The sequence below is a fragment of the Pseudomonas shirazensis genome (assembly GCF_014268785.2).
Classification (GTDB): domain Bacteria; phylum Pseudomonadota; class Gammaproteobacteria; order Pseudomonadales; family Pseudomonadaceae; genus Aquipseudomonas; species Aquipseudomonas shirazensis.
Window position 1 is genome coordinate 172,522 of sequence record NZ_JABWRD020000001.1, and the last position, 115,343, is coordinate 287,864.

Annotated in this window: 90 protein-coding genes and 1 other RNA gene (2 of these 91 only partly in view); 44 read left to right on the plus strand and 47 right to left on the minus strand. The window is 62.1% G+C overall.

Annotated features, from left to right (window positions below):
* Together hyi and gcl are read right to left on the minus strand one after the other, a co-directional pair.
* Positions 1–674, minus strand: the 5' portion of a protein-coding gene (hyi, locus tag HU736_RS00810) for a hydroxypyruvate isomerase (protein ID WP_103436688.1). Its footprint begins 109 nt before the window's first position; only the first 674 of its 783 coding nucleotides appear in the window; it begins with the start codon at positions 672–674; its stop codon lies beyond the left edge, outside the window.
* 57 nt (positions 675–731) lie between these two features.
* On the minus strand, positions 732–2,507 hold the full coding sequence (gcl, locus tag HU736_RS00815; RefSeq protein WP_181088097.1) for a glyoxylate carboligase: 1,776 nt from the start codon (positions 2,505–2,507) through the stop codon (positions 732–734).
* Positions 2,508–2,764: 257 nt separating this feature from the next.
* Here gcl and HU736_RS00820 point away from each other — a divergent pair, with 257 nt between their 5' ends.
* Positions 2,765–3,205, plus strand: coding sequence for a GlcG/HbpS family heme-binding protein (locus HU736_RS00820; RefSeq protein ID WP_186698690.1), 441 nt, complete (start codon positions 2,765–2,767; stop codon positions 3,203–3,205).
* Between the two features lie 41 nt (positions 3,206–3,246).
* Here the strand turns inward: HU736_RS00820 and HU736_RS00825 are convergent, their stop codons facing one another.
* Positions 3,247–3,858, minus strand: coding sequence for a TetR/AcrR family transcriptional regulator (locus HU736_RS00825; RefSeq protein WP_103436689.1), 612 nt, complete (start codon positions 3,856–3,858; stop codon positions 3,247–3,249).
* Between the two features lie 293 nt (positions 3,859–4,151).
* Between HU736_RS00825 and HU736_RS00830 the strand changes: the two genes are divergently transcribed.
* On the plus strand, positions 4,152–4,592 hold the full coding sequence (locus HU736_RS00830) for an IclR family transcriptional regulator domain-containing protein (RefSeq protein WP_186698692.1): 441 nt from the start codon (positions 4,152–4,154) through the stop codon (positions 4,590–4,592).
* Positions 4,593–4,611: 19 nt separating this feature from the next.
* Here HU736_RS00830 and HU736_RS00835 read toward each other — a convergent pair whose 3' ends face one another.
* On the minus strand, positions 4,612–5,919 hold the full coding sequence (locus tag HU736_RS00835) for a putative bifunctional diguanylate cyclase/phosphodiesterase (protein ID WP_202883885.1): 1,308 nt from the start codon (positions 5,917–5,919) through the stop codon (positions 4,612–4,614).
* A gap of 409 nt (positions 5,920–6,328) precedes the next feature.
* Here HU736_RS00835 and HU736_RS00840 point away from each other — a divergent pair, with 409 nt between their 5' ends.
* Both HU736_RS00840 and HU736_RS00845 read left to right on the plus strand, forming a co-directional pair.
* Entirely contained in the window at positions 6,329–7,255 is a 927-nt protein-coding gene (locus HU736_RS00840) for an AEC family transporter (RefSeq protein ID WP_186698697.1), read from the plus strand.
* A 131-nt stretch (positions 7,256–7,386) separates the two neighbouring features.
* Entirely contained in the window at positions 7,387–8,307 is a 921-nt protein-coding gene (locus tag HU736_RS00845; RefSeq protein WP_186698699.1) for a DUF808 domain-containing protein, read from the plus strand.
* Positions 8,308–8,375: 68 nt separating this feature from the next.
* Here HU736_RS00845 and HU736_RS00850 read toward each other — a convergent pair whose 3' ends face one another.
* The 7 genes from HU736_RS00850 to puuE all read right to left on the minus strand — a co-directional run bounded on the left by HU736_RS00850 (position 8,376) and on the right by puuE (position 15,510).
* The gene (locus tag HU736_RS00850; protein ID WP_103436694.1) at positions 8,376–9,158 is read right to left on the minus strand and encodes an outer membrane protein OmpK; all 783 of its coding nucleotides are present in this window, start codon (positions 9,156–9,158) and stop codon (positions 8,376–8,378) included.
* Between the two features lie 356 nt (positions 9,159–9,514).
* Complete coding sequence (locus HU736_RS00855; RefSeq protein WP_103436695.1) at positions 9,515–10,300, minus strand: outer membrane protein OmpK; 786 nt, start codon at positions 10,298–10,300, stop codon at positions 9,515–9,517.
* Positions 10,301–10,454: 154 nt separating this feature from the next.
* Entirely contained in the window at positions 10,455–11,810 is a 1,356-nt protein-coding gene (locus HU736_RS00860; protein WP_101317993.1) for a nucleobase:cation symporter-2 family protein, read from the minus strand.
* A gap of 192 nt (positions 11,811–12,002) precedes the next feature.
* Positions 12,003–13,328 carry a urate hydroxylase PuuD gene (locus HU736_RS00865; protein WP_103436696.1) on the minus strand — a complete coding sequence of 442 codons (1,326 nt, stop codon included), beginning with the start codon at positions 13,326–13,328 and terminating at the stop codon, positions 12,003–12,005.
* Between the two features lie 131 nt (positions 13,329–13,459).
* Positions 13,460–13,963 carry an ureidoglycolate lyase gene (locus HU736_RS00870; protein ID WP_103436697.1) on the minus strand — a complete coding sequence of 168 codons (504 nt, stop codon included), beginning with the start codon at positions 13,961–13,963 and terminating at the stop codon, positions 13,460–13,462.
* 105 nt (positions 13,964–14,068) lie between these two features.
* Positions 14,069–14,584, minus strand: a complete 516-nt coding sequence (uraD, locus tag HU736_RS00875) for a 2-oxo-4-hydroxy-4-carboxy-5-ureidoimidazoline decarboxylase (RefSeq protein ID WP_186698701.1) — start codon at positions 14,582–14,584, stop codon at positions 14,069–14,071.
* On the minus strand, positions 14,584–15,510 hold the full coding sequence (gene puuE / locus HU736_RS00880; protein ID WP_186698704.1) for an allantoinase PuuE: 927 nt from the start codon (positions 15,508–15,510) through the stop codon (positions 14,584–14,586). The genes uraD and puuE overlap by 1 nt, the downstream gene beginning before the upstream one ends.
* A gap of 388 nt (positions 15,511–15,898) precedes the next feature.
* Here puuE and uraH point away from each other — a divergent pair, with 388 nt between their 5' ends.
* Entirely contained in the window at positions 15,899–16,252 is a 354-nt protein-coding gene (gene uraH, locus HU736_RS00885; RefSeq protein WP_103436700.1) for a hydroxyisourate hydrolase, read from the plus strand.
* A 288-nt stretch (positions 16,253–16,540) separates the two neighbouring features.
* Here uraH and HU736_RS21710 read toward each other — a convergent pair whose 3' ends face one another.
* The 5 genes from HU736_RS21710 to HU736_RS00910 form a co-directional block, all read right to left on the minus strand.
* Complete coding sequence (locus HU736_RS21710) at positions 16,541–17,317, minus strand: DUF6708 domain-containing protein (RefSeq protein WP_437180442.1); 777 nt, start codon at positions 17,315–17,317, stop codon at positions 16,541–16,543.
* A gap of 196 nt (positions 17,318–17,513) precedes the next feature.
* Positions 17,514–18,314 (minus strand): DUF6708 domain-containing protein, encoded by an 801-nt coding sequence (locus HU736_RS00895; RefSeq protein WP_186698706.1) that lies wholly within the window; start codon positions 18,312–18,314, stop codon positions 17,514–17,516.
* 242 nt (positions 18,315–18,556) lie between these two features.
* Positions 18,557–19,438 (minus strand): DUF6708 domain-containing protein, encoded by an 882-nt coding sequence (locus HU736_RS00900; RefSeq protein WP_367615275.1) that lies wholly within the window; start codon positions 19,436–19,438, stop codon positions 18,557–18,559.
* 13 nt (positions 19,439–19,451) lie between these two features.
* Positions 19,452–22,442 (minus strand): T6SS effector BTH_I2691 family protein, encoded by a 2,991-nt coding sequence (locus HU736_RS00905; RefSeq protein WP_186698710.1) that lies wholly within the window; start codon positions 22,440–22,442, stop codon positions 19,452–19,454.
* Between the two features lie 310 nt (positions 22,443–22,752).
* Positions 22,753–24,102: an NCS2 family permease gene (locus HU736_RS00910; protein ID WP_186698712.1), complete on the minus strand. Its 1,350-nt coding sequence runs from the start codon at positions 24,100–24,102 to the stop codon at positions 22,753–22,755.
* Between the two features lie 352 nt (positions 24,103–24,454).
* Here HU736_RS00910 and HU736_RS00915 point away from each other — a divergent pair, with 352 nt between their 5' ends.
* Positions 24,455–25,219 (plus strand): GntR family transcriptional regulator, encoded by a 765-nt coding sequence (locus tag HU736_RS00915; protein WP_103436706.1) that lies wholly within the window; start codon positions 24,455–24,457, stop codon positions 25,217–25,219.
* 863 nt (positions 25,220–26,082) lie between these two features.
* Here HU736_RS00915 and guaD read toward each other — a convergent pair.
* The 4 genes from guaD to xdhA form a co-directional block, all read right to left on the minus strand.
* Positions 26,083–27,387, minus strand: coding sequence for a guanine deaminase (guaD, locus tag HU736_RS00920; RefSeq protein ID WP_186698714.1), 1,305 nt, complete (start codon positions 27,385–27,387; stop codon positions 26,083–26,085).
* Positions 27,388–27,397: 10 nt separating this feature from the next.
* Positions 27,398–28,243, minus strand: a complete 846-nt coding sequence (xdhC, locus tag HU736_RS00925; RefSeq protein WP_186698716.1) for a xanthine dehydrogenase accessory protein XdhC — start codon at positions 28,241–28,243, stop codon at positions 27,398–27,400.
* 67 nt (positions 28,244–28,310) lie between these two features.
* Complete coding sequence (gene xdhB / locus HU736_RS00930; RefSeq protein ID WP_186698718.1) at positions 28,311–30,710, minus strand: xanthine dehydrogenase molybdopterin binding subunit; 2,400 nt, start codon at positions 30,708–30,710, stop codon at positions 28,311–28,313.
* Complete coding sequence (xdhA, locus tag HU736_RS00935; protein WP_181107630.1) at positions 30,703–32,148, minus strand: xanthine dehydrogenase small subunit; 1,446 nt, start codon at positions 32,146–32,148, stop codon at positions 30,703–30,705. Before xdhA ends, xdhB begins: the two co-directional genes overlap by 8 nt.
* A 267-nt stretch (positions 32,149–32,415) precedes the next feature.
* Here xdhA and HU736_RS00940 point away from each other — a divergent pair, with 267 nt between their 5' ends.
* From HU736_RS00940 to ffs, 5 genes are all read left to right on the plus strand, one after another.
* A complete protein-coding gene (locus HU736_RS00940; RefSeq protein ID WP_103436712.1) occupies positions 32,416–33,075 on the plus strand; it encodes a GntR family transcriptional regulator in 660 nt (219 codons plus the stop codon).
* 3 nt (positions 33,076–33,078) lie between these two features.
* Entirely contained in the window at positions 33,079–36,567 is a 3,489-nt protein-coding gene (smc, locus tag HU736_RS00945) for a chromosome segregation protein SMC (protein WP_186698720.1), read from the plus strand.
* Positions 36,568–36,772: 205 nt separating this feature from the next.
* Positions 36,773–37,660, plus strand: coding sequence for a cell division protein ZipA (gene zipA / locus HU736_RS00950; RefSeq protein WP_103436714.1), 888 nt, complete (start codon positions 36,773–36,775; stop codon positions 37,658–37,660).
* A 296-nt stretch (positions 37,661–37,956) separates the two neighbouring features.
* Positions 37,957–40,287: an NAD-dependent DNA ligase LigA gene (gene ligA / locus HU736_RS00955; RefSeq protein WP_103436715.1), complete on the plus strand. Its 2,331-nt coding sequence runs from the start codon at positions 37,957–37,959 to the stop codon at positions 40,285–40,287.
* 121 nt (positions 40,288–40,408) lie between these two features.
* Positions 40,409–40,505, plus strand: an RNA gene (gene ffs, locus HU736_RS00960) — signal recognition particle sRNA small type.
* Between the two features lie 78 nt (positions 40,506–40,583).
* Here the strand turns inward: ffs and HU736_RS00965 are convergent.
* The gene (locus tag HU736_RS00965) at positions 40,584–40,988 is read right to left on the minus strand and encodes a helix-turn-helix domain-containing protein (protein WP_186698722.1); all 405 of its coding nucleotides are present in this window, start codon (positions 40,986–40,988) and stop codon (positions 40,584–40,586) included.
* 83 nt (positions 40,989–41,071) lie between these two features.
* Here HU736_RS00965 and HU736_RS00970 point away from each other — a divergent pair, with 83 nt between their 5' ends.
* Positions 41,072–41,560 (plus strand): DUF2938 domain-containing protein, encoded by a 489-nt coding sequence (locus HU736_RS00970; RefSeq protein ID WP_186698724.1) that lies wholly within the window; start codon positions 41,072–41,074, stop codon positions 41,558–41,560.
* Here the strand turns inward: HU736_RS00970 and HU736_RS00975 are convergent.
* Entirely contained in the window at positions 41,549–42,319 is a 771-nt protein-coding gene (locus tag HU736_RS00975) for a substrate-binding periplasmic protein (RefSeq protein ID WP_186698726.1), read from the minus strand. The two genes, HU736_RS00970 and HU736_RS00975, sit on opposite strands and share 12 nt — an antisense overlap.
* 128 nt (positions 42,320–42,447) lie before the next feature.
* Here HU736_RS00975 and dnaX point away from each other — a divergent pair, with 128 nt between their 5' ends.
* The 3 genes from dnaX (at position 42,448) to recR (ending at position 45,708) form a co-directional block, all read left to right on the plus strand.
* Positions 42,448–44,493, plus strand: coding sequence for a DNA polymerase III subunit gamma/tau (gene dnaX / locus HU736_RS00980; RefSeq protein ID WP_186698728.1), 2,046 nt, complete (start codon positions 42,448–42,450; stop codon positions 44,491–44,493).
* Between the two features lie 65 nt (positions 44,494–44,558).
* Positions 44,559–44,885: a YbaB/EbfC family nucleoid-associated protein gene (locus HU736_RS00985; RefSeq protein WP_101318032.1), complete on the plus strand. Its 327-nt coding sequence runs from the start codon at positions 44,559–44,561 to the stop codon at positions 44,883–44,885.
* A gap of 220 nt (positions 44,886–45,105) precedes the next feature.
* Complete coding sequence (recR, locus tag HU736_RS00990) at positions 45,106–45,708, plus strand: recombination mediator RecR (RefSeq protein ID WP_103436720.1); 603 nt, start codon at positions 45,106–45,108, stop codon at positions 45,706–45,708.
* A 17-nt stretch (positions 45,709–45,725) separates the two neighbouring features.
* Here recR and HU736_RS00995 read toward each other — a convergent pair whose 3' ends face one another.
* The gene (locus HU736_RS00995; protein ID WP_186698730.1) at positions 45,726–47,579 is read right to left on the minus strand and encodes a sigma-54-dependent Fis family transcriptional regulator; all 1,854 of its coding nucleotides are present in this window, start codon (positions 47,577–47,579) and stop codon (positions 45,726–45,728) included.
* A 279-nt stretch (positions 47,580–47,858) separates the two neighbouring features.
* Between HU736_RS00995 and HU736_RS01000 the strand changes: the two genes are divergently transcribed.
* Genes HU736_RS01000 through HU736_RS01020 form a run of 5 tightly spaced genes read left to right on the plus strand, consistent with a single transcriptional unit; the run spans position 47,859 to position 53,186 of the window.
* Entirely contained in the window at positions 47,859–48,914 is a 1,056-nt protein-coding gene (locus HU736_RS01000) for an ATP-NAD kinase family protein (RefSeq protein ID WP_103436722.1), read from the plus strand.
* Positions 48,915–48,936: 22 nt separating this feature from the next.
* Positions 48,937–49,914, plus strand: a complete 978-nt coding sequence (locus HU736_RS01005; protein WP_186698732.1) for a thiamine pyrophosphate-dependent dehydrogenase E1 component subunit alpha — start codon at positions 48,937–48,939, stop codon at positions 49,912–49,914.
* A 32-nt stretch (positions 49,915–49,946) separates the two neighbouring features.
* Entirely contained in the window at positions 49,947–50,969 is a 1,023-nt protein-coding gene (locus HU736_RS01010; RefSeq protein WP_103436723.1) for an alpha-ketoacid dehydrogenase subunit beta, read from the plus strand.
* Entirely contained in the window at positions 50,966–52,072 is a 1,107-nt protein-coding gene (locus tag HU736_RS01015) for an acetoin dehydrogenase dihydrolipoyllysine-residue acetyltransferase subunit (protein ID WP_103436724.1), read from the plus strand. Before HU736_RS01010 ends, HU736_RS01015 begins: the two co-directional genes overlap by 4 nt.
* 49 nt (positions 52,073–52,121) lie before the next feature.
* Positions 52,122–53,186 (plus strand): 2,3-butanediol dehydrogenase, encoded by a 1,065-nt coding sequence (locus HU736_RS01020; RefSeq protein ID WP_225913003.1) that lies wholly within the window; start codon positions 52,122–52,124, stop codon positions 53,184–53,186.
* A gap of 68 nt (positions 53,187–53,254) precedes the next feature.
* Here HU736_RS01020 and HU736_RS01025 read toward each other — a convergent pair whose 3' ends face one another.
* The 16 genes from HU736_RS01025 to ccoN (HU736_RS01100) all read right to left on the minus strand — a co-directional run bounded on the left by HU736_RS01025 (position 53,255) and on the right by ccoN (HU736_RS01100) (position 68,773).
* Positions 53,255–53,803, minus strand: coding sequence for an adenine phosphoribosyltransferase (locus HU736_RS01025; protein ID WP_101318049.1), 549 nt, complete (start codon positions 53,801–53,803; stop codon positions 53,255–53,257).
* A 48-nt stretch (positions 53,804–53,851) separates the two neighbouring features.
* Positions 53,852–54,586, minus strand: a complete 735-nt coding sequence (gene fnrA / locus HU736_RS01030; protein ID WP_101318051.1) for a Crp/Fnr family transcriptional regulator FnrA — start codon at positions 54,584–54,586, stop codon at positions 53,852–53,854.
* A gap of 179 nt (positions 54,587–54,765) precedes the next feature.
* Entirely contained in the window at positions 54,766–56,148 is a 1,383-nt protein-coding gene (gene hemN, locus HU736_RS01035; protein WP_103436726.1) for an oxygen-independent coproporphyrinogen III oxidase, read from the minus strand.
* 97 nt (positions 56,149–56,245) lie between these two features.
* Entirely contained in the window at positions 56,246–56,929 is a 684-nt protein-coding gene (locus HU736_RS01040) for a sulfite exporter TauE/SafE family protein (RefSeq protein WP_103436727.1), read from the minus strand.
* Complete coding sequence (ccoS, locus tag HU736_RS01045; protein ID WP_103436728.1) at positions 56,922–57,131, minus strand: cbb3-type cytochrome oxidase assembly protein CcoS; 210 nt, start codon at positions 57,129–57,131, stop codon at positions 56,922–56,924. Before ccoS ends, HU736_RS01040 begins: the two co-directional genes overlap by 8 nt.
* Positions 57,132–57,142: 11 nt before the next feature.
* Positions 57,143–59,605: a heavy metal translocating P-type ATPase gene (locus tag HU736_RS01050; protein ID WP_186698734.1), complete on the minus strand. Its 2,463-nt coding sequence runs from the start codon at positions 59,603–59,605 to the stop codon at positions 57,143–57,145.
* Positions 59,606–59,757: 152 nt separating this feature from the next.
* On the minus strand, positions 59,758–60,282 hold the full coding sequence (locus HU736_RS01055) for a FixH family protein (protein ID WP_103436730.1): 525 nt from the start codon (positions 60,280–60,282) through the stop codon (positions 59,758–59,760).
* 12 nt (positions 60,283–60,294) lie between these two features.
* On the minus strand, positions 60,295–61,710 hold the full coding sequence (gene ccoG, locus HU736_RS01060) for a cytochrome c oxidase accessory protein CcoG (protein WP_186698736.1): 1,416 nt from the start codon (positions 61,708–61,710) through the stop codon (positions 60,295–60,297).
* Between the two features lie 223 nt (positions 61,711–61,933).
* Entirely contained in the window at positions 61,934–62,914 is a 981-nt protein-coding gene (gene ccoP, locus HU736_RS01065; protein ID WP_103436732.1) for a cytochrome-c oxidase, cbb3-type subunit III, read from the minus strand.
* On the minus strand, positions 62,911–63,108 hold the full coding sequence (locus HU736_RS01070; RefSeq protein ID WP_101318067.1) for a cbb3-type cytochrome oxidase subunit 3: 198 nt from the start codon (positions 63,106–63,108) through the stop codon (positions 62,911–62,913). The genes ccoP (HU736_RS01065) and HU736_RS01070 overlap by 4 nt, the downstream gene beginning before the upstream one ends.
* A gap of 5 nt (positions 63,109–63,113) precedes the next feature.
* Complete coding sequence (ccoO, locus tag HU736_RS01075; RefSeq protein ID WP_101318069.1) at positions 63,114–63,722, minus strand: cytochrome-c oxidase, cbb3-type subunit II; 609 nt, start codon at positions 63,720–63,722, stop codon at positions 63,114–63,116.
* Positions 63,722–65,164 carry a cytochrome-c oxidase, cbb3-type subunit I gene (gene ccoN / locus HU736_RS01080; protein WP_103436733.1) on the minus strand — a complete coding sequence of 481 codons (1,443 nt, stop codon included), beginning with the start codon at positions 65,162–65,164 and terminating at the stop codon, positions 63,722–63,724. Before ccoN (HU736_RS01080) ends, ccoO (HU736_RS01075) begins: the two co-directional genes overlap by 1 nt.
* A gap of 423 nt (positions 65,165–65,587) precedes the next feature.
* Positions 65,588–66,529 (minus strand): cytochrome-c oxidase, cbb3-type subunit III, encoded by a 942-nt coding sequence (gene ccoP, locus HU736_RS01085; protein WP_103436734.1) that lies wholly within the window; start codon positions 66,527–66,529, stop codon positions 65,588–65,590.
* Complete coding sequence (locus HU736_RS01090) at positions 66,526–66,717, minus strand: cbb3-type cytochrome oxidase subunit 3 (protein WP_101322973.1); 192 nt, start codon at positions 66,715–66,717, stop codon at positions 66,526–66,528. The genes ccoP (HU736_RS01085) and HU736_RS01090 overlap by 4 nt, the downstream gene beginning before the upstream one ends.
* A 9-nt stretch (positions 66,718–66,726) precedes the next feature.
* Positions 66,727–67,335, minus strand: coding sequence for a cytochrome-c oxidase, cbb3-type subunit II (ccoO, locus tag HU736_RS01095; RefSeq protein WP_101318075.1), 609 nt, complete (start codon positions 67,333–67,335; stop codon positions 66,727–66,729).
* A gap of 13 nt (positions 67,336–67,348) precedes the next feature.
* Positions 67,349–68,773, minus strand: a complete 1,425-nt coding sequence (gene ccoN, locus HU736_RS01100; RefSeq protein ID WP_101318077.1) for a cytochrome-c oxidase, cbb3-type subunit I — start codon at positions 68,771–68,773, stop codon at positions 67,349–67,351.
* A 49-nt stretch (positions 68,774–68,822) separates the two neighbouring features.
* On the opposite strand from ccoN (HU736_RS01100), the gene HU736_RS01105 reads away from it, so the two are divergent.
* The gene (locus HU736_RS01105; RefSeq protein WP_186698738.1) at positions 68,823–69,515 is read left to right on the plus strand and encodes an alpha/beta family hydrolase; all 693 of its coding nucleotides are present in this window, start codon (positions 68,823–68,825) and stop codon (positions 69,513–69,515) included.
* A gap of 49 nt (positions 69,516–69,564) precedes the next feature.
* Here HU736_RS01105 and ppnP read toward each other — a convergent pair whose 3' ends face one another.
* A complete protein-coding gene (gene ppnP / locus HU736_RS01110) occupies positions 69,565–69,849 on the minus strand; it encodes a pyrimidine/purine nucleoside phosphorylase (RefSeq protein WP_103436736.1) in 285 nt (94 codons plus the stop codon).
* Between the two features lie 76 nt (positions 69,850–69,925).
* Complete coding sequence (locus tag HU736_RS01115) at positions 69,926–70,477, minus strand: 3'-5' exonuclease (RefSeq protein ID WP_186698741.1); 552 nt, start codon at positions 70,475–70,477, stop codon at positions 69,926–69,928.
* Between the two features lie 150 nt (positions 70,478–70,627).
* On the opposite strand from HU736_RS01115, the gene HU736_RS01120 reads away from it, so the two are divergent.
* Complete coding sequence (locus tag HU736_RS01120) at positions 70,628–71,431, plus strand: substrate-binding periplasmic protein (RefSeq protein ID WP_186698852.1); 804 nt, start codon at positions 70,628–70,630, stop codon at positions 71,429–71,431.
* A gap of 3 nt (positions 71,432–71,434) precedes the next feature.
* Here HU736_RS01120 and HU736_RS01125 read toward each other — a convergent pair whose 3' ends face one another.
* Entirely contained in the window at positions 71,435–71,965 is a 531-nt protein-coding gene (locus HU736_RS01125; RefSeq protein ID WP_101318085.1) for an RNA polymerase factor sigma-70, read from the minus strand.
* A 289-nt stretch (positions 71,966–72,254) separates the two neighbouring features.
* Here HU736_RS01125 and HU736_RS01130 point away from each other — a divergent pair, with 289 nt between their 5' ends.
* A complete protein-coding gene (locus HU736_RS01130; protein WP_186698743.1) occupies positions 72,255–85,208 on the plus strand; it encodes a non-ribosomal peptide synthetase in 12,954 nt (4,317 codons plus the stop codon).
* A 126-nt stretch (positions 85,209–85,334) separates the two neighbouring features.
* Positions 85,335–86,954 (plus strand): pyoverdine maturation tyrosinase PvdP, encoded by a 1,620-nt coding sequence (gene pvdP, locus HU736_RS01135; protein WP_186698745.1) that lies wholly within the window; start codon positions 85,335–85,337, stop codon positions 86,952–86,954.
* Positions 86,955–86,987: 33 nt separating this feature from the next.
* On the opposite strand, the gene HU736_RS01140 is transcribed toward pvdP, so the two are convergent.
* Genes HU736_RS01140 through HU736_RS01150 form a run of 3 tightly spaced genes read right to left on the minus strand, consistent with a single transcriptional unit; the run spans position 86,988 to position 91,535 of the window.
* The gene (locus HU736_RS01140) at positions 86,988–88,391 is read right to left on the minus strand and encodes an efflux transporter outer membrane subunit (RefSeq protein WP_186698747.1); all 1,404 of its coding nucleotides are present in this window, start codon (positions 88,389–88,391) and stop codon (positions 86,988–86,990) included.
* Positions 88,392–88,394: 3 nt separating this feature from the next.
* Entirely contained in the window at positions 88,395–90,356 is a 1,962-nt protein-coding gene (locus HU736_RS01145) for a MacB family efflux pump subunit (RefSeq protein ID WP_186698749.1), read from the minus strand.
* A complete protein-coding gene (locus tag HU736_RS01150; RefSeq protein ID WP_101318096.1) occupies positions 90,357–91,535 on the minus strand; it encodes an efflux RND transporter periplasmic adaptor subunit in 1,179 nt (392 codons plus the stop codon).
* 217 nt (positions 91,536–91,752) lie between these two features.
* Here HU736_RS01150 and HU736_RS01155 point away from each other — a divergent pair, with 217 nt between their 5' ends.
* From HU736_RS01155 to HU736_RS01165, 3 genes are all read left to right on the plus strand, one after another.
* Positions 91,753–92,229 (plus strand): sigma-70 family RNA polymerase sigma factor, encoded by a 477-nt coding sequence (locus HU736_RS01155; RefSeq protein ID WP_103436742.1) that lies wholly within the window; start codon positions 91,753–91,755, stop codon positions 92,227–92,229.
* Positions 92,230–92,385: 156 nt separating this feature from the next.
* Positions 92,386–92,865 carry a response regulator gene (locus HU736_RS01160; RefSeq protein ID WP_101318100.1) on the plus strand — a complete coding sequence of 160 codons (480 nt, stop codon included), beginning with the start codon at positions 92,386–92,388 and terminating at the stop codon, positions 92,863–92,865.
* Positions 92,866–92,933: 68 nt separating this feature from the next.
* Entirely contained in the window at positions 92,934–94,274 is a 1,341-nt protein-coding gene (locus HU736_RS01165; RefSeq protein WP_186698752.1) for an MFS transporter, read from the plus strand.
* 147 nt (positions 94,275–94,421) lie between these two features.
* Here the strand turns inward: HU736_RS01165 and HU736_RS01170 are convergent, their stop codons facing one another.
* Positions 94,422–96,086 carry a 4Fe-4S dicluster domain-containing protein gene (locus HU736_RS01170; RefSeq protein ID WP_186698754.1) on the minus strand — a complete coding sequence of 555 codons (1,665 nt, stop codon included), beginning with the start codon at positions 96,084–96,086 and terminating at the stop codon, positions 94,422–94,424.
* A 539-nt stretch (positions 96,087–96,625) separates the two neighbouring features.
* On the opposite strand from HU736_RS01170, the gene HU736_RS01175 reads away from it, so the two are divergent.
* The 9 genes from HU736_RS01175 (at position 96,626) to HU736_RS01215 (ending at position 103,563) form a co-directional block, all read left to right on the plus strand.
* On the plus strand, positions 96,626–97,375 hold the full coding sequence (locus HU736_RS01175) for an electron transfer flavoprotein subunit beta/FixA family protein (RefSeq protein WP_103436744.1): 750 nt from the start codon (positions 96,626–96,628) through the stop codon (positions 97,373–97,375).
* Positions 97,376–98,305 (plus strand): electron transfer flavoprotein subunit alpha/FixB family protein, encoded by a 930-nt coding sequence (locus HU736_RS01180; RefSeq protein WP_103436745.1) that lies wholly within the window; start codon positions 97,376–97,378, stop codon positions 98,303–98,305.
* Positions 98,306–98,377: 72 nt separating this feature from the next.
* Positions 98,378–99,199, plus strand: coding sequence for a substrate-binding periplasmic protein (locus tag HU736_RS01185; protein ID WP_101318110.1), 822 nt, complete (start codon positions 98,378–98,380; stop codon positions 99,197–99,199).
* Between the two features lie 10 nt (positions 99,200–99,209).
* Positions 99,210–99,563: a DUF4398 domain-containing protein gene (locus tag HU736_RS01190; protein ID WP_103436746.1), complete on the plus strand. Its 354-nt coding sequence runs from the start codon at positions 99,210–99,212 to the stop codon at positions 99,561–99,563.
* Positions 99,560–100,369 (plus strand): OmpA family protein, encoded by an 810-nt coding sequence (locus HU736_RS01195; RefSeq protein ID WP_101318115.1) that lies wholly within the window; start codon positions 99,560–99,562, stop codon positions 100,367–100,369. The genes HU736_RS01190 and HU736_RS01195 overlap by 4 nt, the downstream gene beginning before the upstream one ends.
* 192 nt (positions 100,370–100,561) lie before the next feature.
* Positions 100,562–102,004, plus strand: a complete 1,443-nt coding sequence (locus tag HU736_RS01200) for an aminotransferase-like domain-containing protein (protein WP_103436747.1) — start codon at positions 100,562–100,564, stop codon at positions 102,002–102,004.
* A 63-nt stretch (positions 102,005–102,067) separates the two neighbouring features.
* Complete coding sequence (locus HU736_RS01205; protein ID WP_186698756.1) at positions 102,068–102,556, plus strand: hypothetical protein; 489 nt, start codon at positions 102,068–102,070, stop codon at positions 102,554–102,556.
* Positions 102,557–102,671: 115 nt separating this feature from the next.
* Positions 102,672–102,926 carry a YkgJ family cysteine cluster protein gene (locus HU736_RS01210; protein WP_101318120.1) on the plus strand — a complete coding sequence of 85 codons (255 nt, stop codon included), beginning with the start codon at positions 102,672–102,674 and terminating at the stop codon, positions 102,924–102,926.
* A gap of 31 nt (positions 102,927–102,957) precedes the next feature.
* On the plus strand, positions 102,958–103,563 hold the full coding sequence (locus tag HU736_RS01215) for an START domain-containing protein (protein WP_186698853.1): 606 nt from the start codon (positions 102,958–102,960) through the stop codon (positions 103,561–103,563).
* Positions 103,564–103,630: 67 nt separating this feature from the next.
* On the opposite strand, the gene gltA is transcribed toward HU736_RS01215, so the two are convergent.
* Positions 103,631–104,920, minus strand: a complete 1,290-nt coding sequence (gene gltA, locus HU736_RS01220) for a citrate synthase (RefSeq protein ID WP_101318124.1) — start codon at positions 104,918–104,920, stop codon at positions 103,631–103,633.
* 350 nt (positions 104,921–105,270) lie between these two features.
* On the opposite strand from gltA, the gene sdhC reads away from it, so the two are divergent.
* The 8 genes from sdhC to sucC all read left to right on the plus strand — a co-directional run.
* The gene (gene sdhC, locus HU736_RS01225) at positions 105,271–105,657 is read left to right on the plus strand and encodes a succinate dehydrogenase, cytochrome b556 subunit (protein ID WP_186698758.1); all 387 of its coding nucleotides are present in this window, start codon (positions 105,271–105,273) and stop codon (positions 105,655–105,657) included.
* The gene (gene sdhD, locus HU736_RS01230; RefSeq protein WP_101318128.1) at positions 105,651–106,019 is read left to right on the plus strand and encodes a succinate dehydrogenase, hydrophobic membrane anchor protein; all 369 of its coding nucleotides are present in this window, start codon (positions 105,651–105,653) and stop codon (positions 106,017–106,019) included. The genes sdhC and sdhD overlap by 7 nt, the downstream gene beginning before the upstream one ends.
* Before the next feature lie 3 nt (positions 106,020–106,022).
* The gene (gene sdhA / locus HU736_RS01235) at positions 106,023–107,795 is read left to right on the plus strand and encodes a succinate dehydrogenase flavoprotein subunit (protein WP_103436748.1); all 1,773 of its coding nucleotides are present in this window, start codon (positions 106,023–106,025) and stop codon (positions 107,793–107,795) included.
* A 12-nt stretch (positions 107,796–107,807) separates the two neighbouring features.
* A complete protein-coding gene (locus HU736_RS01240; RefSeq protein WP_101318133.1) occupies positions 107,808–108,512 on the plus strand; it encodes a succinate dehydrogenase iron-sulfur subunit in 705 nt (234 codons plus the stop codon).
* A 245-nt stretch (positions 108,513–108,757) separates the two neighbouring features.
* Complete coding sequence (locus HU736_RS01245) at positions 108,758–111,589, plus strand: 2-oxoglutarate dehydrogenase E1 component (RefSeq protein ID WP_101318135.1); 2,832 nt, start codon at positions 108,758–108,760, stop codon at positions 111,587–111,589.
* A 42-nt stretch (positions 111,590–111,631) separates the two neighbouring features.
* Entirely contained in the window at positions 111,632–112,861 is a 1,230-nt protein-coding gene (gene odhB, locus HU736_RS01250; protein ID WP_186698759.1) for a 2-oxoglutarate dehydrogenase complex dihydrolipoyllysine-residue succinyltransferase, read from the plus strand.
* Positions 112,862–112,953: 92 nt separating this feature from the next.
* Positions 112,954–114,390, plus strand: coding sequence for a dihydrolipoyl dehydrogenase (gene lpdA, locus HU736_RS01255; protein ID WP_101318139.1), 1,437 nt, complete (start codon positions 112,954–112,956; stop codon positions 114,388–114,390).
* 173 nt (positions 114,391–114,563) lie between these two features.
* Positions 114,564–115,343 carry the 5' portion of an ADP-forming succinate--CoA ligase subunit beta gene (gene sucC / locus HU736_RS01260; protein WP_008091914.1) on the plus strand. Its footprint extends 387 nt past the window's final position, so only the first 780 of its 1,167 coding nucleotides appear in the window; its start codon is at positions 114,564–114,566; its stop codon lies beyond the right edge, outside the window.

Sequence of the window (115,343 nt, forward strand, 5' to 3'; positions counted from 1 at the left end):
AACAGGAAGCGGTAGTTGATCTCACCGGTGCCGGGTTCGTTGCGGCCAGGGTTGTCGGCCAGCTGGATGTGGTTGATCCGCGGCAGGTTGGCTTCGATGGTGCGGGCCAGGTCACCTTCCATGATCTGCATGTGGTAGATGTCGTACTGCAGGAACAGGTTGGCGCTGGCGACCTCGGTCTGAATGTCCAGCGCCTGCTGCGTGGTGTTCAGGTAGAAACCAGGGATGTCGCGTGTGTTGATCATTTCCATGACCAGGCGGATCCCGGCGGCCTGCAGCTTGTCAGCTGCGAACTTGAGGTTGTCGACAAAGGTCTTGCGCACGGTGGCGCATTCCAGACCCTGTGGGCGAATGCCCGCCAGGCAGTTGATCTGGGTATTACCCAGCACCTTGGCGTAGGCGATGGCCTTGTCGACACCGGCGCGGAATTCTTCGACGCGGTCGGGGTGGCAGGCAATCCCGCGCTCACCTGTCGACCAATCGCCCGCAGGAAGGTTGAACAACACCTGGGTCAGGCCATTGGCGTCCAATTGCGCCTTGATTTCAGCGGCGCTGAAATCGTACGGGAAGAGGTATTCGACACCGCTGAAGCCAGCGTCTGCGGCGGCCTTGAAGCGGGCCAGAAAGTCCTGCTCGGTAAACAGCATGGACAGGTTGGCAGCGAAGCGAGGCATGGTGATCTCCTTGCAAATGAAAGCCCCCGGCACAACCGGCGCGGGGGCGTCAGGCAATCAGTCGAGCAGCGAAATAGCGGTAGGCGCGTCGTTGCCCACCAGCGCGAGGTCTTCGAACTCGTTGACCGCGTTGATTTCGGTGCCCATGGAAATGTTGGTGACGCGCTCGAGAATGATTTCAACCACGACCGGTACGCGGAACTCTTCGGCCATCTTCTGCGCCTTGAGCAGGGCAGGGGCGATTTCGCCTGGCTCGAATACGCGCAGGGCCTTGCAACCCAAACCTTCGACGACTGCAACGTGATCGACACCGTAGCTGCCGGCTTCGGTCGAGTTGATGTTCTCGAACGCCAGTTGTACACAGTAGTCCATCTCGAAGCCACGCTGAGACTGACGGATCAGGCCGAGGTAGGCGTTGTTCACCAGCACGTGGACGTAGGGCAGATTGAACTGCGCGCCAACGGCCAGCTCTTCGATCATGAACTGGAAGTCGTAGTCACCAGAAAGCGCGACGACCTTGCGTTGCGGGTCGGCCTTGACCACACCGAGGGCCGCCGGGATGGTCCAGCCGAGCGGGCCGGCCTGGCCGCAGTTGATCCAGTGACGCGGCTTGTACACGTGCAGGAGCTGCGCGCCAGCGATCTGCGACAGACCGATGGTGCTGATGTAGCAGGTGTCCTTGCCAAATACCTTGTTCATCTCTTCATAGACGCGCTGCGGCTTGACCGGCACGTTGTCGAAGTGGGTCTTGCGATGCAGGCTGGCCTTGCGCTGCTGGCAGTCTTCCAACCAGGCACTGCGGTCCTTGAGCTTGCCGGCGGCTTTCCACTCACGGGCCACTTCCAGGAACATATCCAGCGCCTTGCCAGCATCGGAAACGATACCCAGGTCCGGGGTGAACACGCGGCCGATCTGGGTCGGTTCGATGTCGACGTGAACGAAGCTGCGGCCTTCGGTGTAGACATCGACAGACCCGGTGTGGCGGTTGGCCCAGCGGTTACCGATACCGAACACCATGTCCGATTTGAGCAGGGTTGCGTTGCCGTAGCGGTGCGAGGTCTGCAGGCCGACCATGCCCACCATCAGCGGGTGATCGTCCGGGATGGTGCCCCAGCCCATCAGGGTCGGGATGACCGGCACGCCGGTCAGTTCGGCGAACTCGACCAGCTTGTCGCTGGCGTCGGCATTGATGATGCCGCCACCGGCCACCAGCAATGGGCGCTCGGCGTCATTGAGCATGGCCAGGGCTTTTTCCGCTTGCACGCGGGTGGCGCCTGGCTTGTTGATCTGCAGTGGCTCGTAGGCGTCGATGTCGAATTCGATCTCGGCCATCTGCACGTCGAACGGCAGGTCGATCAGTACCGGGCCTGGACGGCCGCTGCGCATTTCAAAGAAAGCCTTCTGGAATGCGTAAGGGACCTGGCCTGGCTCGAGCACGGTGGTTGCCCACTTGGTCACCGGCTTGACGATGCTGGTGATGTCGACGGCCTGGAAGTCTTCTTTGTGCAGGCGGGCACGCGGGGCCTGGCCGGTAATGCACAGGATCGGGATGGAGTCGGCGGCGGCGCTGTACAGACCAGTGACCATGTCGGTACCGGCTGGGCCGGAAGTGCCGATGCACACGCCGATGTTGCCCGGGTTGGCGCGGGTGTAACCCTCGGCCATGTGCGAGGCACCTTCGACGTGGCGAGCGAGGACGTGATCGATGCCACCGACTTTCTTCAGGGCCGAGTACAGCGGGTTGATAGCGGCCCCTGGGATGCCGAATGCGGTATCTACACCTTCCCGGCGCATGACCAGAACGGCTGCATCGATTGCTCTCATTTTGCTCATGGGTTGTGCCTCATCGATTTTGTAATTGTATACAACTTGCTCTTGGCCAGAGTGTATTCACGCTCGGTGGCCTAGGTCAATCCATTTTCGTCGGCAGCAAACGCTTCGGTCGGAATGCCCGTGAAAACGGCGTTTCGTCTGATCGTGCACGATCGTCTTAAAATATTGTATACAAAGATCATCCCAGTTGTGTTCTATTTGTGCCATTGGATTTCAACTGCCCTCAGGGCTTCTCACAACAAGAAGAGGACCTTTCCATGACCACTTTGACCCTCAAAGTCGCTGTCAGCCTGGTGAACGCTGCGCTGGCCGCAGGCCGCAAGATCAACGCTGCGCCGCTGACCGTGGCGGTGCTGGATGCCGGCGGGCATCTGCTCGCCTTGCAGCGTGAAGACGGCGCCAGCCTGCTGCGCCCGCAGGTAGCGACCGGCAAGGCCTGGGGTGCAATTGCCCTGGGCAAGGGCTCGCGTCTGCTGGCGCTGGATGCGCAGCAGCGGCCGGCGTTTTTTGCCGCATTGAATGGTTTGGGCGAGCAGCCGGTGGTGCCGGCGCCAGGGGGTGTGCTGATTCGTGATCAGCAGGGCAGGGTGCTGGGTGCGGTGGGGATCAGCGGCGATACTTCGGATATCGATGAGCAGTGCGCAATCAGCGCCATCGAAGCGGCGGGCCTGACTGCAGATGCCGGTGTCGCGGCCTGATCACTGCACACAGGGCCGCGCTGCGGCCCTTTCTGTTCAGCTCAGGCCAGCTCTGGCTCACAGCCCTTGAGCACCAGCCGAATGATCGTTTGCGCAGCGGCCTCGTAATCACTGTCGGCGAGCTTGGCCTTGCCGGTGACGGCGGCGATCTGCCAATCGAAGTCGGCGTAGGTCTGGGTCGCCGCCCAGATGCTGAACATCAGGTGATGGGCATCGACCGGGGCGATCTGTTTGCGCTCGATCCAGCACTGGATGCACTCGATATTGTGCCGGGCCTGCTCGTTCAGCTGCTCGACCTGACTCGGCGAAAGGTGCGGCGCGCCGTGCATGATCTCGCTGGCGAACACCTTCGAGGCATGGGGTAGATCACGCGAGATGCGGATCTTCGAGCGGATGTAGGCACTCAGCACTTCTTTCGGATCACCGTCGGCATTGAACGGCGTCGATGCCTGCATGATCGGCGCGATGATGCTCTCGAGCACCTCGCGGTAGAGGTTGTCCTTGGATTTGAAGTAGTAGTAGACGTTCGGCTTGGGCAAACCCGCCTTGGCCGCAATGTCGCTGGTTTTGGTGGCGGCGAAGCCCTTGTCGGCGAATTCCTCGCTGGCCGCGCGCAGGATCAGTTCCTTGTTGCGCTCGCGAATGGTGCTCATTGCAGGGATCTTCCTCGGAAAGGGCGCCTCTAGGAGGGATCGGGCATGGTAGCACCGGCCCGGAGCGAGGCTCAAGGCAGGCTGTTTGCGCAAGTGGCAAGGGAGCGGGTCTGGGCCGACCGGGGTGATACGCATTGCAGAGGAGAAATGTCGGGCAGCAGTGTCTAGGCTGCCACCCGACCGGCGCTCAGCGCACGCTTGCCCGCACCTTGTCACGGAAGCTGTTCTCGTAACCGTCCTGCAGCTTCACCTGCTCGGCCAGCGAGGCGAGACGGCTGCGCGGGATGACGATGATGCTCATCGAAGTGGCTCAGGGTTGGAAGCCCATCCAGTACAAACTCGAAACCGGTGTCGAAGTACCGCTGTATGCCGGTGCTGCGGGCAAGGCTGTATTGGCGCACCTGGCCCCCGAGTTCGCTGACGGCCTGACCCTGAACAGATTCACCGAGGCCACCATCGTCTCGCATTCTGCGCTGCAGGCGGATTTGCTCGCCATTCGCGAACGCGGCTGGTCGCAGGGGGACGGCGAGCGAGTCCTCGGCGCCTTTGGTATCGGCGTGCCGTTCTTTGTCGACGGCCAGGTGGCAGGGTCGCTCTCGGCCACTATTGCGCAGTACCGCAAGCAGGATTGCGATGTAGCGGCATTGGTTGATCACATGAAGCTTGCAACCAGCCGCATCAGCCGGCTGCTTTCACTGGGCACTGCGCCTGCCCAAGGTGGATCGGGCCAGTAAGGCATGCCGCGGTTTGCGCTTAGCTGGCCGCGTATTTGCCGATGAACTGCGCCGCGATCATCGGCCGGCCGAAGTAAAAACCCTGGAAGGCAGCGCAGCCCATCGCTTGCAGGCAATCGAACTGGGCTTCGGTCTCAACGCCTTCGGCAACCGTCGATATGTTCAGTATCTCGGCAATTTCAATGATCTTTCTGATCAGTTCATATTTGCCCTTGTCACTCTCGATGCCGGCGATAAATGAGCGATCGATTTTCAACTCATCCAGCGGCAGTTCGCGCAGCAGGGCCAATGAAGAAAACCCCGTGCCGAAGTCATCCAGTGACCACGATATGCCGTCGCTGCGCAGATCTTCCATTTTCATCACGGTTGCCACCAGATCACTGGCAAATACCGACTCGGTTATTTCCAGACGAAGTCGATTGGCAGGAATATTAAATCTGTGAACTATCTCTCGAACTTCTTCAACAAAGGTTGACGAGGTCAGTTGTAGCGGACTGACGTTTACCGACAACTTCCAGTGCTGTGCATCGCTGTGCTCGGACCACTCCCTGAGCTGGCGACAGGCTTGTTCCAGCACCATCAGGCCGATGTCGTGGATCAGGCCGCTTTGCTCTGCAACGGGAATGAATTCGGCGGGCGACTGAATGCCGTGTCCGGGGCGATCCCAGCGCAGCAGGGCCTCAGCGCCGATCACCCGCCCTTGCGCGCAGACTTGTGGCTGCAGGTAAGTGCACAGCTCGCGGCGGGCCAGTGCCCGTGCCAGCGCACTGTGCAGTTCGACCTTGAATTTCTGCTCGTCGCGGAATATCGCCAGCACGCCCAGGGTCAGGGCCATGGCGGTGATGCTGTTCAGAGCATGCCCGAACTGGCTGATGTCTGATGGCAGCAATTCCAGCCGGGTAAAGGTCAAGGGGCTGTTGGCGAAGAACACCAGGCCTGCGAAACATAGGCACGGAAACACCCAGCGCAGGTAGATGCCACTGTTGCGAAACAGCAGAAAGGCGGCCACGCCGATAGGGATCAGAAACAGGTTGGCCGTGCGTGATGTATCGGCCGTCGCGGAGTCGGCCAGGCTGGCAATCACGGTAGCGATCAGCAGGCAATGGGCCAAGGCCGGCAGCGCGCGCTGTGTCGGCTGAGTGGCCAGGTACAGGCAGGCCAGGCCAGACAGCACCACCGTGAACAGCAACACTGCCAGCACCAACATGGTATGGGTCGCGTAATAAACGCCCCATAACGTGCCGTGCAAAATGCAGGCGACGCCGCTGAAGCGAAGGAGCAATTGGATGCGTGGCCACTGCGACGTGTCAGGGAACTTGCGAGCCATCCAACGCCTGCTCGCTTGAATTGATGTGTTCTTCACGTTGGCCAGGTCCACTGATGGAGTTGCATTACTGCGCGCACTAATAATCATAGACCACGCCACTCGCGGTTACTGCGCATCATGGCCGGTGCAGATGACAAGCACGCCGCTCAAGTGCGGGGTCGCGCGCATGGTAGCAAACGTTTGCCAGGGATTGATGAATCGCGTGCTGCGCGCCACCTTTATTAACTTGACCAGTTGATCAGTTCTGCCGTGGCCCGAGTAATGGAGGCAAGGGCATCTACTGTTTTGTATCCTCGGCATAATAAATCGCCGCGCGTTGTTGCTTATTCAGTTTATAGTCCCGGGCTGTTGTTATGGAGGAGGTTTCTGTGTTGCGGCGAACGTTGTCAATTTTGCCGGCGGCTGGCCAATGACCAGCGCGCTCATTCTCGCCTTGCTGCCGATTGCCTTGCTGATCATGCTTGGGTTGTGGTTGCGCCACGCGAACTTCGTCGGCGACGCGTTCTGGCCGTATGCCGAGAAGCTGGGTTATTACGTGCTGCTGCCTGCACTGTTCTTCCATAGCCTGGCAACCGCACAGCTGGGCGACCTGCCGGTGCAGGCGATGGTCAGCGTGCTGGTGGTGTCGACCGTGGCCGTGGCTGCGGTGATGGTCTTGGCGCGGCAGTTGTTCCCGGTCGATGACCCGGCATTTACCTCGCTGTTCCAGGGCGGAGTGCGCTTCAACAATTATGTCGGGGTGACCGCTGCGGCGGGGATTTTCGGCGCCCATGGCATCGCCTTGGCTGCCATCGCCAATGCTGCGATCGTGCCCACGGTGAATATCCTCTGCGTGCTGGTGTTTGCCCGATATGGCGCGGGCAGCCGCCCGACCTTGGCCAGCGTGCTCAAGCAGCTGGCGCTCAACCCGCTGCTGCTGGCCTGTGCGCTGGGCATGCTGGTGCGGGTCAGTGGGCTTGGTATCCCGCCGGGCCTGGCTCCGGCACTGCAGGCGCTGGGGCAGGCGTCGCTGCCGTTGGGGCTGCTGTGCATCGGGGCGGCGCTGCACCTGCGCAGTGTGCGCGGCTGGCTCAAGCCGATCGGCACTTCGTCAGTGATCAAGTTCGTAGCAATGCCCTTGGTGACGGTGTTGATCTGCCGCTTGTTCGGCCTTGAAGGCGAGGCGGCGCTGGCGGCGGTGCTGTTCCAGACCTTACCCACCGCGTCGTCCGCCTACATCATGGCCAGGCAGTTGGGCGGTGATGCGCCACTGATGGCGGCGATCATCGCCGGGCAGACGCTGTTGGCGGCGCTGGCGATGCCGCTGGTGGTGTTGGCTACGACACCGCTGCTGTAGCGCTGGGTCGCTCAGCCAGAACTGTTCAGCGTGGCTAGGGTCTCTATGCCAACTTGTCGGCAATCACGTCTTTATCGCAGTCGCGCGGGCTCAGGCCTGGGTGGCTGCGGACACCTTTAGGAATCAATGGAATGGCTGGCAGCAGTTTTTTTGCTTTGTTGGATGATATCGCGGCGTTGCTCGATGACATTGCGCTGATGAGCAAGGTCGCGGCGAAGAAGTCGGCGAGTGTGCTCAGCGATGACCTGGCGGTGAACGCCGAGCAGGTCACCGGCATGAAGGCCGATCGTGAACTGCCGGTGGTATGGGCGGTATTCAAGGGCTCGTTGAAGAACAAGGCGATCCTGGTGCCGTGCGCATTGATCCTCAGCGCGTTGTTGCCGGCCGCGATCAAGTGGCTGTTGATGCTGGGCGGGATCTACCTGTGCTATGAGGGCTATGAGGCAATCAAGGACAAGCTTTCGCGTGGAGGCGATGAAGCAGCGGACGCTGAACACAAGCCTGTGCCGAAAACCCCGCAAGCGCTGGCCGAGTACGAGCAGCGCAAGATCAAGGGCGCGATCAAGACCGACTTCATCCTCAGTGCCGAAATCATCGTCATCACCCTCAACGTGGTTGCCGATGCGCCTCTGTATCAGCAGATCATCACTTTGGTGGTGATCGCGCTGGCGATGACGGTCGGCGTATATGGCCTGGTCGCCGGCATCGTACGCATGGATGACGCAGGCTTTGCGCTGGCGAAGTCGAAAGCTCAGGGCGCGTGGGGCACATTCGTCAAGAAATTCGGGCGCGGCCTGGTGGCTGCGGCGCCGTTCCTGATGAAGGCCTTGTCGTGGATCGGCACGCTGGCGATGTTTCTGGTCGGCGGCACCTTCGTTGCCGAGGGTATCCAGCCGCTTGAACACCTGATCGAGGCCCTGGTTAGCGCGAGCGCGGGCTGGGGCGCGGTGGCGAAATTGGGCCTGTACGGTGTGGTTGGCGCGATCACCGGCTTTGTCGCTGCGGTGGTCGTCGGCGGGGTATCGCGGGTACGCAAACTGGCGAGCAACTGATCGAACTGGTACCGCTCCAGCAGGGTTCATCCTGACTGGAGCGGACTCATACGGCGCGCCTGATCAGATCAGAAGTGCACCTTGACCAGCAGGCTGGCGGTGTTCTGGTCGGTGGTGAAACCGTCGGAATCCTTGATCCCGTATTTGTTCTTCCAGTAGTCGTACTCGATACCCACGTACAACTGCTTCTCGCCCAGATGCATTGCCTTGCCCAGGTCGTATTTGATCTGTGGGTTGAAGTGCAGGTTGGCGTGGTAGGTGCCACGACGGTTCTGGTCGTTGTCGACTACCCAGTCCATGAAGCCGTCGATCAACACATCCGAAGAGCCGACCGGTATGGTGTACGCCCACACCGGGGTGATCTGCCAGACGTTGTCGCCGGCGCGGCTGCCGTCGGTGGTGCGCTGGTAGAAGTTCAGCTGGAAGTAATCGAAGCCTGGGATATCCAGATCGAAGCCAGGGCCGATCAGGTACGACTCGCTGTCGCCTTCACCAAACTCGTAGGTCATCGCCAGCAGCACGTCCTTGACCGGGCCGAAGGCGATCTTCTGGTCGAGTATCTTGCCCAACGACAGGCGCGGGCTGATCTCACCGTAGTAAGTGTTGGGGCCGTTGCCGGCGTCCTTTTTACCCTGGTAGAAAATCTTGTCGACAAACACGAAGTTGTCGCCGTACTTCCAGCCGTCAGCGTGCTCGAAAGTGAAGGTCTGCTGGATTTCCGGGTTGACCTTGAAGTTCTTGCCCCACAGGTAGGTCAGGCTGTTGCTTTGCCACTGCAGCAGGTCACCGGCGAAGGTGGCCCCGGAGGCCAGCAGGCTGCCGGCGAGGATCAGGCTGTTGATGGTACGCATCGCGTGTGTCGCTCCCTTGATTCGGATCTGTTGTCAGCGCTCGGTGGTGGCGCTGTTTTTGTCTTTTGAGTCAGCTTTTTTCGATTGACCACAGCTGTTTGGCAAGAGCTGCGCCAACTTTTATCGTTGGTCGCAATCTTCCTGCTCGACGTCTTGCTGAACGGCTGAAAACGGTCCTGTACGGCTGGCAACACGCAGACCAACCACCCGAATTCATTGACTGAGCGGTCAGTAAACGCGGGCAGAAATCATTCTGCCCTGAGCGAGGGGGCGCGCAGATTACTCACTTGCGCGCTGCGCCTCAAGTGCTCCGTCCTGGAGCACGTGGAACCAAAGTTGGGCGTTCGGTCAGCTTCTCAGAAATGCACCTTGACCAGCGCACTGGCCACGCTCTGGTTGCTGTCCAGATTGCCGCGGCTGTCGATGCCGTACTTGTCCTTCCAGTAGCTGTACTCAAAGCCGACATACAGCTGCTTGGCACCGTAGTTGAGGGCTTTGCCGAGGTCGTATTTGACCTGTGGGTTGACGTGCAGGTTGGCGTGGTAGGTGCCGCGGCGGGTCTGGTCATTGTCGACCACCCAGTCGATGTAGCCATCGATGAGTACATCCGAGCGGCCTACCGGGATGGTGTAGGACCAGGCCGGGGTTATCTGCCAGACATTGTCACCGGGGCGGCTGCCCTCGGTGTTGCGCAGATAGAAATTGAGGGTGAAGTAGTTGAAGCCGGGTACCGCCAAGTCAAAGCCAGGGCCGATCAGGTAGGCTTCGTTGTCGCCCTCGCCACGCTCGTAGGTCATGGCCAGCAACACGTCCTTGACCGGGCCGAAGGCAAAGCTCTGGCCGGTGATCTTGCCCAGCGACAGGCGTGGGCTGAACTCGCCGTAGTAGGTGTTGGCGCCTTTGCTGGCATCGGCCTTGCCGTTGTAGAAGATCTTGTCGACGAACAGGAAGGTGTCGCCGTACTTCCATTTGTTGGCGTGCTCGAAGGTCACCGTCTGCTGGATATTCGGGTTGACCTTGAAATCCTTGCCGTACAGGTAGGTCAGGCTTTCGCCGTGCCACTGCAGCCATTCGCCGGCGTGGACGGGGACAGTCGCCAGCAGGCTGCTGCCGAGCAAGAGGGACGAGGTAATGCGCTTCATGTCGTGATTCCCGGACTTATTGTTTTTTTTTGGGGTTTTTTCGGCGCAAGGGCGCCCCGAGCGGCCCATTCCGGCGGGCCGACGGTGTAGCGGTACTGCGTGAGCGTGAGAGCGTTGAAATCAACGGGGTAGCCAGCCTGGCCACCCCGTCGACTCAATGTTGGTGACAGGCGTCGTTGTGCGCCGCCCGGTCAGCACCACCGAGGATGTTGAACAGCACGTTGAGCACCAGGGCACAGACCGTGGCCATGGCAATCCCGCTATGGGTGATCGGTTCCATCCACTGCGGCATCTGCGCGAAGAACTCCGGCTTGACCACCGGGATCAGGCCAAAGCCGACACTCACCGCAACCAGCAACTGGTTGCGCCGATCGGAGATGTCTGCTTCCTGGAGGATCTTGATCCCGGTGGCGGTAACCATGCCGAACATGGCAATCGACGCACCGCCAAGCACGGCCGGTGGAATCGAGGCGATCAGGTACGCCGCCTTGGGTAGCAGGCTGAGGCCGATCAGCATGGCCCCGGCCATTACCGTGACGTAGCGGCAACGCACGCCGGTCATCTGCACCAGGCCGATGTTCTGGGCGAACGAGGAGTGGGTGAAAGTATTGAAGAAACCGGCGATGAACGACGCACCGGCATCGCACAACAGACCCCGGCGCAACATGCCCGGGGTTACTTCGCGATCAGTCACCTTGCCCAGGGCGAGGAACATGCCGGTGGACTCGACGAAGATGATCACTACTACCAGGCACATCGACAGGATCGGCGCAAGGCTGAAGGTCGGCATGCCGAAGTGCAGCGGCGTGACCACTTGCAGCCATGGCGCAGCGCCCAGCCCGGACAGGTCGACCATGCCGATCGAGCCGGCGACGATGTAGCCCAGGCCCATCCCAACCAGCACCGACACGTTGACCCAGAAGCCACGCATGAAGCGGTTGATCAGCAGGATCACGGCCAGCACCAGGCCGGCCACCATCAAGTAGATCGGCGCGCCGAAGGTCTCCGCCTGCTGGCCACCACCGGCCCAGTTGACCGCCACCGGGAACAACGACAAGCCGATCGAAGTAATCACCGTGCCGGTGACCAGCGGCGGGAAGAAGCGCACCACCTTGGACATGAACGGTGCGATCAGCATGCCGAAGAAACCGGCGGCGATGGTCGCACCAAAGATGCCCTGCAGGCCCACGCCGGGCATGCCGGCCATGGCCACCATGCTGCCGACTGCGGCAAAGCTTGCGCCCATCATCACCGGCATGCGAATGCCGACCGGGCCGATACCGAACGATTGGATAATTGTGGCAACGCCTGCGACCAGCAGGTCAGCGTTGATCAGGAAGGCGACTTCTTCACGCGACAGGCCAGCGGCCTGGCCGATGATCAGCGGCACGGCGATCGCACCGCCGTACATCAGCAGCACGTGTTGCAGACCCACCAGGATCAGCTGAAACAGGGGCAGGGGCTGTCGTGGCGGCGCAACAGGGATGTACGCCTTGGATGACTCTGACATGCAGCACCTCGAGTTTTGTTTTTATTCTCGGATCCAAGCGGTCAACCTGCAGCGCCAGGCTTTGGGTAAAAGCCATGGGTTCACGCTACGGGTTTGCGCTCGATGCTTGCTTGTTGCGTAGTGCGCATGGCGCAGGCGTGCCCTGCACAGGGAGTGATCCCGGTGCAGCAGCAAGCCTGGCGATGCGTGGGGTCAGTTGACGGGAGCACCCTTGGCGATCCAGTCACCGACCAGTTTGCGTTCTTCAACGGTCATCTGGGTGATGTTGCCCAACGGCATGATCTGGCTGGCAACCGCTTGCGCCTGAATGCGCGCGGCCTGGGCCTGGATCTGCTGCGGGGTATCGAACACCACGCCGCCTGGCGCCGTGCTGAACAGTGGGCTGGTCGGCTTGGACGAATGGCACACGGTGCAGCGTTCCTGGATCACGTTGTGAATCGTGTCGAAGGTTTCACCAGACTGGGCTGCGGCCTGGGCCGGAGCCTGTGCAGCAGCGGCCGGTGCTTCAGCCGCCTTGGCCGCATCGGCAGCACGCTGTTCGGCAGCGGTCTTGCCGCCTACGGCCGTGGCTGGCAGCGGTTGATACTCGATCTTCGCCGCAGCCTGCTCAGGAGTAGTTGGCAAAGGTTTAGGGCCTGTGACATAGGCCAGGCAGATCATCGCCAGAGCGCCGACGGGCAAGGTCCAGGCGTACTTGTTGCTGTCGTGGCGGGTGTTGAAGTAGTGACGGATCAATACCGCAGCCACTGCGATCCCGGCCAGGATCAACCAGTTGTACTGGCTGCCGTAGGTGCTCGGGAAGTGGTTGCTGATCATGATGAACAGCACCGGCAGGGTGAAGTAGTTGTTGTGCCGCGAGCGCAGCAGGCCTTTGGCCGGCAGCAGCGGGTCGGGCGTCTGGTTGGCTTCGATCGCCGCGACCAGCTGGCGCTGGGCCGGCATGATGATGCGGAACACGTTACCGACCATGATGGTGCCGATGATCGCACCGGTGTGCAGGTATGCACCACGGCCGCTGAACACCAGGCTGAAGCCCCAGCATGCGGCGATGATCAGCACGAACAGCACGCCGCCGAGCAGGGCAGGGCGCTTGCCCAATGGTGAGTCACAGAGAATGTCGTAGATGAACCAGCCGGCTACCAACGAACCGATACCGATGGCCACGCCTTCGGCGCCGCTCAGCGAACTGCCTGGGGCGAGCAGGTACAGGGTCGGGTTCCAGTAGAACACCACGCACAGCAGGGCGATCCCGGACATCCAGGTGAAGTAGGCTTCCCATTTGAACCAGTGCAGGTTCTCGGGCATTTTCGGCGGCGCCAGCTTGTACTTCTCCAGGTGGTAGATACCACCACCGTGGATGGCCCAGAGATCACCCGACAACCCATCGCGCGGGTTGCTGCGGTTAAGGTGGTTCTCCAGCCAGACGAAGTAGAACGATGCACCGATCCAGGCAACGCCTGTGATCATGTGAACCCAGCGAATGCTCAGGTTCAGCCATTCGTGAAGGTGTGCTTCCACAGTATGTACCTCTTGCCGATCACCAGCTTGAACGCTGCACGCGACCTTGCGCGCGATAAGCAGGCTGCGAGGGCAGCAGGTTTATCGCGACACCGAGTATTTCATGCAGGCCGTGGATGACCGACCTTTTCTTATTGGTGGGGATTGAGGATCAACATCTGTTCCTCGGTGAAGTAATGCTCATCGCAGTTGTTGCCTGAACCACTGCGATCAACCACCAGGAAATCATCCCGCTTTTCGATCGTCAGCACCGGGTGGTGCCAAACGCCGCGATGGTAATTGACGCCCTGCCTGCCGTTGCTGCGGAAGGCACGGACCAAACCTGATACAGGTGCATCGCCAACTGGCGCGACCACGATCAGAAACGGATTGCCGAGCAGCGGAATGAAAGCCTGGCTGCCCAGCGGATGGCGTTCGAGCATACGCACGGTCAACGGCATTTCCAGCGCGTCGGCGCGGAAGATGCTGATGATGGCGTTGTCCTCAGGCTCGGCGGTTTCAACCGTGGCGAGCTTGTGGAAGCGCATGGTCGAGCCGTTGTTGATCATGAAGTGGTCGCTGCCGTCGGTTTCGATCACGTCACCAAAGGGGGCGAAGGCTTCTTTGCTCAGGGGCTCGATCACTAGTGTGCGCATGCTTGTTATCTCTTCTTCTATGACTGGCTAATGTGGTCTTGCGCTTGCCGGTAAGGCCCTGGGTACGCTCGCGTGGCGGACTCGGGCCAGACGTTGTGGCAAGCCTTACAGCTGCAGCAGGCGGAACAGCGCGATCAGGTTGATCTGCGCCAGCGCCTCTTTGAATTCGGTATCGGCATCGTTGTGAATCCGGGTTCCGAACGCCGCCAGAATCTGGTGTCGGTTACTGCCCTTGACCGCCATGATGAACGGGAACTGGAACTTGGCCTTGTAGGCATCGTTGAGTTCGGTGAAGCGGGCGAACTCTTCGGCGGTGCACTGGTGGATACCGGCGCCGGCCTGTTCATTGGTACTCGATTCGGTCAGCTCGCCCTGGACGGCGGCTTTGCCGGCGAGGTCCGGGTGAGCGTTGATCAAGGCCAACTGGTCGGCGTGGCTGGCGCTGAGCAGGATGTCGCTCATGCGCTGATGTAGGGCTTCGATCTGGTCCAGCTCGGCCAGTTGACCGAGGTCATAGGCCTTCTCGGCCACCCACGGCGAGTGCTCGTAGATGTCGGCAAAGGCGCTGACGAACGCGTCACGGCTCAGGGTCGAAGGGGTCAGGGTCTTGAAGGCGGTCATCAGGCGTTCTCGTTCTGGTACGGGTGGGTGGTGTGCCAGTGGCGGGCGATGTCCACGCGACGGGCAAACCAGACCTGGTCATGGCTCTTGGCGTATTCGACGAAGCGCTTCAGCGCTGCCAGCCGCGCCGGGCGACCGACCAACCGGCAGTGCAGGCCGATCGAGAGCATCTTCGGCGCTTCGGCGCCTTCTTCGTAGAGCACATCAAAGGCGTCCTTGAGGTACTGGAAGAACTGCTCGCCACAGTTGAAGCCCTGCACCTGGGTGAAGCGCATGTCGTTGGTGTCGAGGGTGTACGGGATCACCAGATGCGGCTTGCCGGTCGGGTTGTTCGGCTCCCAGTAGGGCAGATCGTCGTCGTAGGTGTCGCTGTCGTAGAGGAAACCGCCTTCTTCCATCACCAGCCGACGCGTGTTGGCGCCGGTACGACCGGTGTACCAGCCCAGTGGGCGCTCGCCGGTCAGCTCGGTGAGGATGCGGATGGCTTCGAGCATGTGCTCGCGCTCCTGCGCCTCGTCCATGTTCTGGTAGTCGATCCAGCGGTAGCCGTGGCTGCAGATCTCATGGCCAGCTTCGGCCATGGCGCGGATCACATCCGGGTGGCGCTGCGCGGCCATGGCCACGGCGAAGATGGTCAGCGGTACGCCGGTATCCTTGAACAGCTTGAGCAGGCGCCATACCCCGGCACGGCTACCATACTCGTACAACGACTCCATGCTCATGTTGCGCTGGCCCTGCAGCGGCTGGGCGGCAACCATCTCGGACAGGAAGGCTTCGGACTCCTTGTCCCCGTGCAGAATGTTGCGCTCGCCGCCTTCTTCGTAGTTGAGCACGAAAGACAGCGCAATGCGGGCGTTGCCCGGCCATTGCGGGTGAGGTGGGTTGTTGCCGTAGCCGATCAGGTCGCGAGGATAGTCAGCGCTCACTGCAGTCTTCCTTCTTGTACGTTGTGCAGGTGATGGGTGGACCCGCGTCGGGTTGTCGCACTCACCGGATGGGCTGATTGTATACAACTTCTGAAATCTTTTGTAAGCCTGTTTTTCCGCATTTCTGCCCTTTTGTCGCTTGAGAACCGGTTGCAAGAAACCTGCCCATCTGGTCAGCTAACGCTCCTTGTACGCAGGTTAGGCCTTTATCCGCTGCTGTGTCGCGGTTTTTTTTCGGCGGCGCGGGGGCTGTCACGGGAGAGCTTAAAAAATTGTGTACAATCTGAAGTCAAAGTGTCTTAATGGCTTCATTCCCACTCACGGCGGGCACTGATCTGGTGCCGTCGAGTATTTTCTGCCCACGATTTGAACAAGAGGCGACAAGCACATGGGACGTTTGACCACTCACGTACTGGATGCCGCGCATGGCTGCCCGGGCAGCTCGATCAAGGTTGAGTTGTACCGTGTCGAAGGCCAGCAGCTGGAACTGGTGAACAGCGCACTGACCAACAGCGACGGCCGCGTCGATGCGCCGCTGCTGCAGGGCGACGACTACCGTACCGGCGTGTACCAGTTGCAGTTCAGTGCTGGAGATTATTACCGAGCTCGGGGCGTGGCGTTGCCAGACGCGGCGTTCCTGGATGTTGTAGTGCTGCGCTTCGGGGTTGATGAGCAACAAGAGCATTATCACGTGCCCCTGTTGATCTCGCCCTACAGCTACTCGACCTATCGCGGAAGCTAGTTGGTCGCTAGAAGAATCTTCGTAGGTCTTTGGCCCGCTCTCACACTGGCGGGCTTTTTTTCGTCTGGGGTTTTTGATTCTGAGCGGGTGATTTAGTTGGTTACGCGGCGTGGTCAGGGCGATTGGTCGTCTACAATGATGTTTTCCTATGTGACGATGGTCAAGGGGTAAGATTGTTTCATTTACGCTTCCTTTCAGATAAGTCATCTGCAGGCACTTCTAATGCCTCGGCAGGCGGTGGCGCCCCCTTGACATTGAATAAGCGGCAGACCACGTACCAGCAAATTGCTAAAGAGAGGTTGTAGGGGAAGAGAATCGCCCAGAACGGAAGCATCCAAGTTTTCTTCCCCGCATTTCACCCCTTTCGCCACTGCGCCAAGGCGCGTAATGCCGCCATGCTTGTAATGGTGTGAGGCAAATCTCATGCAGAGGGATATAGAGCCAATTAGGTTCGCCGGGTGGCGGTAGCTTGTCCGGGCCGTGATCCATGAAGCAGCGCAAATATTCCCAAGCCTGCGCGACATGCTTGATGTCCGCTTCCGTTGGTTCGTTACTATCGATCCATAGACAATCTTTTTGATGGAGGCTACCGTCTTCACGCCGTGGAGCAAATGCCAGTGCGTAGCAATTGCTAAAAGAAGCACCGCCATATTCGATGCGCTTGAACAATCCGCCGTGAACATTTTCCCAATCAAAAATTACCAGTCTTCTTAAGCGTTGGTAATAGATTTTTTTGGTAGTGCGGTTTAGATAGAAGGCTGATAGTCCTTTTATGTACCAAATTCGATAGGCTAGAAAGGGCGCAAAAATAAAGGGTGAAAGTAGGAGCATGGCTAATAGGTCGTATTCTCCTTCGAATGAGAAGTCTAGGCCCAAGATTTTTGGGTAAACAAGAATCGCCATCGCCACAATCATGGCAGTGTATAATTTTCCCATGAATACGGAGTCGGTAACCCAGGGGTTGCGGAGAACCAGTACTTCAGCGGAAAGGATGATCGTTTGATCTGCGATTCTGGGTGGTTCTGTGATGGGGTGTTTGGTTGTAAACAGCCAAATGACCGACATGTTTGTTGTCCTAGGATGTAGAGCTTTAATACGTGGCCTGGCGCGCGCTCATTGCGGGGGTGTAAGGCTTTTGTCATGGGGTTGTGACGATTTTCGGCAAGTACGACATGTTTCATCTGAGCTTTCTTTCAGGTAAATCGCTGGGTACGTAAAATGCCTCGGCGGGTGGTGGCGCTGCCTTAACGTTGAACATGCGTCAGATCACGTACCAGCTAACTGCTACTGAGAGGTTGTAAGGAAATAGAATGGCCCAAAAGGGTAGCATCCAAGTTTTCTTCCCCTGCATCTCACCGGCCTCACCTGTACGCCACGGAGCGTAGTGTCGCCATGCTTGTGATGGCGTTAGACAGATTTCGTATAGCGGTGTATATAGCCAATTGGGTTCGCCCGAGGGTGGCAATTTCGCAGTACCGTGGTCCATAAAATGACGCAGGTATTCCCAAACCTGTGCAACATATTTGACGTCAGGCTCTGTTGGTTCGTTACTATCGATCCATAGGCCGTCTTTTTTATGGAGGCTACCATCTTTACGGTGGGGGGCAATTATCAGTGCGTAGTTAGTGCTAAACGCAGATCCAGCGAATTCAATGCGCTTGAACAACCCCCCATTGACTTCATTCCAGTCAAAGGTAATGAGCGTACTAAATCGTTTGTAGTAAATTGCTTTCGTCAGTCGGTTGAGGTAAATGTTGGATAATTTCTTTATGTAGATGATTCGATAAATTAAAAAGGGTGCGAAGGTGAAAGGGGTGAGTAGATACATGGTCATGAGGTCGCAGGCACCTTCGAATGAGTTTTCAGGATCCAGTGTCCACGGATATACCAGTGCGGCCATTCCTATTATCATTGCTGTGTAGAGTTTGCCCATGAATACGGAGTCAGTCACCCAAGGGTTGCGCAGAGTAAGTACATTGGAAGAGATGTTTGAAACCTGGCTCGCAAATTTAGGTTCCTCCCTGTGCTGGTCTTTTGTTGTGAATAGCCAAGTGATTGACATGTATTAATTCTCCAGTGTGAGTTTGGTGGTTAAGCTCAAATCCTCGGTCGTGTCTTGATTTAATTAATGGTTTATATCTATTTCAGTCTCGCGTTTCATTTGCTCGATCTATATGGAGAGCTAGCTGATTGCTCGAAAATCTTCCTAGGCCTTTTGGTCCAATCTCAGGGCGGCGGGCTTTTGCGGCTGTTGCTTCCGGTTATGATCGGGTGGTTTGCTTGGTCGCGCAATGCAATCGGGTGCTATTGGTTTTCTTCTTGAGTTTGCCCGAGAGTTTTAACTAAAGCTTCAGCGGGGGCAGGGGCTTCGCGGATTTTGAACAATTTGCAAAGGTAATACCAGCAGATGGCGACGGTCATGTTGTACGGGAGCAGGATCGCCCAGAACGGTAGTTGCCAGTTTCTCTTGCCTTGCATTTCACCAGCTTCGCCGGTGCGCCAAGGAACATAATGGCTCCATGCTTTTGCGGGTGGTAGAGCAACCTCTTGAATTGGTCTGTGCCACCAGTTAGATTCGGTACAAAGAGGAAGCTTGTAAGGGCCGTGTTCCATAAAATGACGAAGGTACTCCCACACTTCAGCAACATGTTTGGCGCTGGAGTCATTGGGTTCATTGCTGTCGATCCAAAGACAAACTTTTTTATGGGCTGTACCATCTTGGCTGCCCCGTGAAAATGCCAAGCCATAGCTTGTTGTAAATGATGAGCCACTGAACTCTGTACGTTTGAATAAGCCGCCTTCAGTGTTGCTCCAGTCAAGTGTGTGTGTGGTTTGCAGTTTCCTGCAGTATATTTTTTTTGTAACTCGATTAAAGTAGACGTTCGAGAGGTTTTTTATTAAAAATACGCGATAAGCTAAAAACGGAACGAATATGAAAGGTGCAAATAACAGTAGGCCTGCAAATAGATACGCGCCTTCTAGGTCGTAATTGGCGTCAGGTTCGTGGAGGTAAGGGTATGTAAAGAGCATGGTTGTGATGATTGCCGCAGCATATAGCTTTCCCATAAATATAGAATCAGATATCCATGGGTTTCGCAAGACCAAGATGTAATTAGATATGCTTAAAAACTGTCCTGATATTTTTGGAGTAGTATGGGTCGATGTTTTGGCGTTGAATAGCCACATTATTGACATTGCTTTATTTTCCCAGTCGGAACTTTGCAGTTGAGCTAGTTTGGCCGTCCAGTCCTTGCTTAGGCTTAAAGCTAATTTTGAGTACGGCGTATGTCTTATCTTGTACTTCTTTTTTAAAATGTAAGACCAGGCCTTGCCGGGTGGTGTAGCACGTTGGAGTGATTGTAGTGACCGTATGGTCGCTGTCGGTGTATTCGAGAAGATCCGCTGCCCATTCGCTTTGCCCAATTATAAACTCGCGTAGGAGTATGGTGAATTCCACGGTAGGGGCTATTTTGCTTGTCTCGTTGTAGATAATATCTGTCCAGTTAGGTGGGCTCCAGAAATCGTTAGCGCTCCATGTGCTGGCCAAACCGTTCAGACCCATCTCATGTGCCTCGGTTGAAGAAAGCATGATCGGCGCATAGAACGTGGAGTACCAAGCTTGAATTTCTTTGCTTAGATTATGGTAGTTAGGTAGTTTTTTATCATGGTCTAAATGGATGTCCAGCCTAGACTCCCCATCGTTCGAGCGACTGCCAAATATACTGCGAACTGCCCATAGCTCTATGGGGTTGTGGAGTCGCTCGCTGGACCTCGCATATAGGTACATTCCTCCGGCAATAGCACCAGCGCCTAGCAATACTATGGCTGCAGCCGCCCAACCTGCGAACGGTACTACGCTGATCAGTCCTGCTACTGCAAAGCTACCCTCCAGTACTAGGAAAGAGCCTGCTGCGAACGAGATTCCGCCCGCAGCAGTGTAAGCGCCAGCCATTAAATCGCCATTCTGTTTTTGGCGATAAGCTTTTGCGAAGTCTGAGTGCAGCCCCAAGATCATAGCTGGGTAGCCTGTTAAGCGCGCGAACAGCTTGCTGTCGAGGAATCTCACGAGACTGTTACCAAATGCAATACCTGGGGCTGAGGGGTTTAGTCTCAGTACTAGTGCCTTCTGTGCCGCTCGCGCACTTACTAAGGTCGCGGCCGTTGCGCCCATCACGCCAAATATAGATGAAGCGAGCCCTGTTATGTATTCAAGTCCATCATTGTCTAGTAAGTTGTTGTAAGCGGTCCTCAGGCTTATCAAGTTGAACCAGAGCATGCCTGAGTTAGCTGCTGCTCCTGCTGTTGAAGCGAGCAGGCCCAGTAAGCTGGGTTTGGCCCGAGAGATTTCAGTTATTTCCAAAGTCACCGTGCGAGTGCCAGTAATGCGCAGCGTTTTTATCTCTTCAACCTGAGCCATGGCGGTCCTCAGGTAACGTTCCACCTCTTGACTGAAAGGATTGTCGCGCACGAGCTGATCGGTGATGCTGTACCGCGCGGCTAGTAGACCCAGAGCCTTCTCGGCATTTGCTTCTGATGCTGCCAGTAACACTTGCTGACGCAAGGTATGGCTGGCGTCCCAGCGGGTCTGACCCCTCATCCGCTTGAGAACGATTGTGGTGACGGACTGGGCAGTAAGGTCAGTAATGCCGGCTGTTGCAGGGAAGCGCCCGGCGAGTCCTTGGATGACGCTGTCGCTAGTCCCGAGCAAGCTCCCTATTGCGTCAGCCTTATCTTTAAGTGGATTGAACGGTGCCAGTGCCACGTATAGCAGGCTTTCATGCTGGTCGAACCACTGCTCCAAGCGCTTGAAACGGCGATCCTCGTCTTCTGTGCCTAGCGCAGGTTGGCTCATGGGGTTGATCAGTAGAGCGAGGGACATCTCCAATCCGCGGGCGGAGGTGCAGTCATCACGGTCATAGCTAGCCAGCGCTGCAGCAAGGCTGGTGGGTTCATCGATATGCTGGTTTTCGGCTGTAGCCAGCCAGATGTCATGGTCGTTACTGGCTTGCAGGGCTTGTTTGCGCAGCACGTCAATACGCTTTTCCAGCTCATCGCGTTCGGCAAGGAATCTAAGGTATTTGTCCGTATCAATCCGCAAACCGAGCCGTGCGCCGTGCTCCGAGTAGTTCTCGTGGGTTAGTGCTCGGTAACGTGCCTCGGCGGCAGGCGGCCATGGGCGGCCTTTTGATATGCTCAGCTGGCGCGCTGCTTCATCTATCGAACGTCGAGGCCGGGCCGGATACATGCTGACCAGTGTCTTGTCGAGCAGCATCGCCACCAGGTTGCGGTGGTGGAAGTCGCGGCTTTGTGGGCTCAGCCGCTCCGCGTCCAGACGAAAGCACTTGGGCACGCAGGCCTGCTCGGAACTCGGCTCAGGCTCATGGGGATACAGTTGCTCGGACGGGATCAGATCGCGCATCTGGTGCTGATAGGCCGAAACCGACAGGCTCAGGTCCAGCGCCATGCCTTCTGCGTCATTGAGCGCAACCACCGCCGGGATCTTCGGCTGGGTATACGGGTACTGGCGGAGCATCGCGGCCAGCGAGCCCATCGGCAAAGTTTCCTTTATCGGGTGGCTGCTCCAGGTCAAAGACATGCGTCGGTCTTCGGGCTTGAAGTCTTCAACCCAGTCCTTCAGCGCGCTGACCGGCAATACATGCTGCTGGGTCGAGGGCTGCTTGCTGCCGGCGACCAGCTCAGCAGTATCCAGCAAACGCATATGCCGCCCGCGCAGAGCCTCAGACTGGCAAATTCGGGCGGTCATGGCTTTGGTCCACAGGTGCGGGCTGTAAGCGATCCAGACTTCTTTGCCGGCCTCGGCGCTGGTGTCGGCCCAGACCCAGCCGAGGGTACGGCTGCCCATATAGCGTTTACGTCGGTTGTAGCAATCAAGGCCGCAATAGCGCAGTTCCTGATAGTGGCCGTCGCCGTCGTATTCGTGGATGACCAGCTTTTCGCGTTTCGTCCCCTTCATGAACACATACACATAGCCCGGGCGCAGAGCACGTAGGGTGTAGGCGGAGTGCTGCAGCGGGGCAAAGCCTTGTTCGAGGTTGAGACTGGACTCCGCATAGCGACATGCTGGCGCATCGGCGGGCCGCGGGACGATGGCGTAACGCACCGGCAGGATGGGCACGCGGCCGCTGCAGGTGGGACCTGAGGTTGCGCAACTGACTGGAGGCTCGCTCATGAGCGCACGCTACTTTGTGCTGGCGTTGCCGCGAACGGAAGACGGAGAGGCAGAACAGTTAAATGTGGCATGGGACGCGCTTCCTGCAGATCCGAGAAATGGCTCGGAATCATGAATTTCTGCAGAAGCGGTTGGATAGCAGACGAAGCCTACAGGGCTGTAGGAAAGTTCTCGCTGAGGCGTGGGATTTGCAGCGGGCCTGCGACTTGACGGGATGCGACCGTCCCGACAGGCCCCAGTGAGAGCCTGTGCGAGCAAACGCCGTCACTACCGGCGCGGCAAATGCCAGACGCCGGCGGGGTGGGGAGCTTTACAGGAAGACGAACTTGGCGATGAAGATCACGCACAGCACCCACAAGCTGGCAGAGATTTCCTTGTATTTGCCGGTACCCGCCTTGAGCACCACGTAGCTGATGAAGCCCAGGGCGATGCCGTCGGCGACCGAGAAGGTCAGCGGCATCATGATGACAGTGACGATCGCGGGGATGCTGTCGGTGGCTTCATCCCAGTTGATGTGGGCCATGCTGCCCATCATCAGCATCGCGACATAGATCAGCGCGCCCGCGGTGGCATAGGCTGGAATCATCCCGGCCAGCGGTGCGAAGAACATCGCCGCCACAAACAGCAGGCCAACCACCACCGCCGTCAGACCGGTACGGCCGCCTGCAGCCACCCCGGCGGCACTTTCGACGTAGCTGGTCACCGGCGGTACGCCGACGGCGGCGCCGAATACGCTCGAGGCGCTGTCGGCCTTCAATGCACGCGAAAGGTTCTCGATCTTGCCGTCCGCCGACACTAGCCCGGCGCGTTGGGCGACGCCCATCAGAGTGCCAGCGGTGTCGAACATGTGCACAAACAGGAAGGCCAGCACCACACTGATCATGCTGACGTTGAACACCCCGGCAATGTCCATGGCCAGCCAGGTTGGCGCCAGGCTCGGCGGCAGCGAGAACACGCCGCCGTACTGCACCAGGCCCAGACCCCAGCCAGCAAGGGTGACGCTGATGATGGCGATGAGGATCGCGCCGAAAACGCGGTGGTAGCTGAGCACGGCGATCATCAGAAAGCACACGGCGGCCAGCAGCGGCCCTGGTTCATGCAGCGAACCGAGCTTGATCAAGGTGGCGGGGCTGTCGACCACAATACCTGCAGTCTTCAAGCCGATCAGTCCGAGAAATAGCCCGACGCCGGCGCCCATGGCATGGCGCAGGCTGACCGGGATGCTGTTGAGCAGCCACTCGCGCACGCGCGACAAGGTCAGGAACATGAATAGCACCCCGGAGACGAACACGGCACCCAGCGCCGCCTCCCAGGTGTAACCCATGGTGCCGACCACGGTGTAGGTAAAGAAGGCGTTGAGGCCCATGCCCGGGGCCAGGCCTACTGGCCAGTTGGCGTACAGGCCCATCAACAGGCAGCCCAGTGCGGCGGCGATGCAGGTCGCGACGAACGCGGCGCCATGATCAATGCCGGCGTCGGCCATGATGTTGGGGTTGACGAAGATGATGTAGGCCATGGTGATGAAGGTGGTCACCCCAGCGATCATTTCGGTCTTGACGGTGGTGCCATGTCGCTTGAGTTTGAAAATCCGTTCCAGCCAGCTCGTTTCGAGCGGTGGAGTGAGATCCAGCGTAGGGGCGTCGGATTTGCGGGTGTCCACTGCGAGTACTCCTCAAGTCTTTCTTGTTGTTCGGAACCAGTGTCCTGCGCTACGCACTTGGTGATTCCGCGAGGGTGAGGCAGACGTCTGACCTGTTTGTTGACTCATGGGTCAAGAAGTTGCTCGCTGGATTATGCGTTTGTGTACAAATAATGCAAATAATGTTTTATCTTTCCTGGGTACAATCTTGTAAATAGTGGCTATATGCCGAAATGGCCACCTGCAGAAACGCGTCAGCCTGTGTACAATGGGCCAGTACCTTTCTTCTTATTTCCAACCAGGGCTTGCCAGCCACCCTCTGACAGGCAGTACAGTCAAGGTCCGATTGGCGGATTCCCATGCTCGAGTGCCCATGAACGAACAGCTGCAGCCTCTCAAGAAACCTGTACGCACCGGCAAGGCCGGGCGCAGTGGTACCCAGGACGACATCGTCTACGCGCATATTTTCGAGGCGATCCTCGAGCAGCGGCTGGCGCCGGGCACCAAGTTGAGCGAGGAAGCGCTGGGCGAGATCTTTGGCGTCAGCCGCACCATCATTCGTCGCGCCTTGTCGCGTCTGGCCCACGAGAGCGTGGTGTTGCTGCGGCCTAATCGCGGTGCCGTGGTTGCCAGTCCGACAGTTGAAGAGGCGCGGCAGGTGTTCTTTTCGCGACGGATGGTTGAGCGGGCGATCACTGAGTTGGCGGTGCAGCATGCTACGGCTGAGCAGTTGAACGAGTTGCGGCAGATGGTGCGCGAGGAGCGTGACAGCTTCTCGCGGGGTGATCGGGGGGCTGGGATTCGGCTTTCCGGGGAGTTTCACCTGAAGCTGGCTGAGGCTGCTGGCAATGCTCCTTTGGTGAGTTTCCAGCGTAGCTTGGTGTCGCAGACATCTTTGATCATTGCGCAATATGAGAGCGGGAACCGGTCGCACTGTTCGTATGATGAGCATATGCAGCTGATCGATGCGATCGAGGCGCGGGATGCGGGGCAGGCGGTTAGCTTGATGATGCATCATATGGATCATATCGACAGTAAGCTGAACCTCGATGAGGAGAGTGCTTCGGACGATTTGCATGCGGTGTTTTCGCATTTGTTGCAGAAGAAGCCTGCTCGGGTTTCTTCGGCCAAGGGTTGATTGCGGCGTAGGCTGGGTTGGGGGTTTATCCATTTCTTGTGGTGGGTGATCGGGCCCCTTTCGCCTTTACGGCGAATCACTTTTTTGGCAAACGCCCCAAAAAAGTAACCAAAAAAATGCTTGGCTCCACATACGGCCCCTTCGCTGCGCTGCGGGGTTCCCTCGCTCCGGCCTTGCTCCCGGGAGGACCGCGCTGTACGGCCCATCCTGGGCCGCAGCGCTTGCCGGCCATCCATGGCCGTCACCTCCCTTCGCAAGACCTGCGCTCGGCCTCCTGAGTCGCCGGTGGATCAAGATCAAGATCAAGATCAAGAGCACGCCTCGCTGCGCTGGCGCATAGCGGGGGCAGTGTGGGTTTCGCGATTGTGGTTCGATGTTGGATTGCCGGGGCCGCTGTGCGGCCCTTTCGCGACACGAGGCGCTCCTACACTGACCGCGTTTGTCGATAATACGCGGTCAACTGTTGGAGCGGCCTTGTGTCGCGAAAGGGCTGCGCAGCAGCCCCAGCAATCTCAATCCAGACGAAAATCATGCAGCCACACCCATCCGCCCTGCGCCAGCGCAGCGAGGCGTGCTCTTGATCTACCAGCGACCTCAGAAGGCCGAACGCAGGCATTGCGAAGGGAGGTGCCGGCCATGGATGGCCGGCAAGCGCTGCGGGCCAGGATGGCCCGTACAGCGCGGTCCTCCCGGGAGCATTGCCGGAGTGAGGGAGCCCCGCAGCGCAGGGGCCGTATGTGGGAACGACGGCTTTTGGTTCCTTTTGGCCACGACCAAAAGGGACTCGCCGTAAGGGCGGGAAGGGGCCAGAACGTCCAACAAATCAAATAGATAAGCCCACAACCCATCTCGTGCACAAGCCGCTACCGCTGATGCACACACCGCCCAGCTGCATAAGTCTCCAGCACCGTCCGATCATCCCCAAGCGTCGTCAGCACAAACAGCGTCTCCTCAATCCCACCCGACTGCTCCAGACGATACTCAAGCAACGGCGTAGCCTTGAAGTCCAACACCACAAAGTCCGCATCATTACCCGGACGCAAACTCCCCACCCGATCCTCCAGGTGCAAAGCCCGAGCCCCACCCAGCGTTGCCAGGTACAACGACTTGAACGGATGCAACCGCGCGCCCTGCAACTGCATCACCTTGTAAGCCTCGTTCAACGTATGCAGTAACGAAAAACTGGTCCCCGCGCCAACATCCGTGCCCAGCCCGACGTTGACCTTGAACTTCTCAGCTTGCGGCAAGTTAAACAAGCCACTGCCCAGGAACAGGTTCGAGGTCGGGCAGAACGCCACCGCCGAGCCCGTCTCCGAAAGCCGCTGACACTCTTCATCACACAGATGCACGCCATGGGCAAACACCGACCGCTCACCCAGCAATTCGAAGTGATCGTAGACGTCCAGATAACCCTTCTGCTCCGGGAACAAGCCCTTGACCCAGTCGATCTCCTGCAGGTTCTCGGACAGGTGCGTATGCATGTACACCCCCGGATGCTCCTTCAGTAACTGGCCGGCCATCGCCAATTGCTCGGGCGTGCTGGTCGGGGCAAAGCGCGGCGTCACCGCATAGTGCAGCCGGCCCTTGCCATGCCAGCGCTGAATCAGCGCCTTGCTCTCGGTGTAGGACGACTCCGCAGTGTCGGTCAGATAATCCGGCGCGTTGCGGTCCATCATCACCTTGCCGGCGATCAGGCGCAGGTCCAGCCGCTCGGCCTCTTCGAACAGCGCGTTGACCGACTCCGGATGCACACTGCCGAACGCCAGCGCGGTGGTGGTGCCGTTGCGCAGCAGCTCCTGCAGGAAGATCTTCGCGACCTTGTCGGCATGCGCCTTGTCGGCAAACTGCTTTTCGCAGGGGAAGGTGTAGGTGTTCAGCCAGTCCAGCAACTGCTCGCCATAGGAGCCGATCATGCCGGTCTGCGGGAAATGGATATGGGTGTCGATAAAGCCCGGAGTGATCAGGGCATCCTGGTAATGCACCACGTCGATGTTGGCATCCAGCGTCGGCAGCAGATCGCTGGCGTGACCGAGGGCGCTGATGCGGCCTTCGTCGACCACCAGCAGGCCGTCCGGGTAGTACTCGCAGGATGCCTCCAGGCCGACTTCGGCGGGGTCGCCAACGCTGTGCAGAATGGCGGATCGGTAAGCTTTGCGGGTTGCGCTCATAACACTCTCGTCAATTGGCGTGGCTGCGGCGCGACGGCGGCAGCAACTGAGCAATGGGGCCGGCATTGACCGCAGCATCGTGCTGGCCAAAACAGGCGTTGTAGGTGGCGATGATTTCGCCGGCAATCGACACGGCGATCTCGATCGGCAATTTGCCTTTGACCTCGGCCAGGCCCATCGGGCAGCGCATGCGTGCTACCACCGCATCGTCATAGCCGCGATCACGCAGGCGATGCTCGAACTTGGCCCGTTTGGTCTTCGAGCCGATGAGGCCGAACCAGGTGAAGTCGTTGCGCTTGAGGATCGCCGCGGTCAGCTCCAGATCGAGCTGGTGGTTGTGGGTCATGACGATGCAGTAACTGCCTGGCGGCAGCGCAGCCACTTCGTCGACCGGCTCCTCGCTGATGATGCGGCTCACGCCGCTGGGGATCAGCTCCGGGAATTCTTGCTCGCGCGAGTCGATCCAGCGCACCCGGCAGGGCAGGGCAGCCAGCAAGGGTACCAGAGCCCGGCCGACGTGGCCCGCACCGAACACGGCGATCTCGGCCTGCACCGCCGCCATTGGCTCGAACAGCAGCACGGTAACGCCGCCGCAGCATTGGCCAAGGCTCGCGCCGAGGCTGAAGCGCTCCAGATGCGGGGTGCTGCGCTGCTCGTCGAGCATCTGCCGGGCGATGTGCAGAGCCTTGTACTCAAGGTGGCCACCGCCGATGGTGTCGAACAGCTGGCGGGCGCTGACGACCATCTTCGAGCCGGCATTGCGCGGGGTCGAGCCGCGCTCTTCGATGATGGTCACCAGCACGCAGGGTTCACCGCGAGCTTGCAGGTCGGCGAGGGCGTTGATCCATTGGTGCATGATACAAAACCTCAGTTGGCTTCAACTCAGCCGCGCGCAGTACAGCGCTGCGCACGGCTGCCTGCGGTCACGATGTGACAGGTTCCACGTGCTGTTCAGCAGGCTGCTGCACGGCCAGGGTCTGGCGCATCTGCTCGCAGCCCCACAGGACCCGCTCAGGCGTGGCCGGCGCGTCGATGTTGGGCTGCGCGCGGTAGTCGGCGATGCTGGCGACGGCGTCCTTGATCGCGCACCAGGCAGCGATGCCGAGCATGAACGGCGGCTCGCCGACGGCCTTGGAATGGAACACGGTGTCTTCCGGGTTCTTGCGGTTCTCGACCAGCTTGACCCGCAGGTCCAGCGGCATGTCGGCCACTGCCGGGATCTTGTAGCTGGCCGGGCCGTTGGTAACCAGCTTGCCCTTGGCGTTCCACACCAGCTCTTCGGTGGTCAGCCAGCCCATGCCCTGAATGAAGCCGCCTTCGACCTGACCGATGTCGATGGCCGGGTTCAGCGAGTCGCCGACGTCGTGCAGGATATCGGCACGCAGCATCTTGTACTCGCCGGTCAGGGTGTCGACGATGACCTCGACGCAGGCTGCGCCAAAGGCGAAGTAGTAGAACGGCCGGCCGCGCGCCTGCGAGCGGTCGTAGAAGATCTTCGGCGTGCGGTAGAAGCCGGTAGTCGAAAGCGACACCTGGGCAAAATAGGCCTGCTGCACCAGCGTCTCGAAGCTGATCAGTTCCTCACGCACGCGCACATGGCCGTTGCGGAATTCAACGTCTTCCTCAGTGACATTCCAGTGCCGGGCGGCGAACTCGACCAGGCGCTTCTTGAGGATTTCCGCCGCGTTCTGCGCCGCCTTGCCGTTCAGGTCGGCGCCACTGGATGCAGCGGTCGGTGAGGTGTTGGGGACCTTGTCGGTATTGGTCGCCGTGATCTGAATGCGGTCGATCTCGACCTGGAACACCTGCGCAACCACCTGCGCAACCTTGGTGTTCAACCCCTGGCCCATCTCGGTGCCGCCATGGTTGAGGTGGATGCTACCGTCGGTGTAGATGTGGATCAGCGCACCGGCCTGGTTGAGGAAGGTGGCAGTGAACGAGATGCCGAACTTGACCGGGGTCAGCGCCAGACCTTTTTTCAATACCGGGCTGTGCTCGTTGAAGTGGCGGATCGACTTGCGCCGCTCGGCGTAGTCGCTGCTGGCCTCCAGTTCGGCGGTCATTTCCTCGATCAGGTTGTGTTCGACGGTCTGGTAGTAATGGGTGACGTTGCGTTCGGTCTTGCCGTAGTAGTTAGCCTTGCGCACATCCAGCGGGTCACGGCCGAGCTGACGGGCAATGTGGTCCATCACCTGCTCGATGGCGACCATGCCCTGCGGCCCGCCGAAACCTCGGTAAGCGGTGTTGGAGGCGGTGTTGGTCTTGCAGCGGTGGCCGTTGACGGTGGCGTCGCCAAGGTAATAGGCGTTGTCCGAGTGGAACATGGCGCGGTCGACAATCGAGCCGGACAGGTCAGGCGAGTAGCCGCAGTTGCCGGCGAGGTCGAACTGGATGCCGTGCAGGCGGCCGTCGTCATCGAAGCCGACGTCGTACTCGACGTAGAACGGGTGGCGCTTGCCGGTCATGGTCATGTCTTCGACCCGTGGCAGGCGCATCTTGGTCGGCTGGCCGGTCAGCCGCGCGATCACCGCGCACAGGCAGGCCGGGCTGGCGGCCTGGGTTTCCTTGCCGCCGAAACCGCCACCCATGCGGCGCATGTCGAGGACGATCTTGTTCATCGGCACATCGAGCACTTCGGCGACCAATTTTTGCACTTCGGTCGGGTTCTGCGTCGAGCAGTACACGATCATGCCGCCGTCTTCGGTCGGCATCACCGAGGAGATTTGCGTTTCCAGGTAGAAGTGCTCCTGGCCACCGATATGCAAGGTGCCTTGCAAGCGGTGCGGGGCGCTGGCCAGGGCGGCAACCGAATCACCGCGCTGATGGGTATGGCTGTCAAGTACGAAGTGCTTGTCGCGCAGCGCTTGCACAACATCCAGCACCGGCTCGAGGTCTTCGTATTCAATGATCGCCGCCATCGCCGCACGGCGAGCGGTTTCCAGGTCGCGGGCAGCTACCGCCAGCACCGGTTGGCCGAAGAACTCGACCTTGTCGATCGCCAGCAACGGGTCGCCGGCGACCACCGGGCCGATGTCCTTGAGGCCGGGGATGTCTTCATGGGTGATGGCGATGCGCACGCCTTCAAAGGCGTAGCATGGCGCGGTATCGATACTCAGGATGCGCGCGTGGGCGCGGTCAGCTGTGCGCGCATACACATGCAACTGATTGGGGAATTCGAGGCGGTCATCGATATACACCGCTTCGCCGCTGACGTGTTTGTCGGCGCTGTCGTGCTTGACGCTGCGGCCGACGCCGGTGGTCAGGTCCTGGCGGAACAGTTCGGCCATCTCGGCCTGGCTCTTGACGGCATGATGATTAGACATAGTCGGTCACCCGGGTTTCGATGTGCGGCGATTGCAGTTCGATGAAGTACTTGCGCAGCAGGTTCTGTGCGGTCAGCAGGCGGTATTCCTTGCTCGCGCGGAAGTCCGAGAGCGGGCTGAAGTCTTCGCCCAGCGCCTGGCAGGCACGTTCAAGGGTGGCCTGGTTCCACGGCTTGCCGCGCAGCGCGGCTTCACAGGCGCGGGCGCGTTTGGGAATCGCGGCCATGCCGCCAAAGGCAATGCGCACGCCGCTGACCACACCGTTTTCGATGCTCAGGTTGAACGCTGCACAAACTGCCGAGATGTCGTCGTCCAGGCGCTTGGAGACCTTGTAGGCGCGGAACGTCCAGTCATTGCTGGCCCGCGGCACGATGATCTTCTCGATGAACTCGCTGTCCTGGCGGGCCGTGATGCGGTAGTCGATGAAGTAGTCTTCCAGTGGCAGCACGCGCTGGCGCTGGCCCTGGCGCAGTACCACCTGGGCATCCAGGGCAATCAGCAGCGGCGGCGAGTCACCGATGGGCGAGGCATTGCCGATGTTGCCGCCGAGGGTGCCTTGGTTGCGGATTTGCAACGAGGCAAAGCGGTGCAGCAGGGCGCCGAAATCGGGGTACTCGTCGCTGAGCGCGCCGTAGCAGTCGGTCAACGGCGTAGCTGCGCCGATCTCCAGATGAGTGGCGGTCTTGTCGATGCGCTTGAGTTCGGCGACGTTGCCGACATAGATCATTACCGGCAAGGTCTTGTGGAACTGGGTCACTTCCAGCGCCAGGTCGGTGCCGCCGGCAAGCAGGCGCGCTTCTGGGTGCGAGCTGTACAGGTCGGCCAGGTCGGCTACGGTCAGCGGCACCAGGCAGCGCTTGTCGCCGCTGTTCAGTTCGCCGGTTTCGGACGGGGCGATGGCCTTGAGGCGGGCGATGGTCTGCGCCTGCTGCGCATCGAACTGATCGCGGCACGGTGTGGCGCAGCTCTGTTCGGCAGCGGCGAGGATCGGCCGGTAGCCGGTGCAACGGCATAGGTTGCCGGCGAGGGCTTCCTGGGCCTGCTGGGTGTCGGCGCCGTTGCTGTTCTTCTGCAAGGCAAACAGCGACATGACAAAGCCTGGAGTGCAGAAGCCGCATTGCGAGCCGTGGCAGTCGGCCATGGCTTTTTGCACACTGTGCAGTTCGCCCTGATGCTTGAGGCCTTCGACGCTGATCAATTGTTTGCCGTGCAACGACGAAACGAAGGTCAGGCACGAGTTGAGGCTGCGGTAGCGCAGGCTCTGGCCGTCTTCTTCGAGCTCGCCGACCACCACTGTACAGGCGCCGCAGTCGCCACTGGCGCAGCCTTCCTTGGTGCCGGATTTGCCAAGGTGTTCGCGCAGGTACTGCAGCACGGTCATGTTCGGGTCCAGGGCGTGCTCATTACGCAGCTCCTGGTTTACGAGAAACTGGATCACGGGGGAGGCCTCGCAATGGTTTTATTGTTGTTCCGGCGGACTCTAAGCAGGCTTGATCGCCGGGTCAATGATTTTCTGACTCAAAGGTCAAGAAATCGCGCATAGTGAGTCCGCACCGAACAGTGTGCCTTTTACAAAGCATAGATCGCGCCTGATCGCCGGTCCGGCTTGCCAACGAATAAAGCGCAGCGCCCCTCTGCGCGACTGCCAGGCAAGTGCGCTACAATCCGCCGCTTGTGCCCAGTTCAATGATTTTGAAGGAAAACCATGACGTTCAAGGCGCCGGACAGTCTCTCCGAGCAGATTGCCCACCATCTGGCCGAGCGGATCATCCGCGGCGAGCTTGCCCCGGGTGAGCGGATCCAGGAGCAAAAGGTCACTCAGGCCCTGAACGTCAGCCGCGGCTCGGTGCGCGAGGCGCTGTTGATCCTTGAACGTCGCCATCTGGTGGCGATCCTGCCGCGGCGGGGCGCCCACGTGACGCGTCTTGACGAACGCAGTGTGCGCAGCCTGTGCGCATTGATGGGCGAGTTCTACATACTGCTCGGCAACGCCGTTGCCCAGAAATGGCGCACTGATGCGGACCTGATGCCGTTTCTGGGCATTCAGCAGCGCTTGCAACAGGCCTACGCCGCCACTGACATCAAGACCTTCGTCGCCGAAAGCTTCGCGGTGATGCGCGCTGCGTATCCGTTCGCCGACAACCCGTACCTGCAGGAAACCGTCGAGAACCTGCAGCCCGCCATGAGCCGCGCCTATTACCTCGCGCTGGATCAGCGCCAGGCCAATATGCTCGACTACCTCGACCTGTTCGATCGCCTGCTGCAGGCGGTGGTCGCGCGCGACATTGCACGTATTCGCGAAGTGCTGGTTGCATACTGCCAGCGCAGCTGCGAGCTGGTGCTGGCTGCGTTGGCGCGGGCCTGATCGATGCGCTTGAAGTGCATTCGCCTGGCCGGGTTCAAGTCGTTCGTCGACCCGACCACGGTCAACTTCCCCAGCAACATGGCCGCCGTGGTCGGGCCCAATGGCTGTGGCAAGTCCAACATCATCGACGCGGTGCGCTGGGTGATGGGCGAAAGTTCGGCTAAAAACCTGCGCGGCGAGTCGATGACCGACGTCATCTTCAATGGCTCGACCAGTCGCAAGCCGGTCAGCCAGGCCAGTATCGAGCTGGTGTTCGACAACAGCGACAATACCCTGGTCGGCGAGTACGCCGCCTACGCCGAGATCTCGATCCGGCGCAAAGTGACCCGCGACGCCCAGAATACCTACTACCTCAACGGCACCAAATGCCGTCGCCGCGACATTACCGATATCTTCCTCGGAACCGGGCTGGGCCCGCGCAGCTACTCGATCATCGAGCAGGGCATGATCTCCAAGCTGATCGAGGCCAAGCCAGAGGAGCTACGCAACTTCATCGAAGAAGCCGCCGGCATCTCCAAGTACAAGGAACGCCGCCGCGAGACCGAAACCCGAATTCGCCGCACCCAGGAAAACCTCGCCCGCCTGACCGACCTGCGCGATGAGCTCGGGCGCCAGCTCGAGCGTTTGCACCGCCAGGCCCAGGCCGCAGAAAAGTATCGCGAGTACAAAGCTGAAGAGCGTCTGCTCAAGGCGCGCTTGTCGGCCCTGCGCTGGCGTGAGCTGGACCAGAAGGTGCAGCAACGCGGCGCCGTCATCGGCGATCAGGAAGTAGCCTTCGAGGCGCTGGTGGCCGAGCAACGCAATGCCGATGCCAGCATCGAGCGCCTGCGCGACGGCCACCATGAGTTGTCCGAACGCTTCAACCAGGTCCAGGGCCGCTTCTATTCGGTGGCCGGTGACATTGCCCGGGTCGAGCAGAGCATTCAGCACGGCCAGCAGCGCCTGCGCCAGTTGCAGGATGATCTCAAGGAAGCCGAGCGCACACGGCTGGAAACCGAGTCGCACCTGGGCCATGACCGCACCCTGCTGGCGACCCTCGGCGAAGAACTGGAGCAGCTTGGGCCTGAGCAGGAGATGACCCTCGCGGCAGCTGAAGAAGCGGCTGCCGTGCTCGAAGAAGCCGAGCTGGGCATGCACGGCTGGCAGGAGCAGTGGGACAGTTTCAATACCCGCTCAGCCGAGCCGCGGCGCCAGGCCGAAGTCCAGCAATCGCGCTTGCAGCAGCTGGAAACCAGCCTCGAGCGCTTGGCTGAACGCCAGCGCAAGCTGGCTGACGAACGCGATCAGCTCAGCGCCGACCCGCAGGACGCAGCCATGCTCGAGTTGACCGAGCAGGTCGCCAGCAGTGAGCTGCTGCTGGAAGAACTGCAGCTCAGCGAGCAGGACGTGCTCGAGCGCCTCGAAGCTGTGCGTGAGCAACTGCAGCAGCTCAACCAGAGCCATCAGCAGTTGCAGGGCGAGCAACAGCGTCTGGGCGGCCGGCTGGCGTCGCTGGAGGCGTTGCAGCAAGCCGCCCTGGAGCCGTCTGCCGGTGCTGGCGAGTGGCTGCGCGAGCAAGGTTTGCAACAGCGTCCGCGCCTGGCCGAGGGTTTGCGCGTCGAGGCAGGTTGGGAGCTTGCCGTCGAGACGGTGCTGGGTGCCGACTTGCAGGCAGTGCTGGTCGACGACTTCAACCAGCTGGACTTCGCCGCACTGGAACAAGGTGATTTGCGCCTGTTGCTGGCGGCCGGCGAGGGCGCTCGGGTGCCCGGCAGCTTGCTCGACAAGGTCGAAGGGCGCACCGACCTCAGCCCTTGGCTGGGCCAGGTGCGTCCGGTCGAGACCCTTGAGCAGGCGCTGAACCAGCGCGCAAGTCTGCTGGCTGGCGAAAGCCTGGTCAGTCGCGATGGCTACTGGGTGGGCCGGCATTGCCTGCGCGTAAGCCGCGGCAGCGAAGCGCAAGGCGGCGTGCTTGCCCGCGCGCAGGAGATCGAGCAGCTGGCCGAGCAGCAACTGCAGCAACAGGAGCAGTTGGACCAGTTCGAGGAGCGCCTGCATAGCCAGCGTGAGCAACAGCGTGGCCTTGAAGAGCAGCGCGAACAACTGCGCCGCCGTAGCCAGGACGAAAACCGTCAGCACGGTGAGCTCAAGGCGCGTTTGTCTGCCGGTCGCGCCCGCGCCGAGCAGCTTGAGCTGCGTCGCCGCCGCCTTGAAGAAGAATTAAGCGAGCTGGGTGAGCAGCGCGCCATCGAGCACGAACAGCTCGGCGAGGCGCGGCTGATCCTGCAAGAGGCCCTTGACCTGATGGCCGAGGACACCGAGCAGCGCGAACAATTGCTGGCCCGCCGCGACACCTTGCGCGAAGGCCTCGACCGCATCCGCCAGGAAGCCCGCCAGCACAAGGACCACGCTCACCAGTTGGCCGTGCGCCTGGGCTCGCTGCGTGCCCAGCACGGTTCCACCCGGCAGGCGCTGGAGCGGCTGGAGCAGCAAGCCGAGCGCCTGAGCGAGCGCCAGGAGCAGTTGAGCCTGAATCTGGAAGAGGGCGAAGCGCCGCAGGAAGAGCTGCGCCTAAAACTAGAAGAGCTGCTCGAACGGCGCATGAGCGTCGATGAAGAAATGCGCCTGGCCCGGCTGCACATGGACGACGCCGACCGCGAACTGCGCGACGCCGAAAAACGCCGCACCCAGGCTGAGCAGCAGTCGCTTTTGCTGCGTGGTCAGCTGGAGCAGTCACGGCTTGAATCGCAAGGCCTCAACCTGCGTCGCAGCACTTTGCAGGAACAACTGCTGGCCGACGGTTTTGACCTGCAAGGCGTGCTTGCCACGCTCGATCCCGAGGCCAGCGAAGCGACCACCGAACAGCAGCTCGAACAAATCGAAGGGCGCATTCAGCGCCTGGGTGCGATCAACCTGGCAGCCATCGAAGAGTACGAGCAACAGTCCGAGCGCAAACGCTATCTGGATGCGCAGGACGCCGATCTGGTCGAAGCGCTCGAGACCCTGGAAAACGTCATCCGCAAGATCGACAAGGAAACCCGCACCCGCTTCAAGGATACCTTTGATCAGATAAATGCCGGTTTGCAGGCACTTTTTCCAAAAGTTTTCGGCGGTGGCAGCGCTTACTTGGAACTGACGGGCGAAGATTTACTCGATACTGGGGTGACAATCATGGCGCGCCCGCCGGGCAAGAAAAACAGCACCATCCATTTGTTGTCGGGTGGCGAGAAAGCACTGACTGCGTTGGCGCTGGTGTTCGCTATCTTCAAACTCAACCCGGCACCGTTCTGCATGCTCGACGAAGTCGATGCGCCGCTGGACGATGCCAACGTCGGGCGGTACGCCCGGTTGGTCAAGGAAATGAGCGAGACCGTGCAGTTCATCTACATCACCCACAACAAGATCGCCATGGAGATGGCCGATCAGCTGATGGGGGTGACGATGCACGAGCCAGGCTGTTCACGTCTTGTTGCAGTTGATGTAGAGGCGGCAATGGCCATGGTAGACGCCTGATAAGCGACGTTGAGGCGTTTTCAGCAGCTAAAACGCCTGTCATGTGTGACAGACGGTGTAAAGTTGCCTTTGGTCGTGCTAGCTTTACCGTCACGTGTATTCTGCGTGGGTAAAACGCCTGTCAGAACATAGAGTTGGCGCCACGTGTTAAAGGGCTTTGAACCCTTTGTTTTCAAGCATATTTTTTATAGAGGCACGGGATTAAATGGAAATCGGTCTGCGCGAGTGGCTGATCGTCATCGGCATCATTGTCATCGCCGGTATTCTTTTCGACGGCTGGCGTCGCATGCGTGGTGGCAAAGGCAAGTTGAAATTCCGTCTCGACCGCAGCTACTCCAATGTTGCGGACGAAGAAGGCGGCGCGGAAGTGCTCGGCCCGGCACGCGTGCTGGAAGGCCAGCACAAAGAGCCCGAGCTGGACGAAACCGACCTGCCGTCGATGAGCGCAGGGCGTGAGCGCGAGCGCGAAGCCAAACCGGTCAAGGCCGCCAAGCGCGGCAAGCGCAACAGCGAGCCGCAGCAAGGCGATCTGAGCCTGGCAGCCGAGCCGCGTGAGCCCGACCTGTTCGCCGAGCCGGACAACGCCTACGAGACCGACAACAACCGCACCAGCGGTTTCTCCTCAAGCTCGTCCAGCAGCAGCGTCAAGGAGCTGCCACCGGCTGAAGAAGTGCTGGTGATCAGCGTGATCTCCCGTGACGAAACCGGCTTCCGCGGCCCGGCACTGTTGCAGAACATTCTCGAGAGCGGTCTGCGCTTTGGCGAAATGGACATCTTCCACCGTCACGAGAGCATGGCCGGTCACGGCGAAGTGCTGTTCTCGATGGCCAACGCGGTCAAGCCAGGGGTGTTTGACCTGGATGACATCGACCATTTCAGCACCCGTGCGGTGAGCTTCTTCCTCGGCTTGCCAGGCCCACGCCATCCCAAGCAGGCGTTCGACGTAATGGTTGCTGCTGCGCGCAAGCTGGCCCATGAGCTCGATGGCGAACTCAAGGATGACCAGCGTAGCGTGTTGACGGCGCAGACCATCGAGCATTATCGCCAGCGAATCGTTGAGTTCGAGCGTCGCGCGCTGACTCAGAAGCGTTGATTTAACCGTGCGGGCAGGGTCGATAGTGATTCTGCCCGCAGTGATTTATGCGCTAGAGCAGCTCTGGTGCTGAGTGGGGCAGGTGGGCGCGGCGGTGCCTGGATTGGGGCTGCGGCGCAGCCCTTTCGCGACACAAGGCCGCTCCTACAGGGACCGCGCAAGGCCGGTCCCCACCGCTCTTCAGGCATGTGCGGTCCCTGTAGGAGCGGCCTTGTGTCGCGAAAGGGCCGCATAGCGGCCCCCTATCCGCCAAACTCACCCGAAGCCGCTCTTGTGCCCAGCAAGAGAACACCCTCATGACCGCCGAAACCCGCATCCATCAGCTGCGCGCCGAACTCGACCAGCACAACTACCGCTATTACGTACTCGACGAACCGAGCATCCCCGACGCCGAATACGACCGCCTGTTCAACGAACTCAAAGCCCTCGAAGCCGAACACCCGCATCTGGTCACCCCTGACTCGCCAACCCAGCGCGTCGGCGGCAGTGCCCTGGCGGCTTTCAGCCAGATCCGCCATGAAGTGCCCATGCTCAGTCTGGGCAACGCCTTCGAAGAAGCTGACCTGCGTGAATTCGATCGCCGCGTGGTCGACGGCCTCGATCAGCCTGACGCCGTTGACTACAGCTGCGAGCCCAAGCTCGACGGCCTTGCGGTCAGCCTGCTGTACCGCGATGGCCAGTTGGTGCAAGGTGCCACCCGTGGCGACGGGACCACTGGCGAAGACATCAGCAGCAACGTGCGCACCGTACGCAACATCCCACTCAAGCTGCAGGGCAGTGGCTGGCCGGCGGTGCTCGAAGTGCGCGGTGAAGTGTTCATGAGCAAGGCCGGCTTCGACCGCCTCAACGCCAGCCAGGCTGCCATTGGCGGCAAGACCTTCGCCAACCCGCGCAACGCCGCCGCCGGCAGCCTGCGCCAGCTGGACTCGAAGATCACCGCCAGCCGCCCGCTGGAATTCTGCTGCTATGGCGTTGGGCAAACCTCCGAAAGCATCGCCGACAGCCACATCGACACCCTCGAGAAGCTCAAGACCTGGGGCATGCCGATCAGCCGCGAGCTCAAGCACGCCGCTGGTATTGAAGAATGTCTGGCCTACTACCAGGACATCGGCGCTCGCCGCAACGAGCTGGCCTACGAGATCGATGGCGTGGTGTTCAAGGTCAACAGCCTGGCCGCGCAGCGCGAGCTGGGCTTTCGCGCACGCGAGCCGCGCTGGGCGATCGCCCATAAATTCCCCGCCATGGAAGAGCTGACCGAAGTGCTCGACGTCGAGTTTCAGGTCGGTCGTACCGGCGCAGTCACGCCTGTCGCGCGCCTGAAACCGGTCAAGGTCGCCGGCGTCACCGTATCCAATGCCACCCTGCACAACATGGACGAAGTCGCCCGGCTCGGCGTGCATATCGGCGACACGGTGATCATCCGTCGCGCTGGCGACGTCATCCCGCAAGTCATGCAGGTGGTGCTCGAGCGCCGCCCAGCTGACGCTCGTCCGGTGCCGGTGCCGAGTGAATGCCCGGTGTGCGGCTCGCAGGTCGAGCGTACCCAGTTGATCAAGCGCAGCAAAGGCAAAGAGACCACCAGCGAAGGTGCGGTCTACCGCTGCGTTGGCCGCCTGGCCTGCGCCGCGCAGCTGAAGCAGGCGATCATCCACTACGTCTCGCGCCGCGCCATGGACATCGATGGTCTAGGCGAAAAAAGCGTCGAGCAGTTGGTCGATGAGGGGCTGATCCGCTCGCCGGCTGACCTGTACAAGCTGACTTTCGAGCAGATCGTCGACCTCGAAGGCTTTGCCGAGGTTTCCAGCAACAAACTGCTCGAGGCCATCAACAACAGCAAGCGACCAAACCTGGCGCGCTTCATCTACGCCCTCGGCATCCCCGATGTCGGCGAAGAGACCGCCAAGGTCCTGGCGCGCTCGCTGGGCAGCCTGGCGCGGGTGCAGGAGGCGCTGCCGCAGGTGCTCACCTACCTGCCCGATATCGGCCTGGAAGTCGCCCACGAGATCCATAACTTCTTTGAAGACCAGCACAACCGCGACGTCATCCAGCAGTTGCTCGACAGCGGCATGCAGTTGCAAGAGGAGGGCGAGCTGGCCCCCGAATTCGCCGCCAGCACTACCCTCGCCGGGCTGATCGCCAAGCTCGACATCGCTTCGGTCGGCCCGACTGGCGCCGAGAAGCTGGTGGCCAAGCTCGGCAGCCTCGAGCAGATCATCCAGGCCGACGGCATCGACCTGCGTCAGGCCCTTGCGGCCAAGCAAGCCGAAGCCGTGCGCGAGTTCTTCAAGGTCGAGGCCAACCAACAGCTGGCACGCGCTATCGAAGCGCAGCTGCTGAAGTTCGGCATGCACTGGGCCAGCGAGAAGCGCGTGGTCGAAGGCCTTCCCCTGGCCGGGCAGACCTGGGTGCTTACCGGCAGCCTCGAGCGCATGAGCCGCGACATCGCCAAGGACAAGCTCGAACAGCTCGGCGCCAAGGTCGCCGGTTCGGTCTCTGGCAAGACTCACTGCGTCGTCGCCGGCCCCGGCGCCGGCTCGAAGCTGGCCAAAGCCAGCGAACTCGGGGTCAAGGTGCTCGATGAAGACGCCTTTGTCGGCTTTTTGGCCGGCCACGGCATCGACATCTGACCGCCTCGCGGGACAAGTCATTGAGAAATGATGATTTTTTCTTGATGCAGAGGTTGTAACTTCGTCCCAGAGCGGTACAATGGCGCGGCTTGTCACATGGCAAGTCGCGTTATGGTGGCCCTACCGGTCCCTCCGCATTGATTACCCGTTGACCTGGTCAGATCCGGAAGGAAGCAGCCAAGGCGGGGACATTGAGTGCCGGGGTGTGGCTGGTGGGGCTGCCTCCATTTCAGGGGTCGGAAAATCTTTCGACGCGCCTGCTTCAGCATCTCCTTTCGCTGCCAAATCCTACACCCTCAGTTATTCGAGCCACGCTCGCGTACACGCACCCCTGCCGCCGCAGCCTTCATCAAGCGCTGAAACGTCGAGCACGCCAGATGATCTTCCTCCGGGCAAGCCGCCGCATGCCGCAGCCCTTTACTCATGGCCTGCAAGCGTTTGACCTGTGCATCGATTTCGTTCGCCTTGGCCCTGAGCATGTCGCGATCGACCTGCAGGTCTACCAGCATCGCCCGCACTTCACTCAATGAAAACCCTGCTGCCTGCCCAAGCGCGATCAAGGCCAGGCGATCGGCTACGTCTGCGGAAAACTGGCGACGTTGGCCGGGGCTGCTAAGTGACTCGAGCAAGCCAGTCTTGGCGTAGTAGCGTAGGGTCGAGGCGGGTACTCCGGTGCGCTTGGCGACATCGGCGATGTCCATGATTGCTCCCTTGACTTGAAGTTGACTTCAACTTCTATGCTGCGCGGCATTGGGGTTTTTCGTCAATCTGCGAGGGTGTATTCATGGGCGTTACGGTTTTATTGATTTCCACGCTGGTGGTCGGCATCGGCGCCACGTTGGTGATGGATGTGTGGGCGATGGTGCTGCGCCGCCTGGGGGTGACAACGCTTAACTACGCCATGCTCGGGCGCTGGGCGGGGCACCTGCTGCGGGGCAGGGTGCACCATGCAGCTATCGCCAAGGCGGAGCCGATCAGGCACGAGCGGGTGTTGGGCTGGGCGTTGCATTACGCGATTGGCCTGTTCTTCGCCGCCGCGTTGCTGGCACTGCAAGGGGCCGATTGGCTGCACGCGCCGACGCTGCTGCCAGCGCTGACCTTTGGGCTGTGTACCGTTGTGGCGCCGCTGTGCATTCTACAGCCGGCAATGGGGGCGGGCTGGTTTGCCAGCAAGACGCCAGCGCCGCTGCGCAACAGCCTGCGCAGTGTGGCCACGCACCTGGTGTTCGGCAGCGGCTTGTACGCCACGGCGTTGCTGCTTTCACTGGTGTGAGCCGCTCACCATCGGCGCTGGCGAAGTGGGCGCGGCGTAGTGGTGGACAATGCGTTCCATCTCACCAGACTGCTTGATCCGCACCAGCGCCCTGAGCAGCGCCTGGGTCGGGCGCGACGGGTCGCTGCGGACCACGCAACCGAGGTTTTGCTCTTCCAGCAGCGCGCGGCTCTGCAATTGCGCTTCGGCTGGCAGTTGGCGGTTGAACCACTGCAGCGATAACTCATTGCTCACTGCGTACTGGTAGCGCCCGGCCTGTAATTTCTGCAGGGCCAGTTGTTGGCTACGGCTGTCTTCGCGGTGCAATTGTCCTCGGCTGAACAGGGGTTGCAGGGTAGGGTAGCTATAGCCGAGGACCGTACCAATGGCTTGAGCAGGCAGGCGCGAGGCATCCACGGGGTCGAGCAGGCCGGCGCGGCTCACCAGCAGATCGCGCTGGACCATCAGCGGCACGCTCCAGATGTACTCGCCCGGGCGCTCGATCAACCAGTTGGTTGCGAGGTGGCAGCGCACGTCGATATCGCCGTCCTCCATGGCTTGCTGCATGCGCAGGCGGGCCAACACGTGGTACTCAGGCCGCACGCCGGCTTCGCGCGCGGCAGATTGCATCAAGTCATAAAGAATGCCTTCGACCGGCTGACCGTGCTTGATCCTGATCAGCGGCATGCTCCAGCTCTCGGCAATGGCGAAGCGCAGCACCGGTTGCTCGGCCCAGCTGGGCGTGGCGCATAACAGCAGGCTGGCCAGTAGTCGGCGCATGTGTATTCCTCCTTGATCTGCGTCGAACCGTGCATGGCTTAGCGTAGACGAGATTGGCCGGGTGCAATTTCGGCCTCGCTCCGCTAGCATTAGCGATCTTCCGCTGGTTCAGTTTGCGATGGTTTTTGATGAGTTATCAGGTTCTTGCACGTAAGTGGCGTCCGCGCTCGTTCCGCGAAATGGTCGGGCAGACCCATGTGCTCAAGGCATTGATCAATGCGCTGGACAACCAGCGGCTGCATCACGCCTACCTGTTTACCGGTACCCGCGGGGTCGGCAAGACCACCATCGCGCGGATCATCGCCAAGTGCCTGAACTGCGAAACCGGCATCACCTCGACGCCCTGTGGCACCTGCTCGGTGTGCCGGGAGATCGACGAGGGGCGCTTCGTCGACCTGATCGAGATCGACGCCGCCAGCCGGACCAAGGTCGAAGACACCCGCGAGCTGCTCGACAACGTGCAGTACGCACCGAGCCGTGGCCGCTTCAAGGTCTACCTGATCGACGAAGTGCACATGCTCTCAACGCACTCGTTCAACGCCTTGCTGAAGACGCTGGAAGAGCCGCCGCCCTACGTCAAGTTCATCCTCGCCACCACCGACCCGCAAAAGCTGCCGGCCACCATCCTCTCGCGCTGCTTGCAGTTCTCGTTGAAGAACATGAGCCCGGAGCGGGTGGTAGAGCACCTTAACCACGTGCTGACTGCCGAGAACGTGCCGTTCGAGGATGACGCGCTGTGGCTGCTCGGCCGCGCTGCCGATGGCTCGATGCGCGATGCCATGAGCCTGACCGATCAGGCCATCGCTTTTGGCGAAGGCAAGGTACTGGCCGCCGATGTGCGGGCGATGCTCGGCACCCTTGACCACGGCCAGGTGTATGGCGTATTGCAGGCGTTGCTCGAAGGCGATGCGCGAGCGCTGCTGGAGGCAGTGCGCGATTTGGCCGAGCAAGGCCCGGACTGGTCCGGCGTGCTCGCCGAGATGCTCAACGTGCTGCACCGCGTGGCCATCGCCCAGGCGCTGCCCGAGGCGGTCGACAATGGTCAGGGCGACCGTGATCGAGTCCTGGCGCTGGCGTCGGCGCTGCCTGCCGAGGACGTGCAGTTCTACTATCAGATGGGGTTGATTGGCCGGCGCGACTTGCCGCTGGCACCAGACCCGCGCGGCGGTTTCGAAATGGTCCTGCTGCGCATGTTGGCGTTCCGCCCGGCGGACAACGATGACGCGCCGAGACCGCAGCTAAAGCCAGTGGGGATCAGCCAGGCCACAGCTGATTCAGCAAAAGCGGTGGCAGCGGCAGCGCCCGTCAGCGCGGTTGCAGAGGTGCCGGCCCCGGCTGCGCCGGTGGCCCCAGCGGTTGCCGAACCAGTAGTCGCGGAGCCTGTTGCGGAGCCAGAGCCAGAGCCAGAGCCAGAGCCAGAACCTGCTGCGCCAGCGCCAGTTGCAGAGCAAGCCATCGACCTGCCATGGGAAGAGCAGGCAGCGCCTGTCGCTCCGCCGAAGCCACTTGCGCCTGAGCCGCCAGCCAAGCCCGAGCCGCAACCCGAAGCACAGCACGCGCCGTCACATGACGATGCGCCGCCGTTCGACCCGGCTGCCTACGATGGCGTCGGTATGGACCGCGACGACGAGCCGCCGCTGGACGAGGACTATTACGCAGGCGAAGCCGACCCGGTTGGTTTCAGCTACCTGGACGAACTCGCCGAGCACGTCCAGGAAGACCGGCAGGCGCCGCCGCCCGAGCCGCTGCCAGCCTCCAAGCCGGCGACCGGGCTGGCCCTGCAATGGTTGGAATTATGCCCACAGTTGCCTGTATCGGGGATGACAGGCAACATCGCCGCAAACTGTACGTTGATTGCCGTCGACGGCGACAATTGGCTGCTGCACCTTGACCCGGCGCAGGGCGCGCTGTTCAACTCGACCCAGCAGCGGCGCTTGAACGACGCGCTCAACCAGCACCTCGGGCGCACCCTGCAACTGAGCATCGAGCTGATCCGCCCGGAGCAGGAGACCCCAGCCCAGGCCGCAGCGCGCAAGCGTTCCGAGCGTCAGCACGATGCCGAAGTGTCGATCGAGCAGGATCCGCTCATCCAGCAGATGATCCGCCAGTTTGGCGCGACCGTGCGGCAGGATACTATTGAGCCCGTAGAGCCTCTGGTCAGCCAGGGGCAATAAACCGATATCCATGCGGCCGGCACTGCGCCAGGCCGCATCATATGAACCAATCGAGGTATACCCCCATGATGAAAGGTGGCATGGCAGGCCTGATGAAGCAGGCTCAGCAAATGCAGGAAAAAATGGCCAAGATGCAGGAAGAGCTGGCCAGCGCCGAAGTCACTGGTCAGTCCGGCGCCGGCCTGGTCAGCGTGGTCATGACCGGCCGTCATGACGTCAAGCGCATCAGCCTCGACGATAGCCTGATGCAGGAAGACAAGGAAGTCCTCGAAGACCTGATCGCTGCCGCCGTCAACGACGCCGTGCGCAAGGTCGAGCAGAACAGCCAAGATAAGATGGGCGGCATGACCGCTGGCATGCAACTGCCGCCGGGCTTCAAGATGCCGTTCTAAGGCATTGGCTTTCCTGTAGGACAAAACGCCCGTTGATCGGGCGTTTTTTTTTGCGCTGGTTAAACCCTGGCCAGTAACCGCAGCCGACCGAACCCGCAGGCGCGGTCGGGGGTCAACCACAACACAGGTAGGCCTTGTCGGTATCGGCTGTAGCTGATTTGACGCTGCCTGCCGTGGCCGGTATAAACCGCCTCTTAATTTGTATTGTCAGGCCTCTCCGATGAGCTTCAGCCCACTGATCCGCCAACTGATCGACTCGCTGCGCATCCTGCCCGGTGTCGGCCAGAAAACCGCCCAGCGCATGGCCCTGCAGTTGCTCGAACGTGACCGCAGCGGCGGCCTGCGCCTGGCGCAGAGCCTGACCCAGGCGATGGAAGGGGTCGGCCACTGCCGCCAGTGCCGAACCTTGACCGAACAGGAGCTGTGCCCGCAGTGCGCCGATGTGCGCCGCGACGACACCCAGCTGTGTGTGGTCGAGGGGCCGATGGATGTGTATGCCGTGGAGCAGACCGGTTTCCGCGGTCGCTACTTCGTACTCAAGGGGCACCTGTCGCCGCTCGATGGCCTCGGGCCTGAGGCTATCGGCATCCCGCAGCTGATGGCGCGCATCGCCGAACAGGACAGCTTCACCGAAGTGATCCTCGCCACCAACCCGACCGTGGAAGGTGAAGCGACCGCGCACTACATCGCCCAGTTGTTGCACGAGAAGGGCCTGGTTGCCTCGCGTATCGCCCATGGCGTGCCGCTCGGTGGCGAGCTGGAGCTGGTCGATGGCGGCACCCTGGCCCATGCCTTTGCCGGGCGCCGGCCGATTGCGCTGTAACTGACTGCCCCCAGCGGTTACTTCATCCGCGGCATTTCAATCCGGTGCTCGTGCACGCGCCGGTACAAGGTTGCCCGAGAAATGCCCAGCGCCTGAGCCGCATCCGCCGGTTTCCAGCGATGACGAATCAGCGCATCGAGAATCATCTGCCGGGCCGGGCTGGAGACGCTGGTCAGCGCCGGCGCGTCCTGAGCGGCGCCGCGCAGCTCTTGCGGTAGATCATCCAGGCGCAACTGGCCCCCATCACACACCGCGCAGGCATAGCGCAGCACCTGGCGCAGCTGCCTGAGGTTGCCCGGCCAGCGGTAGCTCAACAGCGCTTCCAGCGCCGCATCGGTGAGCAGCACCTCAACCCCGCAGGCCTGCGCCTCCTCGGCCAGCAGGCGGTGGATCAGGCTCAGGCGGTCGTCGCGCTCGCGTAGCGGCGGCAGTTCGAAGCGGGCGTTCGCCAGGCGGAAGTACAGGTCCTCGCGAAAGCGCCCGTCGCTGACCATCATTGCCAGGTCACGGTGAGTGGCGCAAATCACCTGAATATCGACGCGCTCGCGCCGGGCGGCACCCAGCGGCGCCACCTCGCCCTCGGCCAGCACCCGCAGCAGCCGGGTTTGCAGGCTTAGCGGCATGTCGCCGATCTCGTCGAGAAACAGCGTGCCACCATCGGCCTGCTGGAGCAGGCCCTGCATACCTTTGCTCGATGCGCCGGTAAACGCCCCGGCGACGTAGCCAAACAACTCGCTCTCGATCAGCGACTCCGGGATCGCCGCGCAATTGAGCGTGACAAACGGCCCTGCTGCGCGCTGGCTGAGCTGGTGCAGCTGGCGCGCGAAGACTTCCTTGCCGACCCCGGTTTCACCTTGCACCAGCACCGCCAGATTGCAGTCCTTGACCCGCGTGGCCAGGCGCAGGTGCTGGCTGATCCGCGCGTCTTGCGCTTGCGGCGTGGGCACTGATGGCGTGCTGCGCCGTTGTGGCGCGCTGACTCGCCCGTACAAGGCAAAGCCCGGCAGGCGCTGGGCGCTGGCCTCGCTGGCGCGGCGCAGTTGCTCAAGGTCGAACAGCTCGCCGATGTGCTGCGGCAGGCGCCCATTGCGCGCCAGCAGATGCTCGCGGGCGAGGCTGTTGAGCGCTTGCAGGCGGCCTTCGCCATCCCAGGCGAGCAGGTAATCGGGCTGGCTTTCGACATAACCGGGGGTGCCGTGGGCGCGCATCACCCAGTGGCCCTGGCTGCTGTGCATGAAGAAGGCGTTTTCGATCTCGCGAGCGGTCTGCTCAACCAGCTGGCGAATCAGGTGTTGGCTGCGCCGATCATCCGGCGACTTCAGCGCGGACACGTCGACCACCCCCAGCAGTTCACCCAGCGGGTCGAACACCGGCGCTGCGGTACAGGTCAGGCCGATGAATGCGGCGCGATAGTGATCGCGCTTGTGCACGGTCACCGGTGCCTTGCTGGTCAACACTGCCGCCACGCCGCAGGTGCCTTCTTCCACTTCCGACCAGCAGGTGCCCAGATACAGGCCGGCCTTGCGGCAGTCAGTGCGGATGCTGCTGTCGACCCGGTAGTCGATGGTGCGGCCCTGGCCGTCGGTCAGCAGCACGCAGTAGTCGGCGCCGCGCACCTGGGCGTGCAGGCGTGCCACGGCGTCGCTGGCGATGCGCAGAAACAGCTCGGCGCGCTCGCGGCATTCGTTTAGCAGGTTTTGCGAAAGGATGCGTGGACCCTGCTGCGAGCCAGGGTCGAGGTGATGCAGCTCCATCGAGCGCCGCCACGAGTCGAGGATCAGTGCGGGTACCGGCACCTGTGGCTGGCGTTCGGCGTTCTTCAGCACGCGGCTGACGCAGTCAACATGGGCTCTGGAGTTCGCGGCGAGCATTCGGGCCTCCGGGTCTCTCGTTCTTGTCTTTATCGAGCCATTAAGCACGCGCGCGACCACTGCGACAAGCGCTGCTTGATTGGCGGCGCGGCTGAGACGCGGCGTCTCAGCGTCTCGCGGTCAGCGCTGCTGGCGCGGCACCCGGCGTCTCGCCGGCAAGCCGCCAACGTGCACTGGGCACTAGCTGAAACCGCTCTGCCACAGGGCTTGCAGCGTTCAGATCAAAAGCTGGCACCGGCCTTGCTCTGGCTCTCCTCAAACAATAAAACGAGGTGCGCCATGCGCCAGCCCGGCCCGATCATCGGGATCATTGCCAACCCTGCCTCCGGTCGCGACCTGCGCCGCCTGACGGCCAATGCCGGTTTGTATTCCAGCACCGACAAAGCCTCGGCGATCCAGCGCCTGCTCGCCGCATTTGGCGCCACCGGCATTGCCAAGGTGCTGCTGCCAACCGATATGACCGGCATCGCCGCCGCGGTGCTCAAGGCCAGCACTGGCCCGATGGCCCGTGAGCAGCGCTGGCCGGCGTTGCAAATGCTCGATCTGTCCTTGACGCAAACCGTCGCCGACACCCGCCTCGCGGCTCGCCAGATGGTCGAGCAGGGCGTGGCGATGATCGCTGTGCTGGGCGGCGACGGCACGCACAAGGCGGTCGCCGCCGAAGCCGGCGATACGCCGTTGCTGACCTTGTCGACCGGCACCAACAACGCCTTCCCCGAACTGCGCGAAGCGACCAGCGCGGGTCTCGCCGGTGGCCTGCTGGCCAGCGGGCAGATCCCCGCAGCCATCGGCCTGCGCCGCAACAAGCGGCTGCTGGTGCGGGTGCCGCAACAGCAGCTGTGCGAATGGGCGTTGGTCGAGGTCGCGGTTTCACCTCAACGCTTTGTCGGCGCCCGCGCCTTGAGCCGCAGCGAAGACCTGGCAGAAGTGTTCGCCTGCTTTGCCGAGCCACACGCCATCGGCCTGTCGGCCATCTGCGGGCTGTGGTGCCCGGTTTCACGTCAGGCCGAGCAGGGCGCCTGGGTGCGCCTCGATGCCAGCGCCACACAGGTCTTGCTGGCGCCGCTCGCGCCCGGCTTGTTGCAAGGCTGTGGGGTGACCGCCAGTGGCCCGCTGCAGCCGGGCGTGGCGTATCCACTGAGCCTGCGCAGCGGCACCCTGGCGCTGGATGGCGAGCGTGAAATCGAGTTTGCCGAGCAAGACACCCCAACCATCACCCTCGACCTGCACGGCCCACTTTCGGTCGATGTCGAGGCGGTGCTGGCGCATGCCGCCCGCCACCATCTGCTGGTCGTCCCCCGCGACCAGCGGCACACCCCTGCAACCCTGCGTTGAGACAACCCTGGAGAACAACAAGATGTCCACCCAACTCAGCTCCGAGCAGTTGCTGCATGCCTATGAAGTCATGCGCACCATCCGCGCCTTCGAAGAGCGCCTGCATGTCGAGTTTGCCACCGGCGAGATCCCCGGTTTCGTCCACCTGTACGCCGGCGAAGAAGCCTCGGCGGCCGGGGTCATGGCGCACCTGCGTGATTCCGATTGCATCGCCTCCAACCACCGCGGCCATGGCCACTGCATCGCCAAGGGCGTCGATGTGTACGGGATGATGGCCGAGATCTACGGCAAGAAGACCGGCGTCTGCGGCGGCAAGGGCGGCTCCATGCACATCGCCGACCTGTCCAAGGGCATGCTCGGCGCCAACGGCATCGTCGGTGCCGGCGCGCCGCTGGTGGCCGGCTCGGCGCTGGCAGCCAAGCTCAAGGGCCGCGATGACGTCTCGGTGGTGTTCTTCGGCGACGGCGCCTCCAACGAAGGCGCGGTGTTCGAAGCCATGAACATGGCCTCGGTGATGAACCTGGCGTGCATCTTCGTCGCCGAGAACAACGGCTACGCCGAAGCCACCGCGTCGAAATGGTCGGTTGCCTGCGACCATATTGCCGACCGCGCCGCCGGCTTCGGCATGCCCGGGGTGACGATCGACGGCTACGACTTCTTTGCCGTGCACGAAGCCGCAGGCGCCGCCGTCGAGCGTGCGCGCAGTGGCCAGGGGCCGTCGCTGATCGAGGTCAAGCTGACCCGCTACTACGGCCACTTCGAGGGCGACGCACAAACCTACCGCGCCCCCGACGAGGTCAAGAACCTGCGCGAAACCCGCGACTGCCTACTGCAGTTTCGCAACAAGACCACCCGTGCCGGCCTGCTCAGCGCCGCGCAACTGGACGCCATCGATGGCCGCGTCGACGGCCTGATCGAGGACGCCGTACGCCGCGCCAAGGCCGATCCCAAACCACAGCCCGCCGATCTGCTCAGCGACGTTTACGTCAGCTACCCGTGAGCCCCGACAATAACAACGACAGGACAATCACCATGGCAAGAAAGATCAGTTACCAGCAGGCCATCAACGAGGCCCTGGCCCAGGAAATGCGCCGCGACAGCACTGTGTTCATCATTGGCGAAGACGTCGCCGGCGGCGCCGGTGCGCCGGGTGAGCAGGACGCCTGGGGTGGCGTGCTTGGCGTGACCAAGGGCCTTTATCATCAGTTTCCGGGGCGGGTGCTGGATGCGCCGCTGTCTGAAATCGGTTACGTCGGTGCCGCTGTCGGTGCTGCCACCCAAGGCCTGCGCCCAGTCTGCGAACTGATGTTCGTCGACTTTGCCGGCTGCTGCCTGGACCAGATCCTCAACCAGGCGGCGAAGTTTCGCTACATGTTCGGCGGCAAGGCGGTGACACCGCTGGTGATGCGCACCATGGTCGGCGCAGGCCTGCGCGCAGCGGCCCAGCATTCGCAGATGCTCACCTCGCTGTGGACGCATATCCCGGGCCTGAAGGTGGTCTGCCCGTCGTCGCCGTATGACGCCAAGGGCCTGCTGATCCAGGCCATCCGTGACAACGACCCGGTGATCTTCTGCGAGCACAAGCTGCTCTACAGCATGCAGGGCGAAGTACCCGAAGAGCTCTACACCGTGCCTTTCGGCGAGGCCAATTACCTGCGCGACGGCGACGACATCACCCTGGTGACCTACGGGCGCATGGTCCATCTGGCCATGGAAGCTGCCAACAACCTGGCCCGCCAGGGCATCGATTGCGAGGTGCTCGACCTGCGTACCACCAGCCCGCTGGACGAGGACAGCATCCTTGAGAGCGTGGAGAAAACCGGCCGGCTGGTGGTGATCGACGAAGCCAACCCGCGTTGCTCGCTGGCCACCGACATCAGTGCCTTGGTCGCGCAAAAGGCCTTTGCCGCGCTCAAGGGCCCGATCGAGATGGTTACCGCGCCGCATACGCCGGTGCCGTTCTCCGATGCCCTCGAAGACCTGTACATCCCCGATGCGGCGAAGATCGAAGCCGCCGTGCGCAAAGTCATGGACGCCTCAAGGAGTGCTGCATGAGCCAGATCCATACCCTGACCATGCCCAAGTGGGGCCTGTCGATGACCGAAGGCCGAGTCGACGCCTGGCTCAAGCAGGAAGGCGAGCAGATCAACAAGGGCGACGAAGTGCTGGATGTCGAGACCGACAAGATCAGCAGCAGCGTCGAGGCGCCGTTCAGCGGCGTATTGCGCCGCCAGGTCGCCCAGCCGGACGAAACCCTGGCAGTCGGCGCATTGCTCGCCGTGCTGGTCGATGGCGAGGCGGATGAGGCCGAGATCGACGCTGTGGTCGAGCGCTTCCAGGCCGAGTTCGTCGCCAGCGCTGCCAGTGAGCAGGCGCAAGGCCCGGCACCGCAGAAAGCCGAGGTCGGCGGGCGCCTGCTGCGCTGGTTCGAACTGGGCGAGGGCGGTACACCGCTGGTACTGGTGCACGGCTTTGGCGGCGACCTCAACAACTGGCTGTTCAACCACCCGGCCCTGGCCGCCGAACGGCGGGTGATCGCGCTGGACCTGCCCGGTCACGGCGAGTCGGCAAAGACCCTTGAGCATGGTGACCTGGACGAACTCAGCGGCGCCGTGTTGGCCTTGCTCGACCACCTCGATATCACCCGCGCGCACCTGGCCGGGCATTCCATGGGCGGTGCGGTGTGCTTGAACCTGGCCCGCCTGGCGCCGCAGCGGGTGGCCAGCCTGAGCTTGATCGCCAGCGTTGGTCTGGGCCGGGAGATCAATGGCGACTACCTGCGCGGTTTTGTCGAAGCGGCCAATCGCAATGGCTTGAAACCAGCCATGAGCCAACTGTTTGCCGACCAAGGCATGGTCACCCGGCAGATGCTCGAGGACATGCTCAAGTTCAAGCGCCTCGAAGGCGTCGACGCTGCCCTGCGTTTGTTGGCCGCAGCGATTGCCGATGGCGACCAGCAACGCCATGACCTGCGCGGCGTGATCGCCCAACAGCCGACCCTGGTGCTGTGGGGCAGCGAAGACGCGATCATCCCGGCCAGCCATGCCCAAGGCGTAGAGGCCGAAGCGGTGGTGCTGCCAGGGGTTGGCCATATGGTGCAGATGGAAGCTGCCGAGCAGATCAACCAGCTGCTGCAGGACTTTGTCCGCAAGCACTGATCCCGTGAGCCTGGAGAAAACAACAATGAACGACCTCAGCCACTCCCATATGCGCGCCGCCGTCTGGCATGGGCGCAATGACATTCGCGTCGAACAGGTACCGCTGCCGGCAGACCCACCGCCGGGCTGGGTGCAGATCAAGGTCGATTGGTGCGGCATCTGCGGCTCGGACCTGCACGAGTACGTGGCCGGGCCGGTATTTATCCCGGTCGAAGCACCGCACCCGCTGACTGGTATTCAGGGCCAGTGCATTCTAGGCCACGAATTCTGCGGCGAGATCGCCAAGCTCGGCGAGGGCGTCAGCGGCTACGCCGTTGGCGATTCGGTTGCGGCCGATGCCTGCCAGCACTGCGGCACCTGCTATTACTGCACCCATGGCTTGTACAACATCTGTGAAAAACTGGCCTTTACCGGGCTGATGAACAACGGTGCGTTCGCCGAGCGAGTCAACGTCCCGGCCAATCTGCTCTACCGCCTGCCCGAAGGCTTCCCGCGCGAAGCCGGCGCGCTGATCGAGCCGCTGGCGGTGGGCATGCATGCGGTGAAAAAGGCCGGCAGCCTGCTTGGGCAGAACGTGGTGGTAGTCGGGGCTGGCACCATCGGCCTGTGCACCATCATGTGCGCCAAGGCCGCAGGTGCGGCTCAGGTGATCGCCCTGGAGATGTCCTCGGCGCGCAAGGCCAAGGCCCTTGAGGTCGGCGCCAGTGCAGTGCTCGACCCGAGCCAGTGCGACGCGCTGGCTGAAATCCGCGCGCTCACCGGCGGGCTGGGTGCGGATGTCAGCTTCGAATGCATCGGCAACAAGAACACCGCCAAGCTGGCCATCGATGCGATTCGCAAAGCGGGCAAGTGCGTACTGGTGGGGATTTTCGAGGAGCCGAGCCTGTTCAACTTCTTCGATCTGGTCTCGACCGAGAAACAGGTGCTGGGTGCCTTGGCCTACAACGGCGAGTTTGCCGATGTGATCGCCTTCATCAACGATGGCCGCCTGAACATTCAGCCACTGGTGACCGGGCGCATCGGCCTGGAGCAGATCGTCGAGCTGGGCTTTGAGGAGTTGGTCAACAACAAGGAGCAGAATGTGAAGATCATCGTCTCGCCAGGCGGGCGTTGATTTACACAGGCTGACCTACGCGGGGAGATGCGCTGGCCGCCAGCGGCCAGCGCAGATCAGGCAGGCCCCTAGTATTCGCTCAGGGAAAACTCGGTCAGGCAGAAGGTCGGCACGCCTGCGTCCTGCAGCCGTTGCGAGCCTTCCAGCTCCGGCAGGTCGATGATCGCCGCCGCTTCGAATACTTGCGCGCCGGTGCGACGGACCAGGTTGGCTGCTGCCAGCAAGGTGCCGCCGGTGGCAATCAGGTCATCGAAGATCAGCACCGAGTCGCCTTCACACAGGCTGTCGGCGTGCACTTCAAGAAACGCCTCGCCGTACTCGGTCTGATAGCCCTCGGACAGCACATGCGCCGGTAGCTTGCCCTGTTTGCGGAACAGGATCAGCGGCTTGTTCAACTGGTGGGCAATGATCGACCCGATCAGAAAACCGCGCGCATCCATGGCACCGATATGGCTGAATTCGGCCTCGACATAGCGCTCGATGAACCGGTCGGCCACATAGCGCAGGCCGCGCGGCGACTGGAACAACGGGGTGATGTCACGGAAGATCACACCCGGCTTGGGAAAGTCCACTACCGGGCGGATCAGGGCTTTGAGGTCGAAAGTGTCGCTGTACATGAGGGGTATCCTGAGAAATCTGGCCGCAAGTATACCCCGTCAACTGGCTCAGGCGTCGATTGCGCCGCCGGCCAGTGCGCACAGCTGGATCGGGTCGAGGATATGCACTTCCTTGCCCTCGGCCGTGATCAGGCCGTTTTGCTGGAAGCGCGTGAACACCCGCGACACGGTTTCCACAGCCAGGCCCAGGTAGTTGCCGATCTCGTTGCGCGACATGCTCAGACGGAACTGGTTGGCCGAATAACCGCGTGCGCGGAAGCGCGCCGACAGGTTGACCAGGAAGGTGGCGATGCGCTCGTCAGCGGTTTTTTTCGACAGCAGCAGCATCATTTGCTGGTCGTCGCGAATCTCCCGACTCATCACCCGCATCAGCTGACGGCGCAACTGCGGCAGTTGCACCGACAGTTCGTCGAGGCGCTCGAAGGGGATCTCGCATACCGAGGTGGTTTCCTGGGCCTGGGCCGATACCGGGTAGGCCTCGGTGTCCATGCCCGACAGGCCGACCAGCTCGCTGGGCAGGTGGAAGCCGGTGATCTGCTCCTCGCCGCTGTCGCTCAGGCTGAAGGTCTTCAGTGCACCGGAGCGAACTGCATAGACCGAGCCAAAATCGTCGCCCTGGCGGAACAGGAATTCTCCCTTTTTCAGCGGGCGGCCGCGTTTGACGATTTCATCCAGCGCATCCATGTCCTCAAGGTTAAGGGACAATGGCAGGCACAACGGGGCCAGGCTGCAATCCTTGCAGTGGGCCTGGTTGTGTGTGCGCAGTTTTACTGGCTCGGACATTTCAATCGATCCTTGTGGGAAATCACACATAAGCCGTAAGGATAACCGACGGCATGGCTTGAGGGCCAGCCTGCACTTTTTTGTGCAGGCTGGCGGGGCTGCAGCGTGGTGTCGCGCAGCCCGTCCTCAGCCAATGATGTGCCTGCCCCACAGGGAAGTCCATGCGCTGCTTGGTCGCGTCAGATCACCCGCGAGAAACGCTGGCGATTGTGTTGCGCCAGGTAGGCATCGAACACCATGCATACCGAGCGGACCAACAGGCGCCCGGCCGGCAGGACCTTGATGCCCTTGCTGTCGAGACGGATCAGACCGTCGCTGTGCATCGCCTGCAGTTGCGGCCATAGCTCATTGAAGTAACCACGAAAATCGATCGTGAAGGTGCGTTCTATCTGTTCGAAGTCCAGTTCGAAATGGCAGATCAATTGCTGGATCACCGCCCGGCGCAGGCGATCATCCTGGTTGCATAGCAGCCCGCGCTGGGTTGCCAGTTGTGCGTTGGAGAGGAGCTCCTTGTAGGTGTTCAGGTCGCTGCTGTTCTGGCAGTACAGATCGCCGATCTGGCTGATGGCCGACACCCCGAGGCCGATCAGGTCGCAATGACCGTGGGTGGTGTAGCCCTGGAAGTTGCGCTGCAGGGTGCCTTCTTCCTGGGCGATGGCCAGCTCGTCGTCGGGCAGGGCAAAGTGGTCCATGCCGATGTAGCGGTAACCCGCTGCGGTCAGTTGCTCGATGGTGGCGTGGAGCATTTCCAGCTTGGCTGCCGGGGCCGGCAGGTCGTTGCTGTCGATGCGCCGCTGGGGCATGAAGCGCTCTGGCAGGTGCGCGTAGTTGAACACCGAAAGGCGGTCAGGCTGCAGCCGGATCACTTCGTCGACGGTGCGGGCGAAGCCCTCCGGGGTCTGCTTGGGCAGGCCGTAGATCAAATCCAGGTTGACCGAGCGGAACTGCAAGGTACGCGCCGCCTCGATCAGGGCGCGGGTCTGCTCCAGGCTCTGCAGGCGGTTGACCGCACGCTGCACCACTGGGTCGAGGTCTTGCACACCGAGGCTGACCCGGTTGAAGCCCAGTTCGCGCAGCAGGCCCATGGTCGACCAGTCGGCTTCACGCGGGTCAAGCTCGATGCCGTAGTCGCCGGAGTCGTCGTCGAGCAGGTTGAAGTGCTCGCGCAGGCTCGCCATCAGCTGACGCAATTCGACATGGCTGAGGAAGGTCGGCGTGCCGCCACCAAAGTGCAGCTGTTCCACACGTTGGTTAGGTTCCAGATGACAGGCGATCAGCTGAATTTCCTGTTGCAGGCGCTGCAGGTAGGGCAGGGCGCGGGCGCGGTCCTTGGTGATGACCTTGTTGCATGCGCAGTAGTAGCAGATGTTGGCGCAGAACGGCACGTGCACATACAGCGACAGCGGCCGTACCGCGCGGCGGCTCTCGCGCAGGGCATGTAGCAGGTCGAACGAACCCACTTCGCTGTGCAGTTGCAGAGCGGTTGGGTAGGAGGTGTAGCGAGGGCCGGCCAGGTCGTAACGGCGGATAAGGTCGGCGTCCCAACGAAGTTCGTCGAGCATGTGGAATAGTCCCCGGATAGGAGCAGCAGTGTCCGAAGTCTATGGGCGTCTGTAGGAATCTGTTTTGATTTGTATCAACGCGCCTCGCGAGGCGCGCTCAGTGGCCCATCAGCCAGTGCTGGTGCGGGCCGGGCAGGGTCCACAGGCCAAACACGATCACCAGCAGGCCACCGGCCACGCGCACACTGCGTTTGCGCAGCAGCCGATTGACCCGCTCGGCGGCCAGCCCGGTGGCGAGCAATACCGGCCAGGTGCCGAGGCCGAATGCCAGCATCAGCGCCGCGCTGTAGCCGGCATTGCCCTGGCTCGCCGCCCACAACAGGGTGCTGTAGACCAGCCCGCACGGCAGCCAGCCCCACAGTGCACCGAGCAGCAGCGCCCGCGGCAAACTCGACACCGGCAACAAGCGTGTTGCCAGCGGTTGAATATGCCGCCACAGGCCACGGCCCAGTGCTTCGATGCGGGTCAGCCCGCTCCACCAACCGGCCAGGTACAGGCCCATGGCGATCAACAGCAACGCCGCGATCGCCCGCAACACCTGCGCTGCCGGGCTGCTGGCCACGGCCCAGCCGGCCATGCCCAGCAGCAGGCCGGCGCTGGCATAGCTGAGTACGCGGCCGAGGTTGTAGGCCAGCAACAAGCGCAGCCGGCGGCCGCGTTGTTCTGCCGGAATGGCCAGAGTCAGCGCGCCCATCAGGCCGCCGCACATGCCCAGGCAGTGGCCGCCGCCAAGCAGGCCGAGCACCAGGGCCGAGCCTAGCAGGGGCAGCAGTTCAAACACGGGGCGGGGTGTCCTCATCTGCGGGCTTGGTGTCGTGCTTGACCGCCGCTTGATGGCCTGGGTCCTGGTCATCGAAGAGGATGCTGTGCGCCGGGCTGTCGAGGTCGTCGTACTGGCCGCTGTCGACGGCCCAGAAGAAGATGTAGATGGCCACGCCAACGATCAGCAGGGCTGCGGGAATCATGATGTACAGCGCAGGCATGGCGGTCTCGCTCAGTGAAGGATGGTCGCGCCGGCAACCGCCTCGACGCGGGCCGTGCTGGCGGGCGCGAGGTCGGGCAGGCGGGTCAGGCGCAGGGCATTGAGCACCACCACCAGCGAGCTGACCGACATGCCGATGGCGGCCCACACGGGGGTGATCCAGCCCAGCGCCGCGAACGGCAACATCAGGCCATTGTACAAGGTTGCCCAGGCCAGGTTCTCGACGATTATCCGCCGCGTGCGGCGTGCCAGCAGCAGCGCCTGGGCCAGCGCTTGCAGGCGGTTGGACAACAGCACCGCATCGGCGCTGGTTTTTGCCAGGTCAGTGGCCGAGCCCATGGCAATGCTGATGTCCGCTGCAGCCAGCACGGGCACGTCATTGACCCCATCACCGAGCATCAACACCTTGCACCCTGCGGCCTGCAAGGCGCGCAGGCGGGCCAGCTTGTCGTCGGGGCGCAGGCCGCCAACCGCCTGATCGATGCCCAGTTGTGCGGCCACCTCGGCGACCATTGGCGAGCTGTCGCCAGACAGCAGCAAGGTCTGCCAGCCGCGCGCCTTGCAGGCGTCGAGCAAAGCCTGGGCGTCATCGCGCAGGCGGTCGTCCAGGCCAAACCAGGCCAACGGCCCGTGGGTATCGCCGAGCAGCAGCCACTGGCCACGCGGCTCGGGCAGCGGCGGTGGCTCGCTGCCGCTCAGGGCACAGACGAAACTGGCCTGGCCGATGCGCATGTGCTGGGCGTCGAGTTGGCCTTCCAGGCCCAGCCCGGGCACGTTCTGCACTTCTTCGGCGGGCCGCGTGCTGCGGCCGAAGGCGCGCGCGATCGGGTGCTCCGAGCGGTTTTCCAGCGCGGCGGCGAGGGCCAGGCACTGGTCGCTGCCCAGCGTGCCCAAGGGGCGGATGCTGCGCAGGGTCAGGCGGCCTTCGGTGAGCGTGCCGGTCTTGTCGAAGATCACCGTGTCGATCTGGTTGAGGCCTTCCAGCACATGCCCGCGTGTTACCAGCAGGCCAAGCTTGTGCAGGGTGCCGGTGGCGGTGGTCAGCGCGGTCGGGGTGGCCAGCGACAGGGCGCAGGGGCAGGTGGCGACGAGCATCGCCAGCACGATCCAGAATGCCCGGCTCGGGTCTAGTTGCCACCAGAGCAGGCCGATGGCGACTGCGGCCAACAGCGTGAATAACAAGAACCACTGCGAGGCGCGGTCGGCGATCTGCGCCAGGCGCGGCTTTTCGGACTGGGCGCGTTCCAGCAGCCTGACGATGGCGGACAAGCGCGTGGCCTGGCCCAGCGCTTGGACCTCGACGGTCAGCGTGCTTTCGATGTTCAAGGTGCCGCCGGTGACGTGATCGCCCGGGCTGCGCGCCAGCGGCAGGTACTCGCCGGTGAGCAATGACTCGTCGATGCTCGAACGGCCCTCGACAATCCGTCCGTCCGCCGGGATCACCGCGCCGGGCAGCACCTGCACCCGGTCGCCGCAGTTGAGTTCGGCCAGCAGAATGCGCTCGCTGCGCCCCTCGCTGTCCAGGCGCAAGCACGAGGCCGGCAGCAGGTTGACCAGTTGCGCAGTGGCCGCCGCCGTGCGCTCGCGGGCGCGGCGTTCAAGGTAACGACCAGTCAGCAGAAACAGGGCAAACATGCCGACCGTGTCGAAGTACAGCTCGCCGCTGCCGGTGATCGCCGTCCAGATTCCGGCGCAGTAGGCCAGGGCGATGGCCAGCGACACCGACACATCCATGGTCAGGTGGCGGGTGCGCAGGTCGCGCGCGGCGCCTTTGAAAAACGGCGCACAGCTGTAGAACACGATCGGCGTGGTCAGAAACAGCGCAACCCAACGCAGAATGGTGTGCAACTCGGGGCTGAGGTCGATGTTGAATTCAGGCCAGGTGGCCATGGTCGCCATCATCGCCTGGAACCACAACAGCCCAGCCACACCGAGGCGGCGCAGGGCGCTGCGGTTCTCCCGCGCAAGCTGCTCGGCGGCCTGGTCGGGCTGATAGGGGTGGGCGGCGTAGCCGATCTGGCGCAGCTCGGCCATCAACTTCGACAGCGGCAGTTGCAGGTCGTCCCAGCTCAGCAGCAGGCGGTGGTTGGACAGGTTCAGGCGGGCGTCGGCCACGCCTGGCACATTGCGCAGGTGTTTCTCGATCAGCCAGCCGCAAGCGGCGCAACTGATGCCTTCGATCATCAGCACCGCTTCGGCCTGGCCATGGTCATGGCGGACGAAGCCTTGCTGAACATCGTTGCGGTCGTACAGCGCCAGTTCGTCCTGCAACTGCTGGGGCAGGGCCTCTGGATTGGCGCTGGTTTCGCTGCGGTGCTGGTAGTAGTGCTCAAGGCCGCCAGCAACGATGGATTCGGCAACGGCTTGGCAACCGGGGCAGCAGAATGCGCGCAGCTCGCCCAACACCTTGGCGTTGAAGCGGCTGCCGGCAGGGACCGGCAGGGCGCAGTGGTAGCACGGGTTGGGCTGAGTCATCACATCATGGCCTTACTAAAACCGCAAAGTTGCACGCATCCCCGTAGGAGCGGCCTTGTGTCGCGAAAGGGTCGCGAAGCGGCCCCAGGATTCATGCCGCGGCCACAATTGCCGGGCCAGCTTCGCTGGCCTTTCGCGACACAAGGCCGCTCCTACAGGTGCTCGGCGCCCTGGATGGCTTCATCGCCGAGCTGGAGGGTTACGCCGTGCTCGACTTTCTCTTCCTCGAACAAGCGCCAGATGTGGCCATCTTGGCTGCCCAGCAGCTCGACAAAGCGCCGGCCCTCGACCTTGTCGTCCAGTTGGCCAACATAGCGGCCTGCTTCGCTGCGCGCCAACTGGACCTTGCGGTCCTTGTCCGGCTGGGTCGGCGAGATCAGGTTGAGTTCCAACGTCTGCGGGTCGCTGTTGCCGCTCAGACGCAGCTCGACCTCGCCGGTCAGCTCATCGAGGAACACGCTGGCCTTGAGGTTGAGAGTCTGCGCCAGCAGTTCGCGGTCGAGCGAGCGGTTGATGCCTTTGCCGGCCTCGTAGTAGTTGTCGTTGACCAGATTGTCCGGGTTGCGCACGGCAATGCTGACCATGGTCAGGCTCAGGCACACCGAGGTGGTGAGGATGCCGATGAGGATCCAGGGCCAGAGGTGCTTGTACCAGGGGCTGGCGGCAGTAGCAGGCATGGAGCGGGTTCCTTAGCGAATTTGCGGGCCGATGAAACGGCTCTTGGCTTCAACCTGGGTGCCATTGTCGTCGGCGTCCTTGAGGGTGAAGATGACTTCGTTGGTGGTCGACGGCAACTGCTCGGGGGCCACCGACAGCTGCACCGGCAGGCTGACGATATCACCGGCCTCGACGCGGATCTCGCGCCGGCCTTGCAGTTGCAGGTCTGGCAGGCCGCTGGCCTCGAGCACGTAGACGTGATCGCGCTGGTCCTTGTTCATGACTTTGAGGCTGTACACGTTCTCGATCTGCCCCTGGGCGTTTTCGCGGTACAGCACGCGGTCCTTGCTGACATCGAACCCCACCAGCGAGCGGGTGGCAAAGGCCGTGGCCAGGGCGCCGATCATCACCAGCAGGACTACTGCATAACCGATCAGGCGCGGCCGCGCCATGTGCGTCTTCTGCCCGGACAGGTTGTGTTCGGTGGTGTAGCTGACCAGGCCGCGTGGGTAGTTCATCTTGTCCATGATGGTGTCGCAGGCGTCGATGCAGGCAGCGCAGCCGATGCACTCGACCTGCAGGCCGTCACGGATGTCGATGCCGGTCGGACACACCTGCACGCACATGGTGCAGTCGATGCAGTCGCCCAGGCCTTGCGCCTTGTAGTCGGCGTCTTTCTTGCGCGGGCCGCGTAGTTCGCCGCGGCGCGGGTCATACGAGACGATCAGGGTGTCCTTGTCGAACATCACGCTCTGGAAGCGCGCATACGGGCACATGTAGATGCACACCTGTTCACGCAACCAACCGGCATTGCCGTAGGTGGCCAGGGTGAAGAAGCCGACCCAGAAGTAGGCCCAGCCATCGGCTTCGCCGGTGAAGAATTCCACGAGCAGTTCGCGGATCGGCGAGAAGTAACCGACAAAAGTCACCCCGGTGACGAAACCAATCAGCAGCCACAGGCTGTGCTTGGCGGTCTTGCGAGCGAGCTTGTTGGCGCTCATTGGCGCCTTGTCGAGCTTCATGCGCTGGTTGCGGTCACCCTCGGTGATTTTCTCGCACCACATGAACACCCAGGTCCACACGCTCTGCGGGCACGTGTAGCCGCACCAGATGCGCCCGGCGAATACGGTGATGAAAAACAGGCCAAAAGCGGCGACGATCAGGATGCCCGACAGCAGAATGAAATCCTGCGGCCAGATGGTGGTGCCGAAGATGTAGAACTTGCGCTCAGGCAGGTTCCACCAGACAGCCTGGTGGCCGCCCCAGTTCAGCCACACGGTGCCGAAGTAGAGCAGGAACAGCAGCGCGCCGCCGACCATGCGCAGCCTGCGGAACACGCCGGTGAAGGCGCGGGTGTAGATCTTGGCACGGGAGGCATAGAGGTCGACGGAATCCTTTCCCTTGTTGGCAGGCGGGGTCACGTCATGTACCGGAATGTGCTTGCTCATCATCAAGTCCCACGGCAGTGGAGAAGTGCCGCGGCCAGTGCATGCCAGTCGCGGTCGTGCGCCTGGTGCTGACGCTCTGCGGCCTATGATACGCCTGTGCTGGCGAGGTCGGACCGTACTGCGACGTTATGTCGCGTTGGGTTTGCTTGTGAAATGGTGTAGGTGCGATTGTCAATTGATCCAGGTCAGCCGAGGTGCAAACGCCTCGGCTGACCTGGCTGGATTACGGCTTGGCAGGCTCGGCGGCTTCCTGCTGCGACAGGCTGTACACATAGGCGGCCAGCAGGTGCACCTTGTCATTGCCTTGCAACTCGGCCTGGGCCGGCATCTGGCCCTGACGGCCGTAGCGGATGGTCTGCTGCAACTGGGCGAAGCTTGAGCCGTAGATGAACCCCTGCGGATGGGTCAGATCAGGTGCGCCCATGGCCGGCGTACCCTTGGCCTCGGACCCGTGGCAGGCGACACAGTTGGTGGCGAACAGTTTCTGGCCGTTGGCAGGGTCTGCCTTGATGCCCTCGGGCAGCTTGCGCCCGTCCAGGTTGGTCAGAACAAAGGCGGCCACATCAGCCACACCTTGCTCGCCGAGCACCTCGGCCCAGGCCGGCATCACGCCGTGGCGGCCGTTCATGATCGAGGCCTTGATCGTCTCCGGCTCGCCACCCCAGCGCCAGTCGCTGTCGGTCAGGTTAGGGAAGCCATAGGCGCCCTTTGCGTCGGAACCGTGGCACACTGAACAGTTGGAGGCGAACAACCGGCCACCCATTTTCAGCGCCTGCGGGTCCTTGGCGACTTCTTCGATCGGCATCGCGGCAAACTTGGCAAAGATCGGCCCAAAGCGGGCATTGGCCTTGGCCATTTCCTTTTCCCACTCGTGCACGCCGGTCCAGCCCGCCTCACCGTTGCTGAACTCGGTCTGCTTGTCGTTATCGAGGTAGCTGTAGCCTGGCAGGATGCCTTTCCAGTTGCCCAGGCCTGGGTACAGCACCAGGTAACCAAGGGCAAAGATGATGGTGCCGACAAACAGCCAGAACCACCATTTGGGCAGCGGGTTGTCGTATTCCTCGATGCCGTCGAAGGCGTGGCCGACGGTCTCGTCGGTGATGTCCTCGCGTTGGCCCTTGCGGGTCGACAGCAGCAGCCAGGTGAGGGCGAAGATCGTGCCCAACGTCAGCACGCTGACGTACAGGCTCCAGAAGGTAGTCATTGTTGTTTGCTCCTAGACGCTTTTGCTTGCGCTTGCTCGACGTGCTGGCTGGCTTCGGGGTCATCGGCAAAAGGCAGTTGCGTGGCCTCGTCGAAGTCGCGCTTGCGCCGTGGGCTGAACACCCACAGGGCGAGGCCGACGAACGCCACCAGTACCACCACGGTGCCCAGGCCACGGATCATTCCGATATCCATCAGCGTCACCGTTTGCTTTTGATGATGGTGCCAAGGCCTTGCAGGTACGCCACCAGCGCGTCCATCTCGGTCTTGCCCCTGACCGCGTCGGCAGCGCCGGCGATGTCGGCATCGGTGTACGGCACGCCCAGGGTGCGCAGCACTTCGAGCTTTTTCGCGGTGTCCTTGCCATCGAGCTTGTGCTCGACCAGCCACGGGTAGGACGGCATCTTCGACTCGGGTACGACGTTGCGCGGGTTGTACAGGTGCGCGCGGTGCCAGTCATCCGAGTAACGCCCGCCGACCCTGGCCAGGTCCGGCCCGGTGCGCTTGGAGCCCCACAGGAACGGGTGGTCCCAGACACTTTCGCCGGCCACCGAGTAGTGCCCGTAGCGTTCGGTTTCGGCGCGGAATGGCCGGATCATCTGCGAGTGGCAGCCGACGCAGCCTTCGCGGATATAGATATCGCGGCCTTCCAGCTCCAGCGCGGTGCGCGGCTTCATGCCTTCGACCGGCTTGTTGGTGACGTCCTGGAAAAACAGCGGGACGATCTGGGTCAGGCCACCGATGCTGACGGCAATGACCATGAAGAAGGCCAACAGGCCGATGTTCTTCTCTACTGCTTCATGCTTCATCAGTGCGCTCCCACAACGACGATCTTGGCGGCGGCTTCAGCTTCTGTGGCATCCGCTGCACGTACTGTGCGCAGCACGTTGTAGGCCATCAGCAACATCCCCGAGGCGAAGAACGCACCGCCCACTGCGCGGACGATATAGCCCGGGTGGCTGGCCTGCAGCGCCTCGACGAACGAATAGGTGAGGGTGCCGTCATCGTTGATCGCACGCCACATCAGGCCCTGGGTAATGCCGTTGACCCACATCGAGGCGATGTACAGCACGGTGCCGATAGTGGCCAGCCAGAAGTGCGCGTTGATCAGGCCGACGCTGTGCATCTGCGCCCGGCCGTAGAGCTTGGGAATCATGTGGTAGATGGCGCCGATCGAGATCATCGCCACCCAGCCGAGCGCACCGGCGTGTACGTGGCCGATGGTCCAGTCGGTGTAGTGCGACAGCGAGTTGACCGTCTTGATCGCCATCATCGGCCCTTCGAAGGTCGACATGCCGTAGAACGCCAGCGACACCACGAGGAAGCGCAGGATCGGGTCGGTGCGCAGTTTGTGCCAGGCCCCGGACAGCGTCATCATGCCGTTGATCATGCCGCCCCAGCTCGGCGCCAGGAGGATGATCGACATGACCATGCCCAGCGACTGCGCCCAGTCGGGCAGGGCGGTGTAGTGCAAGTGGTGCGGGCCGGCCCAGATGTACAGGGTGATCAGCGCCCAGAAGTGCACGATCGACAAGCGGTACGAGTAGATCGGCCGCTCGGCCTGCTTGGGCACGAAGTAATACATCATGCCGAGAAAGCCCGTGGTCAGGAAGAAGCCCACCGCGTTGTGCCCGTACCACCACTGGATCATCGCGTCGGTCGCACCGGCGTAGGCCGAGTACGACTTGAACAGGCTCACCGGCAGCGAGATGTGGTTGACAATGTGCAACATCGCGGTGACGACGATGAAGGCGCCGTAGAACCAGTTGCCGACATAGATGTGCTTGGTCTTGCGCTTGACGATGGTGCCGAAAAACACCACGCCGTAGGTGACCCAGACGATCGCCAGCAGAATCGCGATCGGCCATTCAAGCTCTGCGTATTCCTTGGTGGTGGTGTAACCCAATGGCAGGGTGATCAAAGCGCTGACGATGACCGCCTGCCAGCCCCAGAAGGTGAACGCCGCCAGGCTGTCGGAAATCAACCGCGTCTGGCAGGTGCGCTGCACCACGTAATACGAGGTGCCAAACAGCGCACAGCCACCGAAGGCGAAGATCACCAGATTGGTGTGCAGCGGGCGCAGGCGGCCGAAGCTGGTCCAGGGCAGGTCGAGGTTCAGTTGCGGCCAGACCAGTTGCGAGGCGATGAAGACGCCGAGGCCCATGCCAAGGATCCCCCAGACCACCGTCATGATGGCGAACTGGCGGACGACCTTATAGTTATAAGCAGTCGGACTGATTGCTGTGCTCATTCTAAGGTTCCACGGTTTGAATATTCTTGTTGGTTGAAAATCGGCGCCAGTATCGGTAACCCCTGGGGGTATGGCAACGCAAGGCTCCTCGCGCCGACCCGTGTCCACACCCTGCATGCTGCCGTCCCGCAGCGCTTGGGCCTGGATGATTGTACACAAATAAATATTTGTTATGTGTACCGTTTCTCGACTTTTTCTGATCGATCGGTCAGGCTTTTTCGGGCCTGTCTGGGTAGGTCGGATACCCTCCCAAAGCCGTAGCTTGAACCGCCCAAAGTCGGCCCGGCGTCAGGCGCTATGGGACGTGCGAGTAGGGCGTTGCCGCCTTGGCATCTAGCTTAGTTGTGTTCGGAGGGGGTGCAAGCGAGGTGGGCGGAGGGGAGAAGCGGGGAAAGCCGGGGCCGTGAAACGGCCCCGAGGGTATTACTTGGCGGTCACGGTCTGGGCCGGTTGCGGTTGCGACAGGCTGTACACGTAGGCAGCCAGCAGGTGGACCTTGTCGTGGCCCTGAATGTCAGCCTGGGCTGGCATCTGGCCCTGGCGGCCGTAGCGAATGGTCTGCTGCAACTGGGCGAAGCTGGAACCATAGATGAACGCCTGTGGATGGGACAGGTCAGGTGCGCCCATCACTGGCGTGCCTTTGCCTTCCGGTCCGTGGCAGGCAACGCAGTTGCTGGCGAAGATCTGCTGGCCTTTGGCTGGATCTGCCTTGACCCCTTCAGGCAGCTTGCGGCCGTCCATGTTGGTCAGCACGAACGCCGCCACATCCGCCACGCCCTGCTCACCGATCACCTCCGCCCAGCCCGGCATGACGCCGTGGCGGCCGTTCATGATCGAGGCCTTGATGGTTTCCGGGTCGCCGCCCCAGCGCCAGTCGCTGTCGGTCAGGTTGGGGAAGCCGTAGGCACCTTTGGCGTCCGAGCCGTGGCACACCGAGCAGTTCGAGGCAAACAGGCGGCCGCCCATTTTCAATGCTTGCGGGTCCTTGGCCACTTCTTCCACCGGCATGGCGGCAAACTTGGCGAAGATCGGCCCGAAGCGGGCGTCGGCCTTGTCCATCTCGCGCTGCCATTCATCGACCTGGGTCCAGCCATTCTCATAGCCCGGCAGGATGCCCTTCCAGTTGCCCAGGCCTGGGTACAGGATCAGGTAGCCGACGCCGAAGGCGAGGGTGCCGACGAACAGCCAGAACCACCACTTGGGTAGCGGGTTGTCGTACTCCTCGATGCCATCAAAGCTGTGGCCCATGGTCTGGTCGGTGGTGTCCTTGCTCTGGCCCTTGCGGGTGCTGAGCAGCAGCCACGTCAGGCCGATCAGGCTGCCGATGGTCAGTACGCTGATGTACGTACTCCAGAAGGTGGTCATTGCCCGTTACTCCTCATTGCAGGCTCCTGCCCGGCAGGGGGCAGGCGGTCATCGTCGAAGGGCAGCAGGCGCGCTTCAGCGAAATCACGGTCACGGCGACGGTTGAACACCCACAGGCTCAGGCCGATGAAGGCGATCATCACCACCAGGGTGCCGAGGCCGCGGATCATGCCGATGTCAATTGACAGTTCCATTGCTTACCTCTTGTTCTTGATCGCAGTGCCGAGCACCTGCAGGTAGGCGACCAGCGCGTCCATCTCGGTATGGCCCTTGACGGCGTCACGGGCACCGGCGATATCCGCGTCGGTGTAAGGCACGCCGAGGGTGCGCAGGGCGCGCATCTTGGTCTCGGTGTGGCTGTTGTCGACCTGGTCGGCGACCAGCCATGGGTACGACGGCATCTTCGACTCGGGGACAACGTTGCGCGGGTTGTACAGATGCGCGCGGTGCCAGTCGTCCGAGTAGCGTCCGCCGACCCGGGCCAGGTCCGGCCCGGTGCGCTTGGAGCCCCACAGGAACGGGTGGTCCCAGACGCTCTCGCCGGCGACCGAGTAGTGCCCGTAGCGCTCGGTCTCGGCGCGGAACGGCCGGATCATCTGCGAGTGACAACCGACGCAGCCTTCTCGAATGTAGATGTCGCGGCCTTCCAGTTGCAGTGCGGTGTACGGCTTCATACCCTCGACCGGCTTGTTGGTGACGTCCTGGAAGAACAGCGGGACGATCTGGGTCAGGCCGCCGATACTGACGGCCAACACCATCAACACTGCCAGCAGGCCGACGTTTTTCTCGATGACTTCATGTTTCATCAGGCAACTCTCCTCAGGCCAACTGGGCGTTCGCAGGGGCGGCGGCTGCATCCGGTGCGCGCACCGTGCGCCAGGTGTTCCAGGCCATCAGGAACATACCGCTGAGGAAGATCGCACCACCGACGAAGCGCACGATGAAGCCTGGATGGCTGGCCACCAGGGTTTCGACGAAAGAGTAGGTGAGGGTGCCGTCGGCGTTGACCGCGCGCCACATCAGGCCCTGGGCGATGCCGTTGACCCACATCGAGGCGATGTACAACACGGTGCCGATGGTCGCCAGCCAGAAGTGCGCATTGATCAAACCAATGCTGTACATGCGCTCTTTGCCCCAGATTTTCGGGATGGTGTGGTACAGCGCACCGATGGAAATCATCGCAACCCAACCAAGCGCGCCGGCATGGACGTGGCCGATAGTCCAGTCGGTGTAGTGCGACAAGGCGTTGACGGTCTTGATCGCCATCATCGGCCCTTCGAAGGTCGACATGCCGTAGAACGCCAGCGACACCACCAGGAAGCGCAGAATCGGGTCGCTGCGCAGTTTGTGCCAGGCGCCCGACAGGGTCATCATGCCGTTGATCATGCCGCCCCAGCTTGGCGCGAGCAGAATCAGCGACATGACCATGCCCAGCGACTGCGCCCAGTCAGGCAGAGCGGTGTAGTGCAGGTGGTGCGGGCCGGCCCAGATGTACAGGGTGATCAGTGCCCAGAAGTGCACGATCGACAGCCGGTAGGAATACACCGGGCGTTCGGCCTGCTTGGGTACGTAGTAGTACATCATGCCGAGGAAGCCTGCGGTCAGGAAGAAGCCCACCGCGTTGTGGCCGTACCACCACTGCACCATGGCGTCGGTTGCGCCGGCATACACCGAGTAGGACTTGGTCAGGCTGACCGGGATTTCCAGGTTGTTGACGATGTGCAGCAGCGCCACGGTGAGGATAAACGCACCGAAGAACCAGTTACCCACATAGATGTGCTTGGTGGTGCGCTTGATCAGCGTACCGAAGAACACGATCGCGTAGGCCACCCAGACAATGGTGATCAGGATGTCGATCGGCCATTCCAGCTCGGCGTATTCCTTGGAGCTGGTGTAGCCCAGCGGCAGGCTGATCGCGGCGAGCACGATCACCAGTTGCCAGCCCCAGAACGAGAATGCCGCCAGGCGCGGCGCGAACAGGGTGGTCTGGCAGGTGCGCTGCACCGAGTAATACGAGGTGGCAAACAGCGCGCAGCCGCCGAAGGCGAAGATCACTGCGTTGGTGTGCAGCGGCCGCAGGCGGCCGAAGCTGGTCCACGGCAGGTCGAAGTTGAGGGCAGGCCAGGCGAGTTGGGCAGCGATGAAAACGCCGAGCCCCATCCCGACGATTCCCCACACCACCGTCATAATGGCGAATTGGCGGACCACCTTGTAGTTGTAGGCGGTTCTGGGTGTTGTGTTCATGTATGGGTTCCCATCCACGGTTATAGGCAGACTAAACAGCGAGGCAAGAATGAGAGATGGGCAAAATGCCGGTATTGACGGGGATCAATGGGCGCAAGTGACAAATGTTTCAGGCTTGCGCTGCGATCTGCCGCAAGCCGGTGGCGAGCAGGGCTATGTGGGGTGTTTGATCCTGGCCCACGGTGCTGGCGCACCGATGGACAGCGGGTTCATGAACGACATGGCGCAAAGGCTGACAGGGCAAGGGCTGGCGCTGCTGCGCTTCGAGTTCCCGTACATGGCCGAACGGCGCGCAACAGGCGGCAGGCGGCCACCTAACCCGCAGAAGGTTTTGCTTGAATGCTGGCGCGAGGTGTATCAACAGGTGCGACCATTGGTCACAGGGCTGCTGGCGATTGGCGGCAAGTCAATGGGCGGGCGCATGGCCAGTTTGCTGGCCGATGAACTGCAGGTAGATGCACTGGTGTGCCTGGGATATCCGTTCTACGCAGCGGGCAAGCCGGAAAAGCCGCGGGTCGCGCACTTGGCTGAACTGCAGACACCGACCTTGATTGTGCAGGGCGAGCGCGATGCCCTGGGCAACCGGGACACGGTCGCGGAATACCAGCTGTCGTCAGCCATCGAACTGTGCTGGCTGGCGGCGGCGGATCATGACCTCAAGCCGCTGAAAGCGTCGGGATTCACCCATGAACAGCACCTGCAAACCACCGCAGAACGGGTTGCCAGCTTCATCCAGCGCTGAGCAGCAACTCAGCAGGCGCCGCGCCTGCTGAGCCAATGCGACCGTTGGATCAGTCGCGGTATTCGCACAGGTAAGCGGTTGCGACCGCGACCTTGAGCTGGAATTTGCTGTCGGCAGGCACATTGAACTGGCTGCCAGCGGTGAATTCCTGCCAGTTGTCGCTGCCCGGCAGCTTGACGGTCAGGGCGCCGGAAACCACGTGCATGATTTCGCGCTTGGCGGTGCCGAACTCGTATTCGCCCGGGGCCATGACGCCGACGGTGGCCGGGCCTTCAGTACCTTCGAAAGCGATCGACTTGACGGTGCCATCAAAGTACTCGTTGACCTTGAACATGGGGGCGACTCCTGTAAAGGGGGATGAAAAAGGGGCTGGCCAGTATGCCCAAGCCCCAGCGAGTCGTCATCTGCTTTCAGGGGCTCTCGCCCGGCAGGCTCAGCGGCAGCAAACGCGCGGTGTTGCGCGCATCTTCGAGGGCGCGGTGCTGCTGGCCGCTGAACTGCAGGCCGGCCAGTTGCAGCGCGCTGTTGAGCCCGGCCGGGCGCTGCAGGTGGCGGGCCTTGGCGAAGCGCTGCTTGAGGTTGATGTGGGCGGTGTCCTGGAGCACGCTGCGCACTTTATAGTCGTGCCACTCCTGCAGCAGCTGGCGTCGGTCATAGTCGCCCCAGCTGACCCAGGCTTGCAATTCGTCGGCATGCGTACTCAGCCAACCCTCGAACCCAGCCCAGGCCTCACGAAAACATGCGGCGGCGTCGACGTCCGCCTGGCTGATGTGGGTCAGCTGGCGGCAGAACGGAGTCAACTGCGGGCGTTTTTTTGGTTTGACGAAGCACTGGAACTGGTCGACCTCATGGCCTTGCCGCGTCACCAGGCTGGCGCCGATTTCAATGATTTCCATCTCTGTGAGCGGCCAGCCACCGTCGTCGGTGGTGGCCTCCAGGTCGATCACTAACCAATGGGCCATGGCAGGCTCCCTTGCAAGACTCGCTAGAGAGTAGCCAAACTCGGCCAAACAGGCACCCTATGGCACTTTGGCATATGTGCTGGTTGTGCCGCTTGCAGAAAACGCCTAGCTTAGGCGCATCAAGGTTTGGTGTGTCTGCAAGTGTCTGTGTTGATTCCACTGCCCAGGCTCAAGGCCTTCTCGTCGCTGTTGCTGGTTGCTCTGCTGGTGCACGTCGCGCCTGCCTGGGCCGAACCCGAGGCAGGCATCGAGGTGCGCGTCGGTGCGGCGCATTTTCCGCCTTACACCGTCCGTCCGGAGCGGGGCGCCGACAGTGGCCTGCTGCCGCAACTGACACAGGCGCTCAACACGCTGCAAAAGGACTACCACTTCGTTCTGGTGCCCACCTCGATTCCGCGGCGCTTTGCCGACCTGGAGCAAGCGCGCACCGACATGGCGATTTTCGAGAACCCTCAGTGGGGCTGGCAACAGGTCGCCCACCAGGCCGTCGACATGGGCCTGGAAGATGCCGAAATTTTTGTCGCGCGGCGCCAGCCGGGAAGGGACCAGAACTACTTCGATGAGCTGCATGGCAAGCGTCTGGCTGTATACCACGGCTATCATTACGCCTTCGCCGACTTCAACGCCGACCCGCAGCAGCTAAGTGCGAACTACCATGCGACCTTGACCTACTCGCATGACAGCAACCTGTTCATGGTCCAGCGAGGCCGCGCCGACATTGCTCTGGTAACGCGGTCGTATTTCAATGATTTTCTTGCGCGCAACCCTGCCAGCCGCGAGCAGTTGATGGGCTCGGAACGGGTCGATCAGCTTTATCATCATTACGCACTGCTGCGCCCGAATGCACCGATCAGCCCGCAGGCATTTGCCGCGCTGTTGCAACAGCTGCGCAGCAACGGTGAATTGACGCGGATTTTCCAGCCCTATCAGATCCAGACGATCAGCCCGCAGTAGCCCTCAAGTGTGGGGCTGGGCGCTTTTGCGGCAATGGATCAGGGCGTCGCGAATCATGAAGTTGACCAGCGTCGGCGAGACGCCAAGTTCCTTGGCGATGTCTTTCTGCGGGACGCCGTGCAGCCGGTACATCTCGAAGGCATAACGGGTGCGCTGGGGCAGTTCATTCAGTGCATCGGCGATATGTTCAAGCGCAGCCAGATTGATGTGGGTGTGCTCGGGCGATGCATTGACGATCACCACGTTCATGCCTTCCTCTTCGGTGCCCGAATACCTCAGCTCCATCGCCTGCTTGCGATAGTGATCGATGGCCAGGTTGCGCACGATCTGGAACAGATAACTGAGTTGAGCTTTGATCGAGGAGGTGATCTGCGGTGCGGCGTTGAGCCGGAAGAAGGCGTCCTGAACAACATCCTCGGCACGCGAGCGGCAGCCAGTGATGCGCGCGGCGATTTTGAGGAGAATGCTGCGATTGTCGACGAACGCCTGGAGTAAGGGTGAATCGCACTTACTTGTGGATAGTTGTTCCGCCATGGAAATCACCTTAGCTCTTGTAGGAATAGGAGCGCTTTTGGGTAGGACGCTTCCTGCGACGAGCGACAAATTAGGCGGAATGATAATGGTTGTCAAATACGAAAGTTAATGAGTATCTATTCGTGTTTGATCTAAGCCTGCCCTCGCAAAGTCATCCCCCTCGCTGCCCGCACTGTTAATTATTTGTCCTGCCCATCCGTTCCCCTGTGTACCCAAGGCCGCCTACGCCGCCCGCATTCAGCGAGGCAACGCCCAGGCCCGACTTACCCAGACACTGGCAGGAACACCCATGACGGACGCCTTCGAACTCCCGCACTCGCTGGTCCAGGCCCTGGCGCAACGCGCCAAGCAGACCCCCGAGCGGATCGCCTTGCGCTTTCTGGCCGATGACCCGCGCGAGCAGGCAGTACTGACCTATCAGGCGCTGGATGCGCGGGCGCGGACCATCGCCGCAGCACTGCAGGCGCGGGCCGAGTTCGGTGATCGGGCGGTGCTGTTGTTCCCCAGCGGTGCCGATTACGTCGCGGCGTTCTTCGGCTGCCTGTATGCGGGTGTGATTGCCGTGCCGGCCTATCCGCCAGAGTCTGCCAAGCGCCATCATCAACAGCGCCTGTTGTCGATCATCGACGATGCCCAGCCGCGCTTGCTGCTGACCGTGGAAGCACTGCGCGACAGCCTGCAGGAACTTGACGCGCTCGCTGCTGACGGCGCGCCGCAGTTGCTGGCGGTCGACCAGCTCGACCCGGCGCTGGCGGCGCAGTGGCGCGAGCCGCAGTTGGCGGGCGATGACATCGCCTTCTTGCAGTACACCTCAGGCTCTACCGCATTGCCCAAGGGCGTGCAGGTCAGCCATGCCAACCTGATCGCCAACGAGCAACTGATTCGCCAGGGCTTTGGCATCGACCTGAACCCCGACGACGTCATCGTCAGCTGGCTGCCGCTGTACCACGACATGGGCTTGATCGGCGGCTTGCTACAGCCGATCTTCAGTGGTGTGCCGTGTGTGCTGATGTCGCCGGGGTACTTCCTGGCCCGGCCGCTGCGCTGGCTGCAGGCGATCAGCGAGTACGGCGGCACCATCAGCGGCGGGCCGGATTTTGCCTACCGCCTGTGCAGTGAACGGGTTAGCGAAGCGGCCTTGGCCGGGCTCGACCTGAGCCGCTGGCGGGTGGCGTATTCGGGTTCCGAGCCGATCCGTCAGGACAGCCTGGAAACCTTTGCCAGCAAGTTTCAGCCATGCGGCTTCGAGCGCAGCAGCTACTTCGCCAGTTACGGCCTGGCCGAAGCCACCTTGTTCGTCAGCGGCAGCCGTCGCGCGCAAGGCATTGCTGCTCTGCAGGTCGATGCCCAGGCGCTGGCCCAGCACCGTATCGAAAGCGGCGAGGGTAGTGTGTTGATGAGCTGCGGCTATCCGCAACCCGAGCACGCCGTGTGCATCGTCGAGCCACAGCAGCAACAGCTGCTGGCGGATAACCAGGTCGGGGAAATCTGGGCCGCCGGCCCGAGCATCGCCCGTGGCTATTGGCGCAACCCGCAAGCGACGGCACGCACCTTCGTCGAGATGAACGGCCAGACCTGGCTGCGCACTGGCGACCTGGGCTTTATCCGCGACGGCGAGGTATTCGTCACTGGGCGCCTGAAAGACATGCTCATCGTACGTGGGCAAAACCTCTACCCGCAGGACCTTGAGCAGACCCTCGAGCGCGAAGTCGAAGGGCTGCGCAAGGGGCGGGTGGCGGTATTCGTCGTCGACGACAACGGCGAGGAGGGCATCGGTGTCGCTGTCGAAGTGAGCCGCAATGTGCAGAAGTCGACCGCTTCCGAGGCGCTGATCAAGACCCTGCGCCAGGTGATCGCCGATGCCTGTCGGCAGGCACCGGCAGCAGTGCTGCTGCTCAACCCCGGCGCGCTACCGAAGACTTCCAGCGGCAAGCTGCAACGCGCGGCCTGTCGCCAGCGCATGGATGACGGCAGCCTTGATTGCTACGCGCGCTTCCCTGCGATCAGCAGCGTGGCGTCGGTGGCTCCTGTGACAGAGCCTCTGCAAGCGCGCATCGCTGCCATCTGGTGTGACCTGCTCAAGGTCGAAGCGGTGGCGGCCGATGACCACTTCCTGCTGCTGGGTGGCAACTCGATTGCCGCCACGCAGGCGACCGCGCAATTGGCAGACGAGCTTGGCATCGAGCTGAGCCTGCGCACCCTGTTCGACGCCCCGCTGCTGGCTGACTACAGCGCAGCGGTAGCTGCACTGCTGGCTGACGGCGGTCAGCAGCGCACTCAGATCGACGTGCGCGGCCGCGCTCAGCCACTGGCGCAGTCGCTGGCGCAAAACCGCCTGTGGCTACTGTGGCAGCTGCAACCGCAGTCGGCAGCCTACAACATCCCGGCCGGGCTGCACCTGCGCGGCGAACTCGACGTTGCCGCGCTGCAGCACAGCCTGCAAGCGCTGGTCAGCCGGCATGAATCGCTGCGTACGGTGTTCAGCGAAGTCGACGGCCAGGCCCTGCAACGGGTGCTGCCTGAGCTGCAACTGGAACTCGCTCAGCTTGACCTGCATGGGCTGGACCCCGCGCAGGTTGCGGCCCGCCGCGAAGCCGAGGCGCAGCAGCCGTTCGATCTGGGCAATGGGCCGCTGCTGCGCGCTACTCTGGCGCGGCTGGATGATGAGCAGCACCAGCTGTGGCTGACGCTGCACCACATCGTCGCTGACGGCTGGTCGCTGAACATTCTGCTGGATGAGTTCGCTCGCCTGTACGCGGCCCGCTGCCAGGGCCAGCACGTCAGCCTGCCAGCGCTGCCGTTGGGCTACGCCGACTACGGCATCTGGCAGCGCCAGTGGCTGGCCGAGGGCGCGGCCGCGGCACAACTCGAATACTGGCAAGCGCAATTGGGTGATGATCTGCCGGTGCTCGATCTGGCCACCGATCAGCCGCGTTCAAGCCAGCGCACACTGCGCGCCGAGCGCCTCAGCGTAAAAGTCCCGGCCCAGCTCACCACCGCGCTCAAGCAGCTTGCCGAGCAGCAACAGGCCAGCCTGTTCATGGTCCTGCTGGCCGCCTGGCAGGGCCTGCTGCACCGCTACAGCGGGCAGACCGACATCCGCGTTGGCGTGCCCAATGCCAACCGCCCACGCCTGGAAACTCAGGGCATGGTTGGCTTCTTCATCAATACCCAGGTGCTGCGTGCGCAGCTCGATGGCCGCCAGCCGTTCAGCCAGTTGCTGGCCCAGGTGCGTCAGGCCACGATCGAGGCGCAGGCGCATCAGGACCTGCCGTTCGAGCAACTGCTTGAAGCACTGCCGCAGGCTCGTGAGCAGGGCCTGTTCCAGGTCATGTTCAACCATCAGCAACGCGACCTGTCGGCGCTGCGCCGCCTGCCTGGTTTGCTCGCCGAAGAGTTGCCATGGCACAGCCGTGAAGCCAAGTTCGACCTGCAACTGCACAGCGAAGAAGACCAGCAGGGCCGCCTCAGCCTGGCCTTCGACTATGCCGCCGAGCTGTTCGACGCGGCCACCGTGCGGCGTATGTCGCAGCACCTGCTGGCCTTGCTCGAACAGGTCAGCGCGCAGCCGCAGCTGGCGCTTGGCGATGTGCAGTTGCTTGATGCCGCCTCGCGCACGCAATTGCTGCAGTGGGGCCAGTGCGCAGCGCCGGCGGCGCAGCGCTTGCTGGTCGAGCAGCTCAACGAACAGGCGCGCCTGACCCCGCAACAGCCGGCTCTGCTCTGGGACGGCGGCAGCCTCGATTACGCCAGCCTGCACCAGCAAGCCAACCGCCTGGCGCACTACCTGCGCGACAAAGGTGTCGGCCCCGATACCTGTGTGGCGATTGCCCTGCAGCGCTCGCCGCAGTTGTTGGTCGGCTTGCTGGCGATCCTCAAGGCCGGTGGCGCCTATGTGCCGCTGGACGTCGATTACCCTGCCGAGCGGCTGGCATTCATGCTCGCCGACTGCGGCGCGAGCCTGTTGCTCAGCCACAGCGACTGTCTGGCACAGCTGCCGCAGCGTGCCGAGGTCAGCGTGATCGCCCTTGACCAGTTGCACCTGGACAGCTGGCCAAGCCATGCGCCGGGGCTGCATCTGGAAGGCGACAACCTCGCCTACGTAATCTACACCTCAGGCTCCACCGGCCAGCCCAAAGGCGTCGGCAATACCCATGGGGCATTGGCCGAGCGCCTGCAGTGGATGCAGGCCAGCTATTCGCTGGAGGCCAGCGATGTGCTGCTGCAGAAGGCACCGATCAGTTTTGACGTGTCGGTCTGGGAGTGCTTCTGGCCACTGCTCACCGGTTGCCCGTTGGTCCTCGCCGGCCCCGGCGAGCACCGTGATCCGCAGCGCATTGCCGAACTGGTGCAGCAATTTGGCGTGACCACGCTGCACTTCGTCCCGCCGTTGCTGCAGGTGTTTGTCGAGGAGCCGCAGGCTGGGAGCTGCACGAGCCTGCGCCGGCTGTTCTCCGGTGGCGAGGCGTTGTCGGCCAGCCTGCGTGATCGGGTTCTGCAGGTACTGCCGCAGGTGCACCTACACAACCGCTATGGCCCGACCGAAACCGCAATCAACGTAACCCATTGGCATTGCCAGCCCAGCGATGGCGAGCGTTCACCGATTGGCAGGCCGCTGGCCAACGTGCTCTGCCAGGTGCTCGATGACGAGCTCGAGCTGAGCCCGCCAGGTGTGCCGGGCGAGCTGTGCCTGGGTGGCGTCGGCCTGGCTCGGGGTTACCTGGGCCGACCAGGGCTGACCGCCGAGCGCTTCGTGCCGCAGGCCGATGGCAACGGCGCGCGCCTGTACCGCAGCGGCGACCGCGTCCGTTGGTTGCCCGAGCATGCGGCGCTGGAATATCTGGGCCGGCTCGATCAGCAGGTCAAGGTCCGTGGCTTTCGGGTTGAACCCGAAGAAGTGCAGGCCTGCCTGCTGGCTCAGCGGGGCGTCTCTCAGGCGGTGGTGCTGATTCATCAGGACGCGGTTGGTGCGCAGTTGCTCGGCTATTACACCGGTAAGGAGCAGAGCTACGCGCTGCTGGCCGCACTGAGCGAGCGCCTGCCGGCCTATATGGTCCCGGCGCAATTGATCCACCTTGCTCAGATGCCCATCGGCCCGAGCGGCAAGATCGAGCGCAAGGCGCTGCCGGAGCCGGTCTGGCAGCAACGCCAGCACGTCGAGCCGCACACTGCGCTGCAACAGCAGATCGCGGCAATCTGGCGCGAAGTGCTCGGCGTGCCGCAGGTGGGCTTGCAGGATGACTTCTTCGCCCTCGGTGGCCACTCGCTGCTGGCCACCCAGATCGTCTCGCGCACACGCCAGGCGTTGGACGTCGAGCTGCCGTTGAAGACCTTGTTCGATGCCACCGAGCTGGGCGCATTCTGTGTCGAGATTGCCGGGCTGCGCGAGCGCGGCGAGCATAACCAGCAAGGCGCTATTGCGCGGGTCGACCGGCGCCAGGCGGTGCCGCTGTCGTATTCGCAGCAGCGCATGTGGTTCCTCTGGCAGATGGAGCCGGACAGCCCTGCCTACAACGTCGGCGGCCTGGCGCGCCTGCGCGGCACCTTGCACGTGGACGCCTTCGAGCGCGCCCTGCATGCGTTGATTGCCCGTCACGAAACCCTGCGCACCACCTTCCCGAACATCGACGGCGTGCCGTACCAGTGCGTCGCCGAGCACAGCCCATTGCAGGTGCAGTGGCATGACTTCAGCGCGGTGGCTGCCGAGCAGCGCCAACAGCGCCTGCAAGCGCTGGCCGATCAACAGGCGCACCAGCCGTTCGATCTGGAGCGCGGTGCGCTGCTGCGCGCCTGCCTGGTCAAGGCCGGCGAGCGCGAGCACTACTTTGTCCTGACCTTGCACCATATCGTCACCGAAGGCTGGGCGATGGACATCTTTGCCCGCGAACTGGGTGAGCTGTACGAAGCCTTTGTCGATGATCGCGAGTCGCCGCTGGCGCCTTTACCAGTGCAGTACCTGGACTACAGCGTGTGGCAGCGGCAATGGCTGGAAGGCGGCGAAGGCCAGCGCCAGCTGGCCTACTGGCAGGCCCGGCTGGGCGATGAACAGCCGCTGCTGGAACTGCCCAGCGACCGCCCACGGCCGCCGGTGCAGAGCCATCAGGGCGGGCTGTACCGCTTTGACCTCGACCCGGCACTGGCGGCGCGGGTGCATGCGTTCAATGGTGAGCGCGGCCTGACCCTGTTCATGACCATGACCGCCACTCTGGCGGCCTTGCTGCACCGCTACAGCGGCCAGCGCGACCTGCGCATCGGTGCGCCGGTGGCCAACCGGATTCGCCCGGAAAGCGAAGGCCTTATTGGCGCCTTCCTCAACACCCAAGTGCTGCGCTGCGAGCTGGACGGGCAGATGCGTGCAGGCGACCTGCTCGAGCAACTGCGTGACACCATCGTGGCCGGCCAGTCACATCAGGACCTGCCGTTCGAGCAACTGGTCGAAGCCTTGCAACCGGCGCGCAGCAGTGCCTACAACCCGCTGTTCCAGGTGATGTGCAACGTGCAGCGCTGGGCCTTCCAGCAAAGCCGCGAGCTGGCCGGGATGCAAGTCGACTACCTGCTCAACGACGCCAGTGCGACCAAGTTCGACCTGTACCTGGAAGTTACCGACCTGGACGGCCGCCTCGGCTGCTGCCTGACCTACAGCCGCGACCTGTTCGATGAACCGCGCATCGCCCGTATGGCCGAGCACTGGCAACAACTGCTGGCTGGGCTGATCGCCGACCCGCAGCAGCGTCTGTGCGAGCTGCCGATGTTGGCCGCGGGCGAACAACAGGCGCTGCTTGACCAATTGCAGGGCGAGCCTGCTGGCGAGCTGCAAGACACCCTGCACGGTCTGTTCAGCGTGCAAGCCCAGCGCAGCCCGGATGCGCTGGCGCTGACCTTTGCCGGTGAACACCTCAGCTATGCCGCCCTCGACCAGCAGGCCAATCGCCTGGCGCGGGTGCTGCGCGAGCGTGGCGTCGGCCCGCAAGTGCGGGTTGGCCTGGCACTTGAGCGCTCGCTGGAAATGGTCGTTGGCCTGTTGGCAATCCTCAAGGCCGGCGGTGCCTATGTGCCGCTCGACCCGGAATACCCGCTGCAACGCCTGCAGTACATGATCGAAGACAGCCGCATCGGCCTGCTGCTCGGCCAGCGCGATTTGTTCGAGCGGCTCGGCGAGCTGCCGGCCACTGTCGGCCGTTGGTGCCTTGAGGATGATGCCGCAGCCTTGGCTGATTACAGTGATGCTGCGCTGACCAACCTCAGCCTGGCGCAACATCAGGCCTACCTGATCTACACCTCCGGCTCGACCGGCCAGCCCAAGGGCGTGGTGGTCAGCCACGGCGAAATCGCCATGCATTGCCAGGCCGTGATCAGCGCGTTCGGCATGCGCAGCGACGACTGCGAGCTGCACTTCTATTCGATCAACTTCGATGCTGCCAGTGAGCGCTTGCTGGCGCCGCTGTTGTGCGGTGCGCGGGTGGTCTTGCGCGGGCAAGGGCAGTGGGGCGCCGAGGAAATCTGCCAGCTGGTGCGCGAGCAGCAGGTGAACATTCTTGGCTTTACCCCAAGCTACGGCAGCCAGCTGGCTCAATACCTGGCCAGCAGCGCCGAGCAATTGCCAGTGCGTCTGGTAATCACCGGCGGTGAAGCGCTGACCGGCGAGCACCTGCAGCGGATCCGCCAGGCGTTTGTTCCGCAGCAGCTGTTCAACGCCTATGGGCCGACCGAAACCGTGGTCATGCCGCTCGCGTGTCTGGCGCCGACGACGCTGCCGGCCGACGCTGGCAGCGTGCCGATCGGCCAAGTGATCGGCGCTCGCAGCGCGTACGTGCTGAATGACGATCTGGCGCTGTTGCCCCAGGGCGGCATCGGCGAACTGTACATCGGCGGCGCCGGCCTGGCTCAGGGTTATCACGACCGCCCCGGTTTGACCGCCGAGCGTTTTGTCGCCGACCCGTTCAGCCGCGACGGCGGCCGCCTGTACCGCACCGGCGACCGCGTGCGCCTGCGCGCTGATGGCTTGGTCGAATACGTTGGCCGTGCCGACCAGCAAGTGAAGATCCGTGGCTTCCGGATTGAACTGGGTGAAATCGAAAGCCGCCTGCAAGCTCATGCCGACATTGACGAAGCCGTGGTGCTGGCGCTGGATCTGCCCGGCGGCAAGCAACTGGTCGGTTATCTGGTCTGCGCTCAGGCCAACGCCGACGCGGTCACCCAGGCCGATCTGCGCGAAGCGCTGAAGGCTCATGCCCGCCGGCACCTGCCGGACTATATGGTCCCCGCACACCTGGTGCTGCTCGCCCAGCTGCCGCTGATGGGCAACGGCAAGCTCGACCGCCGCGCCTTGCCAGTGCCGGATCTGGAGCTGGTGCAGCTGCATTATCAAGCCCCGGCGAATGCGCTCGAGGAGCAACTGGCGCAGGTCTGGCGGGAGGTGCTCAACGTCACCCGAGTTGGCGTGCAGGACAACTTCTTCGAGCTGGGCGGCGATTCGATTCTGTCGATCCAGGTGGTCAGCCGGGCCCGCCAGCTGGGTCTGCAGTTCACCCCGCGCGACCTGTTCCAACACCAGACCATCCAGGCACTCGCCGCGGTGGTCAGGCACAGCGATGCGCCGAGCGTGATCGAGCAGGGCGCGCGGGTCGGCAGCAGCGCGTTGACGCCGATCCAGCAGTGGTTCTTCGACAGTGAAGTGGTCGAGCCGCAGCATTGGAACCAGGCCGTGCTGTTGCAGGTCCGTGAGCCATTGCTGGCGGCGAGCCTGGAACAGGCGCTGGCCGCGTTGCTGGTCCAGCACGACAGCTTGCGGCTGCGCTTCAGTCAGGTGAACGGTCGCTGGCACGGCGAGTATCAACAGCCGACCAGCGAGCAACTGCTGTGGACGGCGACGGTCGCCGATCTGGACGGCTGCCAGGCGCTGTATACCGATGTGCAACGCAGCCTCGACCTGCAGCAAGGGCCGCTGCTGCGCGCCTTGCTGGTCAGTGATGGGCAAGGCCAGCAGCGTTTGCTGGTCGTTATCCATCACCTGGTGGTCGATGGCGTGTCCTGGCGGGTGCTGCTCGAGGACTTGCAGGCGCTGTACCGCGGCGCCAATCTCGCGCCCAAGACCCATGCCATGGGCGACTGGGCAGCGCGTCTGGTCACCTATGCCGGCAGCGACTCGCTGCGCGATGAGCTTGGCTGGTGGCAGACGCAACTGGCTGGCGTGCGCCGTGAGCTGCCCTGCGATCATCCTCAGGGCGGCAACCTCAACCGACATGCACAGACCCTGAGCATCAACCTTGAGGTCGAACAAACCCGCCAGCTGCTGCAGCAGGCGCCGGCGGCCTATCACACCCAGGTCAACGACCTGCTGCTGACCGCCCTGGCGCGCACCCTGTGCCGCTGGAGCGGTGACCGCGAAGTGCTGGTGCAACTGGAAGGCCACGGCCGCGAAGGCTTGTTCGAAGACCTCGACCTGACCCGCAGCGTCGGCTGGTTTACCAATGCCTATCCACTGGCCTTGGCCATCGAGCCAGGCGACCACGATCAGGCCCAGGCAAGCTCGATCAAACGCATCAAGGAGCAACTGCGCCAGGTGCCGCACAAGGGCATCGGTTACGGCGTACTGCGTTACCTCGCTGACGCCGCCAGCCGCGAAAGCATGGCAGCGCTGCCGCAGGCGCGGATCACCTTCAACTACCTCGGCCAGTTCGACCAGCAGTTCGATGCGCATGCGCTGTTCCAGCCGCTGGATGCGCCGGCGGGCCTGGCTCACGACCTCGACGCAGCGCTGCCCAACTGGCTCAGCGTCGATGGCCAGGTTTACGGCGGTGCCCTGCAACTGCGCTGGACCTTCAGCAGCGAGCGCTACGAGCACGCCACCATCGCCGCGCTGGCCGAAGACTATCGCCGCGAACTGCTGGCGCTGGTTGCCCATTGCCTGGCCGATGGCAACGGCAGCTTCACCCCGTCGGACTTCCCCCTCGCGCACCTGAGCCAGGAGCAGATCGACAGCCTGCCCGTACCCGCTGCGCAAATCGACGACGTCTACCCGATGACGCCGATGCAGGAGGGCATGCTCCTGCATACCCTGCTCGAGCCAGGCACCGGCATCTACTACATGCAGGACCGCTACCGCATCAACAGCGCGCTCGAGCCGCAGCGCTTTGCCCAGGCCTGGCAGGCGGTAGTCGCCCGCCACGAAGCCCTGCGTGCCTCGTTCAGCTGGAGCGCCGGCGAAGCGATGCTGCAGATCATCCATAAGCCGGGCAACACCGCGGTCGACTATCAGGACTGGCGCGAGCTGGATGACGAGTCCCAGGAGCAACGTCTGCAAGCGCTGCATAAGCAGGAACGCGAAGCGGGCTTCGAATTGCTCAGCCAGGCGCCGTTCCACCTGCGCCTGGTGCGCGTGGCCGACGAGCGTTACTGGTTCATGATGAGCAATCACCACATCCTGATCGATGCCTGGTGCCGCTCGTTGCTGATGAACGACTTCTTCGAGATCTATCAGGCGCTCGGTGAGGGCCGCCAGGCGCAACTGCCAGTGCCGCCGCGCTATCGCGATTACATCGGCTGGCTGCAACGTCAGAATCTCGATGAAGCGCGCCAGTGGTGGCAAGCCAACCTGGCCGGATTCGAGCGTGCCACGGCGCTGCCCAGCGATCGACCGCTGCGCCACGACCACGCCGGTGACGGCATGATCGTCGGCGACTGCTATACCCGCCTTCAGGTCGAGCAGGGCGCCCGCCTGCGCGAGTTGGCCCAGGCCCACCAGTTGACCATCAATACCTTCGCCCAGGCGGCCTGGGCACTGGTGCTGGCGCGCTACAGCGGCGAGCGCGACGTGGTCTTCGGCGTTACCGTGGCTGGGCGGCCGGTGAGTATGCCGCAGATGCAGCGCACGGTTGGCCTGTTCATCAACAGCGTGGCCCTGCGTGTGCAATTGCCGGCGCCGGGGCAGCAGCAAAGTGTGCGGAAGTGGCTGCAGGGCCTGCTCGAGCGCAACATGGAGCTGCGTGAATACGAGTACCTGCCGTTGGTGGCGATTCAGGAGCGCAGCGAGCTGCCTAAGGGCCAGGCGCTGTTCGACAGCCTGTTCGTGTTCGAGAATGCGCCAGTGGAAACCGCCGTGCTCGACCACGCCCAGCACCTCAATGCCAGCTCTGACTCGGGCCGGACCCACACCAACTTCCCGCTGACCGCAGTGTGCTACCCCGGTGATGACCTAGGCCTGCACCTGTCGTTTGACCAGCGCTATTTCGATCACGCCACGGTCGAGCGTTTGCTGGCCGAGTTCAAGCGCTTGCTGCTGGCGCTGGTTGAGGGCTTTGACGGCGAGGTCAGCGCGCTGGCGTTGCTCGGCGCTGAAGAACATCGCTTCCTGCTCGAAGACTGCAACCGCAGCGAGCACGCCTATAGCCTTGAGCAGAGCTATGTCGAGCTGTTTGAAGCACGCGTCGCCGCGCATCCGCAGCGGGTCGTGGCGCGCTGCCTGGAGGCCAGTTATGACTACGCCGGGCTCAACCTGGCCGCCAACCGCATGGGCCACGCGCTGTTCGCAGCGGGCGTCGCCATCGATCAACCCGTAGCCCTGCTGGCCGAGCGTGGCTTGCCGCTGCTGGGCATGATCGTCGGTAGCTTCAAGGCCGGCGCGGGCTATCTGCCGCTCGACCCCGGCTTGCCAGCGGCGCGCCTGCAACGCATCGTCGAGCTGAGCCGCACGCCGCTGCTGGTGTGCACCGCCGCCCACGCCGAACAGGCGCGGCAACTGCTGGATGAGCTGGCCGGTGCCGTACGGCCAACCTTGCTGGTGTGGGAAGAAATTCAGGCCAGCGCCGTGGCTAGCCATAACCCAGGCGTCTACAGCGGCCCGGACAACCTCGCCTATGTGATCTACACCTCCGGCTCCACCGGTTTGCCCAAGGGGGTGATGGTCGAGCAGCGTGGCATGCTCAACAACCAGTTGAGCAAGGTGCCGTACCTGGGGCTGGACGAGCACGACGTGATCGCCCAGACCGCGTCGCAAAGTTTTGATATTTCGGTCTGGCAGTTCCTCGCCGCGCCGTTGTTCGGTGCCCGCGTGGAGATCGTGCCGAACGCCATCGCGCATGACCCGCAAGGCTTGCTCAGCCATGTGCAGGCGAGCGGGATCAGCGTGCTGGAAAGCGTGCCGTCGCTGATTCAGGGCATGCTCGCCAACCCCGAGCAGCGCCTGGACCGGCTGCGCTGGATGCTGCCAACCGGCGAGGCGATGCCGCCCGAGCTGGCCGCGCAATGGCTGCAACGCTACCCGGCGATTGGCCTGGTCAACGCTTATGGGCCGGCCGAGTGCTCGGATGACGTGGCGTTCTTCCGCGTCGATGCAGCGTCGACCGAAGGCAGCTACCTGCCGATCGGTACGCCGACCGACAACAACCGGCTGTACCTGCTGGGTGAAGAACAGACCCTGGTGCCGCTGGGTGCAGTGGGCGAGTTGTGCGTGGCCGGCACCGGGGTGGGCCGCGGCTATGTCGGCGACCCGGTGCGCACGGCACTGGCGTTCATCCCGCATCCATACGGCGCGCCGGGAGAGCGCTTGTACCGCACGGGTGATCTGGCCCGGCGCCGGGTAGACGGCGTGCTCGAATACGTCGGCCGCATCGATCATCAGGTGAAGGTCCGCGGTTATCGGATCGAGCTGGGCGAGATCGAAGCGCGCCTGCATGAGCAAGGCGAGATCCGCGACGCCGCTGTCGGTGTGCAGGAAGGCGTCAACGGCAAGCATCTGGTCGGCTATCTGGTGGCGCATCACGGCGTGACTGCCGATGCAGCCTTGCTTGAACAGGTCAAACAGCGCCTGCGCAGCGACCTGCCGGAGTACATGGTGCCGTTGCACTGGGGCTGGTTCGACAGCCTGCCGCACAACGCCAACGGCAAGCTCGATCGCAAAGCGCTGCCAGCCATCGATATAGGTGCTCAGCACAGCCAGGACTACCTGGCGCCGCGCAGCGAGCTGGAAGTGACACTGGCCGCGATCTGGGCCGATGTGCTCGGCAGCGAGCGGGTAGGCGTGCGCGACAACTTCTTCGAGCTTGGCGGCCACTCGCTGCTGGCCACTCAGATCGCCTCGCGGGTGCAGAAGCAGCTGCAGCTGAACGTGCCGCTGCGGGCAATGTTCGAGTGCAGCACGGTGGAGGAGCTGGCGCTGTATGTCGAAGGGCTGCAGGGCAGTGTGCTGGATGACGACAAGGTCGACCGCTTGAGCGACCTGATGGCCGAGCTGGAAGGCTTCTGACAGCTGCGGCGGGCGGGCGCCTGTCGCCCGCTCGCCGGCGCCTGGCCGAGCGTTAAATTCAACCTGTGGTTATCCGTTCTAGCTTGGACACCACCTGCAGCACCATCGCATTTGATCAGAGGCGCAATGACCATTTCTCGACGCGGCTTCATCGCTGGCCTGGCGCTGGCGGGGGCCACTGGCACGGCGGCTTACTACGCGCACAGGGAGCTGACCCACGACCCGGCCGACGACATCGTTACCCCCGGCGAAGCGACGGTGGAGCCTGCCGATTTCACCGGCCAGGTGCTCGCCGAGCAGATGCGCGGTGTTTGGGACCTGCGCTTCGAGGGCGTTGATGGCGGACTGGAGGGCTTGCCACTCACGGGCGTGCAGGCGTTTATCGACGTCGCCACCAAGGGCCGTGGCCTGCGTGGTTTTGTCGATACTGGCGAGCAGTTGCGCGCTGACGGTGTGGCTGCCTACCGCATTCTCGGGGACCTGGTCGGGGCCAATTCGCGGCAGGTGCGCTGGCGTTTGATCAGCCTGCGCGGCGGCCCCAGCTACGAGTGCATCGCCAGCCTGGATGAGGTCTGGGGCGAGTTCGGCAATGCCGGCAACGCCAGCCTCAGTGGCCGCTTGCAACGGGTCGACCGCTCGCTGACCCTGCCGGTGCCGGACAGCCGCTTCGTTGCGATCAAACGCAGTTTCCCCGAAGCGCGTGAGCGCCTGAAGTACAACGCGGCGATGCAGGCCTGGGTGATCAGCCCCGAACATCGCTTGTTCCATCAGCTCTGGCACGCCACCCGCGACCAGTGGCACAAGCTCCCCGAAGACAAGCGCAACGCCCTGCGTGGGCTCGGTTGGCAACCCGGCCCACGTGAGCAGGAGCGCGATGCCCGCGGCCCGCGCAAGCACCGCAATGGCTCGGGTATCGACTTTCTGTTCATGCACCGGCACATGCTCGCGGCAGCGCGGCAGTTGCAGGACTTGCCCGCCTGGCAGCAGTTTCCGCTGCCGCAGCCCAACGTCGAGTTCGACCGTCAGGGCTTCGCCCGCTACCACGAAAACCACGACGGCTGCTGTGTGCCGCCCAGCTGGCAGGCGCCGGGTGACGAGCCGTATGGCCAGTGGGTGGCAGCGATCAAGGCCAGCGAAACGTTCTGCAGCAACTTCCAGGTGTGGGAGTCGCAGTATCAGGACCCGCAGTACCTGGCCAGGCTCAGCCTGGGCGAGCTTGGTTCGGAAATGGAAATGACCCTGCACGACTGGCTGCACATGTGCTGGGCCTCGGTCCCGCGCGACCCAAGCAACGGCGCTCCGGTACCGTTTGCCCGCGATCCGAGCGACTTTGCTGCGCGCTGGTTCGGTGCCGACAACGACTTTCTTGGCGATCCATTTTCATCCCACGTCAACCCGGTGTTCTGGGGCTTTCATGGCTGGATCGACGAGCGCATCGAGGACTGGTATCAGGCCCATGAGCGGCTGCACCCGGGCCAGGTGCGCCGGCTTGAGGTGAGCGGGGTGAAGTGGTTTGCGCCTGGACGCTTCGTCGAGGTCGGCGATCCGTGGCTGGGGCCGGACACCCACGGTTGCAGCAGCACGCCCGGCCTGCGCCTGGGCAAGTCGGTGGAAATGGACGTAGAGACCATGAAGCTGGCTCTGCGCATCACTTTTGGTGAAGACGACACGCTCGCCGGGTTGGTGCGCAAGGTGCCGCAGCGGCCTTGGTATGCGCGGCACTTGTCGCTGAAGAATATCGTCTGAAGCCGGCCTGGGGCCGCGGCCCCGGGCGCTCGCCTACTGCTCGACCTGCCAGCCACCCCCCAGGGCTTTGTACAGCGCTACGCTTCCTTGCAGGCGGGCCAGACGCAGTTGCGCCTGCTGATCCTGGGCCAGGTACAGCGTGCGCTGGGTTTCGAGCACGCTGAGCAGGGTTTCGGCGCCGGCGCTGTAGCGGCGTTGGGCGATATCGAAAGCCAGCCTGGCCTGGGTGAGTTCCTCATCCTGCCATTGGCGCTGACGGTCTATCCCGCTGATCGCGTTGAGCGCCTTTTCCACATCGGCAAAGCCGGCAACGATGCTGCTGCGGTAGTTCTCCAGCAGTTCTTCCTGCTCGGCCGTGGCCAGGTCGCGGGCCGCACTGAGGCGGCCGTTATTGAAGATTGGCCCGATCAGCCCGGCTGTCAGGGTGTAGTAGGGGCTGTCGAGGATGTCGGCGAAGGTGCGCGCGCCACTGCCCAGTTCGGCGCCCAGGGTCAGCCGCGGCAACAGTGCAGCGCGGGCGACTTGAATATTGGCACTGGCGGCGGCCAGACGTGCTTCGGCGGCGGCGATGTCCGGACGGCGGCCGAGCAGGTCGCTGGGCACACCACTGCCGATCTGTGGCCAGCGCACGGCGCTGATGCTGGCGCTGGTCTGCGGCAGGTTCTGCACCGGTTCGCCGAGCAGTGTGGCCAGCGTCACCCGGTTGTCTTGCCACTGTTGTTCGAGCAACGGCACTTGCCGTTCCTGTGCGGCGACCAGACTGCGCTGCTGGGCAAGCTCCAGGCGGGTGGCAGACCCCGCACCCTGACGCGCCTCGACCACGCCGAGCACATCGCGCGCGTTGGCCAGGTTGAGGCGGGCGATGCGCAGTTGCTCTTGCAGGGTCAGGCCGCGCAGGTAGCTGTCGGCAACGGCGCTGGTCAGGGTCAGCTCGACGGTGTGCCGATCAAAGCGGCTGGCGTCGACCTCGCGCAGGGCGCTGTCGCGAGCGGCGCGCACACCGCCCCAGAAGTCCACCTCGTAGCTGGCGCTCAAGCGTGCATCGAAGGCGGTGCTGGTGCGCTCGCTGCTGCTGGCGTCGAGCTGGTCGTTACCCTCGCCACGCAGCAGCCGCTGGCGGCTGGCGTCGAGGCCGTATTGCAGGTCCGGCAGTAACGGCGCGCCGGCAATCACCGCTCGTGCCTGCGCCTGGCGTACCCGTGCGGCAGCGCCGGCAAGGTCGTGGCTGTTGAGCCGGGCGCGCTCGACCAGACCGTCCAGCTCGCTGCTGGCAAACGCCTGCCACCAGCGGGCATTTGGCAGCGGGTGGTTATTGACCTCACTGCCGCCCTGCCAGGCCGACGGTGCCGGAAGGTTGGCCTCGGGGGCGGGCGCGGTGCTGCAGGCGGCGAGGGCAAGGCTCAGGGATAACAGGCTGATGCAGCTGGGCAAGGTCATGGATTATTCGCTGGTAAGGGCTTTGACCGGATCGAGGCGGGCGGCTTTGCGCGCCGGCATGAAGCCGAACACCACGCCCGTCACCACGGCGCAGGCAAAGGCGCCAAGAATGGCCGGCAGGGCGAAGGCTACGGCGATGTCGGCCAGCAGCAGGCCGCCGCCAATCGCCAGGGCGAGGACAATGCCGGTCACGCCGCCGACCATCGACAGCATCACCGCCTCGCTGAGGAACTGGCGGAGGATGTCGCGCTGACGGGCGCCGGTGGCCATGCGAATGCCGATCTCGCGGGTGCGCTCGCGCACGGTCATGAGCATGATGTTCATCACGCCGATGCCGCCGACCAGCAGCGAGATCGCGGCGATGGCGCCGAGCATCAGCGACAGGCTGTTCTGCGTGCGTGCTTCGGCCTGAATCAGCGCCGCGTCGTTGGTCAGTTCGAAATCCGCCTTGCCCTGGTGGCGCTGGCGCATCAAACGCTCGATGGCCGCTTCGGTGGCGCTGACCCTGGCCGAATCGGCGGCGGCGATGATCACGTATTCAGGATCGTGGCTGCCGAACAGGCGGATCGCCGCTGCGGTGTAGGGCACCACGATGCGCTCGTCGCTGTCCTGATCGCCGGAACTGGCACCTTTGGCCGCGAGCATGCCGATTACCTGAAACGGCACATTGCCGATCAGCAGGTACTGGCCGATCGGATCGCTGCCCGGGGCGAGCAGCTTGTCGCGGACCTTCTGCCCGATCACCGCCACAGCGGCGCCGGAGCGCTCGTCGGCCTCGGTGAAGAAGCTGCCGGCCACCACCGGCCAGTTGAGAATGTGCGGGAACTGGATATTGTTGCCGCCGACATAGAACTGCTGATTGTTGTTGCCATGACGGACCATCAGTTCGCCGCCAATGACCGGCATGATCCGCTCGACCTGCGGCAGTTGCGCGACCGCGGCAACGTCATCGAGGCTGACGATGCCGCCCGGTTCGCGCAGGGTGGCGTGGCGCCCGCTAAGGTAGAGGATGTTCGAGCCAAACGCGGCCATCTGCGCCATGACCTGGCGCTTGCTGCCTTCGCCTACAGCGAGCATGACCACCACCGAGGCGACGCCGATGACGATGCCAAGCAAGGTCAGTGCGGTGCGAAAGCGGTTGATCCACATCACCCGCCAGGCGGCTTGCAAGGCTTCGACCAGCTCGCCTTTCCAGGCGCCGCGCTCGACGGCGCCCTGATTCAGACGCTGGCGCAGGTCATCGGCCTGCAGCCCTTGTATGACCACAGGCGGCTGGCCAGCCGCCGAGTCGCTGACGATCTGCCCGTCACGAATCTCGATCACCCGCGCCGCCCTGGCCGCGACTTCGCGGTCGTGGGTGATCAGGATGATCACGTGGCCCTGGCTGGCCAGTTCGTCGAGCAGGTTCATCACCTCGGCGCCGCTGTGGCTGTCCAGCGCACCGGTCGGCTCGTCGGCCAGGATGATATGGCCGCCGTTCATCAGGGCACGGGCAATCGATACTCGCTGCTGCTGGCCGCCCGACAACTGATGCGGACGGTTGCCGGTGCGGCTGGCCAGGCCCAGGCGGTCGAGCAGGGCGGCGGCGCGGGCATGGCGCTCGGCGGCCGCGGTCCCGGCGTAGATGGCCGGCATCTCGACGTTTTCCTGGGCTGAGCCAGACGGGATCAGGTGGTAGCCCTGGAAGACGAAACCGAATGCTTCGCGGCGCAGCCAGGCCAGCTCATCGCTGTCCAGTTCGGCAACGTTCTTGCCAGCGAAGTGGTAGCTGCCGGAGGAGGGCCGGTCGAGGCAGCCGAGGATGTTCATCAAGGTTGATTTGCCGGAACCGGAGGTGCCGACGATGGCGACGAATTCACCCGGATGAATGCTCAGGCTGACCCCGCGTAAAACCTGCACTTCAGGGCTGTCGATGCCGCCGTAGACTTTGCAGATGCCGTTCAGTTCGATAAGAGGCACAGACATTCAACCTCCGCTGGCGCTGGGTGCGCCGATGACCAGTTGCTCGCCTTCGGCGAGGCCGTCGAGGATCTGCACGCGCAGTCGATCACTGAGGCCAGTGCGGACCTCGCGCTGCTCGATCTTGCCGTCGCGCTTGACCACCTGCGCCAGGCGCAGGCCCTCGGCCTTGCCTTCGTCGAAGGCGGCCAATGGCGCGGTCAGGACCTGGCTGGCCTGGCCGGCGACGAAGAACACCTGGGTGGTCATCTCGGCCATCAGCGCGCCGTCGGGATTGTCGACATCCAGCAGTACCGTGTACTGCACCACCTGGCTGCCGGTGGTACCGGCGCTGGCGCTGGCCGGGCTGCCGCCACCCTGGCTGGTCTGATCCAACGGCTTGGGCGGGATCGGCAGGATCTGCCTTACCTGGCTGGTCCAGCGGCGCTTGCCGCCGGCGAGGGTGGTGAAGTAAGCGCTCATGCCCGGCTTGACCTTGCCGATGTCGGCTTCCGAGACCTGCGCCCAGACGGTCATCGGCGACAGCTTGGCGATGCGCAGGATCAGCGGGGTCTGCTGTTGGGCGTTGAGGGTCTGGCCCTCGCGCGCGTCCAGCGCCACCACCGTACCGTCCATGGGGGCAAAGATGCGCGTGTAGCCAAGCTCGGCTTCATCACTGCGCAAGCTGGCCTGGGCCTGGCGAATCTGCGCCTGGTACATGTCGATGCGCGCCTGGGTGACTTTGAGCTGGGCGTCAGCGCTTTGCAGGTCTTCGGCACGGGTGGCGCCGGCGGCAGCCAGTGCACGTTGGCGCTGCTGTTGTTGCTGGGCTAGCTGGAATTGCGCGCGTTGCTCAGCCAGTTGCGCCTTGAGGTTGTCGATCGAATAACGCCCGGCATCGAGCCTGGCCTGTTGCGTCGAGGGGTCGATTTCGACCAGCAGCTGACCCTGGCGGATCGGGTCGCCGACCTCGACGTGCAGCTTGCGGATCTGCCCCGACGCCTGCGCCCCCACGTCGACGTAGCGGCGTGGCTGCAAGGTACCCAGCGCGGTGACGCTGCTTTCGATGTCGGCGCGGGTAACCGCGACGGTGCTGACTGGCGCGCCAGCCAAGGGCAAGCTGGCCCATGCCAGTACGCTGCCCAGCGCCAGCAGGCCGAGGCCACCGAGCAAAACACGGTGGCGGGTGGTGGTTGAGCGACTCATGCGGACTTCCAGCCAGAGAGGTTGGCCACACGCTGCCAATCAGGGCGCGCACGGAGGTGCCAGATAGACGAAAGCGCTGTATCCGGATTTAGCCGGAAAAGGTGATCGAGTGCTTGTTGCTGAGAATAATTATAATTTGTAAGATCGCACTCTGATATCACTCAGTCCCGCGTCAATGCAGTGCATATTGCCAAGCAGGGAGACGCCAGGTGCCGTTGTGGAACATTATTATCGCGAGTTGGTGAGCTTTCTTAGCGCGCGTCTGGGCAATCGCCAGGCCGCCGAAGACGTGGCTCACGACGCTTATCTGCGGGTGCTGGAGCGTACCGATACGCAGCAGATCGAGCATCCCCGCGCGTTCCTTTATCGCACTGCGCTCAACCTGGTGATTGACCGCCACCGCCGCCACCTGATCCGCCAGACCGAATCGCTCGATGTGCTCGACAGCGATGAGCGCTGGCACAGCCCGGCGCCGTCGCAGAGCATGCAGCTTGGCCAGCGCCTGGCGCTGATGCAGCGCGCACTGGATGAACTCAGCGCGCCGTGTCGCGAGTGTTTTCTACTGCGCAAGATCGACGGTCTGTCGCATCCGCAGATTGCCGAGCGTCTGGGTATTTCCCGCAGTCTTGTGGAAAAGCACATCGTCAATGCCATGAAGCACTGCCGCGTGCGCATGCGCCAGTGGGAATCGTGAACGGCGGCCAGTGAAAATCCCCGTGCTGGCACCTTGATTTCTCGCGTTTTAGCGACGAGTATCAGTAAAGACCCCGCCTGGTAGTCACCGGGCATGCCTGAACTGGCGCAGTATGGTCATGGAGCGTGTGCCCTTACCTCTGCCCAGGTTCGATCGATGCCTCATAAATCCTTGCGCATCCTCATCGCCGACGAGCACCCCTCCCAGCGTTTGCAGCTGGAGAAGATGCTCAATGCCATGGGGTATTACCGGATCGCCCCGGTGGAAAACTTCGAAGACTTGCAGCGCCTGGTGCAGAGCGCGCTGCAGCCGTTCAATCTGTTGATTGGCAACATCGAGCTGGCTAGCCACGCCGGTGTTGATCTGGCGCGTTTCTGTCGGGTCAGTTCGCAGATTCAGCATGCCCTGCTGTACCACTCGCAGCGCCTGAAAGTGCCGGCGGTGCCGCAGACCGAGCGCAAGGCGGTGAGCATCAGCCTGCCGAAAGTGCCTGACAGCGAGGCGTTGGAGTCATTTATGGCAATCATCGACCTGCCGATGGTGGTCGGTCAGTTGCCGCTGCCGCCCGGGCTTTCCCCAGGCTCGGGCTATCCAAGACTGCGGCGCAACTTCGCCCAGACCGTGTTCAACCGCTAAGCCTGGATGCGCCTGATGGCCGCAGGGTTTGTTATCCTCTCGCCCTTTGCCGATCTGCGGACTCTGCCATGACTGCCATCGATAGCGCGCCTGCGCCGCGGTTTACCCGCGCTGACCACCGGACCCTGGGTCTGGCGGCGCTGGGCGGCGCGTTGGAAATCTACGATTTCATCATCTTCGTGTTCTTTGCCCTGACCCTCAGCCAGCTGTTTTTCCCGCCGGAAATGCCTGAGTGGCTGCGTTTGTTGCAGAGCTTCGGGATTTTTGTGACTGGTTACCTGGCGCGGCCGTTGGGCGGTATTTTGATGGCGCATTTTGCCGACCATCTGGGCCGCAAGCGGGTGTTCAGCCTGAGCATCCTGATGATGGCGCTGCCGTGCCTGCTGATCGGGGTGATGCCGACCTACGCCGACATCGGCTACGCCGCGCCATTGATCCTATTGGCGCTGCGGATTCTGCAGGGCGCGGCAGTGGGCGGTGAAGTGCCCAGCGCCTGGACCTTCGTTGCCGAGCATGCGCCGGATGGCCGACGTGGCTACGCATTGGGCTTTTTGCAGGCTGGACTGACCTTTGGTTATTTGCTCGGCGCGCTTACGGCTACTTTGCTGGCGCAGCTGTTTACCCCGCAGGAGATCCTTGATTACGCCTGGCGCTACCCGTTCTTGCTTGGCGGGGCGTTCGGCGTGATTGGGGTTTGGCTGCGCCGTTGGTTGAGTGAGACGCCGGTGTTTCTGGCGCTGCGTGAGCGGCGTGAGCAGCCGGTGGCGTTTCCGTTGCGCCAGGTGTTGCGCGAGCATCGGCGGGCGTTGGTGCCGGCGGCGCTGCTGACCTGTGTGCTGACTTCGGCGGTGGTGGTGTTGGTGGTGATCACGCCGACGGTGATGCAGCAGCGGTTTGGTATCAGTGCTGGGCATACCTTTGCCCTGAGTAGTGTCGGTATCGTGTTTTTGAATATTGGCTGTGTGCTGGCAGGCTTGTTGGTTGACCGGATCGGGGCGTGGCGGGCGTTGCTGATCTATAGCCTGGCGCTGCCGGTGGGGATTGCGGCGCTGTATGCGAGTCTGGTGGGGCAGTGGGCGGTGATCTGGCCGGCCTATGCTCTGGCGGGGCTTTGCTGTGGGGTGGTGGGGGTGGTGCCTTCGGTGATGGTCGGGTTGTTTCCGGCGCAGATTCGGGTTTCCGGGATTTCCTTTACCTATAACGTGGCATATGCATTGTGGGCAAGTACTACGCCTTTGGCTTTGATCGCCTTGATGCCTTGGAGTCCTTGGGTTTGTGTAGGTTTCTGTTTGGTGATGGGGGTGGTTGGGGTGGTGATTGCGCTGTATTTTCAGGGGCGGGAGTCGTTGGTGTTTGCAGGTGATAGTTCTGCTTCGGGCGCGGCTTTGTGTCGCGAGGGGGCTGCTTAGTTTGGCCTGGCTGTCTTCGGGTTGTTCGCGGGTCTTTTGAGCTTATCTATTTGATTTATAGACAGTTCTGGCCCAGTTCTGGCCCGGACCTACCCATGCATTACATGGGCAAGTCCCAGCCCCCAGCCTCAAACCAACCTCAAACAATCACATATTAGGATAGTTAGGCCCACCCGCGCCCTCAGGCGTAACCCAGGTAATATTCTGCGCCGGATCCTTGATATCACACGTCTTGCAATGCACACAGTTCTGCGCATTGATCTGGAACCGCTTGGCGCCATCTTCCTGCGTAACCACCTCATACACCCCAGCCGGGCAATATCGCTGCGCCGGCTCGTCATACAACGGCAGGTTACTGGTAATCGGTACACTCGGATCAGCCAGCTTCAAGTGGCAAGGCTGCTCCTCTTCATGGTTGGTACTGGAGAGAAACACCGAACTCAGCTTGTCAAAGCTCAACTTGCCATCCGGCTTCGGATAATCGATCTTCTTCGAGTCTGCCGCCAGTTTCAGGCACGCATAATCAGGCTTGGTATCACGCAGGGTGAACGGCAGCTTGCCGGCAAACCAGTTCTGGTCGACATAGTTGAAGGCAGCACCAAACAGCGGCCCGAACTTGTGCATCGCCGGGCCAAAGTTACGGCTGGCAAACAACTCATCATGCAGCCAGCTGGCCTTGAAGCCATCGACGTAGCTATTGAGCACATCACCGCCTTCACTCCCGGCCAGCAACGCAGCAGCCACCGCATCCGCGGCGAGCATGCCTGACTTCATGGCCGTATGGCTGCCCTTGATCTTGGCCACGTTCATGGTGCCCAGGTCGCAGCCAATCAGTGCGCCGCCATTGAAGACCATTTTTGGCAGTGAGTTGATACCGCCTTTGGCCAGGGCGCGGGCGCCGTAGCTGATGCGCTTGCCGCCTTCAAGGTACTGGCTGATAACCGGGTGATGCTTGAGACGCTGGAACTCATCGAACGGCGACAGGTACGGGTTGGAGTAGGACAGGTCGACGATAAGGCCAACCACCACTTGATTGTTCTCCAGGTGATAGAGGAACGAGCCACCGGTGTTCTCGTTGCTGACCACATCCAGCGGCCAGCCCGCGGTATGCACCACCAGGCCTTGCTCGTGCTTGCTCGGGTCGATCTCCCAGATCTCTTTGATGCCGATGCCGTAGTGCTGCACATCCGACTCGCTGTCGAGATTGAAGCGTTTGATCAGCTGCTTGCCGATGTGCCCGCGGCAGCCTTCGGCGAACAGGGTGTACTTGGCACGCAGTTCCATGCCTGGGGTGTAGAGGCCATCTTTCGGCTTGCCTTCGCGGTCGACGCCGAGGTCGCCGGTGAGGATGCCGCGGACTACGCCGTTGTCATCGATCAGCGCTTCCTGAGCGGCAAAGCCTGGATACACCTCGACGCCGAGGTTTTCCGCCTGCTGGGCCAGCCAGCGGCACAGGTTGCCCAGCGAGATGATGTAATTGCCCTGGTTGTGCATGGTCTTGGGCACGAACAGGTCAGGCACCTTGGTCGAGCTGCCAGCATCTTTGAGGACATAGATGTCGTCGCGTTTGACCGCGGTGTTGAGCGGGGCGCCGAGCGCTTTCCAGTCAGGGAACAGCTCGTCCAGCGCGCGCGGTTCGAACACCGCGCCAGAGAGGATGTGAGCGCCGACTTCGGAGCCTTTCTCGACCACGCAGACGCTGATCTCGCTACCGGCTTCGGCGGCCTTCTGCTTCAGACGGCAGGCGGCGGACAGGCCTGCCGGCCCGGCGCCGACAATGACCACGTCGAATTCCATGTATTCGCGTTCCACTGGTTCTCTCCTACTCAAGGCTCATCGCTGTTTCTTGTCGGGGGACGGGCAGTCACCGGTAGCTATCTAGGCTGTAGCTTTACCGAACACGGACTACACCGCTGGGTCATGCCGCGCATTATATCTACACCACTCCAACGGTCCAATACAAACGTTTGTTTGAATTTGCCGCAGACCAGTAAAATCACAGGGAGGCGGCTGGAGGCTGGCCGATTTGCCGTATTGACCAGACTGGGTGTTACGGTCAAGATACGAGCGGTTTTACGCTCGCCGTAGGCTGATCGATGGGCGCAGGAGCACCCCTAAAGACCAGGTGTAGAGCAGGGTTTTCGGGCTGAAAGCCGTCATGTAGTGGAGTTTACACGCCACCACAGAAAATGACCCGCAGGTTCTGCCTCGGCAGTCGCTACAGGACTTATCAGTCACAGTGAATAATCCTCTGGCCGATACGTTTTTAGAGGTGCCCTTGTACCCACGCGCAATCGCCGGGCCTTTGCCCCCAGGCGAGTTTCTTTTCACCGGAGAGTAACGAGGAATCCATGAAGGTTCTTGTAGCTGTCAAACGAGTGGTCGACTACAACGTCAAGGTTCGCGTCAAAGCGGACAACTCCGGCGTCGACCTTGCAAACGTCAAGATGTCCATGAACCCCTTCTGCGAAATCGCGGTGGAAGAAGCCGTACGCCTGAAAGAAAAGGGCATTGCGACCGAGATCATCGCCGTTGCAGTCGGCCCGACCGCTGCCCAGGAGCAACTGCGCACCGCGCTGGCCCTCGGCGCTGACCGTGCCATCCTGGTCGAGACCAGTGATGAACTGAACTCGCTGGCCGTGGCCAAGGCGCTCAAGGCGCTGGTCGACAAGGAGCAGCCGCAACTGGTGATCCTCGGCAAACAGGCGATCGACAGCGACAACAATCAGACCGGGCAGATGCTCGCGGCGCTGACTGGCTACGCCCAGGGCACCTTCGCCTCCAAGGTCGAGGTGGCCGGTGACAAGCTCAACGTCACCCGTGAAATCGATGGCGGCCTGCAGACTGTATCGCTGAACCTGCCGGCGATCGTCACTACCGACCTGCGCCTGAACGAGCCGCGCTATGCGTCGCTGCCGAACATCATGAAGGCCAAGAAGAAGCCGCTGGAGACTGTTACTCCGGACGCGCTGGGCGTTTCTACCGCCTCCACTGTGAAGACCGTAAAAGTCGAAGCGCCGGCTGCACGCAGCGCGGGTATCAAGGTCAAGTCGGTGGCTGAACTGGTCGAGAAATTGAAGAACGAGGCGAAGGTAATCTAAATGACTATCCTGGTTATCGCTGAACACGAGAACGGTGCTGTTGCCCCGGCCACCCTCAATACCGTTGCTGCTGCCGCCAAGATTGGTGGTGAAATCCACGTACTGGTCGCTGGCGCCAACGTTGGTGCTGTCGCCGAAGCCGCTGCCAAGATCGCTGGCGTGGCCAAGGTGCTGGTAGCCGACAACGCCGCCTATGCCCACCTGCTGCCGGAAAACGTCGCGCCGTTGCTGGCCGAGCTGGGCAAGGGTTACAGCCACGTGCTGGCTCCGGCCACCACCAACGGCAAGAACATCCTGCCGCGGGTTGCTGCACTGCTGGACGTCGACCAGATCTCCGAGATCATCGCGGTCGAGTCTGCCGACACCTTCAAGCGCCCGATCTATGCCGGTAACGCCATTGCCACCGTGCAATCGAGCGCGGCAGTCAAGGTCATCACCGTGCGTACCACCGGCTTCGATCCGGTTGCTGCCGAAGGGGGTTCGGCCACTGTCGAAGCCGTCAGCGCTGCCCACGATGCCGGCAAGTCGGCGTTCGTTGGCGAAGAGCTGGCCAAGTCGGACCGTCCCGAGCTGACTGCTGCCAAGATCGTCGTTTCCGGCGGCCGCGGCATGGGTAACGGTGACAACTTCAAGCACCTGTACACCCTGGCCGACAAGCTCGGCGCCGCCGTTGGTGCTTCCCGCGCTGCGGTCGACGCAGGCTTTGTGCCGAACGATATGCAGGTCGGTCAGACCGGCAAGATCGTCGCGCCGCAGTTGTACATCGCCGTCGGTATTTCCGGCGCGATCCAGCACCTGGCCGGTATGAAAGACTCCAAAGTGATCGTTGCGATCAACAAGGATGAAGAAGCGCCGATCTTCCAGGTGGCTGATTACGGCCTGGTCGCGGACCTGTTCGAAGCAGTTCCGGAGCTGGAAAAGCTGGTCTGATCCGCCTGCTTCACTTATAAAGAAGCCCGGCCCTCGACATGAGGGCCGGGCTTTTTTCATAAGGAGTGGTGGATGAATTTTCGCAGAACGGGCAGGGCGCTGGTCTGCCTGGCCGCGCTGATGTCGCCTGCGGTCATGGCGGCCGGCAAGTGCGAGCGCCTGGTCGCCACCGGCAGCCCGGATGCGCCGCCTTATTCATGGCAGGACCCGCAAGACCCGCGGCACCTGATCGGGGCCAACGTCGACCTGCTGCGCCAGGTGGCGACCGAGCTTGGCCTGAAGCTTGAAGTGCTGCACGCCGGCCGCCGCGATCAAGCGCTGGAAGAGGTGCGCAGCGGGCGTATGGACCTGTTGCTCGATACGCCCATGCAGGTAACCCAACTGGATGCCCTGGATTACATCCACCCTGCGCTGCAGCTTAATGAATACCTGGTCTGGACCCGGCATGACGGCGCCGTGGTGTTCGACGGGCCGGCTGACCTGGCTCGCTACCAGGGCACTTTGTCCGAGCGGGCGCGGCTGACCCCGGCCTTCGAGGCCTTTGCCAAGGCGCAGCTCAAGCTGGTGCCGGCGCAGAACCTGACTCAGGCGTTCCAGAAGCTGGTGCTCGGTCAGGTTGATTATGTGCTGGCCGGGCGCTACTCGGGCATGGCCATGGTCCAGGGCCTGGGCATGGCCAATGACCTGATCGCCCGTGGCCTGCCGGTGGATCGCCCCGGGCTGTACCTGGCGGTGTCGCACAACTCGGCCTGCAATGACGCCTGGTTGCGCGGACAACTGGCAAAAAAACTGACAGAATTGCCGATCTCTGGTGCATCCGAAACGGTGCTGCAACGTAACGTCGAACGCTGGAAGGCGCAGATGTTGGTGCCCCAGGATGCCCCCAAACAGTAGGAAGACCGTGTTGAGAATCCAACCCTTGATGCTGGCCCTGGCCATCACCAGCCTGGCTGGCTGTGCCAATGATCCGGCGCCCACTGAACAACTGCGGCTGTCCGAGCAGGCGCTGGAGCAGGCCAAGGCCGTCGGTGCCACCGATCAGGTCGAAGCGCTGAAGCTGGCAGACGAAAAACTGACTCGCGCGAAAGCCAATCTGCTCAGCCAGGACAATCGCGACGCACGCATGCGCGCCGAGCAGGCCGAACTGGATGCGCGCCTGGCCGAGGCACAGGTATTGACGGTCAAGAGCGAAGAGCAGTTGACCGTGCTGCAATCGCGCGTCAAGCGCTTGCGCAAGCAATTGGAGGCGCAGCCATGAATCGCACTACGCCAATCGCGGCGCTGGCATTGCTGGCGCTGGTCGGTCTGCAGGGCTGTGCCAGCCAGCGCAGCGAGTCGGCCCTGGAGGACGCCAGCGCGGCGTTCCAGAAGGTCAAGGATGACTCCAACGTGCTGCGCAGTGCGCCACGCGACGTGATTCGCGCCGGCGAGTCGCTGGCCAAGGCCGAGCGCTTGTCCAGCTACATCGGCACCGGTGCCGATGTGCGCCACTACGCTTATCTGAGTCAGCGCTACAGCGAGATCGCTGCCGAGCACGCCAAGCTGTCGTTGAATCAGGAGCGCATCGCCAAGCTTGATCTGGAGCGTCAGCGCCTGCAGTTGGCGCTACGTGAGGCCAAGCTGGCCAGTGTGCAGCAGCAAGGCAAGTGGGTCGAAGCGCAGATCAGCGCGCTGGCCTCCGAGCAGAGCGAGCGCGGCCTGGTGATGACCCTTGGCGATGTGCTGTTCGACACCGGTCGGGCTGATCTGAAGAATTCGGCAAGTCGCACCGTGCTCAAGCTGGTGCAGTTTCTCCAGCTCAATCCGCGCCGTGTGATCCGCATCGAGGGTTACACCGACAGTACTGGTACGCCGGAAGACAACCTCAAACTGTCGCGTGATCGTGCACAGGCCGTGGCCGATATGCTGGTCGATCTGGGTATCGACGAGAAGCGTATTCAGGTCGAGGGTTACGGCGACCAGTACCCGATCGACGTCAATGCTTCGGAGCGGGGCAGGGCGCAGAACCGCCGAGTCGAGATCGTCTTCTCGGACGACAAGGGCAAACTCGCCGCGCCACGCTGACGGGCGCTGCTCGCGGGGCCTTTGCATGGCCCCGTGAGCTGGCGTGGATAAACCCTGAAAGGGTGCTGGTCACGTAACTGTAATGTCGACTATTCTGCAATCTGTCCCCGTACACTTTGTAACTGTTCCGGTATTCTGCCTGTCAGTGAGTCGCATAAAAACAACGACCCGTCCGCGCTTCGAGAATCCGTCATGACCAACCTGCTGCTGTACCAGCGCATCGCCCAGCAACTGGCTGAGGACATCCGTCGCGGTGTCTACCAGCCCGGTGAGCGAGTACCGTCGGTGCGCAAGATGAGCGCGCAGCTCAATGTCAGCCACGCAACCGTGCTTCAGGCCTATGCCAACCTGGAAGACCAGGGGCTGATCCGCGCACGGCCGCAGTCCGGTTACTATGTGCACCAGACGCCAGCGCTGACTGCGCAGACGCCAGACATCGCCCGCGTCGAGCGGCCTGGCCTGGTTACCCGCGCGACCATCATCCAGCAGGTACTGACCGAGGCGCGTCGGGATGGCGTGTTCCCGTTCGGCGCTGCCGTGCCACATGTCGACTATCTGCCGGTACGAGCGCTACACCAGCAATTGGCCAAGGTCACCCGTTTTCATAGCCCGCGCGCGTTCAGTTACATGTTCAGCCCGGGCTTCGAGCCACTGCGTCGACAGATAGCCATTCGCATGCGCGATGCCGGTGTGTTGGTCGACCCGCGTGAGATCATCGTGACCCATGGCTGTGTCGATGCGCTGCAGATGTCGCTGCGCGTGCTGACCCGGCCGGGGGACCTGATCGCAGCCGAGTCGCCGACCTATTACGGCCTGCTGCAACTGGCAGATCTGCTTGGGCTGAAAGTCATCGAGATTCCCAGCGACCCTGCCAACGGCATCAGCCTTGAGGCATTGCAGCTGGCGGCCAATCAGTGGTCGATCAAGGCGCTGGTACTGACTGCGCGATTGAGCAACCCGCTTGGCGGCACCATCCCGGAAGAGCGCCAGAAGCAGCTGCTGCGGCTGGCATCGGACTTTGACATCCAGATCGTCGAGGATGATATCTACGGCGAGCTGATGTTCGAACAGGGCCGCACCAAGGCACTCAAGGCCTACGACCGGCTGGATCGGGTGATCTACTGTTCGAGCTTTTCCAAGACCTTATCTCCCGGCGTACGGGTGGGCTGGATGATTGCCGGCCGTTATCAGGCCGAGATCCAGCGCTTGCAGACCTTCACCACGCACTCGGCTTGCAGTGTGACTCAGATGGCGGTGTCGGCGTACCTGGAAAACGGCGGCTATGACCGCCACCTGCGCTTTATCCGCCAGGAATACCGCAAGAACCTCAGTGCGTATCAGTTAGCGGTGCAGCAGCACTTCCCTGAGGGCACGCAAATGACCCGGCCAACCGGCGGTTTCATCCTTTGGGTGAGTCTGCCTGGGCGGGTCAACACCCAGGATCTGCATGTGCGCGCGCTGGAGCAGGGCATCAGTATCGCGCCAGGATTGATCTTCAGTAATACCGAGCAGTTCAACCACTGTATTCGGCTCAACTGCGGTATCCCCTGGAACAAGGAAGCCGAGCGCGCCGTGATCACCCTTGGCCTGCTGGCCCATCAATTGTGCAAAGACTCGGCCAGTTCAATGTTCTAGTCTTGCCAGATTCAGGCTGAACCGCCAGCATAGTCCTGTCATTCAGCGGTGTTTATGGAGTTCATGAAAGCGCTTCGCTGTTTTGCCCTGTTGTTTTGCCTGGTTCCGCTGTGTTTCTTCAGCGGTGCGCTGCAGGCTGCCTCCACAGCGCCAGTCGCTGCCCCGGCCAAGGCGGCCAGCAAGGTCACCGCTGGCAAGGCGAGCACGCGCCCGGCAAAGGCTGCGGTGCGCAAGAAGGCCAAGGCCAAGCCTGTGGCGAGAAGCAAACGCAAGGCAGTCAGCAAGGCTGTGGCCAAACCGGTACCCAACGCCAAGCTCGACCTCAGCTTGCCTACGCACCTGGTCGACAAGCTTGAGCCGGAGGTGAATACCTTGTCGTCGCAACGGCGCAAGCCTCTGCTGCCGTCGATGTTCCCGGAGAACCCGCCGGCGGATGACAGCCCATTTCAGCTCAACGGGCGCTTGATCAACAACGAGATGCAGCTGCAGTTACGCAATGACAGCCGGCGTGAAGTCGAAGGCGCTGCCATCGATTTTCAATTCCGCCAGTAACTGCAACTGACTGCCGGGTCACGGCAGATTTCATCTTGCCAGCAATTTCAAACGAATGTTTGAGTCGTTACTATCAGGGACGTTCGTCCCGTTTTGTTCCAGGAGTCTAGAATTGATGAAATGCCGAGAGGGTTGCGGTGCGTGCTGCATCGCCCCTTCGATCAGCTCGCCCATGCCGCGCATGCCACATGGCAAGCCGGCCGGTGAGCGCTGTCTGCACCTGACGCCGAGCAATCTCTGTGAGCTTTTCGGCAGGCCGGAGCGCCCCGCAGTGTGTGGTGGCTTCAAGGCCGATGTCGAGGTGTGTGGCAGTGACAGTGACGAGGCAATCAGGCTTCTTGGCTGGCTGGAGCAGATGACGGCGGCGTGACACGGTATCTTCGACAACAAGGATAAGCATGATGAGATCGTTCAAGCGTATTGCACTGCTGTGCGGCATGGGTGTGTTGCTGGCTCCGGCCGCCTGGGCAGAAAACTGGCAGGTGGCCAAGGACAAGGACGGCATCACCGTGTCGCTCAGCGAGGTGGCAGGGTCGCAGTACAAGGCCTACCGCGGCGTGACGGTGATCAAGGCACCGCTGGCCAAGGTCAAGGCGCTGCAGGAAGACGTCGCCGGGGCCTGTGCCTGGATCCATGAGTGCGAGTCGCAGAAGCTGCTCAAGCATGAGGGTGATCAAACCTGGACCTACAGCCGCTTCAATACGCCGCCGCTGGTAACCCCGCGTGACTCGGTGATGCTGGTTACCACCACTCAGCAAGCGGACGGCAGCCTGCTGCGCACGCTTGAAGAAAAGCCCGATTATCTGCCGGCAGAAAAGGGTTTTGTGCGGGTGGCCAAGGTCGAAGGCTTCTGGAAGCTGGTGCCCAAGGGTGACAGCACTGAAGTGATCTATCAGGTGCACACCGAGCCAGGTGGCAGCGTGCCGTCCTGGCTCGCCAACAAATTCGTCGTGGATGCACCATTCAATACCCTGCAGGCGCTGCGCGAGCGGGCCGAGAAGCCCTGATCGGCAAATGCAAAAAGGCTGCCCGAGGGCAGCCTTTTTTACGCATTCAGCATTTAACCAGCGATGCTTACTTGCGATCCGTCAGGTTGACGATATCGCGCTGCGGCTCACCGGTGTACAGCTGGCGTGGGCGGCCAATCTTGTACGGGCTGGAGAGCATTTCTTTCCAGTGCGAGATCCAGCCGACAGTACGTGCCAGGGCAAAGATCACGGTGAACATGCTGGTCGGAATGCCGATCGCCTTGAGGATGATCCCCGAGTAGAAGTCGACGTTCGGATACAGCGAGCGCTCGATGAAGTACGGATCGGTCAGAGCGATCTCTTCAAGGCGCATGGCCAGTTGCAGTTGCGGGTCGTCCTTGATGCCCAGCTCGCGCAGGACTTCGTCGCAGGTCTGCTTCATCACGGTGGCGCGCGGGTCACGGTTCTTGTAGACGCGGTGACCGAAGCCCATCAACTTGAACGGATCGTTCTTGTCCTTGGCCTTGGCGATGAAAGTGTCGATGTTGGAAACATCGCCGATTTCATCGAGCATGGTCAGTACGGCTTCGTTGGCGCCGCCGTGTGCCGGGCCCCACAGTGCGGCGATGCCGGCTGCGATACAGGCGAACGGGTTGGCACCCGACGAGCCGGCCAGACGTACGGTGGAGGTCGAAGCGTTCTGCTCGTGGTCGGCATGGAGGATGAAGATCCGGTCCATCGCCTTGGCCAGCACCGGGCTGATCGGTTTGATCTCGCACGGGGTGTTGAACATCATGTGCAGGAAGTTTTCCGCGTACGACAGGTCGTTGCGCGGGTACATCATCGGCTGGCCCATGGAGTACTTGTAAACCATCGCTGCCAGGGTCGGCATTTTCGCGACCAGGCGCACCGCGGAAATTTCGCGGTGTTGCGGGTTATTGATATCCAGGGAGTCGTGGTAGAACGCCGAGAGGGCGCCGACCACACCGCACATCACCGCCATTGGGTGAGCGTCGCGGCGGAAACCGTTGAAGAACGACTTCAGCTGCTCGTGAACCATGGTGTGGTTCTTGACGGTGCTGACGAACTGCGCCTTCTGCTCGGCATTCGGCAGTTCGCCGTTGAGCAGCAGGTAGCAGGTTTCGAGGTAGTCCGATTGCTCGGCGAGCTGCTCGATCGGGTAGCCGCGGTGCAGCAGGATACCCTTGTCGCCGTCAATGTAGGTGATCTTCGACTCGCACGAGGCAGTCGCCATGAAACCTGGGTCGAAGGTGAAGTGACCAGAAGCCCCCAACCCGCGGACGTCGATTACATCGGGACCAACGGTGCCGGTTAAAATGGGCAGCTCGACGGGGGCTGCGCCCTCGATGACCAACTGCGCTTTTTTGTCAGCCATGTGGCCTCCTATTAATGCTTGAAATCATCAGACAGACCCCCCACGCAGGGCCCGCACCACTATAGAGGGATAAATTCAGATGTCAATTTGCCTAAAGGTGGGTTGAATCACCCCCTAAGGCCTGATTTTTCAAGAAATTGGCGCCCGTTTACGCCTTTTGTACGTTAAAGGCAATGCGCTATTTGGGCTAGCCCATCACGTTGTCATAAGCAGCCTAACTGTCTATACTCGGCAGCCGACCGCCAAGGGCTTGCAAGCCCGATTGCTGGGGGTCGCCGTTCCCTGGGTGGTGGGTACCTGACCAGTACACTTACCAACAACTTTGCCCTGTTAGCTTGGGGCTCTTCAGTGTGAAAAAAGCCGTGAAAAGCCAACGACCTGTAAACCTAGACCTAAGGACCATCAAACTCCCCATTACCGGTATTACGTCATTCCTGCACCGTGTCTCCGGCATCATTCTCTTCCTGGGCTTGGCGATCATGCTTTACGCATTGAGCAAATCCCTGGGTTCGGAGGAAGGTTTCGGCGAGGTGAAGGCGTGCTTGACCAGTCCGCTGGCCAAGCTCGTGGCGTGGGGTCTCCTCTCTGCCTTGCTGTATCACCTGGTTGCCGGTGTGCGCCATTTGATCATGGACATGGGCGTCGGTGAGACACTGGAAGGCGGAAGACTGGGCTCGAAAATCATCATCGCTGTTTCCGTAGTGGTGATCGTGCTGGCAGGAGTTTGGATATGGTAACTAACGTCACGAACCTCTCGCGTTCGGGCCTCTATGACTGGATGGCGCAGCGCGTATCTGCGGTCGTTCTCGCGGCTTACTTCATCTTCCTGATCGGCTACCTCGTCGCCCACCCGGGCATCGAGTTTGCCCAGTGGCACGCTCTGTTCTCCAACAATGCGATGCGAATTTTCAGTCTGTTGGCCCTGGTGGCCCTTGGCGCTCACGCCTGGGTCGGCATGTGGACCATCGCCACTGACTACCTGACGCCAATGGCGCTGGGCAAGTCGGCGACTGCGATTCGTTTCCTGTTCCAGGCGGTATGCGGCGTTGCGATGTTCGCTTACTTCGTCTGGGGTGTGCAGATTCTCTGGGGTATCTGATTCATGGCTATGATTCCAACGATTTCATTCGACGCCATCATTGTTGGTGGTGGTGGTGCCGGCATGCGCGCTGCGCTGCAGCTGGCCCAGGGCGGTCACAAGACTGCCGTGATCACCAAGGTCTTCCCGACCCGTTCGCACACTGTATCCGCCCAGGGCGGCATCACCTGCGCAATCGCCTCGGCTGACCCGAACGATGATTGGCGCTGGCACATGTACGACACCGTCAAGGGGTCGGACTACATTGGTGACCAGGACGCTATCGAATACATGTGTCAGGAAGGCCCGGCTGCGGTGTTCGAGCTGGACCACATGGGTCTGCCGTTCTCGCGTACCGAAACTGGCCGTATCTACCAGCGTCCGTTCGGTGGCCAGTCCAAGGACTTCGGTAAGGGCGGTCAGGCGGCGCGCACCTGCGCAGCTTCCGACCGTACCGGTCACGCGCTGCTGCACACTCTGTACCAGGGCAACCTGAAAGCCGGCACCACCTTCCTCAACGAGTACTACGCAGTCGATCTGGTGAAAAACCAGGACGGCGCATTCGTTGGAGTGATCGCGATCTGCATCGAAACCGGCGAAACCCTGTACATCAAGGCCAAGGCCACTGTACTGGCGACTGGCGGTGCGGGCCGTATCTACGCATCGACCACCAACGCCCTGATCAACACCGGTGATGGTATCGGCATGGCCCTGCGTGCAGGCGTTCCGGTACAAGACATCGAAATGTGGCAGTTCCACCCGACCGGCATCGCCGGCGCTGGTGTGCTGGTCACCGAAGGTTGCCGCGGTGAAGGCGGTTACCTGATCAACAAGCACGGCGAGCGTTTCATGGAGCGCTATGCGCCTAACGCCAAGGACCTTGCCGGTCGTGACGTTGTGGCCCGCTCGATGGTCAAGGAAATCATCGCCGGAAACGGCTGTGGTCCGAATGGCGACCACGTGATGCTCAAGCTCGACCACCTCGGCGAAGAAGTGTTGCACAGCCGTCTGCCAGGTATCTGCGAGCTGTCCAAGACCTTCGCCCACGTCGACCCGGTGGTCGCGCCGGTGCCGGTCGTACCAACCTGCCACTACATGATGGGCGGCGTTGCCACCAACATTCATGGTCAGGCCATGACCCAGGACGCCGACGGCGTCGACCAGATCATCCCAGGCTTGTTCGCCGTGGGTGAAGTGGCTTGCGTATCGGTTCACGGCGCCAACCGCCTGGGCGGCAACTCGCTGCTCGACCTGGTGGTGTTCGGCCGTGCTGCTGGTCTGCACCTGGAAAAAGCACTATCCGACGGCATCACCTACACCGACGCCAGCGACACCGACATCGAAGTCGCCCTGAGCCGCTTGAACAAGCTCAATCAGCGCACCGATGGCGAAGACGTGGCTACCCTGCGTCGCGAGCTGCAAAGCTGCATGCAGAACTACTTCGGCGTGTTCCGCACCGGCGAATACATGCAGAAGGGCATCGAGCAGCTGGCTCAGCTGCGCGAGCGTATTGCCAACGTCAAGATCAACGACAAGTCCCAGGCCTTCAACACCGCGCGGATCGAAGCGCTGGAGCTGCAGAACCTGCTGGAAGTTGCCGAAGCTACTGCGATCGCCGCAGAAGTGCGTAAAGAGTCGCGCGGCGCTCACGCCCGTGAAGACTTCGAAGATCGTGACGACGAAAACTGGCTGTGCCACACCCTGTTCTTCCCAGGTGAGAAGCGGGTTGCCAAGCGCGCAGTCAACTTCGCACCGAAGACCGTACCGGCGTTTGAGCCAAAAATCCGGACTTACTAAGGGGTGGCCGCTATGTTGAAAGTCGAAGTATATCGCTATAACCCGGACACCGACTCGGCGCCGAAAACTCAGATTTTCGAAGTCGACACCGGAGGCAAGGACCTGATGGTGCTGGACGTGCTGGCACTGATCAAGGAGCAGGACGAAGGTTTCTCCTATCGTCGCTCCTGCCGTGAAGGCGTCTGTGGTTCCGACGGCATGAACATCAACGGCAAGAACGGTCTGGCGTGCATCACGCCGCTGTCTGCCGTAGTAAAAGGTAACAAATTGGTCGTGCGTCCGCTGCCGGGCCTGCCAGTTATCCGTGACCTGGTCGTCGATATGAGCATCTTCTACAAGCAGTACGAGAAGGTGAAGCCATTCCTGCAGAACGATTCGCCAGCTCCGGCTATCGAACGCCTGCAATCGCCAGAAGAGCGCGAGAAGCTGGACGGTCTGTACGAGTGCATCCTGTGCGCTTGCTGCTCGACTTCCTGCCCGTCGTTCTGGTGGAACCCGGACAAGTTCCTCGGTCCAGCTGCACTGCTGCAGGCCTATCGCTTCCTGGCCGACAGCCGCGACACGAAAACTCAGGAGCGCCTGGCGTCCCTGGATGACCCGTTCAGCGTATTCCGCTGCCGCGGGATCATGAACTGCGTAAACGTTTGCCCTAAAGGTCTGAATCCGACCAAGGCAATCGGTCACGTACGTAACATGCTGCTGCAAAGCGGCACCTGATACACGGCTGTTGCAAGTGCAAGACACTGAAGCGCGGGTGGTGAGCCCGCGCGGAGGTGAAACCCGGGCAGGGGTCGATAAGGCCCACGCCCATTACCTATGAAGATTTGAGACCAGCAGGGGCTTCCGGGCTGGTACCCGGAAAATCTGCAGGATCCTCGGTGGCGTGATTGGTCGCTGTTCTCGGGCTTTCTCATGCGTATTGAGGTACTTGCCGATTCGTCCCCGAACGAGGGTGACCAAGCATGCAAGAAAGCGTGATGCAGCGCATGTGGGAAAGCGCCCACCTTTCAGGTGGTAACGCTGCATATGTGGAAGAGCTCTACGAACTCTACCTGCACGACCCTAACGCTGTGCCAGAAGAGTGGCGCACCTACTTCCAGAAGTTGCCCGCCGACGGCAGCACCGCTACCGATGTATCGCACTCGACAATCCGCGACCATTTCGTACTGCTGGCAAAGAACCAGCGCCGCGCTCAACCGGTTTCCGCCGGGAGCGTGAGCAGTGAACACGAGAAGAAGCAGGTTGAAGTTCTGCGACTGATCCAGGCCTATCGTATGCGCGGCCATCAGGCTGCCAAGCTCGACCCGTTGGGGTTGTGGCAGCGCCCTGCGCCCGTAGACCTGTCGATCAATCACTACGGCTTGACCAATGCCGATCTTGATACGACCTTCCGTGCCGGCGACCTGTTCATCGGCAAAGAGGAAGCGAGCCTACGCGAAATTCACGATGCGCTGGAGAAGACATATTGTCGCACCATCGGCGCCGAGTTCACCCATATCGTCGATTCCGAGCAGCGTAGCTGGTTCCAGCAGCGTCTCGAAAGCGTGCGTGGGCGTCCGGAGTTTTCCGCTGATGTGCAGGCGCATCTGCTTGAGCGTGTCACCGCAGGTGAAGGCCTCGAGAAGTATCTGGGCACCAAGTACCCAGGTACCAAGCGCTTCGGTCTGGAAGGCGGCGAGAGCCTGATCCCGATGCTGGACGAAATGATCCAGCGCTCGGGCTCCTACGGCACCAAGGAAGTCGTGATCGGCATGGCCCACCGTGGCCGTCTGAACGTGCTGGTCAATACCTTCGGCAAGAACCCGCGCGAGCTGTTCGACGAGTTCGAAGGCAAGAAGATGAACGAGCTGGGCTCGGGTGATGTTAAATATCACCAGGGCTTCTCGTCGAACGTGATGACCCCGGGTGGTGAAGTTCACCTGGCCATGGCGTTCAACCCGTCCCACCTGGAAATCGTCTCGCCAGTGGTGGAGGGTTCGGTGCGCGCCCGTCAGGACCGTCGCAACGACAGCGTTGGCGACAAGGTACTGCCGATCTCGATTCACGGTGATGCTGCGTTCGCTGGCCAGGGTGTCGTACTGGAAACCTTCCAGATGTCGCAGACCCGCGGTTTCAAGACCGGCGGTACCGTGCACATCGTGATCAACAACCAGGTTGGTTTCACCATCAGCAACCCGCTCGACTCGCGTTCCACCGAGTACTGCACCGACGTCGCCAAGATGATTCAGGCGCCGATCCTGCACGTCAACGGTGATGACCCGGAAGCTGTGCTGTTCGTGACCCAGCTGGCCATCGATTACCGCATGCAGTTCAAGCGTGACGTGGTGGTTGACCTGGTCTGCTACCGTCGCCGCGGCCACAACGAAGCGGACGAGCCTAACGGCACCCAGCCACTGATGTATCAGCAGATCAGCAAACAGCGCACCACCCGTGAGCTGTACGCCGAGTCGCTGATCCAGGCCGGTCGTGTCGATGCCGAGCGTGCTCAGGCCAAGATCGACGAATACCGCAACGCGCTGGACAACGGTCTGCATGTGGTCAAGAGCCTGGTCAAGGAGCCGAACCGCGAGCTGTTCGTTGATTGGCGTCCATACCTGGGCCATGCCTGGACCGCGCGTCACGACACCCGTTTCGACCTCAAGACCTTGCAGGACCTGTCGGCCAAACTGCTGGAGATGCCGGAAGGTTTCGTCGTGCAGCGTCAGGTGTCGAAGATCTACGAAGATCGCCAGAAGATGCAGGCCGGTGGCTTGCCGATCAACTGGGGCTATGCCGAAACCATGGCGTACGCCACGTTGGCCTTCGAAGGTCACCCGATCCGCATGACCGGTCAGGATATCGGCCGCGGCACCTTCTCGCACCGCCACGCGGTGTTGCACAACCAGAAGGACGCCAGCACCTATATCCCGCTGCAGAACCTGTACCCGGGCCAGCCACGTTTCGACCTGTACGATTCGTTCCTGTCCGAGGAAGCAGTTCTGGCGTTCGAATACGGTTACTCGACCACTCAGCCAAACGCGCTGGTGATCTGGGAAGCCCAGTTCGGCGACTTCGCCAACGGTGCGCAAGTGGTGATTGACCAGTTCATCACCAGTGGCGAGCACAAGTGGGGCCGTCTGTGCGGTCTGACCATGCTGCTGCCGCACGGCTACGAAGGCCAGGGTCCTGAGCACTCCTCGGCTCGTCTGGAGCGTTACCTGCAGCTGTGCGCCGAGCACAACATCCAGGTGTGCGTACCGACCACCCCGGCACAGATCTACCACCTGCTGCGTCGCCAGGTGATCCGCCCGCTGCGCAAGCCGCTGGTGGTCCTGACGCCGAAGTCGCTGCTGCGCCACAAGCTGGCCGTGTCGACCTTGGAAGACCTGGCAGAAGGCTCGTTCCAGACCGTGATCCCGGAAATCGATACCCTCGATCCGGCCAAGGTCGAGCGCCTGATCCTGTGCAGTGGCAAGGTCTACTACGACCTGCTGGAAAAACGCCGTGCCGAAGGCCGCGAAGATATCGCCATCGTGCGTATCGAGCAGCTGTATCCGTTCCCGGAAGACGACCTGGTCGAAATCCTGGCGCCGTACAGCAACCTCAAGGCCGCCGTCTGGTGCCAGGAAGAGCCAATGAACCAAGGCGCCTGGTACAGCAGCCAGCACCACATGCGCCGTATCCTGGGCCGCCACAACAAGGCACTGGTCCTGGAATACGCCGGCCGCGACGCTTCTGCCGCGCCAGCCTGTGGTTACGCATCGAAGCACGCCGAACAGCAGGAAAAACTGCTGCAAGACGCCTTCACTGTTTAATGCTTTCGCGCACCTGAAACCGAATTTAAGGAAATACTGCTAATGGCTATCGAGATCAAAGCCCCAACCTTCCCGGAATCGGTTGCCGACGGCACCGTTGCCACCTGGCACAAACAGCCGGGCGACGCCGTCAAGCGTGACGAGCTGATCGTTGACATCGAAACCGACAAAGTCGTCCTCGAAGTGCTCGCCACTGCCGACGGCGTACTCGGCCCGATCGTCAAGGGCGAGGGCGACACCGTTCTCTCCGACGAACTGCTGGGTTCGATCGTTGAAGGCGGCACTGCTGCCGCTGCATCTGCTGCTGCCGCGCCTGCTGCTGGCGGCGCTGCCCCGGCCGCTGCTGCCGACGCTGGCGAAGACGACCCGATCGCTGCACCGGCCGCGCGCAAGCTGGCTGAAGAAGGCGGTATCGATCTGGCTACCGTTGCCGGCACTGGCAAAGGCGGTCGTATCACCAAGGAAGACGTGGTTGCTGCCGTTGCCAACAAGAAGTCCGCGCCTGCCGCGGCTCCTGCTGCCAAGCCAGCCGCTGCTGCTGCCGCTCCAGTACTGACCGCCACTGGCGACCGTACCGAGAAGCGTGTGCCGATGACCCGTCTGCGCGCCAAGATCGCCGAGCGTCTGGTCGAAGCCCAGTCGAACATGGCGATGCTGACCACCTTCAACGAAGTCGACATGACCGAAGTCATGGCCCTGCGTTCGAAGTACAAGGACCTGTTCGAGAAGTCCCACAACGGCGTACGTCTGGGCTTCATGTCGTTCTTCGTCAAGGCCGCTACCGAGGCGCTCAAGCGCTACCCGGCAGTCAACGCCTCGATCGACGGCACCGACATCGTCTACCACGGCTTTGCTGACGTCGGCGTTGCCGTCTCCAGCGACCGTGGCCTGGTGGTTCCAGTACTGCGCAACGCCGAGCAGATGAGCCTGGCAGAAATCGAGAACGGCATCGCCACCTTCGGCAAGAAGGCCCGTGACGGCAAGCTGGGCATCGAAGACATGACCGGCGGTACCTTCACCATCACCAACGGTGGTACATTCGGCTCGATGATGTCGACCCCGATCGTCAACCCGCCGCAGGCGGCTATTCTGGGCATGCACAACATCATCCAGCGTCCGATGGCGGTCAATGGCCAGGTTGCCATTCGCCCGATGATGTACCTGGCGCTGTCCTACGATCACCGTCTGATCGATGGCAAGGAAGCAGTAACCTTCCTGGTCACCATCAAGAACCTGCTGGAAGACCCGGCTCGTCTGCTGCTGGACATCTAACACGCAGCTGCAAGCGGCAACCGGCCGGCTCCCGTGCGAGCCCGTCGCTTGCCGCTTGAGGCTTGCAGCTTGTAGCTGAAAAGGAATCTTTTATGACCCAGAAATTCGACGTGGTAGTGATTGGTGCAGGCCCTGGTGGCTATGTTGCCGCGATCAAGGCCGCTCAGCTTGGCTTGAGCACCGCCTGCATCGAGAAGTACACCGACGCCGAAGGCAAACTGGCCTTGGGCGGTACCTGCCTGAACGTCGGTTGCATTCCTTCCAAGGCGCTGCTGGACAGCTCCTGGAAATACAAGGAAGCCAAAGAGAGCTTCAACGTTCACGGCATCTCCACTGGCGAAGTGAAGATGGACGTTGCAGCAATGGTTGGCCGCAAGGCTGGCATCGTGAAGAACCTGACCAGCGGTGTTGCCACCCTGTTCAAGGCCAACGGTGTTACTTCGATCCAGGGCCACGGCAAACTGCTGGCTGGCAAGAAAGTCGAAGTCACCAAGGCTGACGGCACTACCGAAATCATCGAAGCCGAAAACGTGATCCTGGCCTCCGGCTCGCGTCCGATCGACATTCCGCCGGCTCCGGTCGACCAGAACGTCATCGTCGACTCCACCGGTGCCCTGGAATTCCAGACCGTTCCGCAGCGTCTGGGCGTGATCGGCGCTGGCGTGATCGGCCTGGAACTGGGTTCGGTATGGTCGCGTCTGGGTGCTCAGGTAACTGTCCTGGAAGCTCTGGATACCTTCCTCATGGCTGCCGATACTGCAGTTGCCAAGGAAGCCCAGAAGACCCTGACCAAGCAAGGCCTGGACATCAAGCTGGGCGCTCGCGTGACCGGCTCGCAAGTCAACGGCAACGAAGTCGAAGTGACTTACACCGATGCCAACGGCGAGCAGAAGATCACCTTCGACAAGCTGATCGTTGCGGTCGGCCGTCGTCCAGTGACCACTGAACTGCTGTCTGCTGACAGCGGCGTCGACATCGACGAGCGCGGCTACATCTTCGTCGATGACTACTGCGCAACCAGCGTGCCGGGCGTGTACGCCATCGGTGACGTGGTGCGTGGCATGATGCTGGCGCACAAGGCCTCGGAAGAGGGCATCATGGTTGTCGAGCGTATCAAGGGCCACAAGGCTCAGATGAACTACGACCTGATCCCATCGGTTATCTACACCCACCCGGAAATCGCTTGGGTCGGTAAGACCGAACAAGCCTTGAAGGCGGAAGGCGTAGAGGTTAACGTGGGCACTTTCCCGTTCGCGGCCAGCGGCCGTGCGATGGCTGCCAACGACACCGGTGGTTTCGTCAAGGTCATCGCCGATGCCAAGACCGACCGCGTTCTGGGTGTACACGTGATTGGCCCATCGGCTGCCGAACTGGTTCAGCAGGGCGCAATCGCAATGGAATTCGGCACCAGCGCAGAAGACATCGGCATGATGGTGTTCAGCCATCCGACCCTGTCCGAAGCGCTGCATGAAGCCGCTCTGGCTGTGAATGGCGGTGCCATTCACGTCGCCAACCGCAAGAAGCGTTAATTATAAGAAACCACGGCGGGTCGCCCGTCGTGAGTCCTGCGTGCATGACTCACCGCGGAACGTCCGCCGGACCGGACCTTCGGGACCACCCGAAGGTTTAACGGTCACAGGTGGTGCGGCGCCATTGTTGGCGCAGCGCCGAAGCGCAGTACCTAACGAAGACGGTATAAAGCATGAATCTTCACGAGTATCAGGGTAAGCAGCTGTTCGCTGAATACGGCCTGCCAGTTTCCAAGGGTTTCGCAGTCGACACCCCTGAAGCAGCAGCAGAAGCCTGCGACAAGATCGGCGGTTCCGAGTGGGTTGTAAAAGCCCAGGTTCACGCAGGTGGTCGCGGTAAAGCGGGCGGCGTCAAGCTGGTTCGCAGCAAAGAAGACGCCAAGGCGTTCGCTGCACAGTGGTTGGGCAAGCGTCTGGTGACTTACCAGACTGACGCCAACGGTCAGCCAGTGACCAAGATCCTGGTCGAGTCCTGCACTGACATCGCCAAAGAGCTGTATCTGGGCGCTGTAGTCGATCGTTCGAGCCGTCGTATCGTGTTCATGGCTTCCACCGAAGGTGGCGTGGACATCGAGAAAGTCGCTCACGAAACTCCTGAGAAGATCATCAAGGCTACTATCGATCCACTGGTTGGCGCTCAGCCATTCCAGGGTCGTGAACTGGCGTTCCAGCTGGGTCTGGAAGGCAAGCAAGTTGCACAGTTCGCCAAGATTTTCGTAGGCCTGGCCAAGCTGTTCAAAGAACACGACCTGGCCCTGCTGGAAGTCAACCCGCTGGTCATCAAGGCCGACGGCGACCTGCATTGCCTCGATGCCAAAATCAACATCGATGCCAACGCAATGTACCGTCAGCCTAAGCTGAAGACCTTCCACGACCCGTCCCAGGACGATCCTCGTGAAGCCCACGCTGCCAGCTTCGAGCTGAACTACGTAGCGCTGGAAGGCAACATCGGT

Excerpts from the sequence above, each read along its gene's own strand:
- ccoN (WP_103436733.1), bottom strand. The coding sequence starts at position 65,164 with ATGAGCACAGCAATCAGTCCGACTGCTTATAACTATAAGGTCGTCCGC.
- lpdA (WP_101318139.1), top strand. The coding sequence starts at position 112,954 with ATGACCCAGAAATTCGACGTGGTAGTGATTGGTGCAGGCCCTGGTGGC.
- HU736_RS01195 (WP_101318115.1), top strand. The coding sequence starts at position 99,560 with ATGAATCGCACTACGCCAATCGCGGCGCTGGCATTGCTGGCGCTGGTC.
- odhB (WP_186698759.1), top strand. The coding sequence starts at position 111,632 with ATGGCTATCGAGATCAAAGCCCCAACCTTCCCGGAATCGGTTGCCGAC.
- HU736_RS01000 (WP_103436722.1), top strand. The coding sequence starts at position 47,859 with ATGCGCCAGCCCGGCCCGATCATCGGGATCATTGCCAACCCTGCCTCC.
- recR (WP_103436720.1), top strand. The coding sequence starts at position 45,106 with ATGAGCTTCAGCCCACTGATCCGCCAACTGATCGACTCGCTGCGCATC.
- HU736_RS01245 (WP_101318135.1), top strand. The coding sequence starts at position 108,758 with ATGCAAGAAAGCGTGATGCAGCGCATGTGGGAAAGCGCCCACCTTTCA.
- HU736_RS01125 (WP_101318085.1), bottom strand. The coding sequence starts at position 71,965 with ATGGCGGAACAACTATCCACAAGTAAGTGCGATTCACCCTTACTCCAG.
- HU736_RS01070 (WP_101318067.1), bottom strand. The coding sequence starts at position 63,108 with ATGGATATCGGAATGATCCGTGGCCTGGGCACCGTGGTGGTACTGGTG.
- HU736_RS00900 (WP_367615275.1), bottom strand. The coding sequence starts at position 19,438 with ATGTGGCTATTCAACGCCAAAACATCGACCCATACTACTCCAAAAATA.
- HU736_RS00845 (WP_186698699.1), top strand. The coding sequence starts at position 7,387 with ATGGCTGGCAGCAGTTTTTTTGCTTTGTTGGATGATATCGCGGCGTTG.
- fnrA (WP_101318051.1), bottom strand. The coding sequence starts at position 54,586 with ATGTCCGAGCCAGTAAAACTGCGCACACACAACCAGGCCCACTGCAAG.
- HU736_RS01020 (WP_225913003.1), top strand. The coding sequence starts at position 52,122 with ATGCGCGCCGCCGTCTGGCATGGGCGCAATGACATTCGCGTCGAACAG.
- gcl (WP_181088097.1), bottom strand. The coding sequence starts at position 2,507 with ATGAGCAAAATGAGAGCAATCGATGCAGCCGTTCTGGTCATGCGCCGG.
- HU736_RS01165 (WP_186698752.1), top strand. The coding sequence starts at position 92,934 with ATGACTGCCATCGATAGCGCGCCTGCGCCGCGGTTTACCCGCGCTGAC.
- HU736_RS01055 (WP_103436730.1), bottom strand. The coding sequence starts at position 60,282 with ATGCCTGCTACTGCCGCCAGCCCCTGGTACAAGCACCTCTGGCCCTGG.
- HU736_RS01175 (WP_103436744.1), top strand. The coding sequence starts at position 96,626 with ATGAAGGTTCTTGTAGCTGTCAAACGAGTGGTCGACTACAACGTCAAG.
- HU736_RS00895 (WP_186698706.1), bottom strand. The coding sequence starts at position 18,314 with ATGTCAATCACTTGGCTATTCACAACAAAAGACCAGCACAGGGAGGAA.
- HU736_RS01130 (WP_186698743.1), top strand. The coding sequence starts at position 72,255 with ATGACGGACGCCTTCGAACTCCCGCACTCGCTGGTCCAGGCCCTGGCG.
- ccoP (WP_103436734.1), bottom strand. The coding sequence starts at position 66,529 with ATGACCACCTTCTGGAGTACGTACATCAGCGTACTGACCATCGGCAGC.
- HU736_RS01210 (WP_101318120.1), top strand. The coding sequence starts at position 102,672 with ATGAAATGCCGAGAGGGTTGCGGTGCGTGCTGCATCGCCCCTTCGATC.
- ligA (WP_103436715.1), top strand. The coding sequence starts at position 37,957 with ATGACCGCCGAAACCCGCATCCATCAGCTGCGCGCCGAACTCGACCAG.
- smc (WP_186698720.1), top strand. The coding sequence starts at position 33,079 with ATGCGCTTGAAGTGCATTCGCCTGGCCGGGTTCAAGTCGTTCGTCGAC.
- HU736_RS01115 (WP_186698741.1), bottom strand. The coding sequence starts at position 70,477 with ATGGCCCATTGGTTAGTGATCGACCTGGAGGCCACCACCGACGACGGT.
- HU736_RS00855 (WP_103436695.1), bottom strand. The coding sequence starts at position 10,300 with ATGAAGCGCATTACCTCGTCCCTCTTGCTCGGCAGCAGCCTGCTGGCG.
- hemN (WP_103436726.1), bottom strand. The coding sequence starts at position 56,148 with ATGCTCGACGAACTTCGTTGGGACGCCGACCTTATCCGCCGTTACGAC.
- ppnP (WP_103436736.1), bottom strand. The coding sequence starts at position 69,849 with ATGTTCAAGGTCAACGAGTACTTTGATGGCACCGTCAAGTCGATCGCT.
- HU736_RS01015 (WP_103436724.1), top strand. The coding sequence starts at position 50,966 with ATGAGCCAGATCCATACCCTGACCATGCCCAAGTGGGGCCTGTCGATG.
- HU736_RS01240 (WP_101318133.1), top strand. The coding sequence starts at position 107,808 with ATGTTGAAAGTCGAAGTATATCGCTATAACCCGGACACCGACTCGGCG.
- HU736_RS00915 (WP_103436706.1), top strand. The coding sequence starts at position 24,455 with ATGAACGAACAGCTGCAGCCTCTCAAGAAACCTGTACGCACCGGCAAG.
- ccoS (WP_103436728.1), bottom strand. The coding sequence starts at position 57,131 with ATGCCTGCGCTGTACATCATGATTCCCGCAGCCCTGCTGATCGTTGGC.
- HU736_RS00850 (WP_103436694.1), bottom strand. The coding sequence starts at position 9,158 with ATGCGTACCATCAACAGCCTGATCCTCGCCGGCAGCCTGCTGGCCTCC.
- HU736_RS01005 (WP_186698732.1), top strand. The coding sequence starts at position 48,937 with ATGTCCACCCAACTCAGCTCCGAGCAGTTGCTGCATGCCTATGAAGTC.
- uraD (WP_186698701.1), bottom strand. The coding sequence starts at position 14,584 with ATGACCGCCTTCAAGACCCTGACCCCTTCGACCCTGAGCCGTGACGCG.
- guaD (WP_186698714.1), bottom strand. The coding sequence starts at position 27,387 with ATGAGCGCAACCCGCAAAGCTTACCGATCCGCCATTCTGCACAGCGTT.
- HU736_RS00820 (WP_186698690.1), top strand. The coding sequence starts at position 2,765 with ATGACCACTTTGACCCTCAAAGTCGCTGTCAGCCTGGTGAACGCTGCG.
- sdhD (WP_101318128.1), top strand. The coding sequence starts at position 105,651 with ATGGTAACTAACGTCACGAACCTCTCGCGTTCGGGCCTCTATGACTGG.
- HU736_RS01150 (WP_101318096.1), bottom strand. The coding sequence starts at position 91,535 with ATGAGTCGCTCAACCACCACCCGCCACCGTGTTTTGCTCGGTGGCCTC.
- HU736_RS01105 (WP_186698738.1), top strand. The coding sequence starts at position 68,823 with ATGAGAGATGGGCAAAATGCCGGTATTGACGGGGATCAATGGGCGCAA.
- HU736_RS00965 (WP_186698722.1), bottom strand. The coding sequence starts at position 40,988 with ATGGACATCGCCGATGTCGCCAAGCGCACCGGAGTACCCGCCTCGACC.
- ccoP (WP_103436732.1), bottom strand. The coding sequence starts at position 62,914 with ATGACTACCTTCTGGAGCCTGTACGTCAGCGTGCTGACGTTGGGCACG.
- HU736_RS00825 (WP_103436689.1), bottom strand. The coding sequence starts at position 3,858 with ATGAGCACCATTCGCGAGCGCAACAAGGAACTGATCCTGCGCGCGGCC.
- HU736_RS00840 (WP_186698697.1), top strand. The coding sequence starts at position 6,329 with ATGACCAGCGCGCTCATTCTCGCCTTGCTGCCGATTGCCTTGCTGATC.
- HU736_RS00860 (WP_101317993.1), bottom strand. The coding sequence starts at position 11,810 with ATGTCAGAGTCATCCAAGGCGTACATCCCTGTTGCGCCGCCACGACAG.
- ccoG (WP_186698736.1), bottom strand. The coding sequence starts at position 61,710 with ATGAGCAAGCACATTCCGGTACATGACGTGACCCCGCCTGCCAACAAG.
- pvdP (WP_186698745.1), top strand. The coding sequence starts at position 85,335 with ATGACCATTTCTCGACGCGGCTTCATCGCTGGCCTGGCGCTGGCGGGG.
- HU736_RS01185 (WP_101318110.1), top strand. The coding sequence starts at position 98,378 with ATGAATTTTCGCAGAACGGGCAGGGCGCTGGTCTGCCTGGCCGCGCTG.
- gltA (WP_101318124.1), bottom strand. The coding sequence starts at position 104,920 with ATGGCTGACAAAAAAGCGCAGTTGGTCATCGAGGGCGCAGCCCCCGTC.
- ccoO (WP_101318075.1), bottom strand. The coding sequence starts at position 67,335 with ATGAAACATGAAGTCATCGAGAAAAACGTCGGCCTGCTGGCAGTGTTG.
- xdhC (WP_186698716.1), bottom strand. The coding sequence starts at position 28,243 with ATGCACCAATGGATCAACGCCCTCGCCGACCTGCAAGCTCGCGGTGAA.
- HU736_RS00985 (WP_101318032.1), top strand. The coding sequence starts at position 44,559 with ATGATGAAAGGTGGCATGGCAGGCCTGATGAAGCAGGCTCAGCAAATG.
- HU736_RS01180 (WP_103436745.1), top strand. The coding sequence starts at position 97,376 with ATGACTATCCTGGTTATCGCTGAACACGAGAACGGTGCTGTTGCCCCG.
- HU736_RS01205 (WP_186698756.1), top strand. The coding sequence starts at position 102,068 with ATGAAAGCGCTTCGCTGTTTTGCCCTGTTGTTTTGCCTGGTTCCGCTG.
- sdhA (WP_103436748.1), top strand. The coding sequence starts at position 106,023 with ATGGCTATGATTCCAACGATTTCATTCGACGCCATCATTGTTGGTGGT.
- HU736_RS01160 (WP_101318100.1), top strand. The coding sequence starts at position 92,386 with ATGCCTCATAAATCCTTGCGCATCCTCATCGCCGACGAGCACCCCTCC.
- HU736_RS00835 (WP_202883885.1), bottom strand. The coding sequence starts at position 5,919 with ATGGCTCGCAAGTTCCCTGACACGTCGCAGTGGCCACGCATCCAATTG.
- HU736_RS01025 (WP_101318049.1), bottom strand. The coding sequence starts at position 53,803 with ATGTACAGCGACACTTTCGACCTCAAAGCCCTGATCCGCCCGGTAGTG.
- HU736_RS01200 (WP_103436747.1), top strand. The coding sequence starts at position 100,562 with ATGACCAACCTGCTGCTGTACCAGCGCATCGCCCAGCAACTGGCTGAG.
- ccoN (WP_101318077.1), bottom strand. The coding sequence starts at position 68,773 with ATGAACACAACACCCAGAACCGCCTACAACTACAAGGTGGTCCGCCAA.
- ccoO (WP_101318069.1), bottom strand. The coding sequence starts at position 63,722 with ATGAAGCATGAAGCAGTAGAGAAGAACATCGGCCTGTTGGCCTTCTTC.
- HU736_RS01050 (WP_186698734.1), bottom strand. The coding sequence starts at position 59,605 with ATGACTCAGCCCAACCCGTGCTACCACTGCGCCCTGCCGGTCCCTGCC.
- HU736_RS00975 (WP_186698726.1), bottom strand. The coding sequence starts at position 42,319 with ATGCGCCGACTACTGGCCAGCCTGCTGTTATGCGCCACGCCCAGCTGG.
- HU736_RS00870 (WP_103436697.1), bottom strand. The coding sequence starts at position 13,963 with ATGCGCACACTAGTGATCGAGCCCCTGAGCAAAGAAGCCTTCGCCCCC.
- HU736_RS01010 (WP_103436723.1), top strand. The coding sequence starts at position 49,947 with ATGGCAAGAAAGATCAGTTACCAGCAGGCCATCAACGAGGCCCTGGCC.
- HU736_RS01215 (WP_186698853.1), top strand. The coding sequence starts at position 102,958 with ATGAGATCGTTCAAGCGTATTGCACTGCTGTGCGGCATGGGTGTGTTG.
- HU736_RS00970 (WP_186698724.1), top strand. The coding sequence starts at position 41,072 with ATGGGCGTTACGGTTTTATTGATTTCCACGCTGGTGGTCGGCATCGGC.
- HU736_RS21710 (WP_437180442.1), bottom strand. The coding sequence starts at position 17,317 with ATGTCGGTCATTTGGCTGTTTACAACCAAACACCCCATCACAGAACCA.
- uraH (WP_103436700.1), top strand. The coding sequence starts at position 15,899 with ATGGGACGTTTGACCACTCACGTACTGGATGCCGCGCATGGCTGCCCG.
- HU736_RS00940 (WP_103436712.1), top strand. The coding sequence starts at position 32,416 with ATGACGTTCAAGGCGCCGGACAGTCTCTCCGAGCAGATTGCCCACCAT.
- xdhB (WP_186698718.1), bottom strand. The coding sequence starts at position 30,710 with ATGTCTAATCATCATGCCGTCAAGAGCCAGGCCGAGATGGCCGAACTG.
- HU736_RS00830 (WP_186698692.1), top strand. The coding sequence starts at position 4,152 with ATGCTCATCGAAGTGGCTCAGGGTTGGAAGCCCATCCAGTACAAACTC.
- HU736_RS00995 (WP_186698730.1), bottom strand. The coding sequence starts at position 47,579 with ATGCTCGCCGCGAACTCCAGAGCCCATGTTGACTGCGTCAGCCGCGTG.
- HU736_RS01140 (WP_186698747.1), bottom strand. The coding sequence starts at position 88,391 with ATGACCTTGCCCAGCTGCATCAGCCTGTTATCCCTGAGCCTTGCCCTC.
- HU736_RS00905 (WP_186698710.1), bottom strand. The coding sequence starts at position 22,442 with ATGAGCGAGCCTCCAGTCAGTTGCGCAACCTCAGGTCCCACCTGCAGC.
- HU736_RS01145 (WP_186698749.1), bottom strand. The coding sequence starts at position 90,356 with ATGTCTGTGCCTCTTATCGAACTGAACGGCATCTGCAAAGTCTACGGC.
- dnaX (WP_186698728.1), top strand. The coding sequence starts at position 42,448 with ATGAGTTATCAGGTTCTTGCACGTAAGTGGCGTCCGCGCTCGTTCCGC.
- zipA (WP_103436714.1), top strand. The coding sequence starts at position 36,773 with ATGGAAATCGGTCTGCGCGAGTGGCTGATCGTCATCGGCATCATTGTC.